At 69.3% G+C, this 91347-nt stretch carries 91 protein-coding genes, 2 tRNA genes and 1 riboswitch (1 of these 94 running past the window's edge); of the genes, 31 read left to right on the top strand and 62 right to left on the bottom strand.

Annotation, left to right across the window (positions count from 1 at the left end):
- Positions 1-122 precede the first annotated feature (122 nt).
- Positions 123-2279: an ATP-dependent DNA helicase RecG gene (gene recG, locus ACWF7A_RS37900; RefSeq protein WP_452255317.1), complete on the bottom strand. Its 2157-nt coding sequence runs from the start codon at positions 2277-2279 to the stop codon at positions 123-125.
- Positions 2280-2293: 14 nt separating this feature from the next.
- Positions 2294-3904, bottom strand: coding sequence for a DAK2 domain-containing protein (locus ACWF7A_RS37895; protein WP_452255316.1), 1611 nt, complete (start codon positions 3902-3904; stop codon positions 2294-2296).
- 148 nt (positions 3905-4052) lie between these two features.
- On the opposite strand from ACWF7A_RS37895, the gene rpmB reads away from it, so the two are divergent.
- Positions 4053-4244 (top strand): 50S ribosomal protein L28, encoded by a 192-nt coding sequence (rpmB, locus tag ACWF7A_RS37890; RefSeq protein ID WP_030467945.1) that lies wholly within the window; start codon positions 4053-4055, stop codon positions 4242-4244.
- 19 nt (positions 4245-4263) lie between these two features.
- Here the strand turns inward: rpmB and ACWF7A_RS37885 are convergent, their stop codons facing one another.
- From ACWF7A_RS37885 to ACWF7A_RS37865, 5 genes are all read right to left on the bottom strand, one after another.
- Positions 4264-5439, bottom strand: coding sequence for an MFS transporter (locus ACWF7A_RS37885; protein WP_452255320.1), 1176 nt, complete (start codon positions 5437-5439; stop codon positions 4264-4266).
- A gap of 26 nt (positions 5440-5465) precedes the next feature.
- On the bottom strand, positions 5466-6140 hold the full coding sequence (locus ACWF7A_RS37880) for a uracil-DNA glycosylase (RefSeq protein ID WP_382441118.1): 675 nt from the start codon (positions 6138-6140) through the stop codon (positions 5466-5468).
- Positions 6141-6263: 123 nt separating this feature from the next.
- The gene (locus ACWF7A_RS37875) at positions 6264-6785 is read right to left on the bottom strand and encodes a gamma carbonic anhydrase family protein (RefSeq protein WP_452255315.1); all 522 of its coding nucleotides are present in this window, start codon (positions 6783-6785) and stop codon (positions 6264-6266) included.
- Between the two features lie 10 nt (positions 6786-6795).
- Complete coding sequence (locus tag ACWF7A_RS37870; protein ID WP_452255314.1) at positions 6796-7206, bottom strand: GNAT family N-acetyltransferase; 411 nt, start codon at positions 7204-7206, stop codon at positions 6796-6798.
- A gap of 56 nt (positions 7207-7262) precedes the next feature.
- The gene (locus tag ACWF7A_RS37865; RefSeq protein ID WP_452255313.1) at positions 7263-8231 is read right to left on the bottom strand and encodes a thiamine-phosphate kinase; all 969 of its coding nucleotides are present in this window, start codon (positions 8229-8231) and stop codon (positions 7263-7265) included.
- A 97-nt stretch (positions 8232-8328) separates the two neighbouring features.
- On the opposite strand from ACWF7A_RS37865, the gene ACWF7A_RS37860 reads away from it, so the two are divergent.
- Together ACWF7A_RS37860 and ACWF7A_RS37855 are read left to right on the top strand one after the other, a co-directional pair.
- A complete protein-coding gene (locus ACWF7A_RS37860; protein WP_053736927.1) occupies positions 8329-8562 on the top strand; it encodes an Lrp/AsnC ligand binding domain-containing protein in 234 nt (77 codons plus the stop codon).
- Between the two features lie 23 nt (positions 8563-8585).
- Positions 8586-9152 carry a DUF3515 domain-containing protein gene (locus ACWF7A_RS37855; protein WP_452255312.1) on the top strand — a complete coding sequence of 189 codons (567 nt, stop codon included), beginning with the start codon at positions 8586-8588 and terminating at the stop codon, positions 9150-9152.
- Positions 9153-9239: 87 nt separating this feature from the next.
- On the opposite strand, the gene ACWF7A_RS37850 is transcribed toward ACWF7A_RS37855, so the two are convergent.
- Positions 9240-10289 (bottom strand): D-alanine--D-alanine ligase family protein, encoded by a 1050-nt coding sequence (locus ACWF7A_RS37850; protein WP_452255311.1) that lies wholly within the window; start codon positions 10287-10289, stop codon positions 9240-9242.
- Positions 10290-10346: 57 nt separating this feature from the next.
- On the opposite strand from ACWF7A_RS37850, the gene ACWF7A_RS37845 reads away from it, so the two are divergent.
- Positions 10347-11300 (top strand): GNAT family N-acetyltransferase, encoded by a 954-nt coding sequence (locus ACWF7A_RS37845; protein WP_452255310.1) that lies wholly within the window; start codon positions 10347-10349, stop codon positions 11298-11300.
- On the opposite strand, the gene pdxR is transcribed toward ACWF7A_RS37845, so the two are convergent.
- Positions 11284-12654, bottom strand: coding sequence for a MocR-like pyridoxine biosynthesis transcription factor PdxR (gene pdxR, locus ACWF7A_RS37840; RefSeq protein ID WP_452255309.1), 1371 nt, complete (start codon positions 12652-12654; stop codon positions 11284-11286). The two genes, ACWF7A_RS37845 and pdxR, sit on opposite strands and share 17 nt — an antisense overlap.
- A 67-nt stretch (positions 12655-12721) precedes the next feature.
- Here pdxR and ACWF7A_RS37835 point away from each other — a divergent pair, with 67 nt between their 5' ends.
- Positions 12722-13366: a pyridoxamine 5'-phosphate oxidase family protein gene (locus ACWF7A_RS37835; RefSeq protein WP_452255308.1), complete on the top strand. Its 645-nt coding sequence runs from the start codon at positions 12722-12724 to the stop codon at positions 13364-13366.
- On the opposite strand, the gene ACWF7A_RS37830 is transcribed toward ACWF7A_RS37835, so the two are convergent.
- The 4 genes from ACWF7A_RS37830 to ACWF7A_RS37815 form a co-directional block, all read right to left on the bottom strand.
- Positions 13347-13805 carry a cysteine dioxygenase gene (locus tag ACWF7A_RS37830; protein ID WP_452255307.1) on the bottom strand — a complete coding sequence of 153 codons (459 nt, stop codon included), beginning with the start codon at positions 13803-13805 and terminating at the stop codon, positions 13347-13349. The two genes, ACWF7A_RS37835 and ACWF7A_RS37830, sit on opposite strands and share 20 nt — an antisense overlap.
- Before the next feature lie 119 nt (positions 13806-13924).
- Positions 13925-14992, bottom strand: coding sequence for a cystathionine gamma-lyase (locus ACWF7A_RS37825; RefSeq protein WP_452255306.1), 1068 nt, complete (start codon positions 14990-14992; stop codon positions 13925-13927).
- Positions 14989-15999, bottom strand: coding sequence for an NAD(P)H-dependent glycerol-3-phosphate dehydrogenase (locus ACWF7A_RS37820; RefSeq protein WP_452255305.1), 1011 nt, complete (start codon positions 15997-15999; stop codon positions 14989-14991). The genes ACWF7A_RS37825 and ACWF7A_RS37820 overlap by 4 nt, the downstream gene beginning before the upstream one ends.
- A 2-nt stretch (positions 16000-16001) precedes the next feature.
- A complete protein-coding gene (locus tag ACWF7A_RS37815; RefSeq protein ID WP_452255304.1) occupies positions 16002-16709 on the bottom strand; it encodes a lysophospholipid acyltransferase family protein in 708 nt (235 codons plus the stop codon).
- Positions 16710-16779: 70 nt separating this feature from the next.
- Here ACWF7A_RS37815 and cofC point away from each other — a divergent pair, with 70 nt between their 5' ends.
- The 3 genes from cofC (at position 16780) to ACWF7A_RS37800 (ending at position 19736) form a co-directional block, all read left to right on the top strand.
- The gene (gene cofC / locus ACWF7A_RS37810; protein WP_452255303.1) at positions 16780-17403 is read left to right on the top strand and encodes a 2-phospho-L-lactate guanylyltransferase; all 624 of its coding nucleotides are present in this window, start codon (positions 16780-16782) and stop codon (positions 17401-17403) included.
- Between the two features lie 53 nt (positions 17404-17456).
- Positions 17457-18431: a hypothetical protein gene (locus ACWF7A_RS37805; RefSeq protein WP_452255302.1), complete on the top strand. Its 975-nt coding sequence runs from the start codon at positions 17457-17459 to the stop codon at positions 18429-18431.
- 138 nt (positions 18432-18569) lie between these two features.
- Positions 18570-19736 carry an acyltransferase family protein gene (locus tag ACWF7A_RS37800; protein ID WP_452255301.1) on the top strand — a complete coding sequence of 389 codons (1167 nt, stop codon included), beginning with the start codon at positions 18570-18572 and terminating at the stop codon, positions 19734-19736.
- On the opposite strand, the gene ACWF7A_RS37795 is transcribed toward ACWF7A_RS37800, so the two are convergent.
- Positions 19658-21190 carry a hypothetical protein gene (locus ACWF7A_RS37795; protein WP_452255300.1) on the bottom strand — a complete coding sequence of 511 codons (1533 nt, stop codon included), beginning with the start codon at positions 21188-21190 and terminating at the stop codon, positions 19658-19660. The genes ACWF7A_RS37800 and ACWF7A_RS37795 overlap by 79 nt on opposite strands.
- Before the next feature lie 313 nt (positions 21191-21503).
- On the opposite strand from ACWF7A_RS37795, the gene ACWF7A_RS37790 reads away from it, so the two are divergent.
- Both ACWF7A_RS37790 and ACWF7A_RS37785 read left to right on the top strand, forming a co-directional pair.
- The gene (locus ACWF7A_RS37790; RefSeq protein ID WP_452255299.1) at positions 21504-23798 is read left to right on the top strand and encodes an RNA degradosome polyphosphate kinase; all 2295 of its coding nucleotides are present in this window, start codon (positions 21504-21506) and stop codon (positions 23796-23798) included.
- Positions 23798-24715 (top strand): NUDIX hydrolase, encoded by a 918-nt coding sequence (locus tag ACWF7A_RS37785; RefSeq protein ID WP_452255319.1) that lies wholly within the window; start codon positions 23798-23800, stop codon positions 24713-24715. The genes ACWF7A_RS37790 and ACWF7A_RS37785 overlap by 1 nt, the downstream gene beginning before the upstream one ends.
- A gap of 535 nt (positions 24716-25250) precedes the next feature.
- Here the strand turns inward: ACWF7A_RS37785 and ACWF7A_RS37780 are convergent.
- The 3 genes from ACWF7A_RS37780 to leuC form a co-directional block, all read right to left on the bottom strand.
- Positions 25251-25922 (bottom strand): HU family DNA-binding protein, encoded by a 672-nt coding sequence (locus ACWF7A_RS37780; RefSeq protein ID WP_319982510.1) that lies wholly within the window; start codon positions 25920-25922, stop codon positions 25251-25253.
- Between the two features lie 186 nt (positions 25923-26108).
- Positions 26109-26711, bottom strand: a complete 603-nt coding sequence (leuD, locus tag ACWF7A_RS37775; protein WP_452255298.1) for a 3-isopropylmalate dehydratase small subunit — start codon at positions 26709-26711, stop codon at positions 26109-26111.
- A 2-nt stretch (positions 26712-26713) separates the two neighbouring features.
- Complete coding sequence (gene leuC / locus ACWF7A_RS37770; RefSeq protein WP_452255297.1) at positions 26714-28120, bottom strand: 3-isopropylmalate dehydratase large subunit; 1407 nt, start codon at positions 28118-28120, stop codon at positions 26714-26716.
- 73 nt (positions 28121-28193) lie between these two features.
- Between leuC and ACWF7A_RS37765 the strand changes: the two genes are divergently transcribed.
- A complete protein-coding gene (locus ACWF7A_RS37765; protein WP_053736944.1) occupies positions 28194-28895 on the top strand; it encodes an IclR family transcriptional regulator in 702 nt (233 codons plus the stop codon).
- A 1020-nt stretch (positions 28896-29915) separates the two neighbouring features.
- Here the strand turns inward: ACWF7A_RS37765 and ACWF7A_RS37760 are convergent.
- The 3 genes from ACWF7A_RS37760 to ACWF7A_RS37750 all read right to left on the bottom strand — a co-directional run bounded on the left by ACWF7A_RS37760 (position 29916) and on the right by ACWF7A_RS37750 (position 31097).
- Positions 29916-29988, bottom strand: a tRNA-Glu gene (locus ACWF7A_RS37760).
- 149 nt (positions 29989-30137) lie between these two features.
- Positions 30138-30209: transfer RNA gene (locus tag ACWF7A_RS37755), tRNA-Gln, on the bottom strand.
- A gap of 150 nt (positions 30210-30359) precedes the next feature.
- Complete coding sequence (locus tag ACWF7A_RS37750; RefSeq protein ID WP_452255296.1) at positions 30360-31097, bottom strand: HAD family hydrolase; 738 nt, start codon at positions 31095-31097, stop codon at positions 30360-30362.
- Positions 31098-31476: 379 nt separating this feature from the next.
- Between ACWF7A_RS37750 and ACWF7A_RS37745 the strand changes: the two genes are divergently transcribed.
- Entirely contained in the window at positions 31477-32733 is a 1257-nt protein-coding gene (locus ACWF7A_RS37745) for an FAD-dependent oxidoreductase (protein ID WP_452255295.1), read from the top strand.
- Here ACWF7A_RS37745 and ACWF7A_RS37740 read toward each other — a convergent pair.
- From ACWF7A_RS37740 to ACWF7A_RS37715, 6 genes are all read right to left on the bottom strand, one after another.
- Positions 32723-33382: a LuxR C-terminal-related transcriptional regulator gene (locus ACWF7A_RS37740; protein WP_452255294.1), complete on the bottom strand. Its 660-nt coding sequence runs from the start codon at positions 33380-33382 to the stop codon at positions 32723-32725. The two genes, ACWF7A_RS37745 and ACWF7A_RS37740, sit on opposite strands and share 11 nt — an antisense overlap.
- A gap of 67 nt (positions 33383-33449) precedes the next feature.
- On the bottom strand, positions 33450-34208 hold the full coding sequence (locus ACWF7A_RS37735; protein ID WP_452255293.1) for a fumarylacetoacetate hydrolase family protein: 759 nt from the start codon (positions 34206-34208) through the stop codon (positions 33450-33452).
- 17 nt (positions 34209-34225) lie between these two features.
- Positions 34226-35809 (bottom strand): citramalate synthase, encoded by a 1584-nt coding sequence (gene cimA / locus ACWF7A_RS37730; protein ID WP_452255292.1) that lies wholly within the window; start codon positions 35807-35809, stop codon positions 34226-34228.
- Between the two features lie 220 nt (positions 35810-36029).
- Entirely contained in the window at positions 36030-37007 is a 978-nt protein-coding gene (locus ACWF7A_RS37725) for an ABC transporter substrate-binding protein (RefSeq protein WP_452255291.1), read from the bottom strand.
- The gene (locus ACWF7A_RS37720; protein ID WP_452255290.1) at positions 37004-37744 is read right to left on the bottom strand and encodes an ABC transporter ATP-binding protein; all 741 of its coding nucleotides are present in this window, start codon (positions 37742-37744) and stop codon (positions 37004-37006) included. Before ACWF7A_RS37720 ends, ACWF7A_RS37725 begins: the two co-directional genes overlap by 4 nt.
- A complete protein-coding gene (locus ACWF7A_RS37715) occupies positions 37744-38766 on the bottom strand; it encodes a FecCD family ABC transporter permease (protein WP_452255289.1) in 1023 nt (340 codons plus the stop codon). Before ACWF7A_RS37715 ends, ACWF7A_RS37720 begins: the two co-directional genes overlap by 1 nt.
- Positions 38767-38799: 33 nt before the next feature.
- A riboswitch (cobalamin riboswitch) is annotated at positions 38800-38938 on the bottom strand.
- Between the two features lie 87 nt (positions 38939-39025).
- On the opposite strand from ACWF7A_RS37715, the gene ACWF7A_RS37710 reads away from it, so the two are divergent.
- On the top strand, positions 39026-39445 hold the full coding sequence (locus ACWF7A_RS37710; RefSeq protein ID WP_452255288.1) for a YciI family protein: 420 nt from the start codon (positions 39026-39028) through the stop codon (positions 39443-39445).
- Positions 39446-39493: 48 nt separating this feature from the next.
- On the opposite strand, the gene ACWF7A_RS37705 is transcribed toward ACWF7A_RS37710, so the two are convergent.
- The 4 genes from ACWF7A_RS37705 to serA all read right to left on the bottom strand — a co-directional run bounded on the left by ACWF7A_RS37705 (position 39494) and on the right by serA (position 46429).
- Positions 39494-39925 (bottom strand): hypothetical protein, encoded by a 432-nt coding sequence (locus tag ACWF7A_RS37705; RefSeq protein WP_452255287.1) that lies wholly within the window; start codon positions 39923-39925, stop codon positions 39494-39496.
- A 78-nt stretch (positions 39926-40003) separates the two neighbouring features.
- Entirely contained in the window at positions 40004-41041 is a 1038-nt protein-coding gene (locus tag ACWF7A_RS37700) for a 3-isopropylmalate dehydrogenase (RefSeq protein WP_045310656.1), read from the bottom strand.
- A gap of 276 nt (positions 41042-41317) precedes the next feature.
- A complete protein-coding gene (locus ACWF7A_RS37695) occupies positions 41318-44590 on the bottom strand; it encodes a S8 family peptidase (RefSeq protein WP_452255286.1) in 3273 nt (1090 codons plus the stop codon).
- 243 nt (positions 44591-44833) lie between these two features.
- Positions 44834-46429: a phosphoglycerate dehydrogenase gene (gene serA / locus ACWF7A_RS37690; protein ID WP_452255285.1), complete on the bottom strand. Its 1596-nt coding sequence runs from the start codon at positions 46427-46429 to the stop codon at positions 44834-44836.
- Positions 46430-46693: 264 nt separating this feature from the next.
- Here serA and ACWF7A_RS37685 point away from each other — a divergent pair, with 264 nt between their 5' ends.
- A complete protein-coding gene (locus ACWF7A_RS37685; RefSeq protein WP_452255284.1) occupies positions 46694-47029 on the top strand; it encodes a hypothetical protein in 336 nt (111 codons plus the stop codon).
- A 4-nt stretch (positions 47030-47033) separates the two neighbouring features.
- Here the strand turns inward: ACWF7A_RS37685 and ACWF7A_RS37680 are convergent, their stop codons facing one another.
- The 4 genes from ACWF7A_RS37680 to ACWF7A_RS37665 all read right to left on the bottom strand — a co-directional run bounded on the left by ACWF7A_RS37680 (position 47034) and on the right by ACWF7A_RS37665 (position 50762).
- Entirely contained in the window at positions 47034-47297 is a 264-nt protein-coding gene (locus ACWF7A_RS37680) for a DUF397 domain-containing protein (protein WP_089925599.1), read from the bottom strand.
- A gap of 90 nt (positions 47298-47387) precedes the next feature.
- Complete coding sequence (gene ilvC / locus ACWF7A_RS37675; protein ID WP_452255283.1) at positions 47388-48401, bottom strand: ketol-acid reductoisomerase; 1014 nt, start codon at positions 48399-48401, stop codon at positions 47388-47390.
- Between the two features lie 22 nt (positions 48402-48423).
- Positions 48424-48930, bottom strand: a complete 507-nt coding sequence (ilvN, locus tag ACWF7A_RS37670) for an acetolactate synthase small subunit (protein WP_030479767.1) — start codon at positions 48928-48930, stop codon at positions 48424-48426.
- Positions 48930-50762 carry an acetolactate synthase large subunit gene (locus ACWF7A_RS37665; protein WP_452255282.1) on the bottom strand — a complete coding sequence of 611 codons (1833 nt, stop codon included), beginning with the start codon at positions 50760-50762 and terminating at the stop codon, positions 48930-48932. Before ACWF7A_RS37665 ends, ilvN begins: the two co-directional genes overlap by 1 nt.
- A 232-nt stretch (positions 50763-50994) precedes the next feature.
- On the opposite strand from ACWF7A_RS37665, the gene ACWF7A_RS37660 reads away from it, so the two are divergent.
- The 3 genes from ACWF7A_RS37660 (at position 50995) to ilvD (ending at position 53827) form a co-directional block, all read left to right on the top strand.
- Entirely contained in the window at positions 50995-51483 is a 489-nt protein-coding gene (locus tag ACWF7A_RS37660; RefSeq protein WP_452255281.1) for a PH domain-containing protein, read from the top strand.
- Positions 51480-51905, top strand: a complete 426-nt coding sequence (locus ACWF7A_RS37655) for a vitamin K epoxide reductase family protein (RefSeq protein ID WP_452255280.1) — start codon at positions 51480-51482, stop codon at positions 51903-51905. The genes ACWF7A_RS37660 and ACWF7A_RS37655 overlap by 4 nt, the downstream gene beginning before the upstream one ends.
- Before the next feature lie 77 nt (positions 51906-51982).
- Positions 51983-53827 carry a dihydroxy-acid dehydratase gene (ilvD, locus tag ACWF7A_RS37650; protein ID WP_452255279.1) on the top strand — a complete coding sequence of 615 codons (1845 nt, stop codon included), beginning with the start codon at positions 51983-51985 and terminating at the stop codon, positions 53825-53827.
- On the opposite strand, the gene ACWF7A_RS37645 is transcribed toward ilvD, so the two are convergent.
- From ACWF7A_RS37645 to ACWF7A_RS37635, 3 genes are all read right to left on the bottom strand, one after another.
- Complete coding sequence (locus ACWF7A_RS37645) at positions 53824-54063, bottom strand: hypothetical protein (RefSeq protein WP_452255278.1); 240 nt, start codon at positions 54061-54063, stop codon at positions 53824-53826. The two genes, ilvD and ACWF7A_RS37645, sit on opposite strands and share 4 nt — an antisense overlap.
- Before the next feature lie 10 nt (positions 54064-54073).
- On the bottom strand, positions 54074-54802 hold the full coding sequence (locus ACWF7A_RS37640) for a DoxX family protein (RefSeq protein WP_452255277.1): 729 nt from the start codon (positions 54800-54802) through the stop codon (positions 54074-54076).
- A gap of 69 nt (positions 54803-54871) precedes the next feature.
- Complete coding sequence (locus ACWF7A_RS37635) at positions 54872-55816, bottom strand: 2-hydroxyacid dehydrogenase (protein WP_452255276.1); 945 nt, start codon at positions 55814-55816, stop codon at positions 54872-54874.
- Here ACWF7A_RS37635 and ACWF7A_RS37630 point away from each other — a divergent pair.
- Together ACWF7A_RS37630 and ACWF7A_RS37625 are read left to right on the top strand one after the other, a co-directional pair.
- Complete coding sequence (locus tag ACWF7A_RS37630) at positions 55815-56693, top strand: alpha/beta fold hydrolase (RefSeq protein WP_452255275.1); 879 nt, start codon at positions 55815-55817, stop codon at positions 56691-56693. The genes ACWF7A_RS37635 and ACWF7A_RS37630 overlap by 2 nt on opposite strands.
- A 35-nt stretch (positions 56694-56728) precedes the next feature.
- A complete protein-coding gene (locus ACWF7A_RS37625; RefSeq protein WP_452255274.1) occupies positions 56729-57889 on the top strand; it encodes a PQQ-dependent sugar dehydrogenase in 1161 nt (386 codons plus the stop codon).
- On the opposite strand, the gene ACWF7A_RS37620 is transcribed toward ACWF7A_RS37625, so the two are convergent.
- Positions 57879-58826, bottom strand: coding sequence for a LysR family transcriptional regulator (locus ACWF7A_RS37620; RefSeq protein ID WP_452255273.1), 948 nt, complete (start codon positions 58824-58826; stop codon positions 57879-57881). The two genes, ACWF7A_RS37625 and ACWF7A_RS37620, sit on opposite strands and share 11 nt — an antisense overlap.
- Before the next feature lie 146 nt (positions 58827-58972).
- On the opposite strand from ACWF7A_RS37620, the gene ACWF7A_RS37615 reads away from it, so the two are divergent.
- Genes ACWF7A_RS37615 through ACWF7A_RS37605 form a run of 3 tightly spaced genes read left to right on the top strand, consistent with a single transcriptional unit; the run spans position 58973 to position 60227 of the window.
- Positions 58973-59497, top strand: coding sequence for a hypothetical protein (locus ACWF7A_RS37615; protein ID WP_452255272.1), 525 nt, complete (start codon positions 58973-58975; stop codon positions 59495-59497).
- The gene (locus ACWF7A_RS37610; RefSeq protein WP_452255271.1) at positions 59494-59862 is read left to right on the top strand and encodes an SgcJ/EcaC family oxidoreductase; all 369 of its coding nucleotides are present in this window, start codon (positions 59494-59496) and stop codon (positions 59860-59862) included. Before ACWF7A_RS37615 ends, ACWF7A_RS37610 begins: the two co-directional genes overlap by 4 nt.
- Positions 59859-60227, top strand: a complete 369-nt coding sequence (locus ACWF7A_RS37605) for a VOC family protein (RefSeq protein WP_452255270.1) — start codon at positions 59859-59861, stop codon at positions 60225-60227. The genes ACWF7A_RS37610 and ACWF7A_RS37605 overlap by 4 nt, the downstream gene beginning before the upstream one ends.
- 93 nt (positions 60228-60320) lie before the next feature.
- Here the strand turns inward: ACWF7A_RS37605 and ACWF7A_RS37600 are convergent, their stop codons facing one another.
- The 7 genes from ACWF7A_RS37600 to gatC all read right to left on the bottom strand — a co-directional run bounded on the left by ACWF7A_RS37600 (position 60321) and on the right by gatC (position 69586).
- Complete coding sequence (locus tag ACWF7A_RS37600; RefSeq protein ID WP_452255269.1) at positions 60321-62807, bottom strand: M14 family zinc carboxypeptidase; 2487 nt, start codon at positions 62805-62807, stop codon at positions 60321-60323.
- 211 nt (positions 62808-63018) lie between these two features.
- On the bottom strand, positions 63019-65592 hold the full coding sequence (locus tag ACWF7A_RS37595) for a CHAT domain-containing protein (protein ID WP_452255268.1): 2574 nt from the start codon (positions 65590-65592) through the stop codon (positions 63019-63021).
- Positions 65593-65674: 82 nt separating this feature from the next.
- Positions 65675-65878, bottom strand: coding sequence for a hypothetical protein (locus ACWF7A_RS37590; RefSeq protein WP_452255267.1), 204 nt, complete (start codon positions 65876-65878; stop codon positions 65675-65677).
- 234 nt (positions 65879-66112) lie between these two features.
- A complete protein-coding gene (gene gatB / locus ACWF7A_RS37585; protein ID WP_452255266.1) occupies positions 66113-67615 on the bottom strand; it encodes an Asp-tRNA(Asn)/Glu-tRNA(Gln) amidotransferase subunit GatB in 1503 nt (500 codons plus the stop codon).
- Positions 67612-67809, bottom strand: a complete 198-nt coding sequence (locus ACWF7A_RS37580; RefSeq protein WP_452255265.1) for a hypothetical protein — start codon at positions 67807-67809, stop codon at positions 67612-67614. The genes gatB and ACWF7A_RS37580 overlap by 4 nt, the downstream gene beginning before the upstream one ends.
- Positions 67806-69290 (bottom strand): Asp-tRNA(Asn)/Glu-tRNA(Gln) amidotransferase subunit GatA, encoded by a 1485-nt coding sequence (gene gatA, locus ACWF7A_RS37575; RefSeq protein ID WP_452255264.1) that lies wholly within the window; start codon positions 69288-69290, stop codon positions 67806-67808. Before gatA ends, ACWF7A_RS37580 begins: the two co-directional genes overlap by 4 nt.
- Positions 69287-69586 (bottom strand): Asp-tRNA(Asn)/Glu-tRNA(Gln) amidotransferase subunit GatC, encoded by a 300-nt coding sequence (gene gatC, locus ACWF7A_RS37570; RefSeq protein WP_030467875.1) that lies wholly within the window; start codon positions 69584-69586, stop codon positions 69287-69289. The genes gatA and gatC overlap by 4 nt, the downstream gene beginning before the upstream one ends.
- A 231-nt stretch (positions 69587-69817) precedes the next feature.
- Here gatC and ACWF7A_RS37565 point away from each other — a divergent pair, with 231 nt between their 5' ends.
- Positions 69818-70471 carry an ACT domain-containing protein gene (locus tag ACWF7A_RS37565; protein WP_452255318.1) on the top strand — a complete coding sequence of 218 codons (654 nt, stop codon included), beginning with the start codon at positions 69818-69820 and terminating at the stop codon, positions 70469-70471.
- Between the two features lie 99 nt (positions 70472-70570).
- Here ACWF7A_RS37565 and ACWF7A_RS37560 read toward each other — a convergent pair whose 3' ends face one another.
- The gene (locus ACWF7A_RS37560; RefSeq protein WP_452255263.1) at positions 70571-71254 is read right to left on the bottom strand and encodes a 3-keto-5-aminohexanoate cleavage protein; all 684 of its coding nucleotides are present in this window, start codon (positions 71252-71254) and stop codon (positions 70571-70573) included.
- 120 nt (positions 71255-71374) lie between these two features.
- Here ACWF7A_RS37560 and ACWF7A_RS37555 point away from each other — a divergent pair, with 120 nt between their 5' ends.
- Both ACWF7A_RS37555 and ACWF7A_RS37550 read left to right on the top strand, forming a co-directional pair.
- Entirely contained in the window at positions 71375-71497 is a 123-nt protein-coding gene (locus tag ACWF7A_RS37555; RefSeq protein ID WP_452255262.1) for a hypothetical protein, read from the top strand.
- Positions 71498-71570: 73 nt separating this feature from the next.
- Entirely contained in the window at positions 71571-71795 is a 225-nt protein-coding gene (locus tag ACWF7A_RS37550) for a hypothetical protein (protein ID WP_330273001.1), read from the top strand.
- Here the strand turns inward: ACWF7A_RS37550 and ACWF7A_RS37545 are convergent.
- Positions 71792-72226, bottom strand: a complete 435-nt coding sequence (locus ACWF7A_RS37545) for an N-acetyltransferase family protein (RefSeq protein WP_452255261.1) — start codon at positions 72224-72226, stop codon at positions 71792-71794. The two genes, ACWF7A_RS37550 and ACWF7A_RS37545, sit on opposite strands and share 4 nt — an antisense overlap.
- A gap of 38 nt (positions 72227-72264) precedes the next feature.
- Here ACWF7A_RS37545 and ACWF7A_RS37540 point away from each other — a divergent pair, with 38 nt between their 5' ends.
- The gene (locus ACWF7A_RS37540; protein ID WP_452255260.1) at positions 72265-72681 is read left to right on the top strand and encodes an SWIM zinc finger family protein; all 417 of its coding nucleotides are present in this window, start codon (positions 72265-72267) and stop codon (positions 72679-72681) included.
- Here ACWF7A_RS37540 and ACWF7A_RS37535 read toward each other — a convergent pair.
- From ACWF7A_RS37535 to ACWF7A_RS37510, 6 genes are read right to left on the bottom strand one after another with little or no spacing between them, the layout of a single operon-like run.
- Positions 72670-73179: a hypothetical protein gene (locus tag ACWF7A_RS37535; RefSeq protein WP_452255259.1), complete on the bottom strand. Its 510-nt coding sequence runs from the start codon at positions 73177-73179 to the stop codon at positions 72670-72672. The two genes, ACWF7A_RS37540 and ACWF7A_RS37535, sit on opposite strands and share 12 nt — an antisense overlap.
- Positions 73180-73238: 59 nt before the next feature.
- Positions 73239-73739 (bottom strand): GNAT family N-acetyltransferase, encoded by a 501-nt coding sequence (locus ACWF7A_RS37530; protein WP_452255258.1) that lies wholly within the window; start codon positions 73737-73739, stop codon positions 73239-73241.
- On the bottom strand, positions 73732-75864 hold the full coding sequence (ligA, locus tag ACWF7A_RS37525) for an NAD-dependent DNA ligase LigA (RefSeq protein WP_452255257.1): 2133 nt from the start codon (positions 75862-75864) through the stop codon (positions 73732-73734). Before ligA ends, ACWF7A_RS37530 begins: the two co-directional genes overlap by 8 nt.
- 32 nt (positions 75865-75896) lie before the next feature.
- A complete protein-coding gene (locus ACWF7A_RS37520; RefSeq protein WP_452255256.1) occupies positions 75897-76550 on the bottom strand; it encodes a hypothetical protein in 654 nt (217 codons plus the stop codon).
- A gap of 5 nt (positions 76551-76555) precedes the next feature.
- Positions 76556-77113, bottom strand: a complete 558-nt coding sequence (locus tag ACWF7A_RS37515; protein ID WP_452255255.1) for a YdeI/OmpD-associated family protein — start codon at positions 77111-77113, stop codon at positions 76556-76558.
- Positions 77110-77679 (bottom strand): LppU/SCO3897 family protein, encoded by a 570-nt coding sequence (locus ACWF7A_RS37510; RefSeq protein WP_452255254.1) that lies wholly within the window; start codon positions 77677-77679, stop codon positions 77110-77112. Before ACWF7A_RS37510 ends, ACWF7A_RS37515 begins: the two co-directional genes overlap by 4 nt.
- A gap of 11 nt (positions 77680-77690) precedes the next feature.
- On the opposite strand from ACWF7A_RS37510, the gene ACWF7A_RS37505 reads away from it, so the two are divergent.
- Positions 77691-78170, top strand: a complete 480-nt coding sequence (locus ACWF7A_RS37505) for a GNAT family N-acetyltransferase (protein ID WP_452255253.1) — start codon at positions 77691-77693, stop codon at positions 78168-78170.
- Here the strand turns inward: ACWF7A_RS37505 and ACWF7A_RS37500 are convergent.
- From ACWF7A_RS37500 to ACWF7A_RS37490, 3 genes are all read right to left on the bottom strand, one after another.
- Complete coding sequence (locus ACWF7A_RS37500) at positions 78157-79152, bottom strand: hypothetical protein (RefSeq protein ID WP_452255252.1); 996 nt, start codon at positions 79150-79152, stop codon at positions 78157-78159. The two genes, ACWF7A_RS37505 and ACWF7A_RS37500, sit on opposite strands and share 14 nt — an antisense overlap.
- A 179-nt stretch (positions 79153-79331) precedes the next feature.
- Positions 79332-81185, bottom strand: a complete 1854-nt coding sequence (locus ACWF7A_RS37495; protein ID WP_452255251.1) for a glycoside hydrolase family 9 protein — start codon at positions 81183-81185, stop codon at positions 79332-79334.
- A gap of 92 nt (positions 81186-81277) precedes the next feature.
- Positions 81278-82327: a methionine synthase gene (locus ACWF7A_RS37490; RefSeq protein ID WP_452255250.1), complete on the bottom strand. Its 1050-nt coding sequence runs from the start codon at positions 82325-82327 to the stop codon at positions 81278-81280.
- Positions 82328-82467: 140 nt separating this feature from the next.
- Here ACWF7A_RS37490 and ACWF7A_RS37485 point away from each other — a divergent pair, with 140 nt between their 5' ends.
- Positions 82468-83805: a glycoside hydrolase family 18 protein gene (locus ACWF7A_RS37485; protein WP_452255249.1), complete on the top strand. Its 1338-nt coding sequence runs from the start codon at positions 82468-82470 to the stop codon at positions 83803-83805.
- Positions 83806-84035: 230 nt separating this feature from the next.
- The gene (paaI, locus tag ACWF7A_RS37480) at positions 84036-84422 is read left to right on the top strand and encodes a hydroxyphenylacetyl-CoA thioesterase PaaI (protein ID WP_452255248.1); all 387 of its coding nucleotides are present in this window, start codon (positions 84036-84038) and stop codon (positions 84420-84422) included.
- Here paaI and ACWF7A_RS37475 read toward each other — a convergent pair.
- A complete protein-coding gene (locus ACWF7A_RS37475) occupies positions 84361-84771 on the bottom strand; it encodes a hypothetical protein (protein ID WP_452255247.1) in 411 nt (136 codons plus the stop codon). The genes paaI and ACWF7A_RS37475 overlap by 62 nt on opposite strands.
- A 38-nt stretch (positions 84772-84809) precedes the next feature.
- A complete protein-coding gene (locus ACWF7A_RS37470) occupies positions 84810-85952 on the bottom strand; it encodes a hypothetical protein (RefSeq protein WP_452255246.1) in 1143 nt (380 codons plus the stop codon).
- 36 nt (positions 85953-85988) lie between these two features.
- Between ACWF7A_RS37470 and ACWF7A_RS37465 the strand changes: the two genes are divergently transcribed.
- Together ACWF7A_RS37465 and ACWF7A_RS37460 are read left to right on the top strand one after the other, a co-directional pair.
- Entirely contained in the window at positions 85989-86492 is a 504-nt protein-coding gene (locus ACWF7A_RS37465; protein WP_452255245.1) for a DUF6584 family protein, read from the top strand.
- Entirely contained in the window at positions 86489-87340 is an 852-nt protein-coding gene (locus tag ACWF7A_RS37460; protein WP_452255244.1) for a serine/threonine dehydratase, read from the top strand. The genes ACWF7A_RS37465 and ACWF7A_RS37460 overlap by 4 nt, the downstream gene beginning before the upstream one ends.
- A gap of 213 nt (positions 87341-87553) precedes the next feature.
- Here the strand turns inward: ACWF7A_RS37460 and mnmA are convergent, their stop codons facing one another.
- The 4 genes in view from mnmA to ACWF7A_RS37440 are tightly spaced (each overlapping or abutting the next) and all read right to left on the bottom strand, a layout consistent with a single transcriptional unit that may run on beyond the window.
- The gene (gene mnmA / locus ACWF7A_RS37455) at positions 87554-88636 is read right to left on the bottom strand and encodes a tRNA 2-thiouridine(34) synthase MnmA (RefSeq protein WP_452255243.1); all 1083 of its coding nucleotides are present in this window, start codon (positions 88634-88636) and stop codon (positions 87554-87556) included.
- The gene (locus ACWF7A_RS37450) at positions 88633-89802 is read right to left on the bottom strand and encodes a cysteine desulfurase family protein (protein WP_452255242.1); all 1170 of its coding nucleotides are present in this window, start codon (positions 89800-89802) and stop codon (positions 88633-88635) included. Before ACWF7A_RS37450 ends, mnmA begins: the two co-directional genes overlap by 4 nt.
- On the bottom strand, positions 89802-91145 hold the full coding sequence (locus ACWF7A_RS37445) for an MFS transporter (protein WP_452255241.1): 1344 nt from the start codon (positions 91143-91145) through the stop codon (positions 89802-89804). The genes ACWF7A_RS37450 and ACWF7A_RS37445 overlap by 1 nt, the downstream gene beginning before the upstream one ends.
- Positions 91102-91347, bottom strand: the 3' portion of a protein-coding gene (locus ACWF7A_RS37440) for a lysophospholipid acyltransferase family protein (protein ID WP_452255240.1). The gene runs 627 nt beyond the window's last position; only the last 246 of its 873 coding nucleotides appear in the window; the start codon falls outside the window, past its right edge; the stop codon is at positions 91102-91104. The genes ACWF7A_RS37445 and ACWF7A_RS37440 overlap by 44 nt, the downstream gene beginning before the upstream one ends.

The raw sequence follows: 91347 nt of genomic DNA, 5'->3' as shown, positions 1-91347 counted from the left end.
AGACAGACCCGGAGACGGCACCGCCGCAACGCCCGGATACGCCCGGTATGAGGGCGTCGCGGCGGCACCGCCTCCGGGTCTCTCGCCCGCGCCTGTCACCGAACGAACTTGCAGGACAGCGCCTAGGTCTTCTCCAGGTACTCGGCCCGCTCCTCCGTCAGCAGCGTCGCCACCATCCCGGCGAGCCCGGGGTGCTTCTCCAGGTCCGGGTCGGCGTCGACGACCTGCTGAGCCGACGTGCGGGCGTCCGCGATGATGTCCTCGTCGCGCAGCAGCGACAGCATCTTCAGCCCCGAGCGGCGGCCCGACTGGGCGGCACCCAGGATGTCGCCCTCGCGGCGCAGCTCCAGGTCGAGCTGGGCCAGCTCGAAGCCGTCCAGAGTGGACTCGACGGCGCGCAGGCGTTCCATCGTCGCCGTCATCTCGGGCATCTCGGTCACCAGGAGGCAGAGCCCCGGCGCACTGCCCCGGCCCACGCGGCCGCGGAGCTGGTGGAGCTGGGAGACGCCGAAGCGGTCCGCGTCCATGATGGCCATGACGGTGGCGTTCGGGACGTTGACGCCCACCTCGATGACCGTGGTGGCGACCAGGACGTGGACCTCGTTGGCCGAGAAGGCGCGCATCACCGCGTCCTTCTCGTCCGGGGGCATGCGGCCGTGCAGGATCTCGATGCGCAGGCCGCGCAACGGCCCCTGCGCGAGCATGGTGGCCACGTCGATCACGGACAGGGCCGGGCGCTTGTCCTCGTCGTCCGACTTCGCCGGTTCCTCGTCACCGATGCGCGGGCACACGAAGTACGCCTGGTGGCCCTTCGCCACCTCCTCGCGCACTCGGGCGAACGCCCGGTCGAGCCACGCGGGCTTCTCCCGCACGGGCACCACCGACGTCTTGATCGGGGAGCGGCCACCGGGGAGCTCGCGCAGCGCCGAGACCTCCAGGTCGCCGTAGACCGTCATGGCGACGGTGCGCGGGATCGGGGTCGCGGTCATCACCAGGACGTGCGGGTTCTCGCGTTCGCCGCGCGCCGACAGAGCGGCTCGCTGCTCCACGCCGAAGCGGTGCTGCTCGTCCACGACGACCAGACCCAGGGAGTGGAACTCCACCTTCTCCTGGATGATCGCGTGCGTGCCGACGACGATGCCCGCCTCGCCCGTCACGATGTCGAGCAACGCCTGACGGCGCTGGGCCGTGTTCATCGAACCGGTCAGCAGCGTCACCCGCGTCGCGTTCTCGGCGCCGCCCAGCTGGCCCGCCTGAGCAAGATCGCCGAGCATCTCCGCCAACGAACGCGCGTGTTGTGCCGCAAGGACTTCCGTGGGCGCGAGCATCGCCGCCTGACGGCCCGCGTCGACTGCCTGGAGCATCGCCCGCAACGCGACCATGGTCTTGCCCGAGCCGACCTCGCCCTGCAGCAACCGGTTCATCGGCACGGTCGACTCCAGGTCCACCGCGACCTGCTCACCGACCTCCACCTGCCCCGCCGTCAGCGTGAACGGCAGGCGCTCGTCGAAGGCGTCGAGGATCCCACCGGACCGGCGGGCGCACGAAGGCGCCGGACGGGCCGTGGACGCCTTGCGGCGCTGGGCCAGCGCGAGCTGCACGGCCAGCGCCTCGTCCCACTTCAGGCGCAGCTGCGCCACGGAGATCTGCGCCCAGCTCTCCGGCCGGTGGATCGACCGCAGCGCGTCCTCCAGGCCGATCAGCCCCTGCTCCTCGCGGAAGTCGGCGGGCAGCGGGTCCTCCGGCACGCCGTCCCAGATCTCCAGCAGCTGCTTCACGCAGTTCGCGATGTTCCACGTGTTGATGTGCTGCGACGCCGGGTAGACGGGCAGGAACGCCTGCAGGAACGACGACCCGTCCTGCTCCGCCGTGAGGACCTCGAACGCCGGGTGCACCAGCTGCAGGTTCTGCCGGTAGCGGCCGACCTTGCCGGCGAACAACGCGCGCGTGCCCGGCAGCAGCTCCTGCTCGGCGACGAACGCCGGCTTGCCGAAGAACACCAGGTGCAGCTCGGACGTGCCGTCGGTGATGACGGCCTCGGTCATCTGGCCGCGACGCGCCTTCATCTGGCGCTTCTGGCACTTGCGGACCTCGGCCTGCACCGTGACGTGCTCGTCGATTTCCAGCGAGCGGATGTCCGTCAGCTTCCCGCGCTCGTCGTACCGGCGCGGGTAGTGGCGCAGCAGGTCACCGACCGTCGTGAGGCCGAGGCCTGTCTCCAGTGCGTCGGCGGTCTTCTTGCCGAGCAACGGCTGCAGCTTGTCGTCGAAGGAGATCATCGCGTCCCATTGAACTACTCGACACCGACAAAAATGACCGCGTCGGGCTGCCCGCCCGGATAAGCGGTCACCTCGACCTCCGGATGGGTGACCCGCACGTGGTCCTCCAGCACGTCGGCCAGGCCCTCGGGCGCGTCGGCGCCCAGGATCACCGTGACCAGTTCCCCGCCGCCCGCCAGCATCCGGTCGACCAGCCGGCAGGACAGGTCCATCACCGACTCCGGCGCCGCGGGGCCCGGTTCGATCAGCACGACCTCGCCGTCCAGCATGCCCAGCAGATCGCCCGGCTGGCAGCGGCCTACCCACGTGAGCGCCTCGTCGGCCGCGATCGAGAGTTCACCACGGCGCGTGGCGGCGGCGGCCTCGGCCATGGCGACAACGTCGTCACCGGCACGCCGAGAGGAATCGTGCACCGCCAACGCCGCGAGAGCCTGCACGGGAGAGAACGTCGGCACCACCACTACGTCCTGCCCCGCGGCCTGTGCGTATGCCACGGCTTCTTCAAGGGCCTCACGGATGTCCGGGTCGCCCGGCAGCACCGCGACGTGACGCGCGCGCGTCGACACGATGGCGGACAAGAGGTCTGTGGGCGTCGCCGAAGAAGAAGCGAGGTCGAACACCGCGGCGCCTTCCGCGCGGAACAGATCCACGGCACCGCTCACCACCACCACGATCGCCCGGTCGCGCACGAACCGTGAAGCCTGTGCGGCGATCTGGTCGGCGAACCTCGCCACGGTGATGCGGTGCGGGCGTCCAGCGCGCACACCCGACTCGATGGCCGCGCCTATGTCGTTGCAGTGCACGTGGACGGTCCACAGCGAGACGCCGTCCCCCACCACCGACACGCAGTCGCCCAGGCCGTTCAACGTGCCCCGCAGCTCGGCGACCTGCTCTTCCGAGGTGCCGTCGAGCAGGTACATGACCTCGTACTCGAACTCCGACGACCCGCTCTCGCGCTCGGTCGTCAGCGACTCGGGGGTGCGCGGCAGCAAGGGAGCGTCTATCGGTGTTTCCACGCTCTGGCCGGTGATGACCGCCGCCAATGTGTCCAACAACACAACGAGTCCGCGTCCGCCCGCGTCGACCACCCCGGCCTTGGCCAGCACGGCGAGCTGACGGGGAGTGTCGGCCAGTGCGACGGCTCCCGCGCGTGACGCCGCCATCACGACGTCGTCCAGCTCATCGGAAGCACAGTCACGGGCCGCCTCGGAGGCCGCGTGCAGCACCGACAGCACGGTGCCGGGCACGGGCTTGGACACGGCGGCCGTGGCCAGCTCGTCGGCGCGGTGCAGGCCCTTGCGCAGCGCGGTGCCCGTGACCAGCGAGACCTCCTGGACGGTCTCCGCCAGTCCCCTGAGCACCTGGGACAGGATCACGCCGGAGTTCCCGCGCGCCCCGGCCAGCGCGCCGCGGGCGAGCGCAGACAGCGCGTCCCCCACCGTCGACATGGGCGAGCGCAGCAGCGCGTCGAGCGCCGACTGCATCGTGTGCAGCAGGTTCGTACCTGTGTCACCATCCGGGACGGGGAAGACGTTGATCTGGTCGATCGACTCCCGATTGGCGTCCAACGACCGCACGCAGGCGTCTGCCCATCTGCGCACCGCGACCGCATCCATGACCTGCATGGCGGCGAGAGTATCCACCCGGTTTGGTCGCGGGTGAGGCCACCGGCTACCCTGATTGGGTTGCCGTGCCCGGTTGAGGCTTGTGCACGCTTGCGCGCCCACCGGGACGCGAGACTTACCGCTTGAGGAACCTGAAGGAGTGGCTGACGTGGCTGCCGTGTGCGACGTCTGTGGCAAGGGGCCGGGCTTCGGCCATTCGGTTTCGCACTCCCAGCGGAAGACGAACCGCCGCTGGAACCCGAACATCCAGTCTGTGCGCGCCAAGGTTTCGGCCTCGCAGCGCCAGCGGATCAACGTGTGCACGTCTTGCCTGAAGGCCGGCAAGGTCGTGCGCGGCTGATCACCGCCACAGTTCGTTTTTAGAGTGAAGAGAGCCCGGCTTCGGCCGGGCTCTCTTCGCGTTTCAGGGCCCGGCGCACGTACACCAGGCAGGCGACGCCGCTGAGCAACGCCCCGGTGCCACCGAGCGCGAACACCGCCCGAGGCCCCATGACCAGCAGCAACGCCCCGGCGGCAGTAGTGCGGAGCAGGTTCGCGCCGATCACCATCGACCCGGCCGCGGCGAACGCCCGCCCGCGCATCGCCTCGCGTGTGCGCAACCGCACGATGGCGTTCAAGGTCACGCTGCCCACGCCGTTCGACGTGCCACCGATCAGCCAGCCGATTCCCGCGGCCACCACGACCGGGAACATCGCCGGGATCAGCACGGCGATCCCGGTGGTGATCCCGGAGATCGCGAGCGCCTGAGCCACCTCGGAGACGGTCCTCACCCTCGCGGACAGCCAGTTCCCGATGAGAATGCCGACCATCCAGCACGCCTGCATCGCGCCCAGCACGAACTCGTCGCAGTGCAGCACGTACCGCACGAACGCGGGGTCGGCGACGTTGATCACCACGACCGCACCGACGACGAACGCCAGGCCGAGGACCGAAGCGAACAGCACGGGATCACGTTGAACGTGCCGGATGCCCGCGAGCGCGCTGGGCCGTGTCTCGTGTTCGCCGGAGGGACGCCGTTCCGATCGCACGAACGCCAGCAGCACCGCGTACCCGAGGAACGTGCCACCGTCGATGAGCAACGCCACGGGATGCCCGAAGAACCCGGTGAGCAGCGCGCCACCGGTCACACCGGCGATGTTGCCGAGGCTGCGCCCGGTGCTGAGCAACGCGTAGCCACGCGTCGCATCCTCTTCGCCCGCGATGTGCGGCACCAGGGCGGAGGTGCAGGGCTGGGCGATCGCACGGCCGCAACCCGAGAGGAACACCAGCGCCACCACGAACGCGGGCTGCCCCATCAACGGGGCGACAGCCGCGATCGCGACGCCCTGGAAGACCAGCGCGGCGATCAGCAGGCGACGGTTGGGCAGCCGGTCGACGAGTGCTCCGGCCAGAGGGGCGCCGAGCACGAACGGCAGCAGTTCGGCGACGAGGATCGCGGCCACCAGCAACGGGCTGATCGGCGTCGCCCAGAACAACAGGACGAGCAACGACAGGGAATTGCCGAACTCGCTGACGGCCGCACCGGCGGCCGTCAGCGTCAGATCACGTCTGGCCTGGGGAACTACGGAAGCTTCCAGTCGATCGGCTCCGCGCCCTGCTTCTCGAGCAGTTCGTTGGCACGGCTGAAAGGCTTCGACCCGAAGAACCCGGAGTGCGCCGACAAAGGCGACGGGTGCGCGGACTCGATGGCGGGCAACGGTTCGAGCAACGGACGCAGGTTGCGCGCGTTGCGGCCCCACAGAATGGAGACAAGAGGTGCGTCACGCGCGGCGAGAGCCTTGATCGCCTGCTCGGTGACGGCCTCCCAGCCCTTGCCCTGGTGGGAGTTCGCCTTGCCGGGCTGCACGGTCAGCGCCCTGTTGAGCAGCAGCACACCGCGCTCCGACCACGGCGTCAGGTCGCCGTTGGAAGGAATCGGGTGGCCGAGGTCTTCGGCGTATTCCTTGTAGATGTTGATGAGCGACTTGGGAATGGGACGGACGTCCGGCGCGACCGAGAACGACAGACCGACCGCGTGGCCGGGCGTCGGGTACGGGTCCTGGCCGACGATCAGCACCTTCACCTGGTGGAACGGCTGCTGGAAGGCACGCAGCACGTTCTCGCCCGCGGGAAGGTAGGTGCGACCGGCGGAAACCTCCGCGCGCAGGAACTCACCCATGGCGGCGATCTGGTCAGCAACGGGGGCGAGAGCTTCAGCCCAACCGGCTTCGACAACTTCAGTGAGGGGACGAGCCACGGCTGTGAACCCTATCTCACCAAGTGCCGCGCCAGTCGGCCTTTGCCCCGTATTCGATGTTCAGACGGTCGCATCGCGGCACGCTGAGCGTCGACGACGCGGCGAAGGTCGACAGACGCGGCCTTAGTCGAGCCGACGGAGCTTCTCCCGGTACAAAGCGATGTTCTGAACGTATTTCTCGACGATGAATGCCCAAGCCTGTTCCGGCACAACGTGTCCGGTGCGTTCGCGGGCGGGAACTCCCAGCACCATCGTGCGTTCGCGGACGTGGCCGTCGAACGAGACCACCGCGCCGGCGCCGACGATCGCGCCCTTTTCCACGATGGAACCGTTGAGCACCACCGAACCCGACGCGATGAGGCATTCGTCGGCGACGGTCGCGCCTTCGATGTGCACGTTGTGGCCGATGACGCACGACGATCCGATGTGCACGGGGTGGACCTCGGTGCAGTGGACGACCGTGCCGTCCTGGATCGAGGTGCGCTCGTCGATGACGATGCGCCCGTAGTCACCGCGCAGCACGGCTTGCGGCCACACCGAGGAGTACGCGCCGATCCGCACGTCGCCGATCACCGTCGCGTCCGGGTGCACGTACGCCTCCGGGTGGATCTGCGGCGTGTAGTCCCCGAGCGCGTAGATGGCCATGCGCCCGAACCTACAACGACTTCCCGAAGCAGCGACTCTCCGGGTGGTCCCGGTACACGCCGAAGTTGTCGATCCGCTCGTAGCCGCTGGAGGTGTAGAGGCTGATCGCCTCGGGCTGACGCGTGCCGGTCTCCAGCACCATCCGCTCGAGGCCGGCCTCTCGCGCCGTGATCTCCAGGTGCGCGAGCACGAGCCGGGAGAGGCCCTTGCCGCGTGCGGAGTCGACGACGTACATCCGCTTGATCTCGGCCGCACCGGCCAGCTCGTCGTTGACGCGCCAGCCGCCGCACGCCACGGGCACTCCGTCGAGGTACCCGATGACGAAGTAGCCCAGCGGCGCGGCGAACTGCGCCGGGTCGACCGGCGTCACGTCTACGTCGCCGTAGCGCTCGACGTAGACCTGCTGGAGGTCCGCGATCATCTTGACCGAGTCTGGATGGTCATACGCGCGCGTGCATAGTTCCACGACGGTGAAGTCTACGCGCGCCAGTGCTCCCAGCCAGGAGGTTTTTCGTAGACCCTGCCGTCGACCGTGACTCCTCCGCCCGCGCGGACCGTGCCGATGGTCGTCCAGCCGGGCGGCACCGCCTTGGGGCCGGGGAACGTCGCCGCGAGCGCGTGGTCCTCGCCCCCGGTCAGCGCCCAGTGCCGTGCGTCCCCGCCGAGCGCCGACGCGACGTCGAGCAGGCGCGGGTGCAACGGCAGCAGCTCGGTGCGGACGTCGATCGCGACACCCGACGAGTCCGCGATGTGACTCAGGTCCTGCAGCAGTCCGTCGGAGACGTCGATCATCGACGTGGCGCCCGCCTCGGCGGCCCTGGGGCCCTCCTCGTACGGCGGCTCCGGGGTGCGCTGGGCGTTCACGATGCCGACCGGCGAACGGAACCCGCGGCCGAGCACGGCGAGTCCCGCGGCGGCCCAGCCGAGCCTCCCGGCGACAGCCACGACGTCCCCGACGAGCGCTCCGGACCTCGTGACCGGCTCGAGCCCGTTCATGTCTCCCATGGCGGTGATGGAGATCACGAGTGTGGCGGAGCTGACCATGTCGCCTCCGACGATGCCCGCACCGGCCTTCGCGGCCTCGTCCCACAGGCCCGCCATGATCCCCTGGACGACCGACGCGGGGGTGTCCGCGGGGCACGCGAAACCGACGAGGAGAGCCGACGGCAGTGCTCCCATGGCGACGACGTCGGCGAGGTTCACGGCGGCCGCTTTTCGGCCCACCTGCTCGGGACTGGACCAGTCGAGTCTGAAGTGGACACCCTCGACGAGCACGTCCATCGAGGCGACGACCCGTCCATCCGGGACGGCGACGACGGCGGCGTCGTCCCCGGGACCGAGGATGGTCGTCTCCGGCTGCGCCCGACCGGTCGTCACCCGGTGGATGAGGTTGAACTCACCCACGTCGGCGACCGTCTCCGCGTCGCGCGGCGGCTCCGGACGCAAAGTTGCCTCCCAATCTGAGCATTCGGAACCCCAACTGGGGTACGTTGCGTGACACGTTCCTACCTCGACCCAACCTGTCGCGACGAAGGGGCACGCCGTGGTGCATGCATACATCCTCATCCAGACCGAGGTCGGCAAGGCCGCCGCAGTCGCCTCCGAGATCTCCGGGATCACCGGGGTAGCCACCGCAGAAGACGTCACCGGGCCTTACGACGTCATCGTGCGCGCCGAAGCGGACACCGTCGACCAGCTCGGCCAGCTCGTGGTCGCGCGCATCCAGAACGTCGAGGGCATCACCCGCACCTTGACCTGCCCGGTGGTCCATCTCTAACCAGCCCGTGTTGTCATAACCGGGTGACTCAGCAGGAATCCACGTCGGCGCTGTCCCGGCCGCTGCTCGCGGCGGTCGGGCTCGCTGTCGTGCTCGCCATCGGTGTCGCCGGGCTCGGTCTGTGGCTGGGCACGGGAAACCAGTCCGAGGACGTGCCCGGTCGCACGGGTCCGCTCGCGCTGGTCTCGATCGACGCCCCCTCGGCGGGCAGCCCGGAATGCGCTTCCCTGGTCGAGAAGCTGCCGCTGGGACTGCCGTCCGGGAAGGACATGCTGTCGCGCCGGGAGCTCGCCTCGCCCGCTCCCCCCGCCACGGTCGCGTGGGGTGACGCCAAACACGATCCGGTGGTTCTGCGCTGCGGCCTGCCGCGACCGACCGAGCTGTCGGCGACCTCGCAGCTGCGCGTGATCTCCGACGTCCAGTGGCTCGAGCTGCCCGGTTCGGACAGCTCGACCTGGGTGATCGTCGACCGCGGCGTGTACGTGGCGCTGACGGTGCCCGCCGACGCGGGCACCGGACCGTTGCAGGACGTCTCGACGACGGTGCGCGACCTGCTGGCGAAGCAGCCGGTCAAGACCGAGGCGCGGTGACCGTCGGCATTCGCCCCGTCTTCGGCCGCTCAGACGGGCGCATCGTGGTGAAAGGCGCGGCGAAGGCCGGCGGTCACCGTGCCTGGCCTAGCGCAGTCCCGAGCCTCGGGCGATCGCCGTCTCGATCAGCGTGGTCAGCAGGGTCTTGAAGTCGACGCCCGTCGCCTCCCACGCCTTGGGGTACATGGAGATCGGCGTGAAGCCGGGCATCGTGTTGAGCTCGTTGATGATCAGCTCGTGCTGCTCGGTGAGGAAGAAGTCCACCCTGGACAGACCCTGGCAGTCGAGCGCCTTGAACGCGGTGACGGCCAGCTCGCGCAGCTGCGCGGTGATGTCGTCGTCGAGCTTCGCGGGGATGTCGGCCTCGTAGGAGTCGTTGACGTACTTGGCCTCGAAGTCGTACCAGTCGGCGCCTTCACCGACCGGGCGCAGCTCGGCGGGCAGCGAGGCCTCGATCCGGCCGTCCGGGAACTCCAGCACCGCGACCTCGATCTCGCGGGCGTTCTGCACACCGGCCTCGACGATCACCTTGGGATCGTGCTGGCGCGCCGCGAAGATGGCGGCGTCGAGGTCGTTCCAGTCGCTCACCTTGGAGATGCCGACGGACGACCCGGCGCGGGACGGCTTCACGAACACCGGCAGCCCGAGGTGCTCGCGCTCGTCGAGGGTCAGCGTGGTCGCGGCGCGGTCGAGGGCGACGAACTTCCCGACGCTGATGCCCTCGGCCTGCAGGATCTTCTTGGCGAAGACCTTGTCCATCACGGCCGCCGACGCGAACACGCCCGGCCCCACGTACGGCAGGCCGCCGAGCTCCAGCAGACCCTGGATCGTGCCGTCCTCACCCCACGCGCCGTGCAGCAGCGGGAAGACGACGTCGACGTCCTTCAGAGCCTGGCCCGGCTCGATGGCCGTGACGGTCTGGTTCCGCAGCGTCGGGAGCTTGCCCGCGCCCGACTCCAGCGCGGTCGGGTCCGTGCCGAGTGCCCACTGCCCCTGCGGCGTGATGCCGACGGGCACCACCTCGAACCGGTCCGCGTCGAGGTGCGGCAGGACGCTCTTGGCGGACTGGCAGGAGACCTCGTGCTCGGAGCTGCGGCCGCCGAAGACCACGGCCACCCTCGTCTTGCGCTGCGTCATGCGGGCGACCCTACCCGTTTGGGCGATTGTCCTTACCCGCCAGTTAGCCTCGGTCTCGTGCTGGAGATCAAACCGCTCGACCTCGACGACGTGGCCCAGCTCGACGCCTACGCGGACGTGAGGATCGCGACCCGGGCAGGACGGGGACCGGGCCGGGAGCGGATCGTCGAGTCGCTGCGGGAGACGAACCCGGACTTCAGCGAGGTGGTCCGGCTCGTCGCCCGCCGTGACGGCGAAGGCGTCGGCATCACCTCAGTGGGTCTGCTCGGTGGTGTGAACGCACGGCTGGCGGTCGGCCCGATCACGGTCCACCCGGAACACCTCAGGCAGGGCGTCGGCACCGCGCTGCTGGAGGCGTTGCTGCCGGAGCTGCGCGCCCGCGGCCGGGACACGTTCGAGAGCTGGGGCGTGATCAAGGGCAGCGCGGGCGAGCACTGGGCGACGGCCCGCGGGTTCCACGTGGCCGCGTCCAGGGTGGTCCAGACGCTCTCGATCGCCGACGCCGTGCTGGAGCCGGTCGTCCCGAACGGGTACCGGATCGAACGGTGGCTCGGCGCGACGCCGGACCACCTGCTGGTGTCGGTGGCCGAAACCCGGCAGTCGATCCACGACGCACCCGCCACGACGTCCGCGGTGCAGGCACCGGAGTGGACGCCGGAGGTCGTGCGCGCCGAGGAGGCCGAGGCACGGGAGGCCGGCGTCGAGCAGCGCGTCGTCGTCGCGGTCGAGGAGTCCACCGGCGGAGTCGTGGCGCTGACCGACGTTCCGCTGCACCCCTCCGACACGACGCACACCCGCTGGGGCAGCACGGTGGTCACGCCCTCCCACCGCGGCCATGGCCTGGGCCGGGTCGTCAAGACGCACATGCTGCGCTGGCTGCGCACGGAACGGCCGGAGCTGGAGCGCGTCGACACCGGGACGGACGCGGGCAACGGCCACATGATCCGCGTCAACGAGCAGCTGGGTTTCGTCGTCGACCGCGAGGTCGTCGTGGTCAGCCGCTCCTTCTGAGCAGCTCGGTCAGCACGGGCAGCGCGGTCACCAGCTGCTCCCGCGAGCACGCGCTGTACCCGATGACGAGCCCGTGCAGCTTGGCCCGGTTCACGTAGTGCCGCGACAGGCCGTCGACCCGCAGCCCGCGTTCGAGCGCCTGCCTCGTCAGGTCGCGCTCCTGCTCTGCCGTGGGCAGCAGCACCACGACGTGGGCGCCCGCGTCGTCGCCGAGCACCTCGATGCCCGCGTCGGCGAACGTTTCGATGACGAGCGCGCGCCGTTCGGACAGTTCCCGCCGGACCTTGCGCAGGTGCCGGCCGAGGTCTCCCATCCGCGCCAGTTCGACGACGACCCGCTGGCCCGCGGCCGCCGGGCTGGTGCCGGTCAGGTCGCGGTGCTCGAGGACGGTCGTGGCGATGTGCTCGGGCGCGACCATCCAGCCCGCGCCCAGGGTCGGCGTGAGGATCTTGCTCGTGGTGCCGAGGTGGACCACGACGTCCGGGGCGAGCGCGGCCAGCGACGGCAGCGGCGCGACGTCGTAGCGGAGCTCGCCGTCGTAGTCGTCCTCGATGACGAGCCAGCCGTCCCGTCGTGCGCGCTCGACCAGCGCGACCCGGCGTCCGGCCGACATGCGGCCGCCCAGCGGGTACTGGTGCGCCGGCGAGCAGTAGACGGCCTTCACGCCCGCGGGCACGGCCTCCGGGAGCAGCCCCTCCGCGTCGACGAGCGCCTGCACGACCTTGAGGCCGTTGGCCTTGAAGACGCCGACCGCCCGTTGGTAGCCGGGTTCCTCGACGGCCACCGCGTCGCCGCGCTTGAGCACCGCGACCGCGATCTCGGTCAGCACGGCCGTGGTGCCGCCGGTCGCGAGCACCGGGTCCGCGTTCACGGCCAGGCCGCGGTGGCGCAGCAGGTGCTCGGCGATGGCCTCGCGGTACTCGGGCAGCCCCGCGCGTTCGGGACGGGACAGCGGGGGCGAGTCCGCCGCGGCCCGCCACGCCCGCCGCCAGGCCGCCCGGTCGAGGCCGCTGGCCCACGGCGCGCCGGTGCCGAGGTCCACGAAGTCGGTGATGACAGGCGTGACGGGCTTGCGCGAACGTTTGCGCAACGGGCCGGGCGGCGTCGTGGTCACGTAGGTGCCGGAGCCGTGCCGACCCGCGATCCACCCTTCCGCGTGCAGCTGTTCGTAGGCGGCGGCGGTGACCGTGCGGGACACTCCGAGCGAGTCGGCCAACGCGCGCGTGGACGGCAAACGGTCGCCCGCGCGCAGACGGCCCTCCGACGCGGCGGAACGCAGGGCGTCGGCGAGCTGGACGGCGAGGGGCTCGGCGGACTCGCGGTCCAGCGCCACGGGCAGTGCGGTCTCAGCCAAAGTGGCCTTCTCGAATCGATGGAAACTGGCGCTTCAATGATGCCACTTTCCGGCGCACAGTAAAACCATGACCTCTGACCTGCAGCTCTCCCCCACCCCGCGCAGCACCGTCGTCCGCGGCAAGAAGCGAGCCGTCGGAGACCGCCAGGTGCTCTACGACGTCCTCGACGCGGGCATGGTCTGCCATCTGGCCGTGGAGGTCGACGGGGCCCCGTTCCTCATTCCCACCGCGTACGGACGGGACGGCAACCGCATCTTCCTGCACGGCTCGACGGGCTCACGGTCCATCAGGAGCATGATCGAGGGCAAGCCGGTCTGCGTCGCCGTCACGCTCGTCGACGGCGTCGTCTACTCGCGGTCGGTGTTCCACCACTCCATGAACTACCGGTCCGCGATCATCCACGGCACCGCGAAGGTCGCCGAGGACCCCGAGCACGCGCTGAAGGTCATCGTCGAGCACGTCACGCCGGGCAGCTGGGACTACGCGCGCAGTCCGTCCAAGAAGGAGCTCGCGCAGACGGTCGCACTGGAGATCGACCTGACCGAGGCGAGTGTGAAGGTGCGGGAGGGCGGGCCGGGCGAGGAGCCGTCGGACCTCGAAGCGAACCTCGTGTGGGCCGGGCACATGCCGCTCGTCCAGTCGTGGGGCGCGCCCGTGCCGCACGAGACGGACCGGGCGATCCCGCCGCACGTCAGCGAACGGGGCCGTTGACCGGGTCGTAGCGGTACGGGGTCATGGCGCGTGTGCCGTGGCGGTAGACGTGGATCGACACGGCCGGATCCACACCGTCGTTGCGCACCTGGTGCACGTAGCCGGGCCCCCACACACGCGACTGACCGGCGTGCAGCGAGTGCACGACCTGGATCTTCGTGGTGACGACCTCGGTCAGCTGGCCGCTGACCACGGTGAACGCGCCGGAGGTGTGGTCGTGGTCGTGCAGCGACGCGGTCTGGCCGGGCAGCCAGCTCATCAGCCAGATCTCCTGGTCGTCGGTCTTGTCGACCAACGCCGAGAAGCGCTCCTCCATGTCGTACCGGAGCAGGTGCTTCCAGCGGTCGCGGTCGGCCGACCACGACAGAGCCACCCGGACGGGGTGCAGCAGGGCGGAGTTCTCAGGCAGAACGAGGCTGTTCTCGGGAACGGCGAACATCGGGAGAAAAGTCCTTACCAGGCGAATGCGCGAAAAGAGGACGCGGGACTATCGCCAGGTACAACAGCAACATGCGTTGAAGGACATGGAGCAGAGGGTCCCGGAACCGGGACCCTCCGTCAATCCAGTCCCAAGGCGTGGGACACGTCCGCGACCAGGTCCCGAGTGTCCTCACAGCCGGCCGAGAAACGCACCAGGCCCTCCGGCACCGGGTCGCCGAACTGCGCCCGCCGGTCCGCCGTCGAGTGCAGGCCGCCGAACGACGTCGCCGCCGACACCAGCTTCGAGCGCGCCAGGAACTCGTTCACCGCTTCGGCCGACTCGAGCTCGAACGTCAGCACGCCGTTGAACCGCCGCATCTGCTGCGCCGCCACCAGGTACGCCGGGTCGTCCGACGCGCCCGGCCAGCGCAGCCCGGCCACGCGGCCCTTCAGCAACGCGTAGATCGCCGCCGCGTTCTCGGCCTGCCGCGCGAGTCGCAGGTCCAGGGTTCCCAGGCCGCGCAACGCGAGCCACGTCTCGAACGGACCGGGGATCGCGCCGTTCAACGTCCGCGCGTCCCGCACCTCGGCCGCCAGTCCGGCGTCCGCCAGCGTGACGTGTCCGAAGAGGACGTCGCTGTGCCCCGCGACCGCCTTGGTGTCCGAGGCGACCACGACGTCCGCCCCCAGCTCCAGCGGCCGTTGCCCGAGTGGTGTGGCCGTCGTGTTGTCCACGGCCAGCAACGCGCCCGCGGCGTGCGCCTGCCCGGCCAGCTCCGCGATGTCGCAGACGTCCAGACCGGGGTTGGACGGCGTCTCCAGCAGGACGAGCTTCACGCCCTCGAAGGACGGGTACGGCCCGGCCGTGGGCACCTCGACCACGTTCACGTCCATTCCGGACACGAACCTGCGGGTCAGGAAGTATCCGTCCGACGGGACGACCAGAGTGTCCCCAGTGGACAGAACCGTCCGCAGCAACGTCGAGATGGCCGCCATCCCGGACGGGAAGACGACGCACTCGCCGCCTTCCAGCGACCCCAGGGCGTTCTCCAGGGAACGCCACGTCGGGTTGCTCGCGCGGCCGTAGTAGTCCTGGCCGCCCAGGTGGTACGCCGACGCGAACACCGGCTGCGCGCCGAACGGTTCGCCCGGCACTCCCTGGCTGGAGTGCACGACCCGCGTGCCGTCACCGAGCTCGGGGGTCACTGGCGCTCGTGCTTCCGGTCGCGGCCCAGCAGCGCGGCACCGAGCTCGCGCACGCTCAGCCCGTCGTGGCAGACCTGGTGGATGCCCTCGGTGATCGGCATGTCGACGCCGTGCGCCGCCGCGAGCTCGCGGATCGACGAGCAGGACTTCACGCCCTCGGCGACCTGCCCGTGCGCGGCCTCCTGCGCCTGCGCGAGGGTCTCACCGCGCCCGAGCCGTTCGCCGAAGGACCGGTTGCGCGACAACGGCGACGCGCACGTCGCCACCAGGTCGCCCAGCCCGGCGAGGCCCGCGAACGTCAGCGGGTCGGCACCCAGCGCCGCGCCCAGCCGCGCGGTCTCGGCGAGGCCGCGGGTGATGATCGACGCCATCGTGTTGTCGCCGTAGCCCATGCCCGCCGCCATGCCGCACGCGAGCGCGATGACGTTCTTGCACGCCCCGCCCAGCTCGGCGCCGACCACGTCGGTGTTGGTGTACGGGCGGAAGTACGAGTTCGAGCACGCGTGCTGCAGGTCGACCGCGCGGTCGTGGTCCGTGCACGCGATGACCGTCGCCGTCGGCTGCTCGACCGCGATCTCCTTGGCCAGGTTCGGCCCGGACACCACGGCCACCTGCGACTCGTCGACGCCGGCGACCTCGCGGATCACCTCGCTCATGCGCTTCAGCGTGCCGAGCTCGACGCCCTTGGACAGCGACACCAGCGTCGCGTCCGGAGGGAGGAGCTCCTTCCACGCCGAGAGGTTCACCCGCAACGTCTGCGACGGCACGGCCAGCACCACCGCGTCGGCCCCGTCCAGCGCCTTGGCCGGGTCGGAGGTGGACGAGAGGTTGGCCGGCAGGGAGATGCCGGGCAGGTAACCGGAGTTCACGCGGGTCTCGGTGATCTCCGAGGCGACCTCCTGACGCCGTGCCCACAGCACGACCTCGGGGCCGGAGTCCGCGATGACCTTCGCGAAGGCCGTGCCCCACGACCCGGAGCCGAGCACCGCAACACGTTCGATCGCCATGGTCAGGCCTTCCTCGGTCCGTAGAAGCCCTCGGGTGCCGGCTCCTGGCGCACCTCGGCCAGGTGGTCCTTGACCGCTCCCATCAGCAGGTCCGTCACCTCGCGCAGCAACGGCAGCGTCTCCTCCCTGCCGCGGTAGGCGGAGAGGTCGATCGGCTCGCCGACGAAGTGCGTGATCGTCTTGCGCGGGAACGGGCGGAACTTCTTCTGGTAGTGGTTGTAGAGGTCGAGCGTGCCCCAGCGGGCGACCGGGATGACCGGGCCGTCGTGCTGCAGCGCCAGGCGGGCCACGCCCGTGCGGGAGTTCGCGGGCCAGCCGTCGGGGTCCTTGGTGATCGTCCCCTCCGGGTAGATCACCACGAGCTTGCCCTCCTCCAGCGCCTCGTGCGCCGCGCGCAGGCTCTGCTGGGCGTCCGTGGTGCCCCGGTACACCGGGATCTGCTTCGCGCCCTTCAGGATCGCGCCCATGATCGGCACGTTCCACAGGCTGTGCTTCCCGAGGAAGCGCGGCACCCGGTAGTGCTTGTGCACGAACATGGCGTCGTAGCACGGGTCGAGGTGCGAGATGTGGTTCATGACAAGCAGTGCGGCACCTTCGCGCGGGATGCGCTCACCGTGCACCGTCCGGTGCCTGCCCAGCACGAACGACATCGGGTAGACGATCGCCGCGGCGACCCCGACCCAAAAGCCGCCCTTCTCCCTTTTGGCCACGAGGCCTCTCCTCACCTGCTAGATCTGCGCCCGAGAGCACAGTAGTCGCCGAATCGTGGACTATGGCGAGGTGCGGGATGAAGTTGACCTCCTGGTTCCGGTGAAGACCCTGGACCGGGCCAAGACCAGGCTGACCAGCGCGACCGGCGGGGATCCGGTGTCGCACGCGGCGCTGGCGCTCGCGCTCGCCCTCGACACGGTGAGCGCGGCCGTGGCGACGCCCGGCGTGCGGCGCGTGGTCACCATCACATCCGATCCGGCCGTCGCGTCCGAAATGGCCGCACTGGGCGTCGAGTCGCTGCCCGAGCCCGCCGAGCCCGGCCTCAACGCGGCGCTCAGGCACGGCGCTCGAGCACTTCGTTCGAACCGCGTCGGCGCGCTCCAGGCCGACCTGCCCGCGCTCAAGTCCGACGAACTGCAGGCCGCGCTCGAAGCCGCACGAGGGCGCCGCGCGTTCGTCCCGGACCGTCAGGGCACCGGCACGACGTTGCTCCTCGCCGCGCCCGGCGGTGAGCTCGACCCGCGGTTCGGCCTGGGATCGGCCGGGCACCACCGCGTTTCCGGAGCGACCGCACTGCTGGGACCGTGGCCGTCGTTGCGCTGCGACGTGGACACGGAAGAAGACCTGCGGCTCGCGCTGATGCTCGGCCTCGGCACGCGCACCGCGAACGCCTTGCCCGCCTGGACAACCTGAGCAGTCGCCACACGTCTTCCGGGTCACTGGGGTGATCACGACTTGGGAGACTGATGCGAGCGCTCATCGCGCTGGCGGGTGTCACGGCCATCGCGGGCTGTGTCGCCGCCTATCCGATCGACCGGCCGTCCGACTACACGGCGGAGAGCAAGCTCAGCACGTGCCGGGTGGATCTGCCCCAGAGCTGGAAGGACCTGCTGTCCCGCGACCGGACGGAGGTGGGTCCGCACGAGAAGGTCACCGTCGTCGCGGCGAACGAGGACGCCGGCACCACGCTCGTGAAGACCACGCGCAACCGGACGACCGAGCTCGTGCTGCACGACCACGGGAAGCGCCAGCAGGTCATGGTGGTGCAGGACGACGGCCAGCTCTTCGGCGTCGAGTTCGACGGCCGCTGGGTGACGTTCTCCACGACACCGAACCCCGCCGACCAGACCACCACGACCTACGCCTGGGACTCGCGCAACGACGGCGCGCCCGTGCGGATCGGCGACAGCGGCGCGGTGGTGCACAACGGCAAGGCGGCCTGGTCCGACAGCGCGGGCGTGCACGTGTTCGACCTGACCAGGAAGAAGGACCGGGTCGTCGGCCCCGGCAAGGAACCCGTCTTCCTCGGCGACGCCGTCATCTGGCTGCAGGACGGCAGGTTCCGCGCCGAGGGCGCGTTGCCCGAGCAGCTGCAGAAGGCGAAACCCGGTGACAGCGTGGCGTCCGACGGCCGCACGGTCGTGTGGACGCAGGGCGAGAAGCTGCTCGGCTGGCGCGAGGGCTGGCCCGAGACGCGGGAGCTGGCGGGCATCGAGTCCGTGCCGCTGACCGAGGGCATCGTGTTCCCGCGGGTCAGCGGCGATTTCGTGTCGTGGCAGTCGGAGTCGTCCTACGTCACGGACATCCGCAGCGGCGCGACCATGCACACCACCGAGGGCGGCTACTGGCTCGAGGTGCACGGCGGAGCGTTGACGCAGCAGGGCTGGCGGGTCGCGGCCACCGCGCCGTTGGCGGAGCTCTCCTCGCTCGCCCGCTGCTGACGCCGTGACGAACGCCACGAAAATGTTGGTTTGGGCAACGCGACAGGGAACCCCGGCACCTTTACATCCGTATCCCCCTGTGCCAACGACGCTTCCCCCGGCGTCGTTCCCCGACGCGTTGCCCTGAGGTGTTACTGCATGAGTTCCCTGACGCACGCCGACTACCTGGCGTTGCGCCGCTTTCCCGCTCTCGACGGCCTGCGCGCCATTGCCGCGGTTCTCGTCGTCTTCTTCCACTACGGCGGCCCCGACTGGCTCCAGGGCTGGGCCGGTGTCCAGATGTTCTTCGTCCTGAGCGGATTCCTGATCACCACGCTGATGCTGCGCGAGGAGCACCGGACCGGACGGATCTCACTCGGTGAGTTCTACCTGCGGCGGGCGTTCAGGATTCTCCCCGTCTACTTCGTGATCCTGCTCGTGACGGTCGTGGCGTCCGCGTTCGCGGGCACGTTCCTGAGCAACGGCATCGGCCCCGCGCTGCCGTACTTCCTCTCGTTCACCAACGAGTTCGCCGCCGCCAGCCCGTACGGACAGTCCTGGTCCCTCGGCATCGAGCAGAAGTTCTACCTGGTCTGGCCGCTGGTCGCGATCGCGCTGGGCACCGTCGTGCTGCGCCGCCGCGCCGGTGCCGCCGCCCTCGGCATGCTGCTCGCGCTCGTGGTCGTGAACTTCACCTCCGCGCACAGCAACCCCGGCTGGCCGCTGCACTACTTCTCGATCCTCACGGGCGTGCTGCTCGCGATCGCGTTGCACAGCCCACGTGGGTTCGCCCTGCTGCGCCCGCTCACGAACCGGGTGGCGCAGATCGCCGTCGTGATCGGGTTCGTCGCGATGCACCTGAGCGTGAAGCCGATCGCCGGGTTCCTCGACGGGCTCAACGGAATCCCCGGTCACGTGCTGGTCATTCCCGTGTACGCGCTCGCGACGGCGGTGCTGCTGACCGCGATGATCGCGCCGGGACCCGCCACGACGTTCCTGTCGGTCAAGCCGATGCAGTTCGTCGGCGAGCGCTCGTACTCCCTCTACCTGGTGCAGACGATCGCCGCCACGATCATCGCGTTCTTCTGGCCCGCTTTGTCCGGTCTCGGCCAGTCCTTCGTGGTCACAGGGCTGGGACTGGCGCTGGCGAGTGTTCTCTACGTGACCGTGGAGATCCCGATGATCAACCTCGGCCGACGCGTGATCACCCGCCAGCGCGCGAAGGCCGCCGTCCGGGCCGGCGTCGCTCAGCAGGGTGCGCCGCAGGCTCCCGCGCCGCAGTCCGAGTCGTCGCGGTTCGCGACCATCGGGCAGGCCCAGCCGTAGAACGGGTTCGGGGCGAGCGGCACGGGTTCCCGGTCGCTCTCCCTGACCAGTTCCCTGGCGTGGTGCGCGGTCAGCGTCACGGGAGTGCCGCTCGCCTGCGCCTCGTAAGCGCCCTTCTCCAACTGCAGGATCTCGACGCCGCGCGAGATGTCCGCCACGAACACGGTGTCGCGGTGCCAGTACGGCGCCCACGAGGTCGCCGTGTCCGGCCGCCAGTACCCGATCTGGATCGGCTTGGCGGGGTTGGAGATGTCGAGGAACCGGGTGCCCTGGTTGTACCAGGAGTAGGCCACGATCCTCTTCTGCACGTCGAAGTAGTGCGCGGAGCACGTGACGTCGCCGGGGATCGTGCCCTCCTGGTCGTCGGGGCTCCAGATGCCGACGGTCTTCATCTCCTCGGGCGTCTCGCCCCAGCCCTCACCGTTGTGCGTGCCCTTCAACGAGGAGATGACGAAACGCCCCTCGGTCTTGCACGTGGGCGAGCCGAACGCCTCCTCGGTGTGCAGGAGCAGTGAGCCCGGCGGGTTCTCCCGCGTGGGCAGCGGCCCGTCGAGGAGCGTGCGGCCGATCGGGCGGAACGAGTTGTGCGTGAACGAGGTCGGCATGTCCGCCTTCGGCACGGTGCCGCCCGCGTACGGGACGGGGTCCCACGCCTTCGCCTCGCGGTACTCGCCGGTCAACGGGTCGCGGTGCCAGCCCTGCGTGTAATAGCCGCGGGTGCCGTCGTCGCCCGCCACCCACGCGATGCCCTGGGCGTCGACCTGGACGTCGTGCGTGATCTTCCCCTCGCCCGCCTTGCCGCGGACGTCGACGTCGTACGGCAGTTCCTTGGGCGTCTTCGGATCGCGGATGTCCGTGACGAAGATCCGCCCGGTCTTGGCGTCGGACCTGTCCAGCCCGGCCGTCCAGAGGAACTGGCAGTCGTTGACGCAGGTGCTGGTGTGACCGGTGTTCTGCCTGTGAAAACTGAGGATCTTGAGATCGGCGGGGTCCACAGCGGACACGATGTAGTTGCCGGTCGGGCGGTCGCCGGGCAGCGCGCGTCCGAACGAGTTGACCTCCCGCGCGAGGAACGCGAGCTTGCGCTTGGGGTCGACGTTGATGTCCTCGTTCTCCCAGAAGCGCTTCGTCGGGTCGTCGCCCGGCAGCGCCATCTCCTCCTTGGTGAGGTGGTCGAGGAGCTTGGGCTTGTCGAGGTCGGTGACGTCGAACGTCTTGAGGCCGGTCTCCATGCTCACGAACGCCACGTCGCGCTTGCCGTACTGGGCGAATGCGATGGAGATGGCCCGTTCGGTGCCGGGAAGTGAGGCTTTCAGGCGAACGTTCTTGGCCGCCGCCTGCAGTCGTGGTTTGTCCACCTTCGGAGCACGGGGTTCGGCCGCCTCAGCCGAAGCCAGTCCTGCCGTGGTGAAGGCCAACAGGGTCGCCGCGGTGATCGTGGCAATAACCTTCATGCATCGACCCTGGCAGCGCGCCGAACGAGACGTGTAGGTCCGAACGTCTAGGGTTCTGCTCCGTGCAGGCGACTGTGTCTACGTTTAACAGCGACGGCTCGGCCACCGTCCTTCGAGATGACGGCGTTCTCGTCGACGTGAGCGCCGAAGCCGTCACGGCGGGTGGCTGGCGGATGCTGCGTCCGGGTCAGCGGGTGACCCTCGAACGTAGTCCCGACGGGGCCGTTACAGCTCTTCGCATGCCTGTTCTGTGACGAGGAGTTCACCAGACGGACGTTCTGGTTAGGGGCGCTCACGGCGATAGTGAGACACAATGCGTGACGTGAGCAAGGACGACAACGACGGTAAGGCGACTCCCTCCCGACGCCGTTCCACGCGCAGCAAGGCAGCGGCCACCCCGCGCAAGGCGACGCCGAAGCGGGAGCCGCGTGCGGCGACCAGACGTGCCTCCACCGCGCGGGCGAAGGCCGAGCCCGAGCAGCAGCCGGCCGCCGCGCCCACGCGGGGAATGCCGGCGGCGCCGCCCGCGGTGACGCCGAGCGTTCTGCCCACGGACCTCCCGGACGACCGGTACTTCAACCGTGAACTGTCCTGGTTGGACTTCAACGCCCGCGTGCTCGCGCTGGCGGAGGACTCCTCGCAGCCGTTGCTGGAGCGCGCCAAGTTCTCCGCGATCTTCGCCTCGAACCTGGACGAGTTCTACATGGTCCGGGTCGCGGGCCTGAAGCGGCGCGCGGAGACCGGCCTCTCGGTGCGCAGCGCGGACGGGCTCACGCCGCGCGAGCAGCTCGTGGCGATCTTCAAGCGCTCGCAGGAACTCGTGGAGCAACACGCCCGCGCGTTCCTCGACCACATCCGGCCCGGCCTGGAAGAGCACCGGATCAGCATCGTGACGTGGGGCGACCTCACGGACTACGACCGGTTGAGGCTCTCCAACTACTTCAGCGAGCAGGTGTTCCCGGTCCTCACGCCGCTCGCGGTCGACCCGGCGCACCCGTTCCCGTACATCTCGGGGCTGTCGCTGAACCTCGCGGTGACCGTGCGCGATCCCGAGGGCGGCGGCGAGCGGTTCGCGCGTGTGAAGGTGCCGGACAACGTGCCGCGTCTCGTTCGCGTGGAAGCGGACCGGTCTTCCTCTTCCGCGACCTTCCTGCCGCTGGAGGAACTCATCGCCGCGCACCTGGGCGAGCTGTTCACCGGCATGGAGGTCATCGAGTGCCACGCGTTCCGCGTGACGCGCAACGCGGACCTCGAGGTCGAGGAGGACCGCGACGAGGACCTGTTGCAGGCGCTCGAACGCGAGCTCGCGCGGCGCCGGTTCGGTCCGCCGGTGCGCCTGGAGGTCGCCGACGACATGACCGAGCACATGCTCGAGCTGTTGTTGCGCGAGATGGACGTCGACCCGCACGACGTCGTGACGGTGCCCGGCCTGCTCGACCTGTCGTGCCTCTGGCAGCTCTACGGCATCGACCGCAAGACGTTGAAGGACCCGGCGTTCGTGCCGGCGACGCACCCGGCGTTCGGTGAGCGCGAGACGCCGAAGAGCGTGTTCGCGACGCTGCGCGAGGGCGACGTGCTCGTGCACCACCCGTACCACTCGTTCTCGACGTCGGTGCAGCGCTTCATCGAGCAGGCCGCGGCCGACCCGCACGTGCTCGCCATCAAGCAGACGCTGTACCGCACCTCCGGCGACTCGCCCATCGTGGACGCGCTGATCGACGCGGCCGAGGCGGGCAAGCAGGTCGTGGCGCTGGTGGAGCTCAAGGCGCGCTTCGACGAGCAGGCGAACATCAAGTGGGCGCGGGCGCTGGAGAAGGCGGGCGTGCACGTCGTCTACGGCCTGGTGGGCCTGAAGACGCACTGCAAGACGTCGCTGGTGGTGCGCCAGGAAGGCTCGACGATCCGCCGCTACTGCCACATCGGCACCGGCAACTACAACCCGAAGACCGCGCGGTTGTACGAGGACGTCGGCATCCTGACGGCCGAGCCGACGATCGGCGCGGACCTCACGGACCTCTTCAACGTCCTGACCGGTTATGCGCGCCAGGACGAGTACCGCTCGCTCCTCGTCGCCCCCTACGGCGTCCGCAAGGGCATCGTGGACCGGATCAACTCCGAGATCGAGCACGCGCAGGCGGGCAAACCGTCCGGTGTGCGCATCAAGGTGAACTCGCTCGTGGACGAGCAGGTCATCGACGCGCTGTACCGGGCGTCGCAGGCCGGCGTGCCCGTGGACGTGGTCGTGCGCGGCATCTGCGGCCTCAAGCCGGGGATCAAGGGACTGTCGGAGAACATCCGGGTGCGCTCGATCCTCGGCCGCTTCCTGGAGCACTCGCGCGTCTTCCACTTCGTCGCCTGCGAGGAGTACTGGATCGGCAGCGCGGACATGATGCACCGCAACCTGGACCGTCGCGTCGAGGTCGCGCTGCGCGTGGCCGACCCGCGCCTGACCAAGCAGCTGGGCGGCATGTTCGACTCCGCGCTCGACTCCCACACGCGCTGCTGGGTGTTGCGTTCTGACGGAGAATGGGACGCATCGCCCTCCGACGGTAGTTCGGTGCGCGACCACCAACTGGAACTGCTGCACAAGCACGGAGCTCTTGGGTGATCAAAGCTGCTGGGGCGGTGCTCTGGCGCGATGCCGACGGTGACGTCGAAGTCGCGGTCGTGCACCGCCAGCGTTATGACGACTGGTCCCTGCCGAAAGGCAAACTCGACGACGGGGAGACCATTCCCGCCTGCGCGGTGCGGGAGATAGAGGAGGAGACGGGTTTCTCCTGCGTCCTCGGCCGCCATCTCCGGCAGGTGTCCTATTCGGTGAAGAGCGTGCCGAAGACGGTCGACTACTACGCCGCACAGGCCGTTTCCGGGGAGTTCGTCCCGAACGAGGAGGTCGATCTGCTGCGGTGGCTGCCGATCGCCGAGGCGTCGGACCTGCTGACCTACGAACCGGACCGCGAGGTGCTGGCCGAGTTCGCTCGCCTGCCCGCTGACCTGCTGCTCGTGTTGCTGGTGCGGCACGCCAAGGCCGGCAAGCGGTCGGAGTGGAAGGGCGACGACGACCTCCGCCCGCTCTCGGACGCGGGCTGGCGCCAGTCCGCGGCGCTGCGCCGGTTGTTGCCCTTGTGGGCACCGGTGCGCGTGCACACGGCGCCCAGGGTGCGTTGTGTGGACACCGTGCGGGCCGTGGCCGAGGACCTGGCCGTGGAGATGGCCGAGGAGCCGCGGTTGTCGGAGGAGGGCTACTGGCCCGACCCGGACGCCGGTCTGGTGCGGCTGCTGGAAGTGGCCGCCCTCGAAGGCCGTGCCGTCATCTCGTCGCAGGGCGGGGTGATCCCGTCGGTGGTGCAGTCGCTGGCCGAGATGGGCGGCCTGCGCCTGGACGAGATCCCCTGCAAGAAGGGCAGCACGTGGGTGCTGGCCTTCACCAGGCCGTTCGGCACGTGGTCCACTTCGGACTCGCCTTCGCGCTGGCCAACGCTGGTGTCGGCGCACTACCTGGCCTCGCCGCTGCCCCGCCCGTAGGGCTCGCCGAAGACCTTTTCAGCCGCCGTCCTCCCGCTCCGACGAAAGTTCGCCTGTGGCAACCAAGTCGGGCCGGAAGGCGGCGGTTTCGCTTGTCCCGGGGGCGAACGCAGGCGTGCCGGCGTTATTTCTATTGGCGGGCAGAGGGGTTCGGCAAGCCGGTTCGGGAGGCCTGTCCGGTGGTCGTCCCGGCCGGTTCCGGAAACCGAGCAAGGCTCGGGGACAACGATTCCGCCGGCCCCCGACCCACTCACCAATCGGGCCGCATCATGCTTTCTCAGGCGGCCCGGCGAACTCCCGCGCCACCTCGTCACGCATTCCCGGCGCCCCAGTGAAGTCCCTCGTCACGCCCGCCGCCTCCCAGGCGCGCCAAGCACCTCAGCGGCCCTCCGGCGCGCCTTTCCTGCAGGCCAACGACCTCGTCCCCCGTCTCGCCGCCGACCTTTCCCCGGACACGCGGAAGGCCCCGGTGTGCGCACACCGGGGCCTTCCGCGTGGTTCCTGAAGTGACGCAGCCTCCCTGAGGAGGCCCGTCTCACTTCTTCTTGGCAGCCGTCTTGCGAGCAGCCGGCTTCGCAGCCGCGGTCTTCGCGGCGGGCTTGGCAGCGGCGGTCGTCTTGGCAGCAGCCGGCTTGGCAGCGGCCGTGGCGCGCTTGGCAGGAGCCTTGGCAGCGGCCGTCTTGGTGGCGGCGGCCTTCGTGGCGGTCGCCTTCGCGGGCGCCTTGGCAGCAGCAGCGGGCTTCGCCGCGGCCGTGGTGGTGCGACGGGTCGCGGGCGCCTTGGTGGCGGCCGCGGCCGTGCGGGTGCGCGTCGTGGTCGTCGCGCGGGTCGTCGCGGCCTTGGTCGCCGGAGCCTTGGCAGCCGCAGGCTTCGCGGCGGCAGCGGCGGCGGGCTTCGCGGCGGCCTTGGCAGCAACGGCCTTCGGCAGCTTCTTCGCACCGCTGATGACGTCCTTGAACGTCGAGCCGGGGCGGAACGCGGGCACGTTGGTCTTCTTGACCTTCACGGTCTCGCCCGTGCGCGGGTTGCGCGCGGTGCGAGCCGCACGGGCGCGCTTCTCGAAGACGCCGAAGCCCGTGATGTTGACCTTCTCGCCCTTGTTGACGCTGCGGACGATCACGTCCACGAGGCCGTCAACAGCAGCACCGGCGGTCTTCTTGTCTCCAAGGCGCTCGGCGAGCGCCTCGATGAGCTGGGCCTTATTCACCGTCAGTCCCTCCCAGGACGCTCACGGCCCTAAGAGACGGGCCGACTAGAACGCAACGGTAGGCCCAAAACGCGAGAAATACCAATCGCCACGCCAGATTTTTCGTTGTGGCGTGGCTAATTGCGCCCCTTCGAGGGACAGGAGGCGCCGGATTCGCCCCTCTCAAGGGGAGAATCCGGCCCCCTCTCAGACCGCCGGAAGCGGATCCGTTGTGGGCAACCAAGTCTGGCGATTGCCCTCGAATGCGCTGATCTCGGGCTCGTGGCGCAGCGTCAAAGCGATGTCGTCGAGGCCCTCGAGAAGGCGCCAGCGGGTGTAGTCGTCGATCTCGAACGGGGCTACCAAGTCCTTGGCGCGAACGGTCTTGTCGGTGAGGTCGACGGTGACCGGCGTGCCGGGTTCGGACTCCAGCAACTTCCACAGCAGCTCGACATCGGACTGGCTGCACTGCGCCGCCACGAGTCCCTGCTTGCCCGAGTTGCCCCGGAAGATGTCCGCGAACCGGGACGAGATGACGACGCGGAAGCCGTAGTCCATCAACGCCCAGACGGCGTGCTCCCGAGAGGACCCGGTGCCGAAGTCAGGACCCGCAACGAGGACGCTGCCCGCCTTGAAGGGCTCCTGGTTGAGGATGAAGTGCTCGTCGGAGCGCCAGGCGGCGAAGAGCCCGTCCTCGAACCCGGTCCGGGTCACGCGCTTGAGGTAGACGGCCGGGATGATCTGGTCGGTGTCCACGTTGGACCTGCGCAGCGGCACACCGACGCCGGTGTGGGTGGTGAAGGCGTCCATGCTCAGACCTCCAGGTCTGCGGGGGCGGAGAGGGTGCCGCGCACGGCCGTGGCGGCGGCGACGAGCGGGGACACGAGGTGCGTCCGGCCACCCTTGCCCTGCCTGCCCTCGAAGTTGCGGTTGGAGGTCGACGCGCTGCGCTCGCCGGGGGCGAGCTGATCCGGGTTCATGCCAAGGCACATCGAGCAGCCGGCCTGCCGCCACTCGGCGCCCGCGTCGAGGAAGACCTTGTCGAGGCCCTCGTCCTCGGCCTGCTTGCGCACCCGCATCGAACCGGGGACGACCAGCATCCGTACTCCTGAAGCGACGTGCTTCCCCTTGATGACGTCCGCCGCGGCGCGCAGGTCCTCGATGCGCCCGTTGGTGCAGGAGCCGAGGAACACCGTGTCCACGCGGATGTCGCGCAGCGGCGTGCCGGGCTCGAGGCCCATGTACGTCAGCGCCTTCTCGGCGGCCACGCGCTCGTTCTCGTCCGCGATCTTCTCGGGGTCGGGGATGTTCGCGCCCAGAGGCAGTCCCTGACCGGGGTTGGTTCCCCACGTGACGAACGGGGTGAGCTCCGCCGCGTCGATGTGCACCTCGGCGTCGAACGTCGCGTCGTCGTCGGTGCGCAGCGTCTTCCAGTACTCGACGGCCGCGTCCCAGTCCGCGCCGGACGGTGCGTGCGGCCGCCCGGAGATGTAGTCGAAAGTCGTGTCGTCCGGTGCGATCATGCCGGCGCGGGCACCCGCCTCGATCGACATGTTGCAGACCGTCATGCGCGCTTCCATCGACAGCGCCTCGATGGCGTCGCCGCGGTACTCGAGCACATAACCCTGCCCGCCACCGGTTCCGATCTTCGCGATGACGGCGAGGATGATGTCCTTCGCCGTGACGCCCTCGCCGAGCGCGCCGGTGACGTTGATGGCCATCGTCTTGAACGGACGCAACGGCAACGTCTGCGTCGCCATCACGTGCTCCACCTCGGACGTGCCGATGCCGAACGCCAGCGCACCGAACGCACCGTGAGTGCTCGTGTGACTGTCGCCGCACACCACCGTCATGCCCGGCTGCGTGAGGCCGAGCTGCGGGCCGACCACGTGGACGATGCCCTGCTCGAAGTCGCCCATCGGGTGCAGCCGCACGCCGAACTCCGCGCAGTTGCGCCGGAGCGTCTCCACCTGCGTGCGCGACACGAGATCCGCGATGGGCTTGTCGATGTCGACGGTCGGAACGTTGTGATCCTCGGTGGCGATCGTGAGATCGGCCCTGCGCAGCTTGCGGTTCGCAAGGCGGAGCCCGTCGAACGCCTGGGGGCTGGTGACTTCGTGCAGCAGGTGGAGGTCGATGTAGAGCAGGTCCGGCTCCGCACCACTTCCGTGGCGCACAACGTGTGCCTCCCACACCTTCTCCGCGAGCGTGCGGCTCATCGCGACATCTCCCACAGTATGGACGTGCCGACAGATCTGGACTTCTCACTGTCTGGGAAGTTAGTATCGGCTTGTGGGACAGCATAGCGGGATCGGCGTGCTGGACAAGGCAGTGGCCGTGTTGAACGCCGTAGCAAAAGATCCTTGTGGCTTGGCCGAGTTGTGCAACCGCACCGGCCTCCCCCGAGCAACCGCACACCGCCTGGCCGTAGGCCTAGAGGTGCACCGGTTGCTGCGCCGAGGCTCCGACGGCCGCTGGCGCCCGGGCGCGGCTCTGGCAGAACTGGCAGGCGGCGCAACGGACCCGTTGCTGGACGCCGCTTCCTCTGTCCTGCCACGCCTGCGCGACATCACGGGCGAGAGCGTGCAGCTCTACCGCCGAGACGGAATGCAACGAGTCTGCGTCTCCTCGGCAGAACCCCCCTCGGGCCTGAGGGACACAGTCCCGATCGGCGCGAGGCTCCCCATGACAGCGGGCTCAGGAGCGAAGGTCCTGGCCGCCTGGTCCGACCCCGGCACCCAAAGGGCGGTCCTGGCGGACGCCGTCTACGGCGAACGCACTCTCCTCGAAGTCCGCCGCCGAGGCTGGGCCCAAAGCGTGGCAGAACGAGAACCAGGCGTGGCCTCGGTCTCAGCCCCGGTACGAGACTCCTCCGGCGCCGTAGTGGCAGCGGTCTCGGTCTCGGGCCCCATCGACCGCATGGGCCGCCGCCCAGGAGCCCGCTGGGCAGCAGACCTACTGGCAGCAGCCGAAGCGCTGCAAAGCCGCCTCTAAAGCACCAACGCCTCAACGGCCGCCCTCCCACACGGGAGTGGCGGCCGTCGGCGTCTCACCCCCCCGACACGCCGCTACTCCACTCCGACACGCGGCACGCCCGTCTCAACAGGCACCACGCCATCCGGCCCAACGCGCCAAGCCTGACCCCGCAAAGAACAGAAGATGAGACGAAGAGAACACACGACGACGACACAACGCGGACTGCGACAGAACGGCCGGACACCAAGCCAGCGGCATGCCCCGCGCGGGACCGGGACAGGCAGGCCCCAGCGGAAGGCAGCGTGGTCGGGGCGAGGCAGTCGGGGCGAGGCAGTCGGGGCGAGGCAGTCGGGGCGAGGCAGTCGGGGCGAGCGTGACGAGGCAAGGTGGCGGGAGGGGCGGGTTGGGCAAAGCGGGGGAGGACGGGGCGAGTCAGGGCGGGGAGGCAGGACGTGGTGAAGCAGAGCGAGGGCAGGGGGCGAGGCGGGATGGGGCAGGCAGGACGGAAAGCGGGGATCGGATGAGACACGCAGGACAGGATGGTGCGCGGGGGGCCGGATGGTGCGCGGGAAATGGCGGCAGCAAGGGCGCCGGAGGAGGCGAAGCCTCCCCGCAACGGGATGGCGCGAAGCGAAGCGAGCTACCCAGGGATCGCGAAGCGAAGCGAGCTACCGCAAGATCGCGCGAAGCGAAGCGAGCTACCGCAGCGATGGCGAAGCGAAGCGAGCCCCCAGGGACGCCGCGATACGAGGTGAATTGAGCGAGGGAATCGGGAAGGCGAATGCGAGGCCCCGGAATTAGCTAGTTCGGGTGTTCGGGTGATCACCGTCACCACACTCATCCGACGAGCGAAGCGAAGTCCCGTCCCACACATTCCGCGAGCGAAGCGAAGCGCAAAGCACTACCCCGCCGGGCAACACCCGAGCCGGGGGTCCGGGGGCGGAGCCCGCCGGCTGGGGGTCTGGGGGCTCGGCCCCCAGAGGACAAAGCGAAAGAGGCCTGTCTGCGCACTCCGCAGACAGGCCTCTGACACCTCTGTAGCCCCGAAGGGATTCGAACCCTCGCTACCGCCTTGAGAGGGCGGCGTCCTAGGCCGCTAGACGACGGGGCCCTAGAACTTCTTGCTGGCGTGAACCTTATCAGATCGCTCTGTCCGGTCCAAATCCGGCTATTCAGTTCTTTTTACTGCTGAGACGTGCACTTGCTTTGCTATTTTCAGCAGCTCCGGAAGCTTACCCTAGGGCAGTTCTTCCTTCGCAGCTGGGGTACCAGGACTCGAACCTAGACTAACTGAACCAGAATCAGTCGTGCTGCCAATTACACCATACCCCATTGGCTTCGACGATCGACTTCGTTGTCCCGCAGGGAGTTCCGAGGTCCTCGTTGCTGCCGAGAGAAATACTAGACCACGCCCCCGCCAGAAGTGAAATCGGCCCCCACCTGAACGCATACTCGCAGGTGGGGGCCGGTCTCGAGCACAACTCAGGCGTGCGCGGTGGAGAGCTCGCAGACGAGGAGCTCCGGCAGTTCCGCGAGCGTCGTGATGGACGACAGGCCCGCGGGCAGCGTGCCGCCGGTCGGGCCGATGCGGTTGATCCAGACGCCGTGCATTCCGGCGTCTCGTGCGCCGATGGCGTCGGCGTGGAGGCGGTCTCCCACGTGGACGGTGTCGCCGGGCGAGACACCCAGGGCGAGGCACGCGGTGTGGAAGATCACGCGGTCCGGCTTGGCGCAGCCGACCTCGCCTGCGATCAGGACGGCGTCGAAGTACTCGGAGAGGCCGAGCTGGGCGATCTTCACGCGCTGGTGGTGGCCCGACGCGTTGCTGATCGCGGCGATCGGGAGACCTGTGGCGCGGAGCCAGTCGAGCATCGGGATCGCGTCCGGGAACAGGCACCAGCCGGCGGAGAGGACCTCCTGGCGGCCGATCTCGCGACGGGTCGCCTCCTCCAGCGACAGCTCCTCGCCCAGTGCGGCGAAGAAGGCCTGCGTGCGGATGTTGCGCATGTCCTGGTACTGCAGCTCACCGGCGAGCTGACGGGAGACGTGGTCGTCGGTGATCCTCTGCCACAACGACCAGGCGTCGGCGTTACCGACCATCGATGCCAACGCGGCTCGCGAAGAAGTGCTGTAGTCGACAAGTGTGTCGTCGACGTCCAGGCACACAGCGCGGATCTCGCCGGTTCTCTTACGCGTGAAAGTCGGGGACGCAGTTGTCACCCCGGAAGGTTAGGTGCGAGGGGCCCTCGTCCGATTCGGCTAACGAGGTGATTCCTATAGGTCCTTGCACGATCAAGCGGACCTTGAGGCCCCGAACGAACCAGTGGCACTCCTCCGAGCGCCGAATGCAATCGCCCGGTCGAGTGTTTTCGAGCGACGCAAGGATCTCTGCCCGAACGGGCGGTTCCGCGGGCGCGACACCCTAGACCGCACAACGACATTTCGCACCAGTCGCAACCTTTTCGAGGCCTGGTGGACCAGACCGTCCACATTGGACCGACCCAAACGAGAGCCACGCCACTCGGAACTCCGCTTGACGCGTTTCGCGATCAGGAGCATGCTGAGTTTATTCAACACGGGTTGAAAAGAGGGGATCGACATGGAGAGGACAACCTGTCTCGTCGTCGGCGGCGGACCTGCCGGAATGGTGCTGGGACTACTCCTGGCCCGCGGTGGCGTCGAGGTCACGGTGCTCGAGAAGCACAGCGACTTCCTGCGCGACTTCCGCGGCGACACGGTGCACGCGTCGACGCTCACGCTGCTCGACGAACTGGGGCTGGGGCCCGCGTTCGAGCAGGTGCCGCACCAGGACGTCGACAAGATCGAGGCGCTGCTCGACGGCGGCGCCAAGGCCACGATCGCCGACCTGTCCCGGCTTCCCGGTCCGAACAAGCGGATCGCGATGGTGCCGCAGTGGGACCTCCTGGACCTGCTGGCCGACGCGGGCAGGCTCGAACCGACGTTCACGCTGCGGATGAACACCGAGGTCACCGCCATCACGAAGAGCGGCAACAAGATCACGGGCGTGAAGTACCGGGATCGCGTCGACGGGCGCGAGGGCGAGTTCGGCGCCGACCTCGTCGTCGCGGCGGACGGGCGGAGCTCGATCCTGCGCGCCGCCGTGGATCTCCCGGTCTACAGCTTCGGTGCGCCGATGGACGTGTGGTGGTTCCGGTTGCCGCGCAACGAAAGCGACGCGGTCAAGGGTGGCGCGGGCCGGTTCAGCGCGGGCAGCGCGCTGGTTCTGATTCCACGCGGCGAGTACTTCCAGTGTGCCTTCCTGATCCGCAAGGGGACGGACCAGGCGGTGCGCGCCGAGGGTGTCGAGAAGTTCCGCGAACGCGTCGTCACGCTCATCCCTTGGCTCGCGGACCGCGTGGGCCACATCACGGACCTCGACGAGGTGAAGCTGCTCGACGTGAAGCTGGACAGGTTGCGGCAGTGGCACGTCGACGGACTGCTGTGCATCGGTGACGCGGCGCACGCGATGTCACCGGTCGGCGGCGTGGGCATCAACCTGGCCGTCCAGGACGCGGTGGCCGCGGCGACCCTGCTGGCGAAGCCGTTGCGGGAGGGCCGGGTCACGAGCAGAACGCTCGCGAAGGTGCGCGGGCGCAGGCTCTTCCCGACCGTGGTGATCCAGACGATCCAGCGGGTGATCCACCGGCTGTTCCTCGGGCGCAAGCTCAACAGCACCGAGACGGTGTCCAGCGCGGGTGTTCCGCTGCCGCTCAGGATCGCCCAGAAGCTGCCGTTCCTCCAGGCGGTTCCGGCCTACGTGGTCGCCATCGGGCCACGTCCGGAGCACGCGCCCGACTTCGCGCGCAGGGCACCGCAGACCATCGCTAGGTCGTGACGAACGCCTCGGAGCTCTCCCCGAGCACCATCGCCACGGCGTGGGCCCGGTCGCGGGCGCCGAGCTTGCGCAGGATGGCCTTCACGTGGGTCTTCACGGTGTCGTTGCTGATGAAGAGCCTCTGGGCGATGCGGGCGTTGTCCATGCCCTTCGCCATCTCGGCCAGCACGTCGAACTCGCGCGCAGACAGCCGGCCGAGCGAGGCGGGTGGGGGCATTCGCGCCGGTAGGCGTGCCAGCGATCCCACCCGCGCGTCGATCGTGGCGGGAGCGCCCCGCACGGCGGCCGCGATCAGCGGGAGCAGCTCGGCCACGGGCGAGGTCTTCAGCAGGTAGGCGACCGCGCCGGCGTCGAGGGCGGCGCGGGCCCAGCTCGGACTGTCCGCATTGGACAGCACGACGACTCGGGCGTTCGGTCTGTACTGCGCCGTGTCCCGCACGGTGCGCAGCGGTCCGGCGCCCGGCACGTCGAAGTCCGTGACGACGAGGTCCACCAGCGTGCCGCGCAGACTGCGCGCAGCCTCGGCCACGGTGTGGGCGATGCCCACAACGCGGAAGCAGTGCGTGCGGTGCAGCGAAAGCCGCAGCCCTTCGGTGATGAGCTGCGAACCGTCGACCAGCAGCACACGGGTGGACGCCAGGTCCGTCATGACACCGGGAAGTTACTCGCGGGTACCCGGATGCGTAACCTGCCGGACGCCGGATTGCTCCGTACGGCTACCTATTTGCGACCGGATTGGTGAGCGTGCCAAGGCCGTCCACAGTCACGGAGACCGTCTGTCCGGCCGTCATCGGCCCGACACCGGCCGGGGTACCGGTCAGGATCAGGTCGCCCGGCAGCAGCGTCATGATTCCGGACACGTACTCGATGAGCGACGGAATGTCGTGCACCATCAAGGAAGTACGTCCGTCTTGTTTGACCTCCCCGTCGACCTCGGTGACGACGCGGACGTCCGAGGGGTCGAACTCGGTCTCGATGAACGGGCCCAACGGGCAAAACGTGTCAAAGCCCTTGGCGCGCGTGAACTGCACGTCCTTCTTCTGCAGGTCGCGGGCGGTGACGTCGTTGGCGATCGTGTAACCCATGATCACACTCGCGGCCTTGGCCTTGGGCACGTCGCGGCACGGCTGGCCGATGATGACCGCGAGTTCGCCCTCGAAGTCGACGCGCTCGGACACGGCCGGGAGCTTGATCTCCACGTTCGGGCCGACCACCGACGTGTTGGGCTTGAAGAACAGCAACGGCTCCGCGGGGACCTCGTTGCCGAGCTCCTTCGCGTGGTCGGCGTAGTTCCGGCCGACACCGATGATCTTGGTGGGCAGAATCGGCGCGAGGAGCCGCACGTCCGCCAGCGGCCACTTCCGGCCGGTGAACGTGGGCGTGCCGAAGGGGTGTTCGGCGATTTCCGCGGCCTCGTCGCCTTGAACGGCGACGAAGGCCACGCCTGCGGGATGAGCAATTCGGGCGATGCGCACGGTCTCAGTTTACGAGGTCAGCCACTTCGCATCGATTTGTGGACGAGCGCGTCACACAGCGCGAGCCAACTCGCCTCGACGATGTTCCCGTGCACACCCACGGTGGTCCACTCGCGCTCGCCGTCCGTCGACTGCACCAGCACGCGCGTCACCGCGTCCGTACCGGGGTGCTCGGTCAGGATGCGCACCTTGTAGTCGGCCAGCTCCACTGTGTCCAACCAGGACAGGTGCGGCAGCAACGCCTTGCGCAGCGCCGCGTCCAGGGCGTGCACGGGCCCGATGCCCTCGGCGGTCGCGATGACCCGCTCCCCCGCCACGTGCACCTTGACCGTGGCCTCGGACACGATCTCGCCGTCCGAGCGGTGATCCAGCACGACCCGGTAGGACTCCAGCGTGAACGGCGGAGTGTCCAGTTCGGACAGCTCCCCGCGCAGCAACAGCTCCAGCGACGCGTCGGCGGCCTCGAACGACCAGCCCTTCGCCTCGAGCTCCTTCACGCGCGCCAGGGCCGTTCCGACCTCGGTCCCCCGGCCGGCCAGGTCGAGCCCGAACTCACGTCCCTTGAGCTCGATGCTCGCCCGACCGGCCATCTCGGTGACCAGCACCCGCATGTCGTTGCCGACGGTGTCCGGATCGATGTGGTTGTACAGCTCCGGATCCACCTTGATCGCGCTCGCGTGCAGACCCGCCTTGTGAGCGAATGCTGACGACCCGACATAGGCCTGGTGGGTGTCGGGTGCGATGTTCGCGATCTCGGCCAACGCATGGGAGACACGGGTGAGCTCGGCCAGTGCCCCGGTCGGGAGCACCTCCATGCCGAGCTTGGTCACGAGGTTTCCCACGACGGCGAACAGGTCAGCGTTGCCTGCTCGCTCGCCGTAACCGTTGGCGGTGCACTGAACGTGCGTCGCGCCCGCCTGAACGGCCGCGAGTGTGTTCGCCACCGCGCAGGACGTGTCGTCCTGGCAGTGGATTCCCACGCGGAAGCCCGTCTTCTCGACGACCTCCGCGACGGTCTCGGCGAGGCCCAGCGGCAGCTGCCCGCCGTTGGTGTCGCACAGCACGACGACGTCCGCGCCACCCTCCACAGCGGACTCCAGCACCCGAAGGCTGGTGTCCGGCGAGAAGGCGTACCCGTCGAAGAAGTGCTCGGCGTCGAGGAAGACGCGCCTTCCCTCACCCTTGAGGAACCGGACGGTGTCGCGCACCATCTTGAGGTTCTCGCCGGCGTCCGTCCTCAACGCGCGCTCGATGTGTCGCAGGTCCGACTTGGCCACCAGCGTGATGACCGGCGCCTGCGACTCCAGCAGGGCCCTGACCTGCGGGTCGTCCTCGACCTTGACCCCGGCCTTGCGCGTCGCCCCGAACGCGACCAGCTGAGCGTGCTTCAGGTCCAGGTCACCGGCCGCGGCCCGCGCGAAGAACTCCGTGTCCTTGGGCAGAGCGCCGGGCCAGCCGCCCTCGATGAACCCGACGCCGAGCCCGTCCAGCAACCTCGCGACCGCGAGCTTGTCCGTGACGGAGTACGAAATGCCCTCACGTTGTGCGCCATCGCGCAACGTCGTGTCGTAGACGTGGAATGCGTCGTTCGGGCCGGCCATCGGGGTCATCTCCTCATCCGGGCAAACAAAAAGACCCCCCGCGGGATGCGAGAGGTCTGCGCGTCGGGTGCCAGGGGCGGCAACTACCCGACGCGCTCGTCAATAATGATGGCGGTGAACTGAGCCATGGCGGGGATGCTGCCACAGCTCAGCTCGGCGTACCAAGCGACGGGAGGAAATCTCCCACTATCTGGTCACGGGTTCACGCCTGTGACAGCGCCTACGCCCCGGCGAGGAACTTCGCGAACGCCTCGATGGACGCCGCGTTGCGCGGAGACTCGACCAGCGCCGCATACGGCAGTGAGAAGAACCGCTTGTTCTTCACCGCGGGCGAGTTGGCCAGCGGGGCGAAGCCCTCCAGGAACGCCTGCTTCTGTTCGGGCGTGTTCGCCTCGCCGTCCGCGTAGTCCACGATGAGCACGACCTCCGGGTCGCGCTGCACCACGGTCTCCCAGTTCACCGTCGTCCAGCTGTCGTTCAGGTCCCCGAAGACGTTGTCCCCGCCGGCCTTCGAGATCACGTCCTGCGGCGCCGCGTTCCTGCCGGACGTGAACGGCTGGTCCTGCCCGCTGTCGTAGAGGAACACCTTCGGACGCGGCTTGCCCGCCATCAGCTTGCCGGCGTTCTCGATCTGCTGCTGGTAGCCCTTCACGAGCTCCTCGGCCTTGGCCTCGACCCGGAAGATCTTCCCCAGGTTGCGCAGGTCCGTGTACAACGCGTCGAGTGCGGGCATGATGCCCCGCTGCTTGCCGACTCCGTTGCGACAGGCCTCGGTCAGCTGGTAGGTGCCGATCCCCAGTTCCTTCAGCGCGTCCGGGGTGAACCCGGTGCTCTCGCTGAAGCCGTAGTTCCACCCGGCGAAGACCAGGTCCGCGTTCGCTCCCTGCACGACCTCCTTCGACACCTTGTCGGACAGGTGCTTCACGCTCTCGAAGTCGGCCTTCCACGGCGAGGTCCGCACGTCGACGGAGTCCTTGCCGCTGATTACGTACCCCGCCATCCGGTCCTTCAGGCCCAGCGCGAACATCAGCTCGGTGATGCCGGTGTCGTTGGTGACCACTTTGGACGGGACGCGGTCGAACGTGACCTGCTGACCGCAGTTCGTGATGGTCACCGGGTCGGACGCGGAGGTGTCGGAGGCGACCGTCGCGCCGCAGCCGGAGACGAGCAGCAGCACTGCGCAGACAACGGTTCTCAAGGGGTGACCTCCTGGTCGAACAGGAGCTGGGGCACTCCTGTGGTGGGGTGGCGCACGACGTGCGCCGTGACGTGGAAGACCTTGGCGATCAGCTCGGGCACGAGGACCTCGTCCGGGGTGCCGGAGGCGACGACCCGTCCTTCGTCCAGCACGTAGAGGCGGTCGCAGAAGGACGCGGCGAGGTTCAGGTCGTGCAGCACGGTCAGGACCGTGATGCCGAGACCTCGTGCCAGGGAGAGGACGTCCAGCTGGTGCCGGATGTCGAGGTGGTTGGTCGGTTCGTCCAGCACCAGCACGCGCGGCTGCTGGGCGACGGCCCGCGCGATCAGCACGCGCTGCCGTTCGCCGCCGGACAGGCTGAGGAAGCTGCGGGACGCGAGGTGCGAGACGTCCACTGTGGCCAGTGACTCGGCCACCACCCGCGCGTCGAGAGCCGGGTCGCGGTCGTGCGGCAGGCGTCCCATCTCCACGACCTCGGCGACCGTGAAGTCGAACTCGACCTGCGACTCCTGGGACAGCGCGGAGAGGTCGCGGGCGACGGAGCGTCGCTTGTGGACGTTCTCGCCGTCGAGCAGCACCGCGCCCGCGTCCGGCTTCAACGCCCGGTAGACGCAGCGCAACGTCGTGGACTTGCCGCTGCCGTTCGGGCCGACGATGCCGACCACCTCGCCGTCGGCGTGCAGCGAGATGTCCGTGATGATGCCGCGCACGGTGACCTGGTCGATCTCGACGCGCATCAGCGGCCTCCGAAGACGTAGGACCGGCGGCGCATCAGGAAGATGAAGCACGGCACGCCGAGTGCGGCGGTGATGACGCCGAGCGGCAGCTCCTCCGGCGCCGCGAGCATCCGCGCGGCCACGTCGACCCAGACCAGGAACGAGGCTCCGGCGAGCGGCGCGAGGGCGAGCACCTTGCGGTGGTCGGCGCCGACGACCATGCGGGTGAGGTGCGGCAGCATCAGGCCGACGAAGCCGACCGCTCCGCTGACCGCCACCAGCACGCCGGTCATGGCCGCGGTGACGATGAACAGGTGCGTGCGGAACCGGTTGACCGGCACGCCGAGCGTCGTCGCGGTCTCGTCGCCCATCGCCATCGCGTTGAGCTGCCGCGCTTTGGTCGCGAGGTAGACGATCCCCGCGAGAGTCACCACGGCGGCGACCGGCAGCGACTGCCAGTTCGCGCCGCCGAGGCTGCCGAGCAACCAGAACATCGCGGCCCGCGCCGCCTCACCTCGCGGCGCCTGGAACACCAGCAGCATCGCCACGGCGGAGAACCCGTACGCCAGCGCGGTTCCGGTCAGCACGAGCCGCAACGGTGTGAGCCCCCGGCTCGTGCGCGCGGTGATGTAGACCAGAGCCGTGGCTCCGAGGCCGGTCAGGAAGGCCCCCACGGACAGCGCGTAGACACCGAACCCGGACAGCACACCGAGCGTCGCCACGGCCGTCGCGCCCACGCTCGCGCCCGACGAGATGCCGAGCACGTACGGGTCGGCGAGCGCGTTGCGGACCATCGCCTGGATCGCGACGCCGACCGCGCTCAGCCCGGCCCCCACGACGGCGGCGAGCAGCACGCGAGGCAGCCGGATGTCCCAGACGATGTGGTACTGCCCGGCGAGGTCCGCGGGGACGGTGCCGCCGGTGAGCGCCTCCCGGAGCAGGGAGACGGTGACGTCGAACGGCACGGAGACGGGGCCGAGCGCGACGCCCGCCACGATGCTGACGACGAGCACGCCGACGAGCGCACTGATCTTGGAGATCACTGGGTCCTTCCCGCAGTCCACGGCGGAGTTGGAGTTCCTCGGTCGTCGCGCGCGGGTGTTCGGGCTCGTCCCCTGCCAAAGGGGGACCTACCGTTGCGGGTCAGCGCCGGACTCAGACCGGTCTTCCCCCACGTACGACGTCAGTGACCCTACCTGCGGAAACAGAAAGTTCGGAAATTTTCCGGGTGTGATGTCGATCCGGCACCGGGCCCGTTCGACCTGTGGACGCCAAGCGAGAACCGGACCAGGGAGACACACCGTGAAGTACATGCTGATCATGCGCGCCACCGACGAGGCCTACGCGAACATGGGCGAGTTCGACTTCGACAAGATGCTCGAGACGGTCGGCGCGTACAACGAGGAACTGATCCGCGCCGGTGTGCTGCTCGCCGCCGAGGGCCTGGACGACGCCACCACGGGCGTCGTCGTCGACTACTCGCAGGAGCCGCCGGTCGTCACGGACGGCCCGTACGGCGAGACCAAGGAGCTGTTCAACGGCTTCTACCTCATCAACGTCGCGTCGATCCAGGAGGCGGTCGAGTGGGCGAAGCGCATGCCGATGACCGGGCCCGGGTTCAAGACCGAGATCCGCCGCGTGCCGTCCATCGAGGAGTTCCCGCAGGACAACGAGTGGATCAAGAAGGAGCGCGCGTGGCGTGAGGCCAACGGCCAGCTCTGATCCGCGGAGGGGAACACCGCAGCCCGGCCGGAACCTCCTGGCCGGGCTTCAGGACAACGGGGTGAAGTGCACGTGGAAGTGGAGATCGGTGCGGGAGCTGTTGCTCCGGGCGATCCACCACTCACCTGCCCGCACCAGCGCACCCGCGTAGTCGTGGTAGACCTCGCCCACACACGTCGTGGGCGGGTTCTCCGGCCCGACCAGCAACTTCACCCGCGCGTTCCAGCCGCCGGTGAAGTACACCGAGACGAACCCCGTCCTCTCGGCTTGGTACAGGGCGTCCAGCTTCATCTCGGTCCGCTGCCCCAGCGGTTCCGCGGCCCGCACCGCCGACGCGGCCCGCGCGGCGAGTGCCTCCAGGCGGCGCTCGTCGGCCAGCAGCGGCCGCACGGCCTCCAGTTGACCGCCCAGCACCCGCACCTGCTGCTCCAGCTCGGCGACCCTGGTCTCCAACGCCGTCCGTCGTGCTGACCCGAACACGAAACCCCCTGGGAATTCAGACGAACCCGGCCCCGGCACCACTGGGGTGCCGGGGCCGGAGAGTCCTGCTGATGAACCTCAGCCCGTGCGGACGTTCGACGACACGAGTGCCGCGAGACGGTCGCCGATGGCGTAGGTGGCCCCAGGCGACTGGTGGTCCCTGGTCGCGAGATCAAAGGCCACGGAGGCCTCGATCCGGCGGGCCGCCTCGTGCTCGCCGAGGTGGTCGAGCAGCAGCGCGACCGACAGCACGGCGGCCGTCGGGTCGGCGATGCCCTGGCCCGCGATGTCCGGCGCCGAACCGTGGACCGGCTCGAACATCGACGGGTTGCGCCGCGTGACGTCCATGTTCCCCGACGCGGCCAGGCCGATGCCACCCGTGACGGCGGCGGCGAGGTCGGTCAGGATGTCGCCGAACAGGTTGTCCGTGACGATCACGTCGTAGCGGCCCGGGTCGGTGACCATGTGAATGGTCGCCGCGTCCACGTGCTGGTAGGCGACGGTGACGTCCGGGTGCTGCAGCGAGACCTCCTCCACGACGCGCGACCACAACGAGCCGGCGTGCGTGAGGACGTTCGTCTTGTGCACCAGCGTCAGGTGCCGGCGCTGACGGTTCGCGGCGCGCGCGAACGCGTCCCTCACCACGCGCTCGACGCCGAACGAGGTGTTCAGCGAGACCTCGGTGGCGATCTCGTGCGGCGTGTCCTTGCGGAGCAGGCCGCCGTTGCCCGCGTACGGGCCCTCGGTGCCCTCGCGCACCACCACCATGTCGATCTCCGGCGGGTCCGCGAGCGGGCTGCGGACACCGGGGTAGAGACGAGCCGGGCGGAGGTTCACGTGGTGGTCGAGTTCGAAGCGGAGCCTCAGAAGCAGGCCTCGCTCCAGGATTCCGCTCGGCACCGACGGGTCGCCGACCGCGCCGAGCAGGATCGCGTCGTGCTGGCGAAGCTCACCGAGCACCGACTCGGGCAACAACTCTCCCGTGGCGTGCCAGCGCGCCGCGCCGAGGTCGTAACGAGTGATCTCGGCCGCCGGAACGACCTCACCGAGGACCTTCAGGGCCTCAGCGATGACCTCGGGCCCGATCCCGTCTCCTGGGATCACTGCGAGCCGCATCCACACACCTCCCAGGTGTCAGTCCCCAATTGGTGGGACTACTTTCCTTCGCGAAAGGCTACCGGCATGCAGGCCGCTCGCCGCATGCCGGACACCCCATCGGGGTGTTATCTCCCGTACTGCGGGACACCCACACGGCCCATATCACGCTTTCGAGTGTCACTCGACCGCAGGAACGGGGTCGCGTCAAGGGGTGACGGCAGGCAGTTCCGAGCCGTGACAGGCCGAGAGGCCCGGTTCCAAACGAAGAACCGGGCCTCTCGTAAAACATCCGATCTAGTAGGCGCCCCGCCCACCGGACTTCACCAGGACGACCGACGCGCGGTCACCGTTGGCGTTGTGGTGGTTGAGCACCAGCAGGCCGTCGGACTTGTCGGCCTTCAGCGAGGCCTCGTTCTTGTTGACGACGAGCGCGGTGCCCGGCTTCGCGAGGTACGACAGGGCCGCGTCGCCGCCGCCCTGCGCCCACAGACCCGGCTTGAGCGGGTCGTAGGACAGGTTGCGGTCGATGACGTCGACGAGCTTGTTCGCGTTGCCCGGCGCGGCGTAGTAACCACCGACGCCCACGACGTACGACAGGCGTGCCGTGTCCTTCGACGCGTCGATGCCCAGGGCGCTCAGCAGCACCGGCAGGACGACGACGTTGGTGTCCTGGACGTTCGCGTCGACATCGCCGAACAGGCCGTTCACGCCCTGGATGTCGACGGTCTCGCCCGTCTTCAGGTCCACGGTGGACGCGACCAGCAGATCGGTGTCGGTCAGGCGGGTCGCGAACACCTCGAAGTCCGCGGTGCCGTCACCGTTGGTGTCGATGTCGACGAACGGGATGGTGTTCTTGCCCAGGTTGTACCAGTTGCCCCAGGTCGCGACACCGAACGCGAGCAGCGCCTCCTCGGGCTTGCCCTGCGCCTTGGCCAGCGGGGCCGTGGAGGCCGCGCCGACGTAGCGGAGGTCACCGCCCTTGGCGGTCTCGTTGAGCGCGCAGTTCTCGGTGACGTTGCGCTTGCAGTCGCGCAGCTTCGGCGACTGGGCCTGCAGCTCGAGGACGCTGATCAGCGAGCGGTAGGCCTGCGAGCCGGTGCCCTGGTCGATGCCCTTGCCGGACACGTTCAGGACGGCCTGCTTGTCGTTGCCCCGGAACTTGAGGCTGGACGCGGTCTTGATGTCCGCGACCGGCTTCGGCGCCGAGTAGACCGACAGGCGCAGCGGCACCGTGGCGCCGGCGGTCGGCGTGAAGGTCACGCGGCCGGAGGCGTCCGCGAGGAACTGGCGCGGCACGTCGAGCTGGTTCGGCTCGACCGTCGAGTCGACGGTCTTGCGCAGCGCCTTCGGGTCGGTGATCTTCAGCGTCACCTTGACCTTCGCGATGCCGCGCGGGCTCAGCTTGACCTTGTCCTGCGAGAGCACGTAGCTCACGCCGGGGATCGTCGTGGCCGCGGCGTAGCCGACCTTGTACTCCACGGACTTCGTGGACTTGTTGACCAGCTTGATGGTCTTGGACTTCTCGACCGGCTTCGAGACCTCGACGACGCCGAAGTTCGCGCTGACGTAGCCGTTGTCCTCCTCGACGTAGGCGAGGACCTGGTTGTCGATCGCGGACTTGCCGTCCACGCGGCCGGTGCCGACCCGGTTGGGGGCGAAGGTCTTGCCGTTCTCCTTCACGTCCGCACCGGCGGTGTTCATGATCGAGGCCTTGACCTCCTCCAGCGTCCAGTCCGGGTGCGCCTGGCGGACCAGGGCGGCGATGCCGGCGACGTGCGGGGACGCCATCGACGTACCGGAGATCACCAGGCGGTCGTTGCCGGAACCGACGGCGGTCGACGAGATCGTGTCACCGGGGGCCGCGACGTCCGGCTTGATGGACTGGCCGCGGGTGCCGCGGCTGGTGAACGCGCTCGGGGTGTCCGAAATGGACTGGTCGTACGTCGCCGTGGAGGTGCGCAGGGCACCCGCGAGGCGGACGACCAGCGTGCCCGCGTCCAGCGCCGGGCGCACCGCGGTGGTGGCCGAGCCGGTGAACTGGAACATCGGGATGGCCGCGTTGCCCGCGATGCCCGCCGCGAAGTTCTCCAGGGTGGACGAGAGCAGCACGCCCTGGCCGCCCGCGGCCTGCACGTTGTTGGCACGGACGCCGGAACCACAGCGGCGCGTCGCGTCGTTGTCGTCCCACTCCAGCCAGACGAACTTGCCGGCGACGGCGTCCGTGATCGGCTGGCAGCCGTCGAGGTTGCCGGCCTGGGTGAGCTTCACGACCGGGAGTTCCTTGTCGTAGCCCAGGTACCCGGTGAAGTTCTGGCTGTACTGGCCGGGCTTCTGCCCCTGACCCTTCACCTCGGCGCCGTCACGCAGCACGTACGAGTCGCGCGTGGAGGCGACGGTCAGCGCCTCGGGCGTGTTGCCCGGCGAGCCGCCGATGTCGTAGAGGTCGCCGCCGTTGCCCGCGGAGAAGACCGGCATGACGCCGACCTTGTACAGCTTCTTCACGAAGAGGCTGTCGGGGTCGTCCGGGGCGCCGTAGTCGGAGCCGAGCGACAGGTTGACCACGTCGAGGTGGTCGGAGAAGTCGCCGTCGCCGTCGGGGTCGAGCGACCAGTCGAGGGCCTGCGAGGTGACGTTGGTCGAGCCCTCGCAGCCGAAGACCTTCAGCGCGAAGATCTGGGCCTTCGGCGCGGTGCCGGGGCCGATCTTCATCTCGTTGAGCTTCGCGGCGTCGAGCTTGGTGTAGTCACCCTTGAACGTGCTGCCGTCGGCGTTCTCGCCGAAACCGGCCGTGGTGCCCGCGACGTGCGAGCCGTGGCCGTTGCAGTCGATGGGGTTCGGGTCCGGCTTCGGCGTGTTGATCGCCGGGTCGGTGCTCTCCCCGTCGTAGTCCTCACCGACGAAGTCGTACCCGCCGACGACCTTCGAGGTCGGGAAGTTCGGGTCCTTCACGCGCGGGTCGACGGCCTCGAACGCCGCGACGGTGCCGGGGCCGCCGAAGTTCGCGTGCGTGTAGTCGACGCCGGTGTCGATGATGCCGACGCGGATGTCGTCACCGAGCTTGCCGTACTGCTGCCAGACGTTGAGCGTCCTCGTGAGCTGGACGGCGTTCGAGTTCTGGCGCTTCTTCGGCACGACCGGGTAGACCGCGAGGACGTCGGGGCGCTGCGCGAGGTCGCGGACCTTCTGCGCGTCGGCCTTCACGACGACGCCGGGGACGCCGTTGGAGGTCCGGTAGAGCTCCTTGGTCTGCGTGTCGGCGCTCTTGAGCTGGCCGACGACCTGGTCCACGGTGGCGGCGGTGTCGTTCTTGGCCTGCTTCGCGGCCTGCTTCGCGACTTCCTTGCCCTGGCTCTTCTTCTCGTCGAACGCGTCGACGGCCGGCTTGCGGTCGAGCGCGACGAACGCGGTGACCGCGCCCGCGGCGTTCAGCCTGGGAGAAACCTTGAGGTGCAACGCTTTCGCGTCCAGCCCCTGTGCACCCTTGACCGGCTGCGCGAGCGGTTCGCTCTGCGCCTGTGCGGTGGCGGGTGCGATCAGCAGTGTGGTGATGGCAGAGAACACCACCAAACTCGATCGTCTCTTCACAACGTTGCCCCAACCGAGGTGTGTGCCTTCGACCCGAGTGGAAAACGTGCCGTGCCCTCTACGGCACCGGGTCAACCTCGTGGGGACGCTAATCGCTGATCGTGTCTCTGCGACTGCCCCGAAAGTATGAATGTGGTCTACGGATAGTTGCCTGTTACGACTTCGTTGTGAACGACGATAGCCACGGGAAGGGGACTTTGACCGTCCCCTTCCCGTTTGTCGTGACTATCCGAAGTCGACAGAGCGAACGGTGCGCGCGCCGACGGCGGCACCGATCGGGTCGAGCACCGCGGTGTCGACCGGGCGGTCGACGCGCAGCACCATGACGGCGTCGCTGCCGGTCTGGCTGATCTGCGCGGCCTCGATGTTCACGCCGGCCTCGCCGAGCAGCGTGCCGACCGTGCCCATGACACCGGGACGGTCCGGGTACTCCAGCAGCAGCACGGTGCCCTCGGCCCGGAGGTCGAAGTTGCGGCCGTTGATGTTCACCAGCTTCTCGACCTGCGCGATGCCGCTGACGGTGCCGGACACGGTGTTCGTCGTGCCGTCCGCCTGCACGGCCTTGACCGTGACGAGGCTGCGGTGGTTCGGGCTCTCGGTCTCCTTGACGAGCTCGACGCTCACGCCCAGGTCGGCCGCGAGGCTCGGCGCGTTCACGAACGTCACCTGCGACTCGACGACCTTGGAGAACACCCCGCGCAGCGCGGCGAGCGGCAGGATCGCGACGTCCTCATTGGACAGTTCGCCGCGGACCTCGACGGTGACGCTGGTCGGGGCCTTGGGCGAGAGTGCACTGAGGACGGTGCCGAGCTTCTGCACCAGCGGCAGGTACGGGCGAACCTCCTCGCCGACCGCACCGCCCTGGACGTTGACGGCGTCCGGCACGAACTCGCCGGCGAGCGCGAGGATGGTGCTCTTCGCGACGTCGGTGCCCGCGCGGTCCTGCGCCTCGGCCGTGGACGCGCCGAGGTGCGGCGTGACGACGATGCCCGGCACGTTGAAGAGCGGGCTCTCGGTCGTGGGCTCGGTGGAGAAGACGTCGATGCCGGCGCCGCCGACCTGGCCTTCCTTCACGGCCTCGGCGAGGGCCTCCTCGTCGATGAGGCCACCGCGGGCCGCGTTGACGATGATGACGCCGCGCTTGGCCTTCGCCAGCTGCTCCGCGCCGATGAGGCCCTTGGTCTCCGGCGTCTTCGGCAGGTGGATGCTGATCGCGTCGGCACGCTCCAGCAGCGCCTCGAGGCTCACGAGCTCGATGCCGAGCTGGGCGGCGCGCGCGGCGGACACGTACGGGTCGTAGGCGATGAGCTCGACGCCGAACGCGGCGATGCGCTGCGCGAACAGCTGGCCGATCTTGCCGAGGCCGACGACGCCGACGGTCTTGCCGTTCAGCTCGACGCCGTTGAACTTGGAGCGCTTCCACTCGTGGTTCTGCAGCGTCTCGTGCGCGGCCGGGATCTGGCGCGCGACGCTCAGCAGCAGCGCCACGGCGTGCTCGGCGGCGCTGACGATGTTGGACGTCGGGGCGTTGACGACCATCACGCCGTTCTGCGTGGCGGCCGGGACCTCGACGTTGTCCAGGCCGACACCCGCGCGGGCCACGACCTTGAGCTTGCGCGTGGCCGCGAAGACCTCGGCGTTCACCTGGGTGGCGGAACGGACCAGCAGGGCGTCCGCGTCGGCGACGGCGGCGAGGAGGGCTTCGCGGTCGGTGCCGTCCACGTGGCGCACTTCGACGCCGTCGCCGAGAGCGTCCAGGACGGACGGCGCGAGCTTCTCGGCGATGAGGACAACAGGTCGGCTCGTGTTGCTCACGGACATCGCTCCCAGGAAGGGTCGGATCGTGGGGCGCGGGCGTGGTCGGGGGCGGCTGGCCCGCGCCGACCGGAGCACCGCAATGTGTCCGGACTGTTAACGAGCATAGACAGGGGGACCGGAAGAGCCTTCGAGCGGGTGGCCCAGCTCACGAATCCCGTCTTGCTGTATGGGACGAATCCCGCTGGACACGGGCTGACCAGCCTCCACGCCGCCCACGTGCTGGGAAATGACCGGCTCCGGTCCGGCACCCCTTGTTAGCTTGCGCCGATGGGGTGTCTGACAGACCTGCACGGCGGCTTCCGCGACGACGAGCAGCGCTCACGTGCGCAGAAGGTCGTCAGCGACCGGCTCGCCGACGACCGCGAGCAGGAGGAATGCCGGTACCTCATGAGGTTCATGTGGCAACTGCGCATGTCGTACCGCGAGGTCTGCGTCGAGGAGCTGCGGACTCACGTCGGAACGGAGAAGCTCGCCGCCGTCGAAGCTCTGGTCGAGGCCGTCAGAACCTCCCACGACCGGATCGACGCCTGGATCGAGGCGACGGAGCGGGAGTTCCCCGTCGTCGAGGACCGCGGCCACGCGATCTGGTCGGCCCAGCCGTAGGCCCTTACCAGGGCTCGTCGAACTCCCCGTCCTTCGCGCCCAGCACGAACGCGTCCCACTCCGCCATCGTGAACGTGAGCACGGGCTCGAGCTGCTTGGAGTTGCGCATCGCGACGTAGGTGGCGCCGTCGGTGTGCTCGATGAACGCGATCTCGACGTGGCCGTCCTCGGGCTCGGGCTCCGGCGGGCGCTTCCACTGCGCGTTGCGCAGGTCGAGCTTGCCGCGCACGTGGGCCTTGTCGTCGTAGATCGGCGCGCTATCCGTCATGCGGAAGAAGCTAGCGGATGGATGCGAACGAAAAGCGGAAAGGCCCGCGGAGCGTCACACGCGCTCCACGGGCCTCCCCTGGGAAAAGCCTCAGGCGGTCTCGGTGATCGGGCGGTCGACCCACGACATCATGTCGCGGAGCTTCTTGCCGGTGACCTCGATCGGGTGGTTCTCACCCTCCTGCTGCAGCTTCTTGTAGTTCGCGCGGCCGTTGTCGTCCTCGGCCACCCACTCGTTGGCGAAGGTGCCGTCCTGGATCTCGGTGAGGATCTTCTTCATCTCCTCCTTGACCGAGGCGGTGACGACGCGCGGGCCGCGGGTCAGGTCACCGAACTCGGCCGTGTCGGAGATCGAGTAGCGCATGCGGGCGATGCCGCCCTCGTACATGAGGTCGACGATCAGCTTGAGCTCGTGCAGGCACTCGAAGTACGCGACCTCGGGGGCGTAACCGGCCTCGGTCAGCACCTCGAAGCCCGCCTGCACCAGCGCGGAGGCGCCACCGCAGAGGACGGCCTGCTCGCCGAAGAGGTCGGTCTCGGTCTCTTCCTTGAACGTCGTCTTGATGACGCCGGCGCGCGTACCGCCGATGCCCTTCGCGTAGGAGAGGGCGAGCGCCTGGGCGTTGCCCGACGCGTCCTGCTCGACCGCGATGAGCGCCGGAACGCCCTTGCCGTCGACGAACTGGCGGCGGACCAGGTGGCCCGGGCCCTTCGGCGCGACCATGGCGACGTCCACACCGGACGGAGCCGTGATGAGGCCGTAGCGGATGTTGAAGCCGTGGCCGAAGAAGATCGCGTCGCCCTCGTTGAGGTTCGCGGCGATCTCGTCGGCGTAGATGTGGCGCTGCGCGGTGTCCGGCGCGAGGATCATGATCACGTCGGCCCACGCGGAGACCTCGGACGGCGTACCGACCTCGAGGCCGGCTTCCTCGGCCTTGTCGCGGGACTTCGAGCCCTCCTTCAGGCCGATGCGGACCTCGACGCCGGAGTCGCGCAGGGACAGCGCGTGGGCGTGGCCCTGGCTGCCGTAGCCGATCACGGCCACCTTGCGGCCCTGGATGATGCTCAGGTCGGCATCGTCGTCGTAGAAGATCTCGACGCTCACAGTAATTCCCTACTTTCTAGTTCTAACGAACCGCGGTGGCGGTGATGGAACGAGCGCCACGGCCGATGGCGACCATGCCGGACTGGACGATTTCGCGAAGCCCGTAGGGCTCCAGCATGCGCAGCAACGCGTCGAGTTTTTCAGACGTGCCGGTGGCCTCGATCGTGACCGCTTCCGGGGACACGTCGACGACCTTCGCGCGGAAGAGCTGAACGGTCTCGAGGACCTGCGACCGCACCGTCGCGTCCGCACGAACCTTAATCAACACCAGCTGCCGCTGAACGGAGGCCGACGGCTCCAGCTCCACGATCTTGATGACGTTGATGAGCTTGTTGAGCTGCTTGGTCACCTGCTCCAGCGGCAGCTCGTCGACCGACACCACGATGGTCATGCGCGAGATGTCGGGGTACTCGGTGCGGCCGACCGCGAGCGACTCGATGTTGAAGCCGCGGCGGGAGAACAGGCCGGCGACGCGTGCGAGCACACCGGGCTTGTCCTCGACCAAAACGCTCAGCGTGTGCCTGGTCATCACAGGTCCTCATCGAACAGGGGGCGGATGCCGCGGGCGGCCATGATCTCGGAGTTGCCGGTGCCCGCCGCGACCATGGGCCACACCTGGGCGTCCTTGCCGACGACGAAGTCGACGACGACCGGGCGGTCGTTGATCTCCAGCGCCTTCGCGATCACCTCGTCGACCTCCTCACGCGACTCCGCGCGCAGACCCGCGCAACCGAGAGCTTCCGCCAGGAGCTTGAAGTCTGGGATGCGGTGCTTGTGCGTCCCCAGATCCGTGTTGGAGTACCGCTCGCCGTAGAACAGCGTCTGCCACTGGCGGACCATGCCCAGGTTGCCGTTGTTGATCACGGCGATCTTCACCGGCAGGCCCTCGATGGCGCAGGTGGCGAGCTCCTGGTTGGTCATCTGGAAGCAGCCGTCGCCGTCGATGGCCCACACCGTGGTGCCCGGCACGCCGGCCTTGATGCCCATCGCGGCGGGAACGGCGAAGCCCATGGTGCCGAGGCCGCCGGAGTTGATCCACGTGCGGGGGTGCTCGTACTTCACGAACTGCGCGGCCCACATCTGGTGCTGGCCGACGCCCGCGGTGTAGATCGTGTCGGCCGGCGAGAGCGCGCCGATGCGTTCGATGACGTACTGCGGGGACAGCGTGCCGTCCTCGGGCCAGTCGTAGCCCAGCGGGAACGTCTCGCGCAGTGAGCGCAGCGTCGTCCACCACGGCTCGAGGTCGACGGCCTTGGCCGTCTCGCGCTCGGTGCGGACGGCGTCGATCAGCTCGGTGATGATCTCCTTGCAGTCGCCCACGATCGGGACGTCCGCGCGGCGGTTCTTGGAGATCTCGGCCGGGTCGATGTCGGCGTGGATGATCTGCGCGTCGGGGGCGAACGAGCCGAGCTGGCCGGTGACTCGGTCGTCGAACCGGGCGCCCAGCGCGATCAGCAGGTCCGACTTCTGCATCGCCGCGACGGCCGCGACGGTGCCGTGCATGCCGGGCATGCCCAGGTGCTGGTCGTGCGAGTCGGGGAACGCGCCCCGCGCCATCAGCGTCGTGACGACCGGGATGCCGGTGTCCTCCGCCAGGCGCAGCAGCTCGGCGTTCGCGTCCGCCTTGATGACGCCGCCACCCACGTAGAGAACGGGCTTGCGGGCGTTGACGATCAGCTTGGCGGCTTCGCGCACCTGCTTGCCGTGCGGCCGGGTCGTCGGCCGGTAACCGGGCAGGCGCATCTCGGGCGGCCACGAGAAGCTGGTCTGCTCCTGCAGCACGTCCTTCGGGATGTCGACGAGGACCGGGCCGGGTCGGCCGGTCGCCGCGATGTGGAACGCCTCCGCGATCGCCCGCGGGATGTCCGCCGGGTCGGTCACGAGGACGTTGTGCTTGGTGATCGGCATCGTGATGCCGCAGATGTCCGCCTCCTGGAAGGCGTCCGTGCCGATCAGCGGCCGCGACTGCTGGCCGGTGATCGCGACGATCGGCACGGAGTCCATGTTCGCGTCCGCGATCGGGGTGACGAGGTTCGTCGCACCCGGCCCCGAGGTCGCCATGCAGACCCCGACCTTGCCGGTGGCCTGCGCGTACCCGGTCGCCGCGTGTCCCGCGCCCTGCTCGTGGCGGACGAGGATGTGCCGGACCTTCGTGGAGTCCAGCAGCGGGTCGTACGCGGGAAGGATCGTCCCGCCGGGAATGCCGAAGACAACTTCGCAGCCGACCGCCTCGAGCGACCGCACAAGCGACTGAGCACCGGTCACACGGATCGGTGCGCCCGTGGGCGGGGCCGGTTTGGGCCGCGGACCTGGACGTGGCGACGTGGGCTCGGGAGCCTGTCGCGATGGTGCGCTGGTCATCTCATTGCCTCGTGGGTATCGGGGTCCGGACACGAAAAAACCCTCGACAACCCGAAGATGGGTCGTGCGAGGGTCGCGCGTCGACGCAGGCTGTTCGGCTCAGGCGTCGACGCGCCTGAGAAGTACGAGAACGAGCGTGCGCTGCATGAAGCGGACGTTATCGCCTCGCGCAAGAGTGCGTCAACTCTGCGGGATGGAATTCCCGGATCGTGGACGTGGAACAATCGTCCGAGTGAAGAAGCTGGTCTTTCGCATCCCGGCAACGGCCCTGCTCGCGGCGGGTCTGATCACCATCTGCGTCACCCCTGTGGCGTGGGTCATCCCCGGGCTGCAGGTGCTCTACGTCTTTCCGCTCGGCTACGCGTACTGGGTGATCCGCAACCGCACGACGGTCACCGAGGAGGAGATCGTCGCGCGCGGCCTGTTCGGCACGACGAGGCTGAAGTGGACCGAGGTGAAGTCCATCCGCCTCGTCGAGAAGGGCTGGCTGCGCGCGGTCAGGGAGGACGCCTCCGAGGTGACGCTGCCCGCGGTGCGGTTCATGCACCTGCCGGCGCTGTCGCTGGTCAGCGGTGGGCGCGTGCCCGACCCGACGATCCGGGAAGAGGCCGAGGAGCCCGCCGGGGAACCTGTCGCGGAACCCGTCGAGGAATCCACCGAAGACGTGGCCGACGAGGCTGCGAAGGTGGAGCCGGAGAAGTCAGTACAGTCGGAGAAGTGATCAAACGGGTTCCGCTGCTGAGCCTGCTGCTGTCCATCGCAGGCCTGCTGACCTCGGCTTATCTGACGTACACGCACTTCGACGCGAACGCGCTGCTGTGCTCGGCGGACACCGTCGTCGACTGTGAGACCGTGACCACGAGCGAGCAGTCGGCGTTGCTGGGCATCCCCGTCGCGTTCCTCGGGCTGGCCTTCTTCGCGTTCCTGACGGTGATCTGCCTCCCGTTCGCGTGGCGGGTCGAGGCGCTGAAGTGGGTGCGTCTAGCGGCGGTCGGCGTCGGCGTGCTGATGGTCGTCTACCTGGTCGCGGCCGAGCTCCTCATCATCGGCAAGATCTGCCTGTGGTGCACCGTCGTGCACGTGATCACGCTCGCACTGGCGTATCTGCTGGTCTCGGCAAGCCTGCGCACAAGTAACCTTTGAGGCACCGCTCCCAGACTGGTGGACGCCTCACCCCCGCGTCCCGCGCGCCTTTTTCTTGAACTGAATCTGGAGGAGCAGTGCCTCAGCTCCGCTCTCGCACCACCACGCACGGTCGCAACGCCGCCGGAGCCCGCGCCCTCTGGCGCGCGACCGGCATGACCGACAGCGACTTCGGCAAGCCGATCATCGCGATCGCCAACTCCTACACGCAGTTCGTGCCGGGTCACGTGCACCTGCGTGATCTCGGGGACATCGTGGCCGAGGCGGTGCGCGAGGCGGGCGGTGTCGCACGCGAGTTCCACACCATCGCCGTCGACGACGGCATCGCCATGGGCCACAGCGGGATGCTCTACTCGCTGCCCAGCCGCGAGATCATCGCCGACTCCGTCGAGTACATGGTCAACGCGCACCAGGCCGACGCGATCGTCTGCATCTCGAACTGCGACAAGATCACGCCCGGCATGCTCAACGCGGCCATGCGCCTCAACATCCCCGTCGTGTTCGTGTCCGGCGGCCCGATGGAGGCCGGCAAGGCCGTCGTCGTCGAGGGTGTCGCCGTCGCGCCGACGGACCTGATCACCGCGATCTCCGCGTCGGCCTCCCCCGCCGTGAGCGAGGACGGGCTGTCCGAGGTCGAGCGCTCCGCGTGCCCGACGTGCGGTTCGTGCTCCGGCATGTTCACCGCGAACTCCATGAACTGCCTCACCGAGGCCCTCGGCCTGTCGCTGCCGGGCAACGGCTCGACGCTGGCCACGCACGCCGCGCGCCGCGAGCTGTTCTCCGAGGCCGGCCGTGTCGTCGTCGAGCTGTGCAGGCGCTGGTACGGCGAGGACGACGAGTCGGCGCTGCCGCGGTCGATCGCGAACCGCAAGGCCTTCGAGAACGCGATGGCGCTCGACATGGCCATGGGCGGCTCGACGAACACCGTGCTGCACATCCTCGCCGCCGCGCAGGAGGGCGAGATCGACTTCACGCTGCAGGACATCGACGACCTGTCGCGTCGCGTGCCGTGCCTGTCGAAGGTGTCGCCGAACAGCGACTACCACATGGAGGACGTGCACCGGGCCGGCGGAATCCCCGCCCTGCTGGGCGAGCTCTACCGCGCCGGGCTGCTCAACGACGACGTCACGTCGGTGCACACGCCGACGCTGGCCGAGTGGCTCGGCAAGTGGGACATCCGCGCGGAGAACCCGTCTCCGGAGGCGATCGAGCTGTTCCACGCCGCTCCCGGTGGCGTGCGCACGACCGAGGCGTTCTCGACGTCGAACCGCTGGTCCTCTTTGGACACCGACGCGGCCGGCGGCTGCATCCGCGACGACGAGCACGCCTACACGCGCGACGGCGGCCTGAACGTGCTGCGCGGCAACCTGGCCGAGCGCGGCGCGATCATCAAGTCCGCGGGCATCGACGAGGAGCTGTGGCACTTCGAGGGCCCGGCGCGCGTCGTCGAGTCCCAGGAGCAGGCCGTCTCGGCGATCCTGAACAAGGAGATCCAGGCGGGCGAGGTCCTGGTCGTGCGCTACGAGGGCCCGTCCGGCGGTCCCGGTATGCAGGAGATGCTGCACCCGACCGCGTTCCTCAAGGGTTCGGGTCTCGGCAAGAAGTGCGCGCTGATCACGGACGGCCGGTTCTCCGGCGGTTCGTCGGGCCTCTCGATCGGCCACATCTCGCCGGAGGCGGCGGGCGGCGGCACGATCGGCCTGGTCCAGAACGGCGACCGGATCCTGATCGACGTGCACGAGCGCCGTCTCGAGCTGCTGGTGGACGCCGACGTGCTGGCCGAGCGCCGCGCGAAGATGGAGGCGTCGGAGCGGCCGTGGCAGCCGGTGGACCGGATCCGTCCGGTGACGGCGGCGCTGCGGGCGTACGCGCGGATGGCGACGGACGCGTCCACGGGCGCTGTGCGCAACCCGGATCTCTAAACGAACGCCAGCGCGAGACAGACACCGAAGACCAGCCAGCCCGTCAGCGGTCCGCTGACGGGCTGGTTCGTTCTCTTGACCATGACGCCGCCGACGATCAGGCCCGCGAGCAGGCCGAGCGGCGGCAGCAGCGACTTCGCGGTGAGGCCGAACGGGAACGCCACGAGGTAGACGACCGGGATCCCGACCACCAGCAGGGCGAGCTGGAGCACCGCTCCCGTCACGTTCTTCCGCATGCGGGAGTTCTTACCGGAAGACGAAGTAGGTCACCGCGGCGCCGCCGATGCCGATCACCAGCGCGATGAACCCGGCCGCCAGCGGGTGGCGGAACCAGCTGCGGTTGTAGTCCAGGGCGGCCCGGCCGGGCCCGGCGAACAACGCCGCGAAGGCCATGCCCGCGAGCGCCAGCTCCAGCTCCACGCCGTTGGGGCCGAAGAAGCCGCCCTTGTACTGCAGCGCGATGACGTTGGCCATCACGGCGAGCAGGCCCGCCGCCGCGAGCGGGGTGAAGAGGCCCAGCACGAGCAGACCGCCGCCGGCCAGCTCGGTGATGCCGGTGACCCAGGCGAGCACGACGGACTCGCGGTAGCCCATCTTCTCGAGCGACTGCGCGAAGCCGTTGATGCCGGGACCGCCGAAGAGCCCGAAGACCTTCTGCAGCCCGTGCAGCACGAAGATGCCGCCGAGCACCGCCCGCAGCCCGAGCAGGCCGATGTCCGGGCCGGCGGTCCAGCCGAACTTCTTCCGCTCGTCCTCGAACGGGTCCTCGTCGCGGGGGTCCACAGTGGACGTGTCCAGCGGCGTGTAGGCCGTCGTGTCGAACGACTTCGTGGTCGAGTCGTACGGCGACAGGACGTCCGACCCGGCTCTGGTGGTGCCGTCGTCGAAGTGGTGCACTCCCCCTCCGCTGCTCGAGTAGAACGAGTCGTCGGAGAAAGCGCTCGAACTCGCCGAGCCTTTGTCGTGAGTAGCCACGCCCGCACGCTAGGGGGCCTCGCGCGGGCGCGCGAGAGCCGAACGGCAGCCCAGTTTCACCCAGTTGGACTAATAAGTCCCGTGGACCAGATTGCGAGGTTCCTCCCCCGCCGCGAACCGCGCGATCTCCGCGATCGCGATGGCGTACGCACGACGCCCGCTGCCCGTGCACGACCCGGCCACGTGCGGGGTCAGGAACAGGCCCGGCACGGTCCACAGTGGATGATCGGCGGGCAGCGGTTCGGGGTCGGTCACGTCGAGGGCCGCGCGCAGCCGCCCCGACGTCAGCTCGGCGACCAGCGCGCCGGTGTCCACGACCGGGCCGCGTGCACCGTTGACCAGGATCGCGTTGTCCTTCATCGCGGCCAGGAACTTGGCGTCGACGAGGTGCCGGGTCTCCTCCGTCATGGGCGTGAAGATCACCACCGCGTCGAACTCGGGCAGCAACGACGGCAGTTCGTCCTGGCCGTGCACGCCTTCGCGGGCGGTGCGGCCCACGAGCGTGGCGGTGGCGTTGAACGGTTCGAGGCGCTTGCGCAGCTGCTCGCCGAGGTCACCGGCTCCGACGATCAAGACCTTCTTGTCCTGCAAGGTGTCCGTGGAGTGGTAGTCCCAGCGGCCGTCGACGCGTGCCTTCTCGAAGACGAAGAAGTCCCGGTAGATCGCGATCAACGCGCCGATGGCCCACTCCGCGGTGCTGCCGCCGTGGGCGCCCCGGCAGGTGGAGAGCAGCACACCGTCGGGCACCTTGCCGACGAAGTTCTCGGCTCCGGCACTGAGCAGCTGCACGAGCTTCAGGTTCGACAGCTGCCCGAAGACCTCGCGCGGGTCGGTGCCCGAGAGGAACCGCGGGATCAGGACCTCGGCGTGGAGCCCGTCGGCCGGAAGTGCCTCTCCCGGCTCGTAACGAACAGCCCGGACACCGTCCACCTGAGACAGCGCTTGAACTCCGAAATCATCTGGCACGAGCACGGTGAGCGTCACCCCAGCAAAGTACGTCAGAATGTCCGTCATGCGGGAGCACGACGTCATCGCGTGGGACGGCACGAAGATCCGGACGTGGCAGGCACCAGGTGAGGGAACACCGGTGCTGCTGTGCCCCGGCGTGGGTTCCGGACCCGAGTCGTGGCCGTCGCTGACCGATCGCGGCGGCCTGCTGAGCTGGTACATGCGCGGCACGATGGGCTCGGACCGGCCGGTCGACGAGCGCAACATCTCGCTGGACGACCACGTGTCGGACGCGATCTCGGCGCTGGACGAAGCGGGCATCGAGCGGTGCGTCGTCATGGGCTGGTCGATGGGCGTGACGATCGCGACGGAGCTGGCGTTGCGTCATCCGGAACGGGTGGCGGGTCTGCTGCTCGTCGCCGGTGCGCCGGGCGACTCGTTCGACGCCATGCTGCCGCTCGTTCCCAGGAACGTGCGCCGGTTCGTCGGGCTGACGGGCGCGAAGCTGTTGCAGCAGGCCGGTCCGGTGCTGGACGAGGTGCTGCACCGCCTCCCGGTGACGGACGCGACGACGTTCCTGTTGCGGCACAGCGGCGTGATCAAGTCGTCGAGCGACCCGAAGGCCGTCACGCAGGCGGTGAGCCGGTTCCTGCAGCACGACTGGCGCTGGTACTTCACGCTGGCGCTCGCCCTGGGCGCGACGCCGCGTCAGGACCTGAGCCCGATCGTGTGCCCGGTCACACTCCTGGCCGGGCGGGACGACGTGCTGGCGACGACGGAGAGCATGTCCGGGCCCGTCGGCGCGCTGCCGCAGGCACGGCTGCGGGTGCTGCCGTGCAGCCACTACCTGCCGCTCGAGGCGCCCGAGGTGGTCAGCGCCGAGCTCGACCTGCTGCTCGACCGGGTGCGCGCGGTCGACTTCGCCACGTCCGGGAGAAGTTGACTTCGGGTTCACGGTCGCGCGCCTAACCTGGGGTCGTGGTTCGTTCCGTTGCGTTGCTGACCGCCGCCTGCCTGCTGGCAGGGGGCTGCGCGAGCTTTCCCGACGAGCCGGCGCCGACGCAGTGGAGCGTGCAACCACAGCTGACCCCGCAGGCAGGCCCGAAGCCCGAGCTGCCGGGCGAGTACCGCCCGACGCCGGGCGACCCGGGCCGCAACCCGGCACCGCAGAGCGTGCCGCCGCCGCAGGGCTGCAAGGACTACCACCCGGCCGTCGTGGCCACGTGCCTCAACCCCGTCACGGGCGTCGCCCCGATCGGCGCGGACGCCAAGGGCGGCGTCGCGGCGTACGCGACCGAACGCACCGGCCGTCTGCTCAAGGTCACCAAGGACGTCGACCCGGTCGTGGTCGCCCAGATCGAGGCCGACGCGTCGACCGACGGCGGCCTGACGGGCCTGACGCTCTCGGCGACGTTCGCCGAGGACCAGCTCGCGTACGTCTACGTGACGACGGCGACGGACAACCGGGTGCTGCGCATCGCCCCCGGTGACACGCCCAAGCCGATCCTCACCGGCATCCCGAAGGGCCCGTCGGGCAACCGGGGTGTGCTGGCGAGCGACCGCAAGGGCGCGATCCTCGTCGCGACCGGGGACGCCGGGAACCCCGCGCTGGCCGCCGACCCGAACTCGCTCGCGGGCAAGGTGCTGCGCATCGACGGCTCCGGCCAGCCCGCCCAGGGCAACCCGACGGCCGGCAGCGCGGTCGTCTCGTCCGGGCTGCGGCTGCCCGGCGGTCTGTGCGTCTCCGCGGACACCTCGAAGGTCTGGGTGACGGACTGGGCCGCGAACGCCGACGTCGTCTACCGCGTCCAGCCGGGCAAGCTCGGCGAGGCCGCGTGGAGCTGGCCCGACAAGCCCGGCGTGATGGGCTGCGCGTCGTACTCGGACCAGCTGACGCTGGCGACGTCCAAGACGCCCGGCCTGCAGTCGTTGTCGATGAACGCGGCGGGCGCCTTCACCGGCAAACCCGAGCTCATGATGCAGCAGGACGGCTTCGGCCTGCTCGGGCCGGTGGAGATGCTGAACGAGTCGGCGTCGCTGGTCGGCACGGTCAACAAGGCCGGTGGCCAGCCCGTGTCGTCGGACGACCGGGTCGTCATCATCGTGCGTCCGGACCCCGCGGGCGGATCTAAGGACTGAGGGCGAACCGCTCTCCTCCGTCGCGCCACCACCGCGCGTAGACCTCGCTCTCCTCGACCAGCTTCAGGTACCCGGTCGCGACCTGCTCGCACAGGTCGTCGATCTCCCCGGCGACCGGCGCGTCCGTGCGCCAGGCCAGCACGACCTCGCGCACCAGCGGGTTCCCCGTGATCGGCAGGCGCGCGACGCCGGACGGGGTGCTGCCGACCGGGTAGAGCGGGCAGACCGCGCCGGACTCCCTGATCAGCGTCAGCGCGACGTGCGCCTCGCTGCTGAAGTGCGCGATCCGCTGCTCGAAGCCGCTCGCCGCGCACTCGCGGGCGAAGTGGGCGTTCATGCCGCTGTCGTCGGGCTCGGGCATGACCCACTTGTCGTCCGCCAGGGCGTCCAGCGCGATCTCCGGCCGCCGTGCGTGCGGGTGGTGCTGGGGCACGCCGACGAACAGCGGTTCGCGGGTCAGCAGGCGATGGCCGACGTTCGGCGGAAGGGTCAGCGGAGTACCGGGGAATTGCCGGAGCACCGCGATGTCGAGTTCGCCCGTCGTGAGCAACGCGGTGAGCGTGCCCGTCTCCTTGACGGTGCGACTCGTGACGTTGTCCTTTAACGCGGCGGCGAGTAGTCCGAAGTGATATGCGGGGATTCCCGCGAGCCTGGTGGGAGCGCTGGCGCATTGCGCGTTACGGCGCGTTACGCGTTCCAGATTGACGAGCTGAGTGAGCATCGACCGGGCTTCCTGCACGAAGTCCTGACCGGTCGGCGTGAGCTTCACACCGTCGGCCGCGCGCAGGAACAACGTGCCGCCCAGATGGTCCTCGATGCGCTTGAGCTGCGTCGTCACCGCGGGCTGGGTCAGGTGCAGCCGGGCGGCGGCCTTGCGCAGGCTGCCGCAGTCGGCGATCGCCACGACCAGTTCGAGATGCCGCACTTCCAGACGCATGAGCCCGATGTTATCGCTCAATGTAATAGGGCCAACACCCTTCGCTATCTCGCGCGAGACCGGATCGTGTCGATACGTTCGCTCGCGTGATGGAATTGGCCGAGCGCCCGGCGCGCACTGACGCGGTGCTGTTTTCGGATCGCGCCGTGAAGACGTTTCTGGAGGCCGCGTCCGCCGAATACTCGTTCATCACCGAGGACGAGCCGAGACCGTGTTTCGCGGTGCTGCTCGGCCGGTCCGCCGGCACCGAGGCCGTGGTGTCCGAGGTGGCGTTCGGCCGCAACGCGCGGCTGACGGACCCGTCGGCGCGGGAGGAGTTCGCGGCGACGATCGTGCCCTGGTTCGGCACGGCGTACGAGAACCCGGTGCGGGCGTGGTGGCTCGATCCCGCCGACCTGCTGACGATCACGCGGGCGGCGGACTCGCGGGACCTCGACGTGCTCGGCTCGATCCACCTGCACCCGGACTGGCACCGGCTGGGCCCCGAGTGCGAGCGGAACCGGCCGTTGAGCGACAGCCCGACGCCGATGGACGAGCACATGTTCCGCAACAGCGGATGGCCTGTGAACGTCGTCTGCTACCTCGAACGCCGCCATGGCGGCCTCTACTACTCGCTTGCCGCATGGGACGCCGAGTGCCTGCGCCTGCCGTTGAGGATGAACCACTCATGACCGAACAGATCTACGCGCTGTGGCAACGCATGGAGCAGGGCTGGGCTGTCGGGGACGGCACCGCGTTCGCCTCCGTCTTCGCCGAGGACGTCGACTTCGTGACCGTGCGCGGTGAGGAGCTGTTCGGGCGTCGGGCGGTGGCACTGGGCCACGGGCAGCTCTTCGCCGGGCCGTACAGCGACACCAAGCTCACCGCCGAGATCAGCCTGATCAGGCCGCTGACCGACGACGTGTCGGTCGTGCACGTCACCTCGTCCATCGCCCCGGCGGGCATCACCACCCACGCGCAGGCCGTCGTCGTGCGGCGTTCCGAGGGCTGGGAGATCGCCGCGTTCCACAACATGATCCCGAAGGGAAAGTCATGAGCAGGCCCAGGTTGCGGCACATCGCGTTCGTCGTGCGGGACGCGAAGGAGATGGCCGACTTCTACACGTCGCGGTTCGGGATGTCGTTGTTCCACACCGATCCCGACGGCAGCCACTTCGTCACCGACGGGTACGTGAACCTGGCGTTGATCCAGCAGCGGCTGGACGGGGACGTGCCCGCGGGGTTCAACCACTTCGGATTCCAGGTCGAGGACGTCGCGCCCTTTCTGGAAACGTTGGAACCGAGGCCCGCGCTCAGGGGCGGGGATCGGCCGTTCGCCGAGTACCGGGCCATCGATCCCGAGGGCAACTGGTTCGATCTGTCGGCGCACGGCTTCCTGCCGCCGGGGGCCGGTGAGGTCTGAGGTTTCAGATGTCGGGGTCCTGGGCAACCTGAGTGCGGGGTACGTGCAAGAGGGGCGGGGAGGCTGTCGGGGCCTCCCCGCCCCTAGCCATGTCTACCGCGTGCCGCTCCAGAAGAGAGCGCGCGCGACCTGCGCGTACAGGCCCTTCGGGTGGTTGCGGAACATCGGCTCGGTGCCGAACAACACCACCTTCGCGCCGTTCGCCGCCGTGCCCGACACGACCGCCGCCTGGCCCGCTGCCGCGTCCTGACCGCCCGTGCCGTTGTCGCGTGCGTGCCAGTGGCCCGCGGCGATGACCGTGCTGCCGTAGCGCTGTTCGACCGTCACGCCGGCGCCGAGGTTCGTGAACCACTGCGGGGCGTAGACGAACGAGTGGGTCAGCGCGCCCGTGCCGACCGGGCCGGTGCCGTTGACGACGTTCACCACGCCGTTGGCGTCCTCCCAGCCGGCGACCGGGGTGGCCGGCAGGAGCTTGGCGTCGGTGTTGAACCTGCTGCCGGTCGCACCGCGCGTGACCACACCGCCGCGTTCGAGGAACTTGTCCAGCACGGCCTTCGCGGTGGCGTTGAGCTGGGTGTAGCTCAGGCCCGCGCCCACGTACAGCGCGTCGATCCGCGACCAGTCGAAGCCCGCGTTCAGCACGGCCGTGGAGATCGTGCGGACGTCGAACCCGGACTCGCGCAGCACCTGCAGCTCGTCCGCTGAGACCGCGGCCGCGATCGTCTTGCGCTGCAACGCCTGGCCACCTGGTTTCGCGAAGGTGAAGCGCACGCCGTAGCGGTCGGCGACCTCCTTCGCGGCAGCCCTCTCCCTCGCGGGGACGACGATCGTGCCGTCGTCCTGACGGCGCAGGTCGAGGCCGCGGCCGAGCAGGTCGTTGACCGCGCTGACGTCCTTCTGGTCGGTCAGCGCGAGCGCGAGGTCGGCGCCGGGTGCGGCGTCGACGTCACCGGTCGGCGCGGCGGCCACGACGGGCTTGCCGTCGAAGCGGAACTGGCCGCTCTTGTGGATGTCGACCGACGCGCCCCAGAGCAGGCGGTGGCTCCAGCCGGAGATGTCGTACATGACCGGCGCCTTGTCGGAGATGTCGCTGCCCTGCTCCAGCATCACGTTCGCGAGGCCGCGCTTGGGCTGGTGCATGTCCACGACGTACGACCCGGCCGGATAACGCTTGCCGCCCAGCGTGAACGGCTTCTCGGCGCGTTCGACCCGGACGTCGTGCCGGACGAGCTGGTCGACCAGTCGCGCGGTGGCGGGCGCGGACCGTTCGTTCGTGAGCACGTAGGCGCGCGGGAACTCCGTGCTGAAGCGGTCCTCCGGGCCGAAGCCCGGCACGAAGCCGTCCGGGATCTGCCTCTGCTTCTCGCCCGCCGCGCCCCGGCGGAACATCTCCGTCTGGTTCGCGATCAGGTCGCGCCTGTTGTCGTCCACGTAGTCGAGCGTGGACTTGATGGTGGCCTCGACGACGTCCGTGTTGATCTTCGAGCGCCGCTGCAGCTCCGTCGCCGGCAGGGCGTCGTAGTCGGACCGGTTGACCCGCATCGGGATCTCGATCGTGTACGAGACGGCACCGTGGTACATCGAGTACTGCGCGGTGTAGATCGGCGCCCAGCCGTCCCACTCGCCGACGGGGTAGTCGCGGAACGGGATCTCCGGCTTCGCCGTCTCGGGATGGCCGAGAGCCTGCACGGCCTTCTCCATCTGCAGGCCGTGCGCGTAGCCGTGCTTGATGTACAGGTCGAAGTCGTAGTTCTGGCCGTGCGGAGGCGTGGTCGGCTCGATCAGCGTGTTCGTCACGTAACCGTGCTCGTCCAGCATCATCAACGGCTGGGTGCGCTCGACGATGTCCTGCATGGCCCGGTTCTCGGGCTGGGAGCTCGTGACGAAGTCGCGGTTGAGGTCGAAGCCCGCGCTGTTCGCCCGCGTGCCGGCCACGCGGCCGTCCGGGTTCGCCGTGAGGTTGAAGTAGACCCTGCTGCGCTGCAACAGTTTCCGGGTCTCGGCGTCGTTGCTCGTGGCGAGGTGCTCGATGACGCGCAACGCGCCGTCGGTTCCCTCCCACTCGTCGCCGTGGATGTTGTTGTTGATCCAGATCGGTGCCTTGTAGAGCCCCGCCGGGACGGTGCGTCCCTCTTCGACGGTAGCGCGGAACCGTTCCTGGATCCTGGTCTCCGCCGCGCTCTCGGGCGCGGTCAGCGTCACGAGGTACAGGTCGCGGCCGAGTCCCGACTGGCCGACGACCTCGACGGAGATCCTGTTGCTCTTCTGCTGCAACGCGTTCAGCTTCGGCGCGAGCGAGTGGTACGGCGCGAGGCCGAGCTTGATGGACTTGTCGGCCGTGTTCTCCGGGTAGGTCCGCAGCGTCGTCCGGCGCGGATAACCCTGGTGTCTGTCGGCCTGGTTCTCCCCCTGAGCCACGACGGACAGCGCCTGGAAAGCGGTGTCCAGGGTGGCGACTTCGTTGCGCTCGGGCCCGTTGCCAGGCTCTCGGTCTGGACTCGACGGTTGCGCCGTTCCGTTGGCCGGCGCCGCTACCACCGCGGCGGCCGCAAGGAGAACAGCGAGCAGAGTTCTGCGCATACGGACTTTTCTCGCACAACGGCCCGCCATCGACTAGAGCCGATAGGCGGGCCGTTGCATCCCCTCGGTCAAGACCTCGTGCCGTCGAGGGTGGCACAGACCGTCGATGATCGGCGAGAAAAGTTCACCAACCGCACGTCTTAAATGGGGCACAAATCACCGCTGACCAGCGCGTTCATTTCACTGAACGACGTACAACCACTCGAACGGCCTAGCCCGACCCCAGACAGAGGAACGGCCGGCGGAACGGGTCCTTGGCCATCGCCTCGGCCAGCGCCACCGCGGGCGCGGCCCCGGCCACCAACGCCCGGTGGTAGTCCGCCATCGCCGCCGCGCTGACCTCGTCCCCGACCTTGCTGGCCGCGGCGACCACCGTCCGCGTCCCTCCGGCCAGCATCGCCCCGGCGAACCCCAACGCCTCGTCACCAGGCCTGATCCGGTTCAACGCCAGCGAGCAGACCGCCAGCACCACGTGCGCCGGCGGCGTCCGCAGCCTGCCGAGCTCGTGCGCGAACAACGGCCCGTCGACCAGTTCGAGCCGCGAGAACAGCGCGTTCTCGTTCTCGTGCTCACCATGAGCCGCGACGTGCACGAGATCCGCGCCGTCGAGATGCGCGAGCACCTCCGCCGCCGTCGCGTCGTCCCCCGACAGCACCGTCGCCTTCTCGTGGTGCGCCACCAGCCGGTCCAGCTCCCCGTTCCCGAACTGCAGGCTGGGCCCCCGCACCAGCACGACCTTGTCGGTCCGGGGCCTCTCGGACTGCGCCGCCGCCAACCAGGCCGTGGCACTCGGCGCCGTGACGACGGGCCTGCCGTGCAGACTCGGGATCACACCCCACGGCACCGCGTACAGCGTGCCCGTCGGCACCACGACCAGCTCGCGCTCGCCGATGAGGTGGACCAACGGCTTGATCAGCATGGCGTCGAGCACGTCGGCCTGCCTGCGCGCGGAGGCCCCGATCACCTGCGCCAGCGGCTGCGGCAGGTAGTCCGGCGCCAGCGCGTTGAGGTCGAAGTGCAGCTTCTGCGCGCTCTCCAACGCCTCCTTGGCGGCACCCAGCCGCACCATCCGGACCTGGCCGCCCGCGATGACGACGGCGACCATCCCCCCGCCCGACACGACGAAGCTCACCATGGCGCGGTCGCCCAGTTCCGCGATGACCTCGCCGAGCCCGGCCATGGGGCGCGGCCTGCCCCACCGCTGCGCGTGCCAGCCGAGCCTGTTGGCCTCGCGCTGCGCCCTGGCCAGCTTGCTGCGCAACTCTCCGGTCGGCCGCCCGTCGAGACCGGCCCGCATCAGGTCGCGCCCGAGCCCTCGGACCTCCACGATCCGTTCAGCCAGCTCGGGGTTCTCGACGTGTTCGAGCGGTTCGTAGCGGTAGGTCTGCGCGCGCGTTCGTTCCAGCCAGACGAACAACTGCCGCGCGTCATTGCTCTCCTGCACCAGCCGGATCGCGAGCTCACCCAGTTCACGGCCGTGGACAGCCGTCGCCGACACCAGTTCGAGGCCGCCGAGCTGGTCGCGAACCTGCCCCAGCTCCTCCAGGCCCTTGCGGGCGTGCAGGAGCGCGGACCGGCGGTTCCCGTTGGCCAGAGCCAGTTCCGCGAGCACCAGCCTGCGTTGCATGCGGTGGTCGATCGGGGTCACGGCACGGGGACCAGGAAGCTGACGCAGCAGTTCCTCGCCCTCGGCCAGACGGCGCCTGCGCACCTCCAGCCGGGCCGCGAGGAGCTTCGCCAGCCTTGCCTCGTCGACGAGGTGGTTGGCGGCCAACTGGTCCGAGAGCGCCAAAGCTTTGACGACGAGAGCGTTGGTCACCCGCTTCACCTGGAGCGCGTGGGCCCACAGCTCGATCAACGCGGCCATCATCCACCAGTTGCTGCCGCGCTTCTCGAGCTTGCGCTGCGAGCGCTTCGCCATGCGGCGCGCCAGGTCGAACTGCTCGTCGAGCAACGCGGCGGACGCGCGGAACATCTCGACCTCGGCGACGTCCTGCTGGAGCTTCTCCTTGCGCATGATCGGCAGCGCCTCGTCCAGCTGCCTACCGGCCTCATCGGACAGTCCGACCATCAGCATCGCTTCGGCCTGGTCGAGCTGCACTCCGGTGAGCACCGACAGCTGCTCGTTCGCACGGTAGATGCGGGCGGCCTCTTCGTAGTGCCGCAACGCCTCGGCCACGTCGCCGCTCTGCTTGTGGGCGTTGCCGAGAGCGGCGAGGGCGTACGGGTAGAGCGCGTCCAGGCCGTACTCACGCGAGAGAGCGCGCGCCCGTTCCAGATCCGCGATGGCCGGCTCGCGCTTGCGGACCGCCGCGTTGGCGAACCCGCGAGCGATCAACGAGGAAGCGAGCCGCCACACGAGGTCCGCGTCGACCTGGTCCGGCGCCTCCGCCATCTCGGCCTCGACGAAAGAGATCATGGGACCGAACCACTGGACCGCCTGCTCGGGTTGCCCGAGCCGCATGACGATCATTCCCTGACTGTGGTCGATGCACCCGTTCAGCAACAATCGCAGCTTGGGTTCTGTCAGGAGATCGGTTTCACGGCGTGCCGCGCCGAACGTCTCGAGGGCGACCGCCATACCGCTGGTCTCGCCGAGACTGCGTGCCAGGTTGTACAGAACCCGCACCCGCAGCTCTGTCCGTTCAGGACTGTCGGGGGCGCGGTCGGCGTGCACGAGAGCACGGTTGAACAATCGGATGGCTGCGGGGACGCGGTAGTTCTCCTGCTCAGCGAATCCGCTCAGGTACAACTCGCGCGCTCTGTCCAGGGCACGAGCGGGCATGTGATCATCACACCACACGCCCCCGGACGGCGCTGTCCGCCAACCAGGCGCAGCCTGCTCGACGGACAACGCGGAGGGTGACCTAGCCGACCTTTTCCGTGGTGGCGAGGCTGTCCGGGTGGTTCGGGCAGCCGGCCTCGTGCTCGAACGAGCCGAGCAGCGGCTGGCCGGGAGGCTTGCCGCAGCACTGCGTCTCGAGCGGCGGGTCCTCCGGCTCCGGGGTCTTGTCCTTGCGGTCGTCCCCGTCCAACAGGTCCTTGAACTTGTCGGCGATGTTTGTGAACAAACCTTCTTGCTGGCCGCTCATGAGGTTTCCCCCCTCGTTTGGACTATTACTTCTCATCCCCCCAGATGAGTTGCAACGAGAGACTCGCACACACGGCTACACACATACGTCTCATTTAGCTAACAGCCACTCAGTCGGCCTAAGATCACAAAGGGCCACCTGCACGAACAGGTGACCCTTTGTGATTTTTATGGCGAATGTGTATCTGCTAGCGGCGTTCGTGCACGGCGGCCGTCAGCTGCAGCGGGCGATCACGATCTCGCGCACCCGTGCGGCGTCGGCCTGGCCCTTGGTGGCCTTCATGACCGCGCCGACGATGGCACCGGCCGCCTGGACCTTGCCGTCGCGGATCTTCTGCGCGACGTCGGGCTGGGCCGCGAGGGCCTCGTCGACGGCCTTCTCCAGCGCCGAGTCGTCCGAGACGACCTTGAGGCCGCGCTTCTCGATGACGTCCTCCGGGGAGCCTTCGCCCTCCAGGACGCCGTTGACGACCTCGCGGGCGAGCTTGTTCGTCAGCGTGCCCGCGTTCACCAGCTCGATCACCTTCGCGACCTGGGCCGGGGTGATGGCGAGGTCGGTGAGCTCGATGCCCTTCGAGTTGGCCTGCTGCGCGAGGTACGACACCCACCAGGAGCGGGCCTCGTCCGGCTTCGCGCCCGCCTCGACGGTCGCGATGATGACGTCCAGGGCGCCCGCGTTGACCAGGTCGCGCAGGACCTCGTCGGTGAGGTTCCAGTCCTTCTGGATGCGCGCGCGGCGCTCCCAGGGGAGCTCCGGCAGGGTGCCGCGGAGCTCCTCGACCCACTCGCGCGACGGCGCGATCGGGACCAGGTCGGGCTCCGGGAAGTAGCGGTAGTCCTCCGCCGTCTCCTTCTTGCGGCCCGGCGACGTGCTGCCCGACGACTCGTCGAAGTGACGGGTCTCCTGGGTCACCTCGCCGCCCGACTCGAGCACCGCGGCCTGACGCGTCATCTCGAAGCGGACAGCGCGTTCGACGCTGCGCAGCGAGTTGACGTTCTTGGTCTCGGTGCGGGTGCCCAGGGCGCCGGTGGTCTTCGGGCTGAGCGACACGTTCGCGTCGCAGCGCAGCGAGCCCTGGTCCATGCGGACGTCGGACACGTCGAGCGCCTTGAGGAGGTCCCTCAGCGCCGTGACGTACGCACGGGCGACCTCGGGGGCGCGACGGCCGGTGCCCGGGATCATCTTCGTGACGATCTCGATCAGCGGCACGCCGGCGCGGTTGTAGTCGAGCAGCGAGTGCTCGGCACCGTGGATGCGACCGGTGGCGCCACCGACGTGCAGCGACTTGCCGGTGTCCTCCTCCATGTGCGCGCGCTCGATCTCGACGCGGATGACCTCGCCGTCGTCCAGCGTCACGTCGAGCCAGCCGTTGAAGGCGATCGGCTCGTCGTACTGCGACGTCTGGAAGTTCTTCGGCATGTCCGGGTAGAAGTAGTTCTTCCGCGCGAACCGGCACCACTCGGCGATCTCGCAGTTCAGCGCGAGGCCGATGCGCATCGCCGACTCGACGGCCTTGCCGTTCACCACCGGCAGCGAGCCCGGCAGACCCAGGCAGATCGGGCAGGTGTTGGTGTTCGGCTCGCCGCCGAAGACGTTGGCGCAGCCGCAGAACATCTTCGTGTTGGTGTGCAGCTCGACGTGCACTTCCAGGCCCAGGACCGGGTCGTACTTCTCGATGACCTCGTCGTAGTCCATCAGCTCCACCAGAGCGGTCATGCCAACTCGTCCTTCCGCAGGGCGCGAGCGGCCAGCGCAGCACCGGTGACCGCGACCGCGATGCTGGCGATCGCGTTCGCCAGCATCAGCTTGTCGTTCTTCGCACGGGCGTTGCGGAAGCCGGAGAACGCTCCCACCGCACCCGCGACGGCGCCGGCCAGGCCCAGCAGGCCCCTTGCCTTCTTGATGTTCACAGCGACGGACCTCCGAACGCGCCGCGCGCGGCCTCGTAGGCTGCGGCCACCCGGTACATGCGGTGGTCCTGCAGCGCCGGAGCCATGATCTGCAGGCCGACCGGCATTCCGTCCTCATCGGACAGACCGCTCGGAACGCTCATGGCGGGGGTGCCCGCGAGGTTCGCGGGGATGGTGCAGAGGTCGGCCTTGTACATGGCCATCGGGTCGTTCGCGCGCTCGCCGATCTTGAACGCCGTGGTCGGCGTGGTCGGGGAGATGAGCACGTCGAAGTTCTCGAACGCCTTCGCGAAGTCCTGCGTGATGAGCGTGCGGACCTTCTGGGCCGAGCCGTAGTACGCGTCGTAGTAACCGGACGACAGCGCGTACGTGCCGATCATGATGCGGCGCTTGACCTCCGGGCCGAAACCGGCCTCGCGGGTCAGCGACATGACCTCCTCGGTGCTGCGCGTGCCGTCGTCGCCGACGCGCAGGCCGTAGCGCATGGCGTCGAACCGGGCGAGGTTCGACGAGCACTCGCTCGGCGCGATGAGGTAGTACGCCGGGAGCGCGTAGTCGAAGCTCGGGCACGACACGTCCGCGATCTCCGCGCCGAGCTCCTTGAGCTGCGACACGGCGGCCTCGAAGCTGCGCGCCACGCCCTGCTGGTAGCCCTCACCGCTGAACTGCGTGACGACACCGATGCGCAGGCCGGACAGGTCGCCCGACAGACCCTCGCGGGCAGCGGCGACGACCGGCGGCACGGGCGCGTTGATGGACGTGGAGTCCATGTGGTCGTAGCCCGCGATGACCTCGTGCAGCAACGCGGCGTCGAGCACCGTGCGCGCGCACGGACCGGCCTGGTCCAGCGACGACGAGAACGCCACGAGGCCGTAACGCGACACACCGCCGTAGGTCGGCTTCACGCCGACGGTGCCGGTGACCGCGCCGGGCTGGCGGATCGAGCCACCGGTGTCGGTGCCGATCGCGAGCGGGGCCTGGAACGCCGCGAGCGACGCCGACGAGCCACCGCCGGAGCCGCCGGGGATGCGGTCGAGGTCCCACGGGTTGTGCGTGGGGCCGTACGCCGAGTTCTCGGTCGACGAGCCCATGGCGAACTCGTCCATGTTCGTCTTGCCGAGGATGACGACGCCGGCTTCCTTGAGCTTGCGCGTCACCGTGGCGTCGTACGGCGGGATCCAGCCTTCGAGGATCTTGGAACCGACCGTGGTCGGCACGCCCTCGGTCGTCATGACGTCCTTGAGCGCCAACGGCACACCGGCGAGCGGCGAGACCTGCTCACCTGCCTTGACGGCCTCGTCGACGCGGCGGGCCTGCGCGAGCGCGCCCTCGGTGTCGACGTGCAGGAAGGCGTGGACCTTCCCGTCGGTCTCGGCGATGCGGTCCAGGTGGGCCTGCGTGACCTCGACGGACGAGACCTCACCGCTGTGGATCTTCGCGGCGAGCTCCGCCGCGGTGGCGTGGATCAGGTCGTTGGTCATGCTTCCTCACCCAGGATGCGGGGCACGCGGAACCGGCCGTCCTCGGCCTCAGGAGCGCCGGAGAGCGCCTGCTGCTGACCGAGGCTCGGACGGACCACGTCCTCGCGGAAGACGTTGGTCAGCGGAACGGCGTGCGACGTCGGCGGGATGTCGGCCGTGGCGATGTCGCCAACCGAGGCCACCGACTGGAGGATCACGTCGAGCTGGCCGGCGAACAAGTCGAGCTCGTCCTCGGTAACAGCCAGCCTGGCGAGCTTCGCCAGGTGCGCGACCTCGTCGCGGGAGATGCTGGGCACTCCTGTCAACCCCCGTAGGGTCGGGATTACGAATCGGGAACCCCGTGAGTCTATGGGCTGGTCAGGCGCGCCTTCGAACGGGTTACCGCCTCTATGGTTGACCGGCACGTCAACTTAACCGGTTCGCAACGCGGACAGCAGGTCATGCGTTGACGATGCGTCTGCGAGAATCACCGACCGGCAACGGCGCGAGACGCGGGGTCTCTCGCACGAGCTATGGAGGCGTTCACCTTGTCGTTCCTGATCCGGGTCCAGCTCCCGGACCGTCCCGGCACCCTCGGCGCGGTCGCTTCGGCATTGGGCGAGATCGGGGCCGACATACTCTCCGTGGACGTGGTGGAGCGCGGTTCCGGCCTCGCCATCGACGACCTCGTGGTCGAGCTCCCCTCCGGCCGCCTGCCGGACACGCTGATCACCGCCGCCGAGTCGATCGAGGGCGTCGAGGTCGACGCGGTCCGCCCGTACGCGGGCATCCTCGACACGCACCGCGAGCTGGAGCTGGTCGAGGAGATCGCCGAGGAGCCCAAGAAGGGCCTCGAGATCTTCACCGAGGGCGTCCCGAAGATCATCCGCGCCGGCTGGGCCATCGTGGTCGGCCCGAACGGCACCGGCATCACCCGCCTGACCGCGTCGTCGGCCGCCCCGGAGACCCGGATGGCGGACGTGCCGTGGTTCCCGCTGGAGCGCGCGACCGTGCTCGACGGCGAGGAGGAGTGGGTGCCGGAGACCTGGCGCGAGCTGGGCACGGAACTCGCCGCCACGCCGCTGGGCAAGCCGGACCGCGTCCTCGTCGTGGGCCGTCCGGGCGGCCCGATGTTCCGCGCGGCCGAGGTCGCCCGCCTGGCGCACCTGGCCGGCATCGTCGCGGTGGTGCTCCCCGACTAGTGGTGTGGCTCGCAACGTTGCCGGTGGAGTTCGCGGTCGGACTGCCGCGAGGCGTCCTGTCGAGCGCGGATCACGCCGCGAACGTTGCGTGACGCACCTCTAGCTCGGGGCGCGCGTTCGCTGCCGTTTCCGGGCCAGCGCTATCAGTTCCGCGTTGTTCCTGGCCTGGCGGCCGTCCGGCATCTGGAGCGTGTCCTCGAGACCCATGCGCACGTGGTGTTCGAGGACCGCGGCGTAGTCGAGGACGGTCCAGGCGTCGGCGTCGCGGCCGTGCAGCAGGACCGGCAGGCCCAGTGGTTCCACTTGGGCGAGCAGGGTTTCCGCCGTGTCGCGCGTCGCCGTCACCGTGATCCGGCTGACGCCTTTCGGCAGGTCGTCGAGTGCGGCCGGGGCCGACACGACCAGCTCGACGCTGATGTTGACCCGGTGCAAGGCCTGCGCGAGGTCGCGCCAGCCTGGCTGGTCCACGCGCACGCTGGCGATGTCCGGCCGGCCCGCCGCCAGCGGTGCCCAGCTGCCGATCAGCGTGCCGCGGTTGCCGGGCACGTCGGTGGACACGCTGATCTCGATGCCCGGCACCGCCGCGCGGACCGTCGCGATCGTCGTGGCCACCTCGGGCCCGACGAGCGTGAGCGCGCCGATGACGTCTCTCGGGTGGATGTGCACCGACGTGACGCCGAGCGCGGCGACGTCCGCCGCGTCCTCCGCCAGGCGTTCGGGGGACAACGGCAGGGCCGGGTGCTCCTCGGCTGTGCGGGAGCCGTTCAGACAGGCTTGCAGCACACCTCATACGGTCCCACACAATCCCCGGTCCGGCGTTGCTCCAGGGCAGTGGCATGACTCGGGACGTCACCGGGCGAATCAACTGGCCGACTTTCCGAGTCGTGCCACTAGCTTGGGGTCATGCGACTGGCTCTGGTGCTGGCTCAGGCGGACGGTGTGGCGATGGGTGACCTGGCTCTGGGGGCGGCCGGGGTGATCGCGGTGGCGGCGGTGATCGTGGTGGCGGTCAAGCGGAAGCGCTGACTCGCCCTGCGGGATCCGCGAACTGACCCCAGACTCCTCCGTGATCGCCCCACTTCCCGGAGGTATGAAGATCATGGCCATCACCGTGAACCTCGACTCGCTCCTCGACAAGGCGTACGAGGACAAGCCGCTCACCGAGATCCTGGACGCCCCCGTCGACGCGCTGCAGGGCGTCAGCCCCGGCGACGCGGAGAAGCTGAAGGCCGCGTTCAACATCAAGACCGTGCGGGACCTGGGCACCAACAAGTACTTCCGCGCGGCCGTGACGTTGCTGGACCTGGAGGCGACGGCCCGTTAGAGCACCATGCGGTAGTGGACGAACTGCGTCTTCTCCGCGACCTGGTCGTAGAGCCGGCGAGCTGTCTCGTTCCCCTCGCTGGTGTGCCAGTAGACGCGGCAGCAGGCCTGGTGCCTCGCCCATTCCGCCACCGCCTCGATGAGCGCGCGGCCCACGCCTCGGCCGCGCGCCTCGGGGGCGGTGAAGAGGTCCTGCAGGTAGCAGACGTCCGGGCCGGACGTGCTGGGGTGCTTGAAGAAGTGCACGATGCCGGCGATGTCGCCGTCCGTGCGGGCGCATAGGGCGTGGATGCTTTTGCCCTCTTGGAACGCCTCCCACTTCTCGTCGTAGGTTTCCGCTGGCAGCGTGCGTTCGTAGAAGGTGTTGTAGCCCTCGAAGAGCTCCTGCCACCTGGTTCGGTCGGCGGGCCGGAGCGGGCCGATCGCGATCATGTTGATCCTTTCTGTGGTCACCCGGTTGGATGACCCCCGTGTCGACGACCCTCACCACCGAGCTGCTGTTGCACCGCGCGGGTACCAAGTCGTACTGGCGCGGTCTGACCTACCGCGAGGCCGTGCTGTCCCTTCGGGTGCACAGCAGGCACGTGGCGGCGCGGGTGCGGGGCGGTGACGAGGACGCCTACGTGGTGGAACTGTCGTGGTCGGGGACGCATCTGGTGGGGGCGTGCAGCTGTCCGCACGGGTCCGAGGGGTTCTTCTGCAAGCACTGCGTGGCCGTCGGGCTGGTGCTGCTCGACCGGGGCGAGACGGTGCCGCCGCCGGACGCCGAGGACGTCGAGCTCAAGGACATGTTGAGAGCCTTGCCCGCCGAGGTGCTGCGGGACCTGCTGTACGAGCAGGCCGCGGGGGACTCGAAGCTGCGGGCGCGGATCGTCTCAGCACTCTGACGGGCGCTGCGTCTCCGGCAGCAGCGCGCAGTGCTTGTAGTGGCCCAGCGCGACGTCGGCGAGCACCCAGCCCTCGGCCGTGCGGCTGAAGGTGAGCAGGTGGGACAGGCCGTACGCGGTGAACGGGACCGGGCCCGGCTCGGCGAAGTACAGCTCGGTGTGCTCGTCCACGCGGGCCACGACGGTCCGGCCCGTCTGGTCGGCGTGGAACCGCACGGCTCGGGCCTCGACCACCGCCGCCCGGTACCGGGTGCGGGCCGACGCCGTGGCCTCGGCGAGCTTCGCCTCGTGCGCGGCCAGCTTCCCGGCCAGCGCCTCCGTCACCGGCACGCCGAAGCCCGGCGTCTGCGGGCCGGTGGTGACCTTCTGCGCCCTGGCGGCCAGGTAGCGCTGCGCGAGGCCGAGGATCTCGCCCTGGTCGGCGGTGGCCAGGGCCACCGGAGTGGCCGAGGCGCCCAGCAGCGCCGCGGCCACGAGCAGGACAGCGGTTGCTCTCACGTGCGAACCCCCATTCGCCGACGGCTACCCGATGGACGTCCGGTGGCCCGCGCGGTTGCCTACAGCGGCAGCCCGTACGCGTACGCGACCAGGTTGACCCCCGGTAACGGCGACCAGTCGCGGTCCGGCAGCCGGGTGAACCCCAGCCGCTCGTACAACCGGTGTGCCGCCAGCATCTTCTCCGACGACGACAGCACGATGTCGGTCGAGCCGCCGGCGCGCGCCTTGTCGATCACCGCGCGCACCAGGGACTCGCCGACGCCCCGGCCCCGTGCCGCCGACGACACCGCCAGCATGCGGAACTCCAGCTCTCCCGGCTTCGAGATCTCCGCGTAGGGCGTGCCGGGGCGCACCACCGTCACCGAGCCCAGGACGGTGCCCGACTCGTCCTGCGCGACGAGCAGCTCGGCGTCGCGGAAGCGGGACGCGGCGTCCGCGAGCAGCGTCGCGTAGTCGTCGTGCTCGCCCACGACGCCGTCCGCGCGGTACGCCTCGACCGTCAGGGAGCCGACCGCGGGCAGGTCGGCCTCCGTCGCCGGGCGGATGATCAGGTCAGCCATCTGCGCCTTCTTCCACTGTGCCGGCCGCGCCGTCGTCGACCGGGAGGGCCACCTCCCGCGCCGCGTCCGGGCCCTGTTCCAGCAGGACGCGGAACCCCGCCTCGTCGAGCACGGGGACCTTCAGCGAGACGGCCTTGTCGTACTTGGATCCTGGCGAGTCGCCGACCACCACGAAAGCGGTTTTCTTGGACACCGAGCCCGCCGCCTTGCCGCCGCGGGCGAGGATCGACTCCTTCGCCGAGTCGCGCGAGTACTCCGTCAGCGAGCCGGTGACCACGATGGACAGACCTTCGAGGTTGCGCACGATGGACTCGTCGCGCTCGTCCTCCATCCGCACTCCCGCGGCCCGCCAGCGCTCCACGACTCCCTGGCGCCACTCGGTCTCACGCCACTCGACCACGGCCGTCGCGATGGTCTGGCCGACTCCCTCGGCACCGGCGAGGGCCTCCTCGGGAGCCTCGAGGATCGCGTCCATCGAACCGAACTGCTGCGCCAGCGCACGGGCGGCCGTCGGGCCGACGTGGCGGATCGACAGCGCGACCAGCACCCTCCACAGAGGACGCTCCTTCGCCGCCGCCAGGTTGTCGATCAGCTTCAGCGCGTTCGCCGACAGCTCGCCCTTCATCGTCGTGAAGCGCTCGACCTGCCGCAACGCGTCCGCGTCGAGGTCGAACAGGTCGGCCTCGTTCGTGTAGATCGTGGACTCGGTGATCGCGGCCGCCGCTTCGTACCCGAGGACCTCGATGTCGAGCGCGGCGCGGGAAGCCAGGTACGCCAGGCGTTCGCGCAGCTGACCGGGGCAGGTCTCCGCGTTGGGGCAGCGGATGTCGACGTCGCCCTCCTTCATCGGGCGCAGCACCGAGTTGCACTCGGGACACCTCGTCGGCATCTCGAACTCGCGCGCGTCGGCCGGGCGCGCGGCCAGCACCGGGCCGAGCACCTCGGGGATCACGTCGCCCGCCTTGCGGATGACGATGCGGTCGCCGATCAGCACGCCCTTGCGCTTGACCTCCGAGCCGTTGTGCAGCGTGGCCCGCGCGACCGTCGAGCCCGCCACCTTCACCGGCTCCATCAGCGCGAACGGCGTCACCCGGCCCGTGCGGCCCACCTGCACCTGGATGTCGAGCAGCGTGGTGGTGGCCTCCTCCGGCGGGTACTTGTACGCGATGGCCCACCTCGGCGCCCGCGACGTCGTGCCCAGGCGCCGCTGCAGCGACACCTCGTCGACCTTGACCACCAGGCCGTCGATCTCGTGGACCGCGTCGTGCCGGTGCTCGCCCCAGTACTCGACCTTCTTGCGCACGTCCGCCGGGTCGGTGAGCACCTCGGTGTGCGGCGAGGTCGGCAGCCCCCACGCCTTCAACGCCTCGTACGCGAGCGACTGGCTGGCGGCGTCGAAGCCCTGGGACCTGCCGATGCCGTGGCAGATCATCCGCAGCTTGCGCGAGGCAGTGACCTTCGGGTCCTTCTGCCGCAACGACCCCGCGGCGGTGTTGCGCGGGTTCGCGAACGGCGGCTTGCCCTGCTCGACCAGCGAGGCGTTCAGGGCCAGGAAGTCCTCCACGGCGAAGAAGACCTCGCCGCGCACCTCGACCAGCTCGGGCACCGGGTACTCGGCGGACCCCTTCAGCACCACCGGGACGTCCGCGATCGTGCGCACGTTCAGCGTCACGTCCTCGCCCGTGCGGCCGTCGCCCCGCGTCAGCGCCCGCGTGAGCCGGCCCTTCTCGTAGAGCAGGTTGATCGCGAGGCCGTCGATCTTCAGCTCGCACAGGAAGTGCGTGCCGGAGCCGATCTCCTTCTGGACGCGCTCGAACCAGCCCGTCAGCTCGTCCTGGGCGAAGACGTTGTCCAGGCTGAGCATGCGCTCCAGGTGGTCGACCGCCTTGAACTCGGTCGAGAACGTGCCGCCGACGAGCTGCGTCGGCGACTCCGGCGTCGCGAGGCCGGGATGCTCGGCCTCGAGAGCCTCCAACTGCTTCAGCAGCGCGTCGAACTCACCATCGGTGACGATCGGGTCGTCCAGCACGTAGTACCGGAACTGGTGCGAGCGCACCTCTTCCGCGAGCACGGCATGCCGCTCGCGCACCTCTGCGGGGACGTCTTCAAGGCTCTCGCTGGTCACGTCCCCAGCTTAGTGAGCAGGTCCGACAGTTCTCAGACCTCGGCTCGCCCGGCGAGTTCGCGCACGAGGGAACGCAGCTCCAGCAGGCTGATCGTGCCCTGCGGCTCGAGCTCCGCGGTCTCCACCCGCCGCAACCGCTCCCCCGCCAGACGCTCGCCGAGAGTGACGTCGAGGGGCAGGAACGTCATCGTCTGCCGGTGCTGGTCGCTCAGATCGGCGAGCGCCGGGTGGTAGACCGCGACGTCCACGACGTCGCCGTCCACCTGGGCCACCACGCGGTAGTCGCCGAGCCGCACCTTCACCTGGCCGAGGTTGACGACCACCTCGGTCGGGTCCGGCACCGGCGGCACCGAGTCGTGGAACTCCCACACCATGTCCGACGGCGGCGCCGCCTCGATCCACGCGTCGGTGTACGGGCGCATCCTCGGGTCCTCCTGACCCGTGACCACCAGCGCGTACATGGCCATGTGGCCCTGTTCGAGCGAGAACCTCAGGTCCGGGTGCAGCCCGCTCACGAGGTCCTGCAGCTCGTCCTCGACCCGGTGCGGTTCGCCGTCGCCGAGCGCCGCGCTGACCGCCGGCACCAGCTCGAACCACCGTTCCCAGAACCGCCGCGCTGCCTCCTCCGCGCTCGGCAGGTGGGTCGGGGGGACGTCTTCGGCTTTGCTGCGGCGGAACCACTTCATGATTCTCAAGGGTAGAGCTTGCGCCCCTCGGCCAGCATTTCAACGAACTGGGCGATGCGCTTCTGCCTCGTCTCCGGCCTCTTCGCGTCGTGGATGCGCAGCAGCACGGCGTACCTGTTCTGACTGTTCAGCGTCTTGAAGAACTCAGCGGCCTTGGGGTTGGCCGCCAACGCCTCGGTGAGGTCGTCCGGCACCTCGATGGTCGCCGGACCCGCGTACGCCGCGTCCCAACGCCCGTCGGCTTTGGCCTTCTCGATCTCCTTGAGGCCCGCCGGCAGCATCTTGCCCGCCGCGATCAGTTCCTCGACCTTGCCGCAGTTGCGCTTGGACCACTTGCTGCGTGGCCTTCGCGGCGTCCAGCGCTGCGAGTAGTAGGTCTCGTCCACGGACCGTGTGAGCCCGTCGATCCACCCGTGGCACAACGCGACGTCCAGCGCCTCGGCGTAGGTGATCGTTTTGATCCCGGAGCCCTTCTTGGAGTACTTGAGCCACAGCTCGGTCTCGCTCGCGCCGTGCTCGTGCAGCCACGCGTCGAACTGCGCGGGCCCCTCGAAGACGATCAACGCACCCTCCTCAGGCAAAGCGTCATCTCCTCATAGGGAACACCGAGTTCGGCCTCTTCGGGGCAACTTTCCCTCGCTATTTCCACGACCCGCACGTTCGCCCGCGGTGCCGCACAGTCGAACTTGGACACGACGGACCGTTGCAGATCGTCGGTGTCCAGCTCGAAGCAGTCGCCTCGGGCGGCGTTGGGGAGCAGGCACAGCGCCGCGTTGTGCCTGGTGTCGCGCAAGACCTTGTAGTCCCCGCGCGGGCACGTGCCACTCGTGTCGTCCAGGACGGTGCCGACCTTCAACGCGGCCTTCGCACCCCTGCAGTCGACGACGGTCAGCCCCAGGTCGTTCTCACCGGGCCCGTCGAACCTGACACAACTGCCCTTCTCCGCCTTGGAGTAGTCGGTGAGGAACACCGGCACCGCCGTTGCGGGTTCGTCTTCATCGCTGAACCCCCACCACACGGCGAGATAGGCGACCACGGCAAGTACGACAACCATCACGGTCTGTCTCACGACCACGCCGCGGAGTATGGCGGCAGAAACTGAGTGGCGCGCGGCGGCGCGTTTGGCCACAGTGCGGGGTCATGCTGATCCGGCGGGAGACACCCGCAGACATCGACGCCATCCGCGACGTGACCAACCTGGCCTTCAAGGACGGCCCGGAAGCACCGCTGATCGACCAGCTGCGTGCCGACGAGGGCTGGATCCCGGAGTTGTCGCTGGTGGAGGACGACGTTCTCGGTCACGTCGTCTGCACGCGCGGGTACGTCGGCGACGTGCCGGCCCTCGGACTCGGGCCGATCGCCGTGCACCCCGCGCACCAGCGGGCCGGGATCGGGTCGGCGCTGGTGCACGCGGTGCTTGGCGCCGCGGAGGCCCGGGGCGAGCGCGCGGTCATCCTGCTGGGTGACCCCGGCTACTACTCGCGCTTCGGTTTCCGGCTGGCGTCGGAGTTCGGGATCACGCCGCCGGACCCCGCGTGGGCACCGCACTTCCAGGCCCGGCTGTTCGGGGACGTGCCCGCGGGGGCGTTCCGGTACGCGGAGCCGTTCAACCGGCTTTGAGCACCTTGCCTTCGGCCGTGCGCGCGTAGACCGTGCCGTCGGGTTGGGCGGACACGGTGTCGATGAAACGGGCCTCGGTGAGCGGTTCCCAGGTGGTGGTGAGGCGGTGCGCGCGGCCGTTGATGATCGTGTGGAGGCCGACCGTCCCGTCTGGACGGAGAACCGCTTCCGGGGAGGCTTCGAGGCCGTCGGCGATCTCGCGCCAGGTGCCGGCGGCGCCGGCCATGAGCTTGGTGCCGGAGCGGACGTAGACCGCTGTGGAGCCGTCCGGGTAGGTGATCGCGGACGGCTTGCCCGTGGCGAAGCCGGCGGGGCTGAGCGGAATCGATCCCGACTGGCGGGCCCCCTGGGGGGCTGCGGTCCCCATCCCAATCATCCCAAGCGGGTCTGACAGTGTCGCGACGCTGCCGTCCGTCAAGATCGCGTACAGCTCCACCGTCCCGTCAGGACGCACCACGGCCTCGGGGTCTCCCGCGACACCGCCTGCGACCGGCCGCCACACGCCGTCCGCGAGCACCCTGACCTCGCCCCGAGCCGTCCGCGCGTACACAAAACGCCCGGCCACCGAGGGCCGTCCCACGAAGTCCCCGGACGTGCTCAGCCGCGTCCCGTCGGCCCAGACGTCCCCGTCCAGCACCACGTGCACGACCCCGCCGACCATCTCGGGCCCGCCCTGCCAGGCCTGCCGCAGCATCGCCCCGGCCCGGCTCTCGGACTGGTCGTACCGCTCCGGGCAGCACGACCGCTGCACCGCGTCGGCGAGCAGCCCGGCGGTCAGCTCCGGCCGGTCCACCCTCACCGCGTACTCGAAGAACCGGCGCGCCGCGTAGGACACGTCCATGATCTGCTCGGGCGTCCCCCACCCCATCGACGGTCGTTGCTGGAACACGCCCAGCGAGTCTCGGTCGCCGCACGACAGGTTGTTCATGTGCGACTCGACCCAGCCGGCCTCGAAGCCGGCGAGCATCACTTTGTCGCTCACGCGCAGAGAAAGACCAACGGCGTGCACGGCGCGGATGACGTCCGCATCGTGCACGCCGGGAACTCGGCACCTCACGTTCAGCGGCAGGGCATGTGCCGTGCCGGACATGAGCAGAACGAAGACCAGCGCGAGCCTGAGCACAAGTCCGAATTGGACACCCGGGCCCGCGCCGGCGCCACTCAGGAGTTCGCGATCAGCGAGAAGCCGAGCACGCCCGTCGCCGTGAAGTCGATGGCCGGCTCCGAGCTCGGCCACGAGCGCAGGTCGTCGGCGAACACGGACTTCGCCGAGTTGAACTCGACCGTGTAGGGCTTGGTGCAGTCGACGGACCCCGCCGGCATGTCGCCGAGGTCGCCGAACAGGGAGGCGTCGTTCGGGCCGTTGATCACGGCGCCGACCAGCACCTTCGAGCCGCCGTTGACGGAACCGGAGAGGTTCGCGGCCTGGTGGTGCGGGCACTCGGGGAACTTCGTGCCGACACCGACGATCAGCGACGTGCCCCACGCGTTGGTGCCGAGGGCGAAGCCGCGCTGCTGCGTGCCGAAGGTCTGGTATTCCTTCGAGCCGGTGAGCTTCTGGTAGAGCGCCGCGGTGGTGATGTACCCGAACGTGCGCGAGCCGACGTCCCAGGTCTCGACGTTGGCCGCGGTGCGGAACGGCGAGGTCTTGGCGGCGTCCGCGCCCTTCTGCAGCTGGCGCTGGATGTCGCCGACGACCTGCTTCTCGGTCACCTCGGCGCCGGGGACGCCCTTCTTCAGCAGCGGGGCGAGGTCGGCGTGACCCAGGGCGGAGATGTTGTAGACGTTCAGGGTGTCGGGGTCCTGCGTCGCCAGGAACTCCTTGGCCCAGTGCGTCGCCGCGCGGGCGAACTGGCCGTAACGCTTGTCGTGCAACGCCTTGGCGGCCAGCGCGAGCTGCGTCGCGCCGAACTCCATGTCGTCGGTCCAGGACTCTTCCGGGTAGTACGCGTGCGGGAACGCCGTCACGAGCTCGCCGACGTTCTCGGTCTTGGCCAGCGCGAAGAGCTGCGCGGCCTTGTCCAGGTACGAGCGGGCGACGCGCGGGTTGCGGTGCGCCTCGATCTGGGCGGCCAGCGCGAACGAGCCGGCCACGCGGCCGACCAGGTTCGGGCTGATCTTCTCGCCGGCGACGTTCGCGCGGAAGACGGGGCGGTGCTTGATGAAGTACTCGCTGTCGCCCGGCTTGACGTCGAGCTTGTCGTCGGCCTCGGGCAGGCGCCACACGTCGTGGTCGCCGACGAAGCCGAACTCCTCGGAGCCGGTGCCGATGCCGACCTGCGCGTAGAGCGTGCCGGTCTGCTCGTCGAACGCCTTGTCGAGCCACTTGAGGCCGAACTTGGCCTCGTCGTACAGGGCGTCGTTGTGCTTGTTGCGCAATGCCAGCAGCATCGACGCGGTCGAGTACGACGAGGCGTGCGTGAACTTCACGAAGTCACCGGCGTCGAACCAACCACCTTCGAGGTCGACCTTCGCGCCCGTGGGCTTCAACGGTGCGGCGATCTGGTCGCCGCCCTCGCCCGCGAACACCGGCGCCTCGTAGACGAGCGCCTCGCGGTCGGTGAGGTGCGCGGGCTTGCGGTTCAGCCTGCCCGGGATGACGTCGGCGCCGTCGCGCTGCGCCTGGAAGAACTCGACGGTGTTGTGCGCGACCGGCGAGAAGAGCTTCTTCAGCGAGTCGACCTCGAACACCGGAGAGGTCGTCGAGCCGACCTTGATCCGGTAGGTCCCCGACTTCTTCAGCGCGGAGAAGTCGATCGGATGCACTGCGGGGAACGTGTCGCTCCACGTGCCCGTCGAGGCACCCGTCCTCCCGGTCAGCACGGTCCGGCCGCGGCTGTCCACGACGGAGAACTTGGCGCCGGCTGCGCCTCCGAGCACGTAGGCGTGCTTCTGCTCGGAGGTGCCGAACCCGACCTGGTCCAGCCGGATCTGGCCGGTGGGGGCGGCCTGTGCTGGCGCCACGACCACACCTGTGAGCACGGCGGCCACGAGGGCCACGAGTCTGATGCGCATGAGGGGAACTCCCGGTCCAGGCCTCGACGTTCGGCCTTCGGTTAAGAAAGTTTCCTAATAGTTCGCAGCAGACTAGCCGCACAAACCGGACATCACCAGCCCTCGGGCGGTTCCGAAAAAGCCGAGGACAGGTCACGGGTCAGCGACAGCGCGCGTGTGACCCAGGCGGACGTCGCACCCGCCAGCCCGCACGTCGGAGTGGGCAGCGCCTTCTCGGCGAGGATCGACCGGGGGAACCCGAGACGGTCGACCAGGGTGAACGCCCGCTGCCCGAGCTCCTTCAGCGGCACCGGCACGCCGGGGTCGAGGCTCGGCACCAGCCCGAGCGCGAGCGTCGTGCCCGCCTCCCAGGTCTCGCCGATCTCGTCGAGCGCCTCTGCACCCTTGATCAACGTCGCGTCGAACGCGATCGCCGTCGCGCCCGCTTCCCGCAGCAACGTCAGCGGCGGGTGCGGCGCACAGCAGTGCACCATCACCTCGTGGTCCTTCAACGCCTCGATGACGGTCGCAAGGACCGCACGGGCGTCCGGACCCGGAACGGCGGGCACGGTGCCGAGCTTGGACGGCGTCGGCAGCAGGCCCTGCAGAACGGCGGGCAGGCCCGGTTCGTCGAGTTGCACGACGACCTTCGCCTTGGTGCGCTTGGCGACCTCGGCGGCGTGCAGACGGAGCCCTTCGGCAAGAGACTCGGAGAACTCCTTCACAGCACCCCGGTCCGTGAGTACCCGATGGCCGCGCATCAGCTCGATGTTCGACATGAGCGTCCACGGCCCGACGGCCTGCACCTTGACCGTCTCGGGCTGCGCACCCGCACGTTCCAACGCCTCGTCGAACGCGTCCAGGTCACCACGCAGCAGGTCGATGGCGCGACGGTGGTCACGGCCGGGGCGCGGGTTCACGCGGTAGCCGGAGGTGATGACCTCGATCGCGAGGTCGACGAGCAGGCCGGCGGTGCGGCCGATCATGTCCGCGCCGACTCCCCGGCCAGGCAGCTCCGGCACGTGCGGCAGGTCCGGCAGCTCGCCGACGACGATCCTCGCCGCCTCGTCGATGTCGGTTCCGGGCAGCGATCCGATTCCAGTTGCTCCACGCACCAGCCGAATTGTTCCACTGTCCGACGGACAGAAGAGGTCTAGACCCATTGACGCTATGGTCTAGGCCACTTACCGTGATTGAGCAGGCGCTGAACGTACGGGCGCCTCCCTGCACGTGGTGCAGGACCGCGACGCGCCCCGTGGTCCTGCACCACTCCCTTCCTCCCCTGCCGGAAGGACCGTCTCCGATGTCCCGCTTCGCCGTATTCGCCGCCGGGGCCGCCGCCGCACTGGTGGCCGGACTCGTCGCGATCGCTCCCACCGCCTCGGCCGCAGGCGAGTCCGCCGCGTTCAGCCAGGACTCGTCCTGGGGCTCCGGTTACCAGGGCAAGTTCACGATCAGCGCGGGCTCCACCGCCCTGACCGGCTGGAAGCTGGAGTTCGACCTGGCCGGCGCGTCGCTCGGCTCGTACTGGGACGCCACGGCGACCAGCAGCGGCAACCACCACACGTTCACCAACCGCGAGTACAACGGCAACGTCGGCGCGGGCGCGTCGACCAGCTTCGGCTTCCTGGTGAGCGGCTCGGCGTTGCCGACGAACTGCAAGCTCAACGGCGTTCCGTGTGGCGGCGGCGGTGGCACCACGACCACCACCACGACGACGACCACGACCGGCGGCCCGACCACCACCACGGGGTCCGATGTGCCGCCCACGCCCGCTAGCGCGCGCGTCGCCCCGTACGTCGACATCACGATGCCGACGCCGTCACTCATGGACGTGGCCAACGCGACCGGGCAGAAGCACTTCACGCTCGCGTTCGCGCTGGGTTCGTCGGCGGGCTGCGACCCCGCGTGGGGTGGCACGGTCCCGTTGAACGACAGCCGCATCGTGAACGACACGAAGGCCTTGAAGGCCGCAGGTGGCAGCGTCATCGTCGCCACCGGCGGCGCCATGGGCCCGTACCTGGAGCACGTCTGCTCGACGGCCGACGCCCTGTACAACGCCTACGTGAAGGTGCTCGACGCCGTCGGCTCGAACAGCATCGACGTGGACGTGGAAGCCACGATCCCGCAGGCCGTCGTCAACACCGCGCTGAAGCGCCTGCAGGACACCCGCGGCACCACCGTCAGCTACACGATGCGCATCCAGGGCCAGGACTACGGCATGGACCCGTACTCGGTCGACGTGCTGAAGGACGCGGCGGCGAAGGGCGTCACCGTCCTCGTGAACCCGATGCTGATGAACTTCGGCTACACGGGCAACTGGGGCGAGGCGATGGTCAACGCCGCGAACGCCACCCTCGGGCAGATGCGCGCCATCTGGCCGTCGAAGTCCGACGCGCAGTTGAAGGCGTTGCTCGGCCTCACGCCGATGATCGGCCGCAACGACACGGGCCCGACGACGACGCAGGACGACGCACGGAAGGTCCTCGACTACGCCAAGGCCAACCACGTCGGGCGCGTCGCGTTCTGGTCGGCCGGTCGGGACAAGGGCTGCCCCGGCGGCGGAGTCTCGCCCACGTGCAGTGGAATCTCGCAGGCCAACTGGGAGTTCACCAACCTGTTCAAGACCTACACGGGCTGATTCACCCCTGCTGGAACGAAGGCCGTTGCGGGAAGCCCCCGCAACGGCCTTCTTTCACTTCATCAGAGCGTTCAGCAGGAGCTGCAGCATCCGCAGCCCGGACCCGTACACCCGCCGCAGCAAGAACAACCAGCCATGATGACCTCCGATGTTGAACGATCATGCATTCGGACAGTAAGGCGCCTCGAACGCTGCGTGACACCACCGCCAGGGTGATTACGCTGCCACGAATGAATGGTCCTGCTGAGATGTTGGCCGCCGACAAGGCCTCGACCGGCCTCGGTATAGCGCTGATCGAGCTGCGCGACGGTTACGCGTTGCTGCGGATGACGGTCACGGAGAACATGATCAACGGCCACGGCATCGCGCACGGCGGCTTCGTCTTCCTGCTGGCGGACTCCTCGTTCGCCTACGCCTGCAACAGGACCGGGTCCGTCACCGTCGCCGCGTCGGCCGAGATCGACTTCATCAGACCCGTGCACGAGGGTGACGAGCTGGTGGCGGAGGCGGTGGAACGGACCCGGTTCGGCCGCAGCGGGATCTACGACGTCACGGTCAGGCGTGGGACCGAGGTCGTGGCCGAGTTCCGGGGACGGTCCCGGACGTTGAAGGCGTAGACACGCGCCTGAGGCCGACGAGCTGCAGCACCGCGAAGCCGAGCACCGCGAGCCCCTGAGCGAGCACCAGAGCGACGCCCAGATCGGTCAGCGGGAACCACTTCAGTGCCGCGGTGAGAACGCTGTCGAGCGCCCAGACCGTGTTGCCGATGATGACGAGCAGCACGATTCGGCGGTCCGGAATGGCGCGAGTCCCCAGGAAGAACACACCCAGGCCGTAGACGACGCAGAAAGAGCCGAGCCCGATCTGCCAGCCCGTCGGCATTCCGACCTCCGGGCGAATCAGGAGGGTCAGCAGGCCGAGAGCGAACGAAGCGACACCGTCGAGTTTCAGAGCGAATTTCAGCATGGGCCGACGGTGGCCCGCTCAACGCTGCCAAAACCACGTCAAGCGCTGCCAACTCCTGCCATCAGGTCGGCCGCGACCAGGCGCGCGGCGGCGTTCTGCCAGTTGTGCAGCGTCCGCTCCGGCACCTGCGTCACGAACCACTGCAGCGCGCGCCGGTCTTCCGCGTCGAGGTCCTCGCGTTTGGTCCGCACCGAATACGGGCGGATTCCCTTGACGTAGTAGAAGTAGACGGCGTTGTAATAACGCCATTCGTCGCTCGTGCCGAAGTCGCCGTCGACGGGCTTGAGTCGTTGAATGCTGGCGAGCAGCATGCTCTTCAACTGCGCGGCGCGATCCAACGGCGGACCTTCGTCGGTCAGAGCGATCAACGGACTCGCGACGAGCTTCCCGAGATCGCCGTAATGACTCAGGGCCTTGCGAGTGAGCTTCGCGAACTCCGCCTCGTCCTCGGTCACCAGCGGCCGGCGCTTGGGCAACGCCTCGGCGGCGTCACGCAGTTCGGCGCGTTCGGCCGCGACGGCGGGTACGGCGAGACGGTCGACCATGGACGCCAGCGGGTTCGCGAGCACCTGGACCGCGATCGCGGCGGCGACCGTCGTGCACACCAACAGGTCCGGTCCACCGAAGAAGATCACCTGCGAGCCGAACAGCACCGCGGTGAACGACGCGATGACGAGCGACCGCACCATGTCCGCGCGGATCGCCTCACCCTCCTCGACGGCGTCGGTGATGGCGACGAGGACGCCGAACGCCACCACGTCGAGCCCGATCAACGGCAACGTGACCGCGGCGGGCAGCAGATCGAGCAGGAACGCACCTGACGAGAGCCCGAACATCACCCCAACGAGTGAAAAGTAAGCACGATTCCTTATGGCTAGAGCCGTGGCGGCAGACAGCGGAAGCAATACGACCCACGGTACGAAGAACGACACGGCGAAGAACGGCAGCACCGCGAACAGCCACCACCTGACCAACTCGGGGCGCGCGAGCAGCAGCACCGCCCCCGTCCAGGCGAGCGCCGGTACCCCGATGACCACGGGATGTGGCATCACGACGGCCACCGAATAGCCGATCATCCCGGCGCCCGCCCACCACAGCAGCGGCTTGCGGGGGTCGCGGGCGAGCAGGTACAGACCCAGCCACCAGGCGAGGCCGGAGACCAGCAGCGATAGGCCGAACACGGGTCAAAGCTAGCCCTACCTGCAAAACTAATCTTCATGCCGGTAGAGCTGACGCTCCACAAAGCGGCCGAGGAGTTGCAGCGAGGCGACCTCGCCAGCGTGCTTCGCGCACGTCAGCGCGTCGCCGGCCTCGTGGGCACCTTCCCGGACCGGCTCGACCTGCGCGAACGTCTCGCCGAGGTCTACCGCGTGCTCGGCCAGCCGGCCCAGGCGGGCCGCTGGACCTACCTCTCCGAGGAACGCGACCCGGACGAGCTCGAGGCCTTCGAACGCGCCTACCGCCGCGCGGACGCCCGCCTGGTCGCGCTCTCCTGGCAGGGCCGGGTCGACGAGGCCCCGACCGAGACCGCCCGCTCGCGCCTCGCGTCGCTCTACCAGGAGGCGCGCGGCGAGCTGCAGCGCGACCTGGACGCCACGCCGAACGAGGAGACGTCCTGGGGCGCCTGCCTGATCGTCATGGCCGGCGTCACGTTCGTCCTGGCGTGTTTCATCCTGGGCATCGTGACTCTCGTGCAGTTCTTGTGGAAGCTGGTCTCATGAGAACGCTGTCCCAGTACGTCCGCCGCACCCCGGTCATGCACGTCACGGTGGACGGGCGCCCGCTCGTGTTCAAGCTGGAGCACCTGCAGCTCACCGGCTCGTTCAAGCTGCGCGGCGCGGTCAACACGCTGCTGTCGCTGAACGTGTCCGAGGTCGTCACCGCGTCCGGCGGCAACCACGGCATCGCCGTCGCCCAGGCCGCGCAACTGCTCGGCGCGCACGCCACCGTGTTCGTCCCGGTGACCGCGCCCGAGACCAAGACCAGGCGCATCGAAGCGTTGGGCGCCAAGCTGATCCGCCACGGAGCCACCTACGCCGAGGCCGCGACGGCCGCCCGCGAGCTGGGCCTGCCCTACATCGAGGCGTACAACGACGCCACGGTCATCGAGGGCCAGTCCACGGTCACCCAGGAGATCGTCGAGGACGTGCCGGAGGTCGACACGATCTTCGTCGCGGTCGGCGGCGGCGGGCTCGTCGCGGGCACCGCGCTGGCGTCCGGCGGGCGCCACGTCGTCGCTGTGGAACCCGAGAACTGCTGTGCGATGCACAACGCGCTGGAGGCAGGCGAGCCCGTCGACTCGGTCGTGGACTCCATCGCGGCGGACGCGCTCGGCGCCACCCGCGCGGGCGAGCTGTCGCTGGAGATTCTTGAGCAGCACAACGTTTCCTCGGCCCTGGTGACCGACGAGGAGATCCTCTCGGCCCGGGACCGGTTGTGGGAGGAGTTCCGGCTCGCGGTCGAACCCGCGGGCGCGGCGGCGTTCGCGTCGTTCCTCAGGGGCGACGTGTCGACTGAGCTGCCCTGCGTGATCCTGTGCGGAGCGAACTCGGAGTGGCGTCCCAGCTAGTCCGGCGGAACCGGCGCGCACCGAGCCTGCGCAACGGCGACACCACCCAGACCGGCATGTCGTCGCGACGGGCCTGACCGTTCAGCTTCCGCCGGTCCGCGGGGCTGACGAAGCACCGGAACGCGGTGCGAGCCCGCGAGGCGAGGTCGAACTCCGTGTCAATGAACGTCACGGCGCGAACGCTAGATCCGCTTTCCCTGCGCTACAACCGATTTAGCTGGTCGCGTCGATGGTCGCGCTGGCCAGGACGATGTCGCCCGCCGCGTCCTCGCGGTAGATCGCCACGGCCTGGCCGGGCGCCACGCCCTTCAACGGCTCCCGCAGCTGCACCCGAAGCACGCCGTCGACCAGTTCGGCGACAGCGGGCGCCGTGCCACCGTGCGCACGCACCTGGGCGACACACTCCACGGGCCCGTCGAGCTCGACGTGCGCGACCGGCGACGACGCCGAAATCCCCGTCACCGCGAGCTTCTCGACCGCGCCGACCCGCACGGTGCCGGACACCGGCTCCAGCGCCAGCACGTAGCGCGGACGGCCGTCGGCGGCGGGACCGTCGATGCCGAGCCCCTTGCGCTGGCCCACGGTGAACTCGTGGACGCCCGCGTGCCGGCCCAGCACCGCGCCGGTCGCGTCGTCGATCAGCAGGCCCGGCTTGGTCTCCATGCGACCCGCGAGGAACTTCTGCGTGTCGCCGTCCGGGATGAAGCAGATGTCGTGGCTGTCCGGCTTCTTCGCGACCGACAGGCCCCGCGACGCCGCCTCGACGCGCACGTCGTCCTTCGTCGTGTCGCCCAGCGGGAACATCGCGTGCGAGAGCTGCTCCGCGGTCAGCGACGCCAGCACGTACGACTGGTCCTTGCCCATGTCGGCGGAGCGGCGCAGCTCGGGACGGCCGTCGACCAGCTCCAGCCGCGCGTAGTGACCGGTGCAGACGGCGTCGAAGCCGAGCGCGATCGCCTTGTCCAGCAACGCCTCGAACTTGATGCGCTCGTTGCAGCGCAGGCACGGGTTCGGCGTGCGGCCCGCCGCGTACTCCGCGACGAAGTCCTCGACGACCTCTTCGGTGAAGCGCTCGGCGAAGTCCCAGACGTAGAACGGGATGCCCATCAGGTCGGCCGCGCGTCGGGCGTCGTGCGCGTCCTCGATCGTGCAGCAGCCGCGTGCGCCCGTGCGCAGGGTGCCGGGCTTCGCCGACAACGCCAGGTGCACGCCCGTCACGTCGTGCCCCGCTTCGACGGCTCGTGCCGCCGCCACCGCGGAATCGACACCGCCACTCATCGCCGCGAGGACCTTCACCGCTGAACCACCTTCCGGGACCGCCTCATGCCTGCCAGGCCCGCCGTACGGGCCCTCTCCACCACCGGTCCGATGACCGACACCAGCTTCTCGACGTCCGCGTGCGTCGACGTGTGCCCGAGGGAGAACCTCAGTGAGCCGCGCGCCAACGCGGGTTCGACGCCCATCGCGAGCAGCACGTGCGACGGTTGCGCGACACCGGCCGTGCACGCGGAGCCCGTCGAGCACTCGACACCGCGCGCGTCCAGCAGCATCAGCAGGCTGTCGCCCTCGCAGCCGGGGAACGTCAGGTGCGCGTTGCCGGGCAGGCGGTCGACCGGGTCGCCGTTCACGACCACGTCCGGCACCACCGCGCGCACCGAGGCGACCAGCTCGTCCCGCAGCGCCGCGATCTCCACGGCCCGGGAAGCCTGTTCCTCCACCGAGATCCGCACCGCGCGGGCCAGGCCGACGATCGACGGCACGTCCAGCGTGCCGGACCGCACGTCGCGTTCCTGACCGCCGCCGTGCATCAGCGGCGTGCACTTCACGTCACGCGCCAGCAGCAGCACGCCCACGCCGTACGGGCCGCCGACCTTGTGGCCGGTCATGGTCAGCGCGGAGGCGCCGGACGCGGCGAAGTCGACCGGGACCGCGCCCACGGCCTGCACCGCGTCCGTGTGGAACGGCACACCGCGTGCGGCGCACACGGCGGCGATCTCGTGCACGGGGTTGATGGTGCCGACCTCGTTGTTCGCCCACATCGTGGTGACGAGCGCGACGTCGTCGTCCAGCGCTTCGGCGACCGACTCCGGCGACACGCGCCCGTGGTGGTCGGTGGGCAGCCAGGTGACCTCGGCGCCCTGCTGCTCCAGCCACTCGACGGCGTCCAGCACGGCGTGGTGCTCGACGGCCGAGGCCAGCACCCGGCGCTTGCCGCTCGCCCAGTAGACGCCCTTGACCGCGAGGTTGTCGCTCTCCGTGCCGCCGCCGGTGAAGAGCACCTCGGACGGCCGGGCGCCCAGGGCGTCGGCGATGTTCTCGCGGGCCTCCTCGACCGCCCGCCGCGCCCGCCTGCCGGAGGTGTGCAGCGACGAGGCGTTGCCCGTGGTGGACAACGCCTCGGTCATGGCCGCGACCGCCTGGGGGTGCATGGGGGTCGTGGCCGCGTGGTCGAGATAAGCCATCAGGTCTTCAGGGTAGCCCGCATGCGGGGCCCGGTCAGAATCGCTCCCACCACCGCCAACGCCGCCATCGACAGGTTGAGCACCACCACGCCCGCGGTCGGCGCCGTCGCCACGACGAGCACACCGCCGAGTCCGATCATGGTCGCGGAGAAGAGCATGTCCGAGATCTGCAGCGCGGCGGAGTTGAAACCCCGGTCGGCCTCGGGTGATGCGGCCATCATCAGCACGCCGACGCTGGACGTCGCCATGCCCATGCCCGCGCCCGCCACGGCCCAGAGCACCGGCGTGAGGAAGGCCGGGCCCCACGTGGGTGCGATGAGCGTCACGGCCGCGACACCGGCCGCGACGAACAGGAAGCCGGTGCGGACGAGGGTGTACCTCTCGATCTCGGGGTGCCGCGACGCCCACATCGACGCACTGGCCCAGCCGAGCGCACTCAGCGTGAGCGGGATGCCGGCCTCGAGCGGTGAGTAGCCGTGCACGACGCTCAACGTCAGCGGGATGAAGCCCTCGACGGCGAAGAACGTGCCCGCGAGCAGGCCACGCGCCAGGATCGTGACGGGAAGGCCGCGACGGGCGAGGAGCGTGCCCTGGGGCAGCAGGATCCGCAGAGCGGGCGCCAGCAGCAGCACCGCCAGCGCGATCAGCCACCACGTGCGGTGCTGCAGGCCCCAGCTCAGGCCCACCACGCCCAGTCCCACGGCCACCGCGGCGAGCGGCAGGTACTTCCTCACCGGCGGGGTCTCGGCGTGCGGGGGGACCTTCCTGAGCACCGGCACGAGCAGCACGATGCCGAGCAGCACCAGCGGGATGATCCCGAGGAACACCCACCGCCAGCTCAGGTGCTCGGTCGCCCAGCCCGCGACCGCCGGCCCCACCAGCGACGGGATCACCCAGGCCGCGGACAGCGCGCCGAACACGGCGGGCCTGCTGTCCTCGGGGTAGGCGACCGCGATCAGCACGTACACGGCGACGATCAGGAAGCCCACGCCGAAGCCCTGCAGCACCCGGCCGGCGAGCAAGACCGCCATGTTCTCGGCGATGCCCGCGACCACGAGCCCGGCGAGGAACAGCACCACGCCGATCAGGATCGCGGGCTTGGGGCCTCTGCGGTCCGAAAGCCGTCCGGAGAAGACCGTGGCCATGACGCTCGCCGCGAGGTTCGCGAGGAACGGCCACGCGTACAACGCCTCGCCCTTCAGCTCGCGGACCATGGTGGGCATCGCCGTGCCGACGCCCATCGCCTCGAAGGCGAAGAGCGTGACCAGCAGGAGGATGCCCGTCGTGGGCCAGCGGCGTTCAGGCGACCAGAGGCGTGATGGTGCGGGCTCGGTGAGTGTCACCTGTAGATGGTGCAATCTCCAGTTCGGTCGAGGTCAAGCGGTTTGATTGCTCTTCGGCAAGTTTCGCCAGTTCGCGTCGTGTTCCGGCGCGTCCGGGAGCGATCTCGTCCAGCACGTGGACCTCGACGACCAGATCGCGGACCTTGAGCACCCGGCGGATCGAGTCGATCAGGGTGTCGCTGCCGATGAACGCGGGCTGCGT

The organism is Lentzea sp. NPDC055074, assembly GCF_053608005.1.
This window is presented reverse-complemented; position numbering and strand designations above follow the sequence as displayed.

Excerpts from the sequence above, each read along its gene's own strand:
- recG (WP_452255317.1), bottom strand. The coding sequence starts at position 2,279 with ATGATCTCCTTCGACGACAAGCTGCAGCCGTTGCTCGGCAAGAAGACC.
- ACWF7A_RS37895 (WP_452255316.1), bottom strand. The coding sequence starts at position 3,904 with ATGCAGGTCATGGATGCGGTCGCGGTGCGCAGATGGGCAGACGCCTGC.
- ACWF7A_RS37875 (WP_452255315.1), bottom strand. The coding sequence starts at position 6,785 with ATGGCCATCTACGCGCTCGGGGACTACACGCCGCAGATCCACCCGGAG.
- ACWF7A_RS37870 (WP_452255314.1), bottom strand. The coding sequence starts at position 7,206 with ATGATCGCGGACCTCCAGCAGGTCTACGTCGAGCGCTACGGCGACGTA.
- ACWF7A_RS37850 (WP_452255311.1), bottom strand. The coding sequence starts at position 10,289 with ATGACGCAGCGCAAGACGAGGGTGGCCGTGGTCTTCGGCGGCCGCAGC.
- ACWF7A_RS37835 (WP_452255308.1), top strand. The coding sequence starts at position 12,722 with ATGACCTCTGACCTGCAGCTCTCCCCCACCCCGCGCAGCACCGTCGTC.
- ACWF7A_RS37830 (WP_452255307.1), bottom strand. The coding sequence starts at position 13,805 with ATGTTCGCCGTTCCCGAGAACAGCCTCGTTCTGCCTGAGAACTCCGCC.
- ACWF7A_RS37820 (WP_452255305.1), bottom strand. The coding sequence starts at position 15,999 with ATGGCGATCGAACGTGTTGCGGTGCTCGGCTCCGGGTCGTGGGGCACG.
- ACWF7A_RS37805 (WP_452255302.1), top strand. The coding sequence starts at position 17,457 with ATGCGAGCGCTCATCGCGCTGGCGGGTGTCACGGCCATCGCGGGCTGT.
- ACWF7A_RS37800 (WP_452255301.1), top strand. The coding sequence starts at position 18,570 with ATGAGTTCCCTGACGCACGCCGACTACCTGGCGTTGCGCCGCTTTCCC.
- ACWF7A_RS37795 (WP_452255300.1), bottom strand. The coding sequence starts at position 21,190 with ATGAAGGTTATTGCCACGATCACCGCGGCGACCCTGTTGGCCTTCACC.
- ACWF7A_RS37790 (WP_452255299.1), top strand. The coding sequence starts at position 21,504 with ATGCGTGACGTGAGCAAGGACGACAACGACGGTAAGGCGACTCCCTCC.
- leuD (WP_452255298.1), bottom strand. The coding sequence starts at position 26,711 with ATGGACGCCTTCACCACCCACACCGGCGTCGGTGTGCCGCTGCGCAGG.
- leuC (WP_452255297.1), bottom strand. The coding sequence starts at position 28,120 with ATGAGCCGCACGCTCGCGGAGAAGGTGTGGGAGGCACACGTTGTGCGC.
- ACWF7A_RS37745 (WP_452255295.1), top strand. The coding sequence starts at position 31,477 with ATGGAGAGGACAACCTGTCTCGTCGTCGGCGGCGGACCTGCCGGAATG.
- ACWF7A_RS37740 (WP_452255294.1), bottom strand. The coding sequence starts at position 33,382 with ATGACGGACCTGGCGTCCACCCGTGTGCTGCTGGTCGACGGTTCGCAG.
- cimA (WP_452255292.1), bottom strand. The coding sequence starts at position 35,809 with ATGGCCGGCCCGAACGACGCATTCCACGTCTACGACACGACGTTGCGC.
- ACWF7A_RS37720 (WP_452255290.1), bottom strand. The coding sequence starts at position 37,744 with ATGCGCGTCGAGATCGACCAGGTCACCGTGCGCGGCATCATCACGGAC.
- ACWF7A_RS37700 (WP_045310656.1), bottom strand. The coding sequence starts at position 41,041 with ATGCGGCTCGCAGTGATCCCAGGAGACGGGATCGGGCCCGAGGTCATC.
- serA (WP_452255285.1), bottom strand. The coding sequence starts at position 46,429 with ATGTCCGTGAGCAACACGAGCCGACCTGTTGTCCTCATCGCCGAGAAG.
- ACWF7A_RS37685 (WP_452255284.1), top strand. The coding sequence starts at position 46,694 with ATGGGGTGTCTGACAGACCTGCACGGCGGCTTCCGCGACGACGAGCAG.
- ACWF7A_RS37680 (WP_089925599.1), bottom strand. The coding sequence starts at position 47,297 with ATGACGGATAGCGCGCCGATCTACGACGACAAGGCCCACGTGCGCGGC.
- ilvN (WP_030479767.1), bottom strand. The coding sequence starts at position 48,930 with ATGACCAGGCACACGCTGAGCGTTTTGGTCGAGGACAAGCCCGGTGTG.
- ACWF7A_RS37665 (WP_452255282.1), bottom strand. The coding sequence starts at position 50,762 with ATGACCAGCGCACCATCGCGACAGGCTCCCGAGCCCACGTCGCCACGT.
- ACWF7A_RS37645 (WP_452255278.1), bottom strand. The coding sequence starts at position 54,063 with ATGCGGAAGAACGTGACGGGAGCGGTGCTCCAGCTCGCCCTGCTGGTG.
- ACWF7A_RS37630 (WP_452255275.1), top strand. The coding sequence starts at position 55,815 with ATGCGGGAGCACGACGTCATCGCGTGGGACGGCACGAAGATCCGGACG.
- ACWF7A_RS37635 (WP_452255276.1), bottom strand. The coding sequence starts at position 55,816 with ATGACGGACATTCTGACGTACTTTGCTGGGGTGACGCTCACCGTGCTC.
- ACWF7A_RS37620 (WP_452255273.1), bottom strand. The coding sequence starts at position 58,826 with ATGCGTCTGGAAGTGCGGCATCTCGAACTGGTCGTGGCGATCGCCGAC.
- ACWF7A_RS37610 (WP_452255271.1), top strand. The coding sequence starts at position 59,494 with ATGACCGAACAGATCTACGCGCTGTGGCAACGCATGGAGCAGGGCTGG.
- ACWF7A_RS37605 (WP_452255270.1), top strand. The coding sequence starts at position 59,859 with ATGAGCAGGCCCAGGTTGCGGCACATCGCGTTCGTCGTGCGGGACGCG.
- ACWF7A_RS37600 (WP_452255269.1), bottom strand. The coding sequence starts at position 62,807 with ATGCGCAGAACTCTGCTCGCTGTTCTCCTTGCGGCCGCCGCGGTGGTA.
- ACWF7A_RS37595 (WP_452255268.1), bottom strand. The coding sequence starts at position 65,592 with ATGCCCGCTCGTGCCCTGGACAGAGCGCGCGAGTTGTACCTGAGCGGA.
- gatB (WP_452255266.1), bottom strand. The coding sequence starts at position 67,615 with ATGACCGCTCTGGTGGAGCTGATGGACTACGACGAGGTCATCGAGAAG.
- gatA (WP_452255264.1), bottom strand. The coding sequence starts at position 69,290 with ATGACCAACGACCTGATCCACGCCACCGCGGCGGAGCTCGCCGCGAAG.
- ACWF7A_RS37555 (WP_452255262.1), top strand. The coding sequence starts at position 71,375 with ATGCGACTGGCTCTGGTGCTGGCTCAGGCGGACGGTGTGGCGATGGGT.
- ACWF7A_RS37550 (WP_330273001.1), top strand. The coding sequence starts at position 71,571 with ATGGCCATCACCGTGAACCTCGACTCGCTCCTCGACAAGGCGTACGAG.
- ACWF7A_RS37545 (WP_452255261.1), bottom strand. The coding sequence starts at position 72,226 with ATGATCGCGATCGGCCCGCTCCGGCCCGCCGACCGAACCAGGTGGCAG.
- ACWF7A_RS37530 (WP_452255258.1), bottom strand. The coding sequence starts at position 73,739 with ATGGCTGACCTGATCATCCGCCCGGCGACGGAGGCCGACCTGCCCGCG.
- ACWF7A_RS37520 (WP_452255256.1), bottom strand. The coding sequence starts at position 76,550 with ATGAAGTGGTTCCGCCGCAGCAAAGCCGAAGACGTCCCCCCGACCCAC.
- ACWF7A_RS37505 (WP_452255253.1), top strand. The coding sequence starts at position 77,691 with ATGCTGATCCGGCGGGAGACACCCGCAGACATCGACGCCATCCGCGAC.
- ACWF7A_RS37495 (WP_452255251.1), bottom strand. The coding sequence starts at position 81,185 with ATGCGCATCAGACTCGTGGCCCTCGTGGCCGCCGTGCTCACAGGTGTG.
- ACWF7A_RS37490 (WP_452255250.1), bottom strand. The coding sequence starts at position 82,327 with ATGGGTCTAGACCTCTTCTGTCCGTCGGACAGTGGAACAATTCGGCTG.
- ACWF7A_RS37485 (WP_452255249.1), top strand. The coding sequence starts at position 82,468 with ATGTCCCGCTTCGCCGTATTCGCCGCCGGGGCCGCCGCCGCACTGGTG.
- paaI (WP_452255248.1), top strand. The coding sequence starts at position 84,036 with ATGAATGGTCCTGCTGAGATGTTGGCCGCCGACAAGGCCTCGACCGGC.
- ACWF7A_RS37475 (WP_452255247.1), bottom strand. The coding sequence starts at position 84,771 with ATGCTGAAATTCGCTCTGAAACTCGACGGTGTCGCTTCGTTCGCTCTC.
- ACWF7A_RS37465 (WP_452255245.1), top strand. The coding sequence starts at position 85,989 with ATGCCGGTAGAGCTGACGCTCCACAAAGCGGCCGAGGAGTTGCAGCGA.
- ACWF7A_RS37460 (WP_452255244.1), top strand. The coding sequence starts at position 86,489 with ATGAGAACGCTGTCCCAGTACGTCCGCCGCACCCCGGTCATGCACGTC.
- ACWF7A_RS37450 (WP_452255242.1), bottom strand. The coding sequence starts at position 89,802 with ATGGCTTATCTCGACCACGCGGCCACGACCCCCATGCACCCCCAGGCG.